This is a genomic window from Burkholderia sp. 9775_39 (genome assembly GCF_015712225.1).
Lineage (GTDB): Bacteria > Pseudomonadota > Gammaproteobacteria > Burkholderiales > Burkholderiaceae > Burkholderia > Burkholderia cenocepacia.
The window spans coordinates 112,871-225,985 of sequence record NZ_JACCQC010000004.1 but is presented as its reverse complement, the minus strand read 5'-3'; the positions used below and the strand labels follow the sequence as shown (position 1 = coordinate 225,985).

Here is a 113,115-nt window from a genome sequence, read left to right as displayed (position 1 = left end):
CGCAGGTCTTGCATTTTTTGGGCGTTGTTACAGACCGGATACATTCGACCGATCGGGCTCGCCGCGTCGCTCGGGGCCGGCTGGCGCGGATTCGGCGCGGCCGGGCGTCGAACACATGCCAACGATCGCGATCAGGCCGTCAACGCGACGGCCACTTCCATGCCGGCAGGTGGCGCGAGTCGGCATCGACGAGCGCGGTCGCGCCGAGCTGCTTGTCGAGCACCAGCGATTCGCAGCCCGCCTCGCGCTCGAGCGTCGCGATGAGCCGCGCCGCGTGCGACACGACCAGCACCTGCGAGCGCCGGGCGGCCTGCGCGATCAGGCGGCCGAGCGCCGGCAGCAGATCGGGATGCAGGCTCGTCTCCGGTTCGTTCAGCACCATCAGCGCCGGCGGCCGAGGCGTCAGCAGCGCGGCCGCGAGCAGCAGGTAGCGCAGCGTGCCGTCGGACAGCTCGGCCGCCGCCAGCGGCCGCAGCAGCCCCGGCTGGCGCATCAGCACGTCGAAGCGGCCACGGCCGCCCGGGTTGTCGATCTCCACCGACGCGCCGGGAAACGCGTCGTCGATCGCCGCGTCGAGCGCCGCCGCGTCGCCGATTTCGCGGATCGTCTGCAGCGCGGCGGCGAGGTCGGCCCCGTCGTCCGCGAGCACCGGCGTATGGGTGCCGATGTGCGACTGGCGCGCCGGCGCCTGCGCATCGGTCCGGAAATGGTCGTAAAAGCGCCACGAGCGGATCCGTTCGCGTACCGCGATCATCTCGGGCGCGCCGGTCGGATCGGCGAACTCGGTCATCATGCTGTCGAAGCTCGCGACCGGCTGCGGAATCGTCTGCCAGTCGCCCGATGCGGTACGCACGCGGATCTGCGCGCCCTGCCGGTCGACCAGCAGCGTGGACGGGCGCAGCAACGCGCCGCCCCAGACGCATTCGCGCTTGACCACCGGATCGAGCGCAAACTGCGAACTGCTCGGCAGCGGCAGGCCCAGATCGATCGAGTAGCCGAAATCGTCGCACGCAAAGCCGAGCTTCAGGCTCACCGGGCCCTTGCGCACCGTGCCCGTCACCGGCACGTCGCCGGCCAGCATCGCGCGCGAGAAACGCTCGGGGCCGGCCCACAACGTCGACGGCAAGCCACCCTCGCGGGCGAGCGACGGGATCACGCGGCCCTGCGCGGTGTCGGCGAGCAGCCGCAGCGCGCGGTACACGCTCGACTTGCCGCTGCCGTTCGGCCCCGTGACGACGTTGAGCGCCGCGAGCGGCACGATCAGCTCGCGCAGCGAGCGGTAATTGGCGATGGCGAGCGTCTTCAGCGCGGTCATGGAATTGGGCGACGGGGAATGGCAGGCAGGCGCCGGGCCGCGTTCAGCGGCCGTCGACGGCCTGCGGATCGGCCGCGGTGTTGGCCGCCGTGCTGGCCGCAGGCGACCGCGCGTGCGGCCGCTCGGGATTCGGCGCATCGGGCGCGGATTCGTGCGGATACAGCTCCATCCGGCTGCGCGGCAGGCATTGCGGATAACGGTCCTGCAGATAGGCGATCAATCCTTCGCGCACGCGGCAGCGCAGGTCCCAGCACGACGACGAATCGGCCGCGCTGACGAGCGCGCGCAACTGCATCGTGCGCTCCGTCGCGTCGGTCACCTGCAGCACCTGCACGCGGCCGTCCCATTCCGGCGCCGCGTGGACGAGCCGCGCGAGCTCCTCGCGCAGCGGCGCGAGCGGCGTACGGTAATCGACCGACAGGTAGACCGTGCCGATGATCTCCGCGCTGCTGCGCGTCCAGTTCGTGAACGGGTTCTCGATGATCCACTGCAGCGGCACGACGAGGCGCCGCTGGTCCCACAGCCGCACCGACACGAACGAACCGGTGATTTCCTCGATGCGCCCCCACTCGCCCTGGATCACGACCACGTCGTCGAGCCGGATCGGCTGCGTGAGCGCGATCTGCAACCCGGCAATCAGGTTGCCCAGCACCGGCCGCGCGGCGATACCGGCGACCAGCCCCGCGACACCGGCCGATGCCAGCAGGCTCGCGCCGATCTGGCGCACGTTCGGAAACGTCATCAGCGCGGCGCCGGTACCGATGATCACGATCAGCACCATCACGGTCCGTACGAGCACCTTGGCCTGCGTATGGACGCGTCGCGCGTGGAGGTTGTCGGCCGTATCGATCGGATGGGCCTGGATGATCGCGTCGCCGACGCCGGCCGCGAGCCGCACCAGCAGCCACGTGAGCGACACGATCGAGCCGACCGCCGCCGCGGTGCGCATGCCGCGCACGAACGACATGCCGTCGTCGGCCTGGACCCACACGAATTCGAGCGCCAGCAACGCCAGCACGACGAGCGACGGCTTGTCGATGTAGCGCAGGATCGCGCTCATCAGCGGATACGGCTGCGCGATGCGCTTGACGATGCGTGCGCCGAGGCGGTGCACGACCGTGACGACCAGTATCACGATGACCGACACGACCAGCGTGCCGAGCCACGAATGCAACGGCGCATCGGCGATGCGCTGCAGTTCCTCGATTGAAATCATCGGCGCCCTCGAGTGATGAAGCGCGCAGGCTTCGTCCTGGATGCGTCGGCGACGTCCGGGCCACGCACGCGCCCGGACACGGCGTCAGATCAGTTGCCGCTCCTGCAGGGAAACGCCTTGCCGAGACCGAGCGACACCGCGGTGCTCGCGTTGTAGTCGGCCAGCTTCGGATTTTCGGCGATGTACTTGCGCACCGCGTCCGTCATCTGTTGCGCCCGGATGTCGGGCGGCAGGCAGAAGTACTGGCCGACGCGCGGCCCCGTGGTGCCGCCGATCGCATCGATCGTGTTGTAGACGCCGTCGGCGGCGCCTTCGATATAGGCCGCGCACGACGCCCGCGACTTGACGTCCGTCTTCGCGCACAGCCGGTCGAGATCCGCGCCCGTGAAAGCCGCCGCCGACAACGGCACGGCAAACGCCGCGGCACAAAACATTGCGCGCAACATGGTGTTCCTTATGTCAATGCGGCCGGTGACCGCCTGCTGCGTTGGCCGGTGCGGCGCCGGCTGCCCTGCCGCGGCCGGAAGCCGGCCGGGCGGACAGGCGGCGCCGCACCAAAAACCGTTATTTTGCACTCTTTTGTGCATCTGCCGGCGTCGACGCACCGATACGCGTCGTCCGCTTGCTCAGGATCTCGATCGCGTCCGGCGCGTTGTAGTGCTTCGCGAACTCGAGCGCGGTGATGCCGAGCTGGTTCTTCACCTGCGGATCGGCGCCCTGGTCGAGCAGCAGCGTGACCGTCGACGCATGGTTGCCGCGCGCGGCCATCATCAGCGGCGTCGTGCCGTTCGGCGATGCGGTATCGATGTACGCGTCGTGGTCGAGCAGCACCTTGACGACCGCGTCCTGGCCGTTGGTCGCCGCGTAGTGCAGCGGCGCCCAGCCCTTCTTGCTGACTTCCGCGCCCTTGTCGATCAGCAGCTTGACGAGGCCGAGGTCGCCGTTCAGCGACGCGAGCATCAGCGCGTTTTCGCCGGCCTTGTCTTCCTTTTCGAGATCGACGTTCGGCGTCGTCGCGATCGCGGCCGCGACCTTGTCGGACTTCTCGCGCGCGGCGATCACGAGGATCGGGTCGCCGTTCGGCGCGAGCGTGTTCGGATCGAGCTTGCCGCTCTTGAGCTGCTTGCCGATATCGGCGATGTCGTCGAACTTGACGGCCTTGACGATCGCGTCGAGCGACTCGGCATGCGCGCCGGCGGCGGCGAACAGCCCGCTCGCGACGAATGCGGCCGCAACGAGTGCGCGTTTGGGCAGATGGTTGGTCGGCTTCGTCATTGTTGTGGGCTCCTTCCCTGGGTTGTCGGCTGCGCGCCCGTCGTTAGCGGGCGATCTTGAACAGCCGGAAAAAGTTCTGCGTCGTCGCATCCGCGAGCGCCTCGACGGCGATCCCGCGCTCGGATGCGATAAAGCGTCCGACATGGCTGACGTACGCAGGTTCATTCGGCTTGCCGCGATACGGCACCGGCGCGAGGTACGGCGAGTCGGTCTCGATCAGCAGCCGGTCGAGCGGCACGCGCCGCGCGACGTCCTGCACGTCGGTCGCGTTCTTGAACGTGACGATGCCCGACAGCGAGATATGGAAGTTCTGCGCGAGCGCCTGCTCGGCGACTGGCCACGGCTCGGTGAAGCAGTGCATCACGCCGCCCGGCGCGTCCGCGCGCTCCTCGGCCATGATCCGCAGCGTGTCCTCCGACGACGAACGCGTATGGATGATCAGCGGCTTCATCGTCGCGGTCGCCGCGCGGATGTGCGTGCGAAAGCGGTCGCGCTGCCATTCCATGTCGGCGATCGAGCGGCCTTCGAGACGGTAATAGTCGAGGCCGGTTTCGCCGATCGCGACGACCTTCGGGTGCGCGGCCAGCTCGACGAGCTCCGCGAGCGTCGGCTCGCGCATGTCCTCGTGATCGGGATGCACGCCGACCGACGCGTACACGTTGTCGTGCGCTTCGGCGATCGCGAGCACGTCGGGCAGCGTCTCCAAATCGACCGACACGCACAGCGCGTGGGTGACGTCGTGCTCGCGCATGTTCTCGAGAACGGCCGGCAGGCGGTCGGCCAGGCCCTTGAAATTGATGTGGCAGTGAGAGTCGACGAACATCGTGTTTCCTGAATACGTGAGACGGACGCTCATGCGCCCGCCGGCATGCGGCAGCGGGCGACGTGGGCGGGCCGGCCGGCCACGGTCGCGCCGTCGCGTGATCCGTTCATCGTTTCGCAACCCATCGGAAACAATGCCGGATCAAGCAAACATTTCCCGATAGCCGAGAAACAATTCCTCGAATACGAGCCGCGCGTTGAGCGGATGGTTCTCGACGGTCCGCTGCCGCGTCACGGCTTTCATGAAGCGGGCGAATGCGTTCGCGTCGACCGCTTCCGCGCAGCGCGCCAGGGCCGCCGCGTGCATCGGGAAGTAGCGCGGCGCGCCGGCCATCCGCTGCGCGAGCACATCGTACAGCCAGCGTTGCAGCCAGCCGAGCACCAGCGGCACCGGCAGCTTCTGCAGCGTCTCGCCGCACGCGAACGGGTCGCAGGCCGCCCCGGCGGCCAGTTGCCCCAACGTGTAGTCGCGCAGCGGACGATTCTCGTCGCCCGCGAGCGCCAGCGCGGCGAGCGGCGCGCCGCCGGCTTCCGCGAGCAGCGCGCTGGCCTGGTCGACGCCCTGCGCCGCCAGCCACGCGGCGGCGGCCTCCGGTGCCGGCACGGTCATCGGCCACTGGCGGCAGCGGCTGATGATGGTCGGCAACAGGCGGTCGATGCGCGCCGACACGAGCAGGAACACGACGCCGGGCGGCGGCTCCTCCAGCGTTTTCAGCAGCGCGTTCGACGCGGCGACGTTGAGCGCTTCCGCCGGATACAGCACGACGACGCGCGCGCCGCCGCGGTGCGAGCCGACCCCGCAGAAGTCGAGCAGCGCGCGCACCTGCTCGATCTTGATTTCCTTGCTGGGCGCCCGGGTCTTCTTGCCGCCTTCGTCCGCGTCGGCCGGCTTCGCGTCGTCCGCGGCGCCCGGCGCCTCGCCCGCCAGCGCCTCGGGCAGCACGATCCGGTAGTCCGGGTGGTTGCCCTGCGAGAACCAGTTGCAGGCCGCGCAGGCGCCGCACGGCTCGCCGTTCGGCTGCGGCGATTCGCACAGGAAACCCTGCGCGAGATGCTGCGCGAACTGCAGCTTGCCGATCCCGGCCTGACCGTGCAGCAGCAGCGCATGCGGCCATTGCGCGCGCAGTTGCTGCAGGCGGTTCCAGTCGTCGGTTTGCCACGGATAGATCATGGGGTGCGTCCTTGCGGGTTACAGCGCGGCGAGCACGCGTTCGAGCTGCTGGCGAATCTCGGGAATCGATCGCGTCGCATCGACGATCGCGAAGCGGTGCGGCGCCTCTTCCGCGCGCCGCAGGTATTCGGCACGCGTACGCGAGAAGAACGCGTCGGACTCGCTTTCGAACTTGTCCGGCATGCGCGCGGCCCCGCGACGCTCGCTCGCGACCTGCGGCGCGACGTCGAACAGCACCGTGAGGTCGGGCTGGAAACCGCCCTGCACCCAGCGCTCGAGCGTCTCGAGCTTGTCGCGCGGCAGCCCGCGGCCGCCGCCCTGGTACGCGAAGGTCGCGTCGGTGAAGCGGTCGGACACGACCCAGTCGCCGCGCGCGAGCGCCGGCTCGATCACGAGCGCGAGGTGCTCGCGCCGCGCGGCGAACATCAGCAGCGCTTCCGTCTCGAGATCCATCGGCTGGTTCAGCAGGATCTCGCGCAGTTTCTCGCCGAGCTGCGTGCCGCCCGGCTCGCGGGTCACGACGACCTGCCGGCCGGCCGCAGCCAGCCGGCCCTGAAGGCGTTCGCAGAACCATGCCAGGTGGGTGGTCTTGCCCGCCCCGTCGATGCCCTCGAACGTGATGAATTTACCGCTCGCCATTATTGACCTCGTATGTATTTGTCCACGGCCTTGTTGTGGTCGCCGAGCGTGTCCGAGAACACGCTCGTGCCGTCGCCCTTCGCGACGAAATAGAGCGCGCTCGTCGGGGCCGGATTGATCGCCGCCTGCAGTGCGGCGACGCCCGGCAACGCGATCGGCGTGGGCGGCAGCCCGCGTCGGGTGTAGGTATTGTAAGGAGTGTCGGCCTGCAGGTCGCGCTTGCGCAGCCGGCCGTCGTACGCGTCGCCGAGCCCGTAGATCACGGACGGATCGGTCTGCAGCGGCATGCCGATGCGCAGCCGGTTCGCGAACACGGCCGCGACGAACGCGCGGTCGGCCGCGTGGCCGGTTTCTTTCTCGACGATCGACGCGATCGTCAGCATCTCGTAAGGCGTCTTGTACGGCAGCCCCGGCGTGCGCGCGGCCCATGCCTCGTCGATGCGCGTCTGCATCAGGCGATAGGCGCGCCGGTAGATGTTCAGGTCGCTCGTGCCCTTGTCGAACAGGTAGGTATCGGGGAAGAACAGCCCCTCGCCGCTGCCGCGCTGCACCACGCCGTCCGGCGCGCCGATCGCGCGCAGCAGCTCGGCGTCGCTCATGCCGGCCGTCGCGTGCGCCAGATCGGGATTCGCGTCGAGCTCCGCGCGCATCCGCTTGAAGGTCCAGCCCTCGATGACCGTCGCGACGTATTCGTTCACGTCGCCGCGCGCGATCTTCTGCAGCACGTCGTACGGCGTGATGCCGGTCTTGAATTCGTAATTGCCCGATTTGAGCCGGCTCGACAGCCCGAGCACGCGCGTCATCGCGACGAACGCGAACGGCTCGACCGGCACGCCGCCGCGCTTGAGCTGCAGCGCGACGCTCTTCACGCTGCTGCGCGGCTTGATCGTGACGTCGAGCGATGCCGAGCCCAGCAACAGCGGCCGGGTCGCCCAGTAATACCCGCCGCCCGCGCCGGCAGCGGCCACAACGACGGCCAGCGCCACGATCGTCGCGGCGCATTTCTTCAGTAGGGACATGGAAACGTGACTCAGGTAAGACCCATATAATACTTGCTCGCCTTCGTCAAAGTCAGGGTTGACTGTTCCCTCATTCCATGAGCACACCGTTCGCTTCACCGGCTGCCCAGGCCGCATCTGCCTCGCTCCCCGTTTTCCCCCGCCCGTCCGCCGCCGATTTCGATGCGCCGGGCGCCTGCATGCCGCTGCCGCAGTTCGGCGTGATCGACGTGGCCGGCGACGACGCCGCGACGTTCCTGCACAGCCAGCTCACCAACGACATCGAACATCTCGATGCCGGCAGCGCGCGGCTGTCCGGGTACTGCTCGCCGAAGGGCCGCCTGCTCGCGTCGTTCCTCACGTGGCGCGCCGGCCACGGTGTGCGCCTGCTCGTGTCGAAGGACGTGCAGCCTGCCGTGCAGAAGCGGCTGTCGATGTTCGTGCTGCGCGCGAAGGCGAAGCTGACGGATGCGAGCGACACGCTCGCGGTGGCCGGTTTCGCTGGCGACGTGCGCGACGCGCTGTCGGGCATCTTCGATGCGCTGCCCGATGGCGTGCACGTGAAGGTCGACGGCCCGGCCGGCACGCTGATCCGCGTGCCGGATGCGGCCGGCCGCAAGCGCTATCTGTGGATCGGCCCGCGCGCCGAGGTCGACGCGCGCCTCGCCGCGCTCGCCGGCACGCTGCCGGTCGTGTCGCCCGCCGTGTGGGACTGGCTCGACGTGCGCGCGGGCGAGCCGCGCATCACGCAGCCGGCCGTCGAACAGTTCGTACCGCAAATGGTCAACTTCGACGTGATCGGCGCCGTTAACTTCAGGAAAGGGTGCTACCCGGGCCAGGAAGTGGTGGCGCGCAGCCAGTACCGCGGCACGATCAAGCGCCGCACCGCGCTCGCGCACGTCGCCGGCGAGACCGATACCGTGCATGCCGGCGTCGAGCTGTTCCACAGCGACGACCCGGGCCAGCCGTGCGGGATGATCGTCAACGCGGCGGCCGCGCCGGCGGGCGGCGTCGACGCGCTGGTCGAGATCAAGCTCGCCGCGCTCGACAGCGGCACGGTGCACCTCGGTTCGGCCGACGGCCCGGCGCTCGCGTTCGACGCGCTGCCGTACGCGTGGCCGACCGAAGCGTGATGCACTGACAACCCGTTCGCGCGCCGGCTCGCGAGTCGCAGCCGGCGCCCGATGTTTCCTGCGAGAGATTCGCCCGATGTGTCTGATTGCCTTCGACTGGCAGCCCGATGCCGCCGCCGGTCCCGTCTTTACCCTCGCCGCCAATCGCGACGAGTTCTTCCGCCGGACCAGCGCGCCGCTCTCGTGGTGGGAGGACGTGCCGGGCGTACTGGCCGGCCGCGATCTCGAAGCCGGCGGCACGTGGCTCGGCGTATCGCGCGACGGCCGCTTCGCCGCGCTGACCAACTACCGCGCGCCGTTCGACATCCGCGCGGGCGCGCCGACCCGCGGCAAGCTGGTATCCGACTTTCTCGGCGGACCATCGGTCGCACCGCTCGACTATCTCGCGCAGCTGGCCGAGCATGCAGCCGTGTACAACGGCTTCAACCTGCTCGTCGGCGACTGGCGCCGGCGCGAACTCGCGTGGTTCTGCAACCGCGCGCCCGAGGGCGAAAGCCGTGTCGCCGCACCCGTCGCGATCGCGCCGGGCGTGCATGCGCTGTCGAATGCGCGGCTCGACACGGCCTGGCCCAAAGTGGTGCGCAAGCGCGCGGAGCTCGGCACGCTGCTCACCGACAATCCGACCCCGTCGCTCGACGAACTGATCGCGCTGATGCGCGACCCGCACGTCGCGGACGACGACGCGCTGCCGCACACGGGCATTCCGATCGAGCGCGAGCGCGCGCTGTCGGCCGCCTTCATCGAGACGCCCGAATACGGCACACGCGGCACCACCGCGCTGCGCGTGACGATGAAGGAAGGCGTGCGGCTGACGGTGGAGGTCAAGGAGCGCAGCGACGACGACGGCTCGCACCGCACCGTCCGGCCGGGCGCGTTCGAGCGCGCGTTCACATTCGATATCGACGCGACGCGGCCGCGCTGAACGCACGCGTTGCGCGCTACGGCGCGCGCGCCATCTCGACGTGCGGCACGCCGGCTTCGACGAACGGTTCGCCGACCGCCGCGAAGCCGTGCCGCAGATAGAACGACACCGCCGAATCCTGCGCGTACAGCCGCACGACGGCTTGGCCGCGGCGCCGCGCGGCATCCAGCAGCGCATTCAGCACGGCGGACCCGACGCCCTGCCCGCGCATGTCGGCCAGTACCGCGACGCGGCCGATCGTGCCGGACGGCAGCAACCGCCCCGTCGCGACCGCGCGGCGCAACCCGGTCGCCGCGTCGGTCCGGTACGCGACCGCATGCAGCGACAGCGGATCGTCGTCGTCGAGCGCCCATTCCGGCGGAATCTGCTGCTCGCGCACGAATACCGCGTCGCGGATCCTGGCTGCGTCGCCGCCCAGTACCGTCCAGTCGCCCGTTTCCACTCCGCCCACGCCGTTCGTCATCGCAGTCCTCCCACGGCATGCGGCCTTCGGCCGCCCGCCGTCAAACCTCGTCGAATGCAGCCTTCAGCGCCGCGACCGCATCGGCATGCGCGGCCCGCACCTCCGGCACGTAGCCGCCCATCTTGAAGAATTCGTGGATCATCCCCGGATAGCGGACCAGCGTGACCGCGTTGCCGGCCGCACGCAACTTGTCCGCGTACGCGGCGCCCTCGTCGCTCAGCGGATCGTATTCGGCCGTCGCGATCCACGCCGGCGCAACGCCCGCGAACGACGGTGCATCGCGCGTGCCGTCGAGCGGCGCGAACCGCCAGTCGTCGCGATCCGCCCGATCGCGCACGTATTGCGCGAAGAACCACTGGATCGTGTCCTGCGTCAGCAGGTAGCCGTTGGCGAGCCGCGCGTGCGATTCGGTGTCCTGGTAGCCCGTCACGCCCGGATAGATCAGCATCTGCAGCGCAAGGCGAATGCCCGCGTCGCGCGCGAGCACCGCGCAGACCGTCGCGAGCGTCCCGCCCGCACTGTCGCCGCCGACCGCCAGCCGCGCGGCGTCGATGCCGAATGCGGCGGCCTCGCGATGCAGCCATTGCAACGCGTCGTCCGCATCGTTCACCGCGGTCGGAAATTGGTGTTCGGGCGCGAGCCGGTAACCGACCGACAGCACCGCGCATTGCGCATCGTGCGCGAACATCCGGCACAGCGCATCGTGCGTGTCGACGCTGCCGACCGTGAAGCCGCCGCCGTGGTAGTACACGAGCGCGGGCAGCGGTTCCGCCAGGCTCGGCGCGACCGGTAAATACAGCCGCGCACCGATCGTGCGGCCGTCGCGCGTCGGCACGACGCACGCCTCCACCGAATGCATCGGCGCCGGCGCGACGTCGAGGATCGGCGCGCTCTTCTCGTACGCGGCGCGCGCCTGCTGCGGCGTCTGATGGTGATACGACGGACGTTTCGCGCGCTCGATCATGTCGAGCACCTGGGCGATCTTCGGATTCAGCGGCATCGGTATGGACGGCGCCGGCGTGGCGCCGTGAACGGACAAAGCGGACAAGCGTGACATGATGCCACGCGGCGGCCGGACCGGCGTACGCGCCGCGCCGTGTGCCGCCATCCCGTGCTGCCAAACAAAACGGCCCTGCCTCATCGAAAAGGCAGGGCCGTGCATGGCCGGTGCGTTTACGCGTCGCTCGGGCCCGGCTGGGCGTCCGGCGCGGTGCGCGAACGTTGCCGCTTGATGTCGCGGCCGACCGCGAGCCGCCGCATGTACTTGAACGTGCCGAGCGCCTTCGCAACGAAATTGCCGTCGCTGTCGCGCACTTCGCCTTCGCAGTAGGCCATCGTCGTCGAGCGGTGCATCACGCGCCCGTAAGCGCGCAGTTCGCCGCGCCCCGGCTGCATGAAATTCACCTTCATCTCGACCGTGACGACGCCGACGCCGTCGTCGGTCAGGCTGCGCGCCGCCATCGCGAGCGCGATATCGGCGAGCGTCATCGTCACGCCGCCGTGCGCGATGCTCCACGTGTTCATGTGCCGCTCCTCGAGCGGCAGCACGATCTCGCTCGCGCCATCCTTCGCGGACACCAGTTGCACGCCGAGCAGATCGACGAACGGGCTTTCGATCGACGGGCCTTCCGTCGGGGTTGCCGCGTCGCTCATCGTGCGTTGTCGACGATGTAGTCGACACATTCGCGCGATTCGGCCACCGCGACGACGAATTTCTTCACTTCCTGGTGAACCGGATGCACCTGGTACGCGTCGAGCGCGGCCTTGTCGGCGAAATCGGAGACGAGCACGATGTCGGCGGTCGCATCGAGGCCGGGCGTCGCCACGCCGACGTCGATCTGCAGGGTGCCCGGCACGAGGTCGCGGCAGCCTTCGAGCTTTTCCTTCAGCTTCAGCGCGTTCTGCGCACGCGTCGCGCCTTCGGCCGATTCCTTCAACTTCCACATCACGATATGTCTGATCACTTCGGTTGCTCCTGTTCGTGCTCGTTCGAAAATTTGCCGCAAACCCTTGCCAGTCGGCCGCTTTATGCCTTTCCACTGTTCGCTTACGTTCGCCGGAAATCGTGTCCAGCTGACAAAAAAAGGGGGTATAAGGGGGTACCATTTCGACCGTCCCGAGACGATACCCCCTTTTTCACCGCGCCACTTACCGACATCAAGATCCGACAAGCGAAGGCAGGCGACAAGCCTACCAAACTTACCGATGGCAATGGACTGTATCTGTTAGTAAAACCATCCGGCTCCAAACTCTGGCGATACAAGTACCGAATTGCCGGAAAGGAGAATCTCTTCGCGATCGGCGAATATCCGACGATCAGCCTTCAAGACGCACGCAGCGCGTGACGACGCCCGTGAACTCGTCAAGAAGGGACTGGCATCCGTCACATGCGCGGCAGGAAGTGCTGTCGGCGCGTATCAACGAAGGCAAAGCAACTTTTCGCGCAGTCAGCGACGAGTGGCTGGGGAAGAAGCGGAAGACTTGGACCGAGCGGCACTTTGGCGAGATTCTGCGCATGCTCGAAGCCGATGCGTACCCGTACATCGGGAGCCGCCCCATGCGGTCAGTTACCGCTCATGACGTGCTTGCTTTGATGCGGCGGGTTGAAGAGCGCGGCTCCCCTTCCGTAGCGATCAAACTGCGCCAGTACGTGTCCAACGTGTTCCAGTATGCGGTGATCACGCTGCGAGCCGATACAGATCCCGCATCGGTGCTGCGTGGCTCGGTCCTGAACCTCCGACGGAGAATGCTCGGGCGTTGAGCCGTGAAGAACTGAAGAGGCTTTTTCGCCAGCTTCCTACCTACAAGAGCAGACGAACCGCGATTGCGATTCGATTCCCCGCCTTGCTGTGCGTCTTTCGCCATATCGCTCTCTAGAAATGAAAAGCCCCGCTCGTGGCGGGGCAAAGTTATTGACCAAGCAGGCCGGCTCAACGGGGTAGAGCCTGATCGAAATTCGGTCGCTCGACTGTCCTGATTTCTGCGCCATCAAGAGGCATTTGTACGGTATTACGTTCGTAGTAGAGCGCAACGTGTGTCGCTGACTGTGCAACGATGTAACCACGCACAACTTCCTTTCCGCTTTTGATTACTATCTGACATCGCGCTTCAGACACCCAGCATCCACGGTCAAAATCTCGCATCTGATCCGTGGCGACGCCGTTTCCCGCGGATTCGCCGATTACGGAAGGAATTGCCATCACTGTAGGAACGGACATTCCGAGAATCGAGCCAATCCCGACAGTCGTCCATATCCAAAACACGATAGTGAAGAATCGAACTACGATCGGCCAGAGCTTTATAGACCTTGTCGTTCCGTCTGCCCGCCTACTTGCGCGCTCGACCGCCCAAAGCAATCCTTTTTCAATCAAGACCCAAACGGCAACACCGAACAGAATCATTGCCACGAATTTCAGGATTGGAACCGTATTCTCGGTGAGCCAGGCCTGTACATTTGCGACCGTGTTTAGAGCGCCGTATAGCGACAGTACAAGATGCCGCGCCTTATCGATTGGGAACGCAGTAGGCTCAATCGAAAATTTCGCTAGATACGCGTTGTAATATGCATCGCCCAAGGAATACGCCACACCTAGCGACACCAAACCGACTATCGATACGATCACCGGCCACGGCCAATCGAGCATGGACTTCGGCTCGGGCAGCTTTCCGAGATCACTCTCGCGTCGTTCCACGGAGTGCTTCCCGTCCGTTTTCTCTGATTTTTGGTCCGACTCAACCGTGCTCATGCAAGCGCCCCGTTTCGCGAATATTGTTTCCAGCACAGCAAAATGCTGCGAAGAAAAGCTACATCACTTCGCGGCACGCGAGCACCTGACAAATCTGTCAGCTTGATCCTAGATTGGCTTACTTACCAACTCTCCATCACCCTGCTCCCGATGACGGTGCTGGCTGATTTACCGGTCGTAATAACATCGTCGGCGAATTCCGCACCGCCCACTACCTTCATCGCGACACCGTCACCGTCGCCCGGCTTGCCCTACATGCCTCCGTTGAACGTCAGCAGTTGTTCGGTCGTCGTGTTCCCTGTGAACGTTGAGTCAGGAACATCCGCCAGCAGCTTCGCGCTGCGTAGTGTTGCGCCGTCCGCCTTCAGCTCGAACTCCGTGCCACCGATGCGGAACACGATTCGACCACCGGCCGGCACCGGCAGCACGTATTCATGGCTCGCATGGTTGTACTGCTCGAATGCGCCGTCCGGGAAGTCGGTCGCGGTCTCGTCAGGACTCGACCGCCCGGATCCGCCGTCACGTTTCTTTTCCGAAACACATGTAGACAGAAATCGTCTCGCAGTTCAAAACGGGTTTCGATTGCCTGCTCGAGCGCCGAGCGGCGGATGGGGATTTGCCCCTGAAACCGGCGTCCTTGGTACAACGGCGGGGAGAGTCTGGACCGTGCCCCGCCGACCCCGAGTACGCTCCCGCGCAGGTCGACCCGGTTCACGTTTCGGTGCCCCAATGCAAAAGCCCCGAGCGCTCTCGCACCCAGGGCTTTGACAGCGTCACATCCGATCACGCCGGACTAGTCCCAAAACAGGTTCTCGAATGGCGTAAACCACCCGTACGTATCTGCGCCGACCACGACTTTCCCGCCGTACACACCGTAGCAGACGTCCTTGCCACCCACTTTCCCCACCACGGGCGCGCCACTGTCACCTGGTTGGGTCCGAGCCTCTCCGTCCAGGTTGAGCAGGACGACATTCTTGACTTGATCGTTGGTGTCCGGCACCGTGATATCGACATCTGTCCCGGCAACCGAGCAATTCACGAGACCAGAGAACGCACCCTGCAACCACAAACGCTGGTCCTTCGTGGGACGCACGTCTGAACCGAACGCCACCTGTTTTATACCGCTGTCCGTCCATATCTCGTTGGGCGTTGCGTCGACTCCCGACGATACCTTCACGATGGCGATATCCTGGTTGTCCTCCAGGAAGTTTTCAAGCAGGTCACCCACCGGGTTTGCGTCATCGGGCTGCCCCACCCTCGCATCTCCCTTTCCGAACACATGGCCCGCCGTCACAAAGCACATGTTGCCGTTGTATTTCACGACCAAACCTAAAGTGCCAATCTTGCTGCGGGTCACAATTTTGATCCCGCCGACCAAAGGACGAACTTTGAGATTGTTTGCAGGCATCACGGGCTCCACCAACGAGTGAAAAAAGCGATCGATAATTGCCGGATGACTATCAAGAACGTTGAAACGCGACGCTCGTGAACCCTGAAACAGGAGCCTGGGGCGCCAAAGGCGGATCATGGGCAACAACCGCAGGTGGCTCGCTCGAGACCAGGCTGATGCAACCTGGTTTCACAACGCAACTGGTGGCCGATAAAGAAAAAGGCACGTAGCGAGCGTGCCCGCGATGCAATGGCTGCGACTGCCGAACGATCAATCGATGACCGCGATCGCATCCACTTCGATCAGATAACCGGGCGACAGCGCGGCCACGCCGAGCACCACGTCCGCGGGCTTGTGATCGCCGAACAGCGCCACCCGGGCGCTTTCGATGATCGGCAAGCATGCATCGCGCTCGTAGTTCACGACGTAGATGGTGATCCTCGCGACCTGCTCGGGCCGCGCACCGGCAGCGGCAAGGGCGCGACCGAGATTGCCGAATACCTGACGCGCCTGGGCCGCGAGATCACCGTGGCCCACCAGCTTGCCGTCGATGTCCTCGGGCTCCTGGCCCGAGATGAATACCATCTTGCTTCTCGTCGCAACGACGACCTGCGTGTACGTTTGCGGTGTGGGCAGATCCTTGGGATTGATGCATTCGAGCGTCATTGACGAGTCTCCTGCGATGATCAGATGCCAGCATCCCGACAGGGTTGTCGGAATCATCCGATGCTAGCAGACGTCGCAGTTCTTTCCGCTTTCGTCAGCGATCCGTCGTCGTGGAAAGCATGCGCAGGAACGCGGCTTGCTCGGCTTCGTGCGCGCCGTTTCAGCATGTCGGCATGTCACGGCATTCACCGACACCACGCGGCGATTCGTTCGCTGTCCGGCAACAATCGCCGGTGTGGCACGCCATTGCCGATTGTTTCGCCCTCGAATAGCTGCAGCACATTAATCGGCATCCGTTAAATCGCACATTTTACCGGGGTGGCGGGTAATAATTGCGACCACTTTTCAATTCAATATTCAAAAACCAAAACATTATTGACTTCGGCTTTCCCGCAAATTTAGAATCGCCTACGACGGCTTACGCATCATTTTCTGCGCCGCCCCGGATTCGCCACCACCCGCGCGAAGGCCCGTCGCATAGCCTTTTCCCGCGGGACATCGACGCGCACCCCTGTGGTTTTCAGCTTTCGGCATTATCGGCCACTCGGTTATTTGCCAACCCATTTTCCTTTCGACGAATCGCAACGCCTCGATTAATTCCCGCCATTCGCCAGAATGAATACAAGACGGGATCAAACGGACCCAAGATCCGCCGATTAGAACATCCGGATAAAAAATCGCCAGTCATCAGGAGGGACATCAACATGCATCGCCTTGCGAAGTCGCTGTGTCTCGGGCTCGTCTGTGCCGGCCTGCTGTCGGCCTGCAACGACGACGACGTCCAGTCGAACACCCCGCCATCGAACACCGCCGCGTTGTCGTTCCGCATGGATACCGGCGGCCAGATCAACGCGTTCTACCGGCAGGACAAGGTCGCCGCGCACCTGCTGGTGCGCTCGTCGACGAAGCCGCGCCTGCTGGTGGTCTTCCCCGCCGGCAACAGCGGCACCGGACTATGGTTCGACGACACCGCGCAGCCGGTAAACTGGAGCCTCGACACGCCGCCGTCCGCGCTGTCGGCCCCGGACACGCATGGCCGCCCGCTGTACGGCATCGGCGCCGACGTGTCGGTCGACACCACGTCGCTGACGATCCGCCAGGGCGTGCTCAGCAACGTGCGCTTCCTGCGCGACTTCAACGGCGGCGCCACGATTCCGCCGCAGATCCTCACCGCGCCGACGGTCCAGGGCAGCACCGCGCAATGGCAACGCGACCGCATCGACGGCGCACCGGGCTATGCGCTGCGCATCACGCTGCACGACGGCGGCAGCATCGCGCCGGCTGCGGGTGGCAAGCTGGTGCTGAACGCGCCGGCGGGCGCACGCACGCTGAAGCTGCACATCGATGCGCTGTCGGGCGAGACGCCGCTGTCGCCGATCACGCACGCCGACCTGTTCGCGCCGTCCGTGAATCCCGACCCGGTCAGCCAGAACGTGCTCGAATTCCTGAGCTTCAACGACAAGCTGCTGGCCGGTTCGTGGCAATACGACACATACTTCGGCCGCGACACGCTGATTTCGGTCCGCATGCTGATGCCCGTGCTCGAACCCGCGGCGATCGAGGCCGGCCTGTCGTCGGTGCTCAGCCGCCTGTCGGCGGACGGCAAGGTCGCGCACGAGGAAGGCATCGGCGAATTCGCGCTGATCGACAACCAGAAGAACGGGCGGCCTAACGATGCGACGCCGACCTACGACTACAAGATGATCGACAGCGACTACCTGCTCGCGCCGATCGCGGCCGCGTGGCTGATCGACGATACGCGCGGCCAGGCCCGCGCTGCCGCGTATCTGGCGCAGCGCGGCAGCGATGGGCAGACCAACGGCAGCCGCCTCGTCGTCAATCTGCTGCACGTCGCGACGACCGCGCAGCCGTTCGCGCAGCAGCCGTCGGTCGCGAACCTGATCCACCTGCGGCCCGGCGAAATCGTCGGCAACTGGCGCGACAGCACCGATGGCCTCGGCGGCGGCGTCTACCCGTACGACGTGAACGCGGTGCTCGTGCCGGCCGCGCTGCGCGCGGCGAACGCGTTCCTCGCCCGCGGCCTGCTCGATCCGTACCTCGATGCCGGGCAGCGTGCGACGCTCGCCAACACGGCGAATCAGGCGGCCACCTGGGAAACGCAGGCGCCGCCGCTGTTCCAGGTCAGCGTGCCGGCCGCACAGGCGGCCACCGACGTGTCGGCCTATGCACCGTCTGCCGGCGTGCCGGCCGGCGCCGCGCCCAACGCCCCGCTGGCCTTCTACGCGCTGTCGCTCGATCAGCAGGGCAACCCGATTCCGGTGATGAATTCGGACGGCGGCTTCGCGCTGCTGTTCGGCACGCCGCCGGACGATCAGCTCCAGCGGATCGTCAGCGACGTCACGCGGCCGTTCCCGACCGGGCTCGTGACCGATGCCGGGATGCTGATCGCGAACCCCGCGTATGCAAGCCAGACGCTGTGGCCGAAGTTCACGAGCTCCGCGTATCACGGCACGGTGATCTGGTCGTGGCAGCAGGCGATGTGGGTGGCCGGGCTCGATCGCCAGCTCGCGCGTCAGGACCTTTCGGCCACGACCCGCACGCTGCTCACGCAAGCGCGGCAGACGATCTGGCAGGTGATCTCGAACGGGCGCGACATGCGCACGTCGGAAATGTGGACGTGGTCGTACGTGAACGGCAAGTACCAGACCGACGCATTCGGCACGCGCAGCGCCGATGCGACCGAAGCCAACGCGGCGCAGCTCTGGAGTACGACGTATCTCGCGATCCGTGATCCGCAGCAGCGCGCGGGCAAGTACTGGTGGCAGGCGTCGCAGCCGACGCAGGACGCACAGCCGAAACAGGCGACGGCGGTGGCGGCGCGCTAGCGCGTCGCCGCGCGCATACCGACGGGCAACGGCATCGGCATGCAAAAAACCCGGCGGCACGCCCGCCGCCGGGACGTCGAAGGAATCCGGATCACCGCGACACCACGCGATTCCGCCCTTCCCGCTTCGCCTGGTACAGCCGCTCGTCGACCACCCGCAGCAGCGTATCGACCGTGCTGCCGTCGACCCCGTACTGCGCGACGCCGACGCTGACCGTCACCTGCACGCGCTTGAAGTCGAGCCCGAACGGCGAACTCGAGATCGACGAACGTACGCGCTCGGCCGTCATCCGCGCACCTTCGAGCGGCATCTCGGGCAACAGCGCCATGAATTCCTCGCCGCCGACCCGCGCGAGCGCGCCCGCCGGACGAATCGCCTCGAGGCACTGGCGCACGACGCCGCGCAGCACCTCGTCGCCGATCTGGTGCCCGTACGCATCGTTGATGTTCTTGAAATTGTCGAGATCGAGCGCGAGCAGGCAGAACGGCGTGCCGTCGCGCTCGGCCCGCACGATCTCGCGCTCGACTTGCGCGATGAACTGCCGGCGGTTCGACGCGCCCGTCATCGGATCGGTCGCGGCCATGTATTCGAGCTTCTGGTTCGTGCGCCGCAGTTCCTGCAGCGCGCTTTCGGTGCGCGCCATCGATTCCGACAGCCGGCTCATCAGGTCTTCCTGGCTGTAGATCGCCGAGAACGAGCGCGTCGTCTGCAGCGCCTGCACGACGCCGTAACTGAGCAGGAAGAATCCGCCCGCGAAGATCGCATGCGCGAGCCACCACATGTGATTCCATGGCTTGCCGAGGATGAACGCGAGCGACGACAGCGCGAACGCCATGATCGACACGCCGTAGATCACCATCAGCGGCGAGCGGATCCGCCGCGCGAGCAGCAGGCACACGTTCAGCAGCGAAAACACCAGCGCGCCGCCTTCCATCGACAGCCGCGTGCCCGGCGCGCCGGCGACCGGCGAATAGGCGATGTACGCGACCGCCACGTTGACGATCAGGAAGAACACGATCCACGGCAGCCAGGTGCGCACGCTCGTGCGCTTGTCGAGCCGGTCGGGCGGACGCGAATACGACAGCAGGCCCGCGAGCAGCAGCGCCGACATCACGAACCGCGACGCGGGCCCGTACAGCAGGAACAGCCAGATATTGTGGTGCGCCATCCCGGTGAACGCCCCGTGCAGCGCATAGATCATCGCGAAGCCGAGGAAGCCGAGCGTCAGCCAGCGCAGCAGCGGCTCGCCGGACGACCGGTAGCACACCCACGTCACGTAGGTGACGAACGCGCCTTCGACCGTCGCCGCCGCGATCGCGATTTCATGGAAAGCGTGGCTCTCGAACACGACGCCCGGGTCGCTGAAGAACCACAGATAGGCAATCAGATAGGCGGGCAGCAACGCGAATCCGACCAGCAGGCATTTCGCGTAGAGCCTCGCGGCCGCGCTGACGACGCGCGGCGGTTCCCCGGCTGCATAGGTCGTACTCATTCGGTCCCCGGTCGGTCTGCTGCGTTGGTTCGATTCTTCGCGGCACGGATCGCACGACGCACGATCTGGCCCATCGTGCCGAAAGGCAAATGTCAGAGCAAGTATAGGTGGGGCAATTCGTTTGACAAGTCAGGGGAAACGGCATTGCCGGGTGCATGCCTTTTACTTCCCGATCGTTGCGAATGGCGCGTGCGCCGCGCCGATTCACCACGGCGGCGGGCGGTGACGCGAAAGCGCAACCGCGGCCGCCGCCGGTCAAAGATCAGAGGATTTCGAACAGGCCGGCCGCGCCCTGCCCGCCGCCGATGCACATCGTGACGACCACGTACTTGACGCCGCGCCGCTTGCCTTCGATCAGCGCATGGCCCGTCAGGCGTGCGCCCGACACGCCGTACGGGTGGCCGACCGCGATCGCGCCGCCGTTCACGTTCAGGCGATCCTCAGGGATCCCGAGCGTGTCGCGGCAATACAGCACCTGCACCGCGAACGCCTCGTTCAGCTCCCACAGGCCGATGTCGTCGACCTTCAGCCCCGCCTGCTTCAGGAGCTTGGGCACCGCGAACACCGGGCCGATGCCCATTTCGTCCGGTTCGCAGCCGGCCACCGCGAAGCCGCGGAACGCACCCAGCGGCTGCAGCCCTTCGCGCTGCGCGGCCTCGGCGCTCATCACGACGCACGCCGACGCGCCGTCCGAGAACTGGCTCGCGTTGCCCGCGGTGATCACGCCGCCTGGCACCGCCGAACGGATCTTCGACACGCCTTCGAGCGTCGTGTCGGGCCGGATGCCTTCGTCGGCCGACACCGTCACTTCGTGCGTGAACAGGCGGCCCGTCGCCTTGTCGGCGATGCCCGCGAGCACGGTGATCGGTACGATCTCGTCGCGGAACAGCCCGGCTTCCTGCGCGGCCGCCGCGCGCAGTTGCGACTGCACGCCGTACGCGTCCTGCCGCTCCTTCGAGATACCGTAGCGCTTCGCGACGTTCTCGGCGGTCTGCAGCATGTTCCAGTAGATCTCGGGCTTGTGCTGGACGAGCCAGCCTTCCTGGATCATGTGCCGGTTCATCTCGTTCTGCACGCACGAGATCGACTCGACGCCACCGGCCACATAGATCTCGCCTTCGCCCGCGATGATCTGCTGCGCGGCCAGCGCGATGGTCTGCAGCCCTGACGAACAGAAGCGGTTCACCGTCATCCCCGGCACGCTCACCGGCAAGCCGGCGCGCAACGCGATCTGCCGCGCGATGTTCGCGCCCGTCGCGCCTTCGGGGTTCGCGCAGCCCATGATCACGTCCTCGACGCGGGCGGGGTCGAGCTTCGCGCGCTCGAGCGCGGCCGCGACCACGTGGCCGCCGAGCGTCGCGCCGTGCGTCATGTTGAATGCACCGCGCCAGGATTTCGCCAGCGGCGTGCGTGCGGTCGATACGATTACGGCTTCGGTCATGCGAGTCTCCTTCGGTCCTGCTTCATGTCCTGAATCGGATGGGAAATGCGCTACGCCACCGGGCGCGCGCCCGCGGACGTCGCATGCGCGACACCCGCTGCCTGCATCTGCTGCCATGCGTGCGCGAGCGACCCGTTCAGGTCGATCGCACGGCACGCATCGTTGATCACCGCGGCTTCGAAGCCTGCCGCGCGCGCATCGAGCGCCGACCACGCGACGCAATAGTCGGTCGCGAGCCCGCAGCACCACACGCGTTTCGCGCCGAGTTCGCGCAGATAGCCCGCGAGCCCGGTGCGCGTCGTGCGGTCGGCTTCGACGAACGCGGAATAGCTGTCGACCTGCGCGTCGCCGCCCTTGCGGATCACGAGCCGCGCGTGCGGAATGTCGAGGTCGCGATGCAGCGCCGCGCCGTCGGTGTCCTGCACGCAGTGCACGGGCCACAGCACCTGCTCGCCGTACGGCAGCGCGAGCGTCGAGAACGGCTCGCGGCCCGGATGGTTCGCCGCGAACGACACGTGTTCGCGCGGATGCCAGTCCTGCGTGAGCACGACCTGGTCGAAGCGTTGCGCCAGTGCGTTGATCACCGGCACGACCGCATCGCCGTCGGGCACCGCGAGCGCGCCGCCCGGCATGAAGTCGTATTGCACGTCGATCACGAGCAGGACGTCGTCGGTGCGTTTCATTGCATGTCTCCAGACAGGATCGGTCGCGCCGCGATACGGCGGCGTCAGCCGTTGAACCCGCGGCCGGCCTTCGCCAGTTCCGCGATCGACGGCGCGAGCTGCCATGCGTCGCCGTTCGGCGCGGCCGCATAACGGCGAATCGCGCGCTCGACGTTGTAGAGACCGACCGTATCCGCGTACAGCATCGGGCCGCCGCGCCACAGCGGGAAGCCATAGCCGGTCAGGTAGACCATGTCGATGTCGGACGCCTTCGACGCGATCTTCTCTTCGAGGATCTTCGCGCCTTCGTTGACGAGCGCGAACACGAGCCGCTCGACGATCTCGTCGTCGCCGATCTTGCGCCGCTCGACGCCGCGCTCCTTCGAGTACGCGACGACCATCTCGTCGACGAGCGACGACGGCTTCGCCTTGCGGTCGCCCGGCACGTAGTCGTACCAGCCGGCGCCCGTCTTCTGACCGAAACGGCCCTGTTCGCACAGACGGTCGGCGATCTTCGAATACTGCAGGCCGGGCTGCTCGACGTAGCGCCGCTTGCGGATCGCCCAGCCGATGTCGTTGCCGGCGAGGTCGCTCATCCGGAACGGCCCCATCGCGAAGCCGAATTTCTCGATCGCGCGATCGACCTGCGCGGGCAGCGCGCCTTCCTCGAGCATGAACAGTGCCTGGCGGATGTACTGCTCGATCATCCGGTTGCCGATGAAGCCGTCGCACACGCCCGACACGACCGCCGTCTTGCGGATCTTCTTCGCCACCGCCATCACGGTCGCGAGCACGTCCTTCGCGGTTTGCGCGCCGCGCACGACCTCGAGCAGCTTCATCACGTTCGCCGGGCTGAAGAAGTGCATGCCGACGACGTCCTGCGGGCGCTTCGTGAACGCGGCGATCTTGTCGACGTCGAGCGTCGACGTGTTCGACGCGAGGATCGCGCCCGGCTTCGCGACTTCGTCGAGCTTCTTGAACACCTGCTCCTTCACGCCGAGTTCCTCGAACACGGCTTCGACGATCAGGTCGGCGTTCTTCAGGTCGTCGTAGGACAGCGTCGGCGTGATCAGCGCCATGCGCGCATCGAGCTTCTCCTGCGTGAGCTTGCCCTTCTTCACCTGTGCGTCGTAGTTCTTGCGGATCGTCGCGAGGCCGCGCTCCAGCGCGTCCTGCTTCGTCTCGAGCAGCGTGACGGGCAGCCCGGCGTTGATGAAGTTCATCGCGATCCCGCCGCCCATCGTGCCCGCGCCGATCACGCCGACCCGGCGGATCTCGCGCAGCGGCGTGTCGGCCGGCACGTCGGGAATCTTGCTCGCCGCCCGCTCGCCGAAGAATGCGTGGCGCAGCGCGCGGCTTTCCGGCGTCATCATCAGCGCGACGAAACCCTCGCGCTCGGCAACGCTGCCCTTGTCGAAGCCGTTCAGCACGCCGGCCTCGATCGCGTCGATGCACTTGTGCGGCGCGGGGTAATTCGGCGCGGCGGCCCGCGCGGAATTGCGCGCGAACTGGATGAAGCCGGCCGCGTTGTCGTGGACGATCTTGCGATCGCGCACACGCGGATGCGGCCCCTTCTGCGCGCCGACCTTGCGGGCGAACGCCACGGCCGCGTCGAGCAGGTCGCCGTCGGCCATTTCGTCGAACAGCCCGCTCTTCGCGAGCTGCTCCGACGGCACCGGCGCGCCCGACACGATCATGTTCAGCGCGGTTTCGAGCCCGACCGCGCGCGGCAGGCGTTGCGTGCCGCCCGCGCCCGGCAGCAGCCCGAGCTTCACCTCGGGCAGCGCGACTTGCGCGCCCGGCGCCGCGACGCGGTAATGCGCGCCGAGCGCGAGCTCGAGGCCGCCGCCCATCACGACGCTGTGCAGCGCCGCGACGACCGGCTTCGCGCTCGCCTCCACCGCGCGGATCACGGTGTGCAGCGTCGGCTCCTGCAGCGCCTTCGGCGTATTGAATTCGGTGATGTCGGCACCGCCCGAGAACGCGCGGCCCGCGCCGGTCAGCACGATGGCCGTGACCGACGGGTCCTGCGCGGCGCGATCGAGCGCGTCCATGACGCCCTGGCGGGTCGACAGGCCGAGCCCGTTGACGGGCGGATTGTTGAGCGTGATGACGGCCACGCCGTCGCGAGTCGAGTAATCCACTGCCATCTGCCTGCCTCCATGCATCGCGCGCCGGATTGGCTGCGCTTCATTGTGCGCGGTCGAACAGCCGCATGTCCGGATGAACGGAGGCAGCATACAACGAAAAAGCACGGTCGTTCAATTTGAATTTCGTTCCCGATCCGGGGACGGATCGGGCGACCGGCGTCGGGCGACCGTTCGCGGGCCGGCGCCGGCCCGACTCGGGGCTTACGGCTCGCACACCGCCGTCGGCAACACGTAGTCGCGGAACGTCTCGCGCAGCTTCAGCTTCTGCAGCTTGCCGGTCGCGGTGTGCGGCAGCGATTCGACGAACACGACGTCGTCCGGAATCCACCATTTCGCGACCTTGCCCTCGTAGAACGCGAGCAGCGTGTCGCGGCTCAGGTTCGCGCCTTCGCGCGGCACCACGACGAGCAGCGGCCGCTCGGTCCATTTCGGATGCGCGCAGGCGATGCAGGCGGCTTCGGCCACGCCCGGATGCGCGATCGCGACGTTCTCGATGTCGATCGAACTGATCCACTCGCCGCCCGACTTGATTACGTCCTTGCTGCGGTCGGTGATCTGCAGGAAGCCGTCGGGGTCGATCGTCGCGACGTCGCCGGTCGGGAACCAGCCGTCCGCGAGCGGCGACGCGTCGCCGCGAAAGTAGTGGTCGATCACCCACGGCCCGCGCACCTGCAGTTCGCCGAACGCGACGCCGTCCCACGGCAGCTCGCGGCCATCGTCGCCGACGATGCGCATGTCGACGCCGCAGATCACGCGCCCCTGCTTCTCGAGCAGCCGGCGCTGCGCGTCGAGCGGCCGCTGCGACTGCGCCCAGTTGAGCTTCGCGAGCGTGCCGAGCGGCGACAGTTCGGTCATCCCCCACGCATGGATCACGCGCACGCCGTATTCGTCCTCGAACGTGCGCAGCATCGCGGGCGGGCACGCGGAGCCGCCGATCACCGTGCGGTTCAGCGTCGAGAAACGGACACCGGCTTCGCGCATGTAGTTCAGCAGCCCGAGCCACACGGTCGGCACGCCCGCGGAAAACGTCACGCGCTCGGCCTCCATCAGCTCGTACAGCGATTTCCCGTCGAGATCCTTGCCCGGCAGCACCAGCTTGCCGCCCGTCAGCGGCACCGCGTACGGCAGCCCCCATGCGTTGACGTGGAACATCGGCACGACGGGCAGCACGGCGTCCATCGCGGACAGGTTCATCGCGTCGGGCAGCGCGGCGCCGTACGCATGCAGCACGGTCGAACGATTCGAATACAGCACGCCCTTCGGGTTGCCTGTCGTGCCGGACGTGTAGCAGAGCCCCGACGCCTGCTGCTCGTCGAGGCGCGGCCAGTCGTAGTCGCCGTCTTCCGCTTCGACGAGCGTTTCGTAGCAGAGCAGCGGCGTGGCGGCGGACGGCAGGTGCGCGGCGTCCGTCATCGCGATCCAGCCCTTCACGTGCGGGCATTGCGGCGCGATCGCGTCGACCAGCGGCGCGAAATTGATGTCGAACAGCACGTAGCGGTCTTCCGCGTGATTGACGATGTACGCGATCTGTTCGGGAAACAGGCGCGGATTGATCGTGTGGCACACGGCGCCCATCCCGCCGATCCCGTAATACGCTTCCAGATGCCGGTAGCCGTTCCACGCCAGCGTGCCGACGCGGTCGCCGGTTTCGACGCCGAGCCGCGCCAGCGCCTGCGCCAGCTGCTTCGCGCGGCGTTCGCAATCGCGGTACGTGTAGCGATGCAGGTCGCCTTCCACGCGCTTCGACACGATCTCCGTGTCGCCGGCGTGCCGCGCGGCATGCGAAATCAGCGACGACACGAGCAACGGCACATCCATCATCTGGCCCAGCAACGGCTTACCCATCGTCTTGTTCTCCCTGAGGATGCGAATCGGTGACCAGCCTGGGGGCTGTTTCCGTAGCGAAGCAGCCCTGGTGTGCGCCCGTCAGCGGCCCCGGACGGGCGTGGCGCACGGCGCGCGGGCCGCCATGCGGGCGGCGCGGCGCCGCCTTACAATATCGGCTTACCCAGAGGCGCTCAACATGTCGTTTTCCCGAAGCGCAGCCGATGCGGCTGACACCCTCCCCGACCTCGCCGCGACGCTCGGCGCGCCCGCCGAGCGCGCGTTCGTCACGCTCGGCGACGCGTTTCATACGCGGCTGCCGGCCGCGCCGCTTGCCGCGCCGTACGTCGTCGGCTTTTCCGACGAAGTCGCGCAGCTGCTCGATCTGCCACCCACGCTCGCCGCGCAGCCCGGCTTCGCCGAGCTGTTCGCCGGCAACCCGACGCGCGACTGGCCCGCGAACGCGATGCCGTATGCGTCGGTCTATTCCGGCCACCAGTTCGGCGTGTGGGCCGGCCAGCTCGGCGACGGCCGCGCGCTGACGATCGGCGAATTGCCCGGCACCGACGGCCGGCGCTACGAACTGCAGCTCAAGGGCGGCGGCCGCACGCCGTATTCGCGGATGGGCGACGGCCGCGCGGTGCTGCGCTCGTCGATCCGCGAGTTCCTGTGCTCGGAAGCGATGCATCACCTCGGCATCCCGACCACGCGCGCGCTGACGGTGATCGGCTCCGACCAGCCGGTGGTGCGCGAGGAGATCGAGACGGCGGCCGTCGTCACGCGCGTGTCGGAAAGCTTCGTGCGCTTCGGCCACTTCGAGCACTTCTTCTCGAACGATCGCCCCGACCTGCTGCGCCAGCTTGCCGATCACGTGATCGACCGCTTCCATCCGGCCTGCCGCGACGCGGACGATCCGTACCTCGCGCTGCTCGAGGCCGCGACGCTGCGCACGGCCGACCTCGTCGCGCAATGGCAGGCCGTCGGTTTCTGCCACGGCGTGATGAACACCGACAACATGTCGATCCTCGGCGTGACGATCGACTACGGTCCGTTCGGCTTCGTCGACGCGTTCGATGCGAACCATATCTGCAACCACTCCGACACCAGCGGCCGCTATGCGTACCGGATGCAGCCGCGCATCGCGCACTGGAACTGCTACTGCCTCGCTCAGGCGCTTCTGCCGCTGATCGGGCTGCAGCACGGCATCGCCGACGACGATGCGCGCGCCGAGCGCGCGGTGGACGACGCCCAGGCCGTACTCGCGAAGTTTCCGGAACGCTTCGGCCCCGCGCTCGAACGCGCGATGCGCGCGAAGCTCGGCCTCGCGCTCGAGCGCGAGGGCGACGCCGAACTCGCGAACAAGCTGCTCGAGACGATGCATGCGAGCCACGCGGATTTCACGCTGACGTTCCGCCGGCTCGCGCAAATCTCGAAGCACGACGCGAGCCGCGACGCGCCCGTGCGCGACCTCTTCATCGACCGTGAAGCGTTCGACGCATGGGCGAACCTCTATCGCGCGCGGCTGTCCGAGGAAACGCGCGACGACGTGGCACGCGCAGTTGCAATGAACCGCGCGAACCCCAAATACGTGCTTCGCAACCATCTGGCCGAAGTCGCGATCCGGCGCGCGAAGGAAAAGGATTTTTCGGATGTCGAGCGGCTCGCGCAGATCCTGCGCCGCCCGTTCGACGAACAACCGGAGCATGAAGCGTATGCGGCGTTGCCGCCCGACTGGGCCGGCTCGCTCGAAGTGAGCTGCTCGTCCTGAGCCCGCAACCCGCGCATCTCGACCGACCGATCAGGAGAACCCCCATGTCCCACGATTCCGACGACAAGACCTTCCCGTACCAGAAAGACGACGCCGAGCTGCGCCGCCGGCTCACGCCGATGCAGTACGAGGTCACGCAGCACGCGGCGACCGAGCGCGCGTTCACCGGCGAATACACCGACACCGAGGATGCCGGCATCTACAAGTGCGTCGTCTGCAGCACGCCGCTGTTCGAATCCGGCGCCAAGTTCCATTCCGGCTGCGGCTGGCCCAGCTACTTCAAGCCGCTCAACGGCGAGGTGATCGACGAGAAGATCGACTACTCGCACGGAATGGTGCGCGTCGAGGTGCGCTGCAACCACTGCGGCGCGCATCTGGGCCACGTCTTCGAGGACGGCCCGCGCGACAAGACCGGTTTGCGGTACTGCATCAATTCGGCTGCGTTAAACTTCGAGTCCCGACCCGAAAACGAATGAGCGGCGCCGGGCGGATCGCCGCGGCAGCCAGCCCCGGGCTGGCCGCCCCGATCCGCGACGGCGATGCCTGGCGGGTCCCTACAACGGTGACAGGCCGCGCCCGCGGCCCGTCACGCAGCTGCGAGCGCCATGAAATTCCTGTTCGATCTGTTTCCGATCATCCTGTTTTTTGTCGCCTTCAAGGTCTGGGGCATCTTTACCGCCACCGCCGTCGCGATCGTCGCGACGCTGGCCCAGGTCGCATGGGTCGCCTTCCGGCACCGGAAGGTCGACACGATGCTGTGGGTCAGCCTCGGCGTGATCGTCGTGTTCGGTGGCGCCACCCTCGTCCTGCATGACGAGAAATTCATTCAATGGAAACCGACTGTGCTGTACTGGCTGTTTGCGATCGGGTTGCTCGCCGCGCGCTATGCGTTCAGCAAGAACCTGATCGAGAAGATGATGGGCAAGCAGCTCACGCTGCCGTCCCCCGTGTGGGACAAGCTGAACCTCGCGTGGGCGCTGTTCTTCGCGGTGCTCGGCGTCGCGAACCTGTACGTGGTGCACAACTTCACCGAATCGCAATGGGTGAACTTCAAGCTGTTCGGGACGACGGGCGCGATGGTCGTATTCATCATCCTGCAGAGCCTGTGGCTCACGAAGTACCTGAAGGACGAGTGACATGACCGACGCCTTTCTCCACGCCTCCGCCGACGAACGCATCGCGCTGATCGAAGCGCGCCTCACCGCGTCGCTCGCGCCGCTGTCGCTCACCGTGCGCGACGACAGCGCGCAGCACGCAGGCCACGCCGGCGCGGCCGCCGGCGGCCACTTCACGGTCACGATCGTGTCGTCCGCGTTCGCGGGCAAGCCGCGCGTCGCGCGGCACCGGCTGGTGTATGATGCGCTCGCTGATGCGATGCAGCGCGGCATTCACGCGCTCGCGATCGTGGCTTACACGCCCGAAGAATTCAACGAATCTTCAATCTAGTCTCATTAGGAATTCCCGATGATCCTGACATCCCCCCGCCTGTGGGTCGCGGCGGCTGCATTTGCAGCGGCACCGGCATTCGCCCAGAACATCGCCGTCGTCAACGGCACGCCGATTCCGAAGTCGCGCGCCGACGCGATGGTCGCGCAGCTCGTCCAGCAAGGCCAGACCGACGGCCCGCAACTGCAGCAGGCCGTGCGCCAGGAGCTCGTGAACCGCGAAATCCTGATGCAGGAAGCGATTCGCGAAGGCATCCCGAACCGTCCGGACGTAAAGGCGCAAGTCGCCGTCGCGCAGCAGACCGTCGTGCTGCGCTCGATGATCGAGGGCTTCCTGAAGAAGAACCAGCCGACCGACGCCGAAGTGAAGGCGCGCTACGACGAGCTCGTCAAGGGCGTGGGCGGCAACCGCGAGTATCACCTGCACCACATCCTCGTCGACAACGAGCAGCAGGCGAAGGACCTGATCGCGAAGATCAAGGGCGGCGCGAAGTTCGAGGATCTCGCGAAGCAATACTCGAAGGATCCGGGTTCGGGCAAGAACGGCGGCGATCTCGACTGGTCCGATCCGAAGGCGTACGTGCCGGAATTCGCGGCGGCCGCGCAGAAGCTGCAGAAAGGCCAGATGACCGACACGCCGGTGAAGACGCAGTTCGGCTGGCACATCATCCGCGTCGACGACATCCGCGACATCGCCCCGCCGCCGTTCGACCAGGTGAAGGCGCAGATCGCGCAACAGCTCGTGCAGCAGAAGCTGCAGGCGTTCGAGGAAGGTCTGCGCCAGCAGGCCAAGATCCAGTAACGCCGGCGCGCGTCACACGCGCATCGATCAGCCGCTCTTCGGAGCGGCTTTTTCTTTTGGCGCGCACGAACAGGGGTGCCGCGATGCGATGGGGCTTAGCCGACGCACAATAAAAAACCGCTCCGAGGAGCGGTTTTTTATTGTGCCAGGCGTCACCCGCCCGCAGCGTTCGCTAGGCGGGATAAAACACGTCGTGGTAACGCACGTCGCCTGCCGGCAGCGGCGCGGAATCATCGAGCGACAGCGCGAGGAAATACTCGGCCGGCACGCCCGCAAACACGATGTCGCCGTGCGGTTCGAATCCGAAACGCGCGTAATACGCCGGCTCGCCGAGCACCACGCAGCCACGCGCGCCGAGCCGGCGCAATGCGTCGAGCCCCGTGCGCACGAGCCCCGCGCCGATGCTCTGCCGCTGGCAATCGGGCCGCACCGCGAGCGGCGCCAGCCCGTACCACTGCTGACTGCCGGCCGGCTCGCCGCCGATCGCGACCGGCGAGAACGCGACGTGCCCGACGATGCGCTCGTCGCGCTCCGCGACGAGCGATACGCTCAGCGCCCCGTCCGCGCGCAGCGTGTCGACGATGCGCTGCTCGAACGCGCCGCCCTGCGGCTCGCCCGCGAACGCCGCACGGATCACGCGGCCGATCGCGTCGGCCTCGCTCGCACGCTCGTCACGCAGCGTGACGATCTCGACCGGCGCGTTCGGGTCGAACATCATCCGGATCAGCCGATCCAGCGACGTGCGTTGCGGAACACCCGCATCCACGGGCTCGCGTCACCCCAGCCTTCCGGGTGCCAGCTCATCGTCACCGTACGATGCACGCGCTCCATGTGCGGCATCAGCACCGAGAAGCGGCCGTCAGCCGTCGTGACCGACGTGATGCCGGCGGGCGACCCGTTCGGGTTGAACGGATAGCGCTCGGTCGCTTCGCCGCGGTGGTCGACGTAACGCATCGCGACCGCGACGCGGTCGATGTCGCCTTGCTGCGAGAAGTCCGCATAGCCTTCGCCGTGCGCGACCGCGACCGGAATCCGCGAGCCTTCCATTCCCGCGAAGAAGATCGACGGCGATTTCTCCACTTCGACGAACGAGAAACGCGCCTCGAACTGCTCGGACTTGTTGCGCGTGAACTTCGGCCACGCTTGCGCGCCCGGGATCATCGACGCGATGCTCGACAGCATCTGGCAGCCATTGCAGATACCGAGGGCGAACGTATCGGGACGCGCAAAGAAGGCCGAGAACATGTCGGCGAGGTTCGCGTTGAAACGGATCGTCTTCGCCCAGCCTTCGCCCGCGCCCAGCACGTCGCCGTACGAGAAGCCGCCGCACGCGACCGCACCCGCGAAATCGGCCAGCGTCGCACGGCCCGCGAGCAGGTCGCTCATGTGCACGTCGTGCGCATCGAAGCCGGCGCGGTCGAACGCATACGCCGTTTCCAGATGCGAATTCACGCCCTGCTCGCGCAGGATCGCGACGCGCGGCCGTGCGCCCGTCGCGATGAACGGCGCGGCGATGTCGTCGGCCGGATCGAACGTGAGCACCGGCGAGAGGCCCGGGTCGGCCGCATCGAGCAGCGCGTCGTATTCGGCATCCGCGCAGGCGGGGTTGTCACGCAGGCGCGCGATGCGCCAGCTCACTTCGCTCCAGGCGCGATGGAGCTCGGTACGCGGCGCGTCGAAGATCTTCTTCGCGTCGCGGTACACCTCGATCACGTCGCGATCGTTGACCGAGCCGATCACGTGCGAGCACGTCGACAGGCCGAATTCGCGCAGCGCGCCGAGCACCGCGTCGCGGTCGGACGCGCGCACCTGCACGACGGCGCCGAGCTCTTCGGAGAACAGCGCGCGCAGCGTGCGGTCGTCGCGACGGCCGCTCGTCTGCTTCGCCCAGTCCTTCGCGTCGCCGTAGTCGGATTCGTGGTTCGGGTCGAGCGTCAGCATGTCGACGTTCAGCGATACGCCCGCGTGGCCCGCGAACGCCATTTCGCACACGGTCGCCCACAGGCCGCCGTCCGAGCGGTCGTGGTACGCGAGCAGCTTGTCCTGCGCATTGAGCGACTGGATCGCGTTGAAGAAGCGCTTCAGGTCTTCCGCGTCGTCGACGTCCGGCGTCGTGTCGCCGACCTGCTGCGTGACCTGCGCGAAGATGCTGCCGCCCATCCGGTTCTTGCCGCGGCCGAGGTCGATCGCGATCAGCACGCTGTCGCCCGCATCCGCCACGCGGCGCAGTTGCGGCGTGAGATGGCGGCGCACGTCCTCGACCGGCGCGAACGCGGAGATGATCAGCGACACCGGCGACACCACTTCCTTCGCGACGCCCTGCTCGTCCCACTTCGTCTTCATCGACAGCGAATCCTTGCCGACCGGGATGCCGATCCCGAGCGCCGGGCACAGCTCCATGCCGATCGCCTTGACCGTGTCGAACAGCGCGGCGTCTTCGCCGGCCGTGCCGCACGCGGCCATCCAGTTCGCGGACAGCTTCAGCTTGTCGAGCGACGCGATCGGCGCGCTCGCGATGTTCGTGATCGCTTCGCCGACGGCCATGCGGCCCGATGCGGGTGCATCGATCACGGCGAGCGGCGTGCGCTCGGCCATCGTCATCGCCTCGCCCTTGAAGCCCGCGTAGTCGAGCGCGGTGATCGCGCAGTCGGCCACCGGCACCTGCCACGGGCCGACCATCTGGTCGCGCACCGACGTACCGCCGACCGAACGGTCGCCGATCGTGATCAGGAACGACTTGCTGCCGACCGTCGGGTGCTTCAGCACGTCGAGCGCGACCGCCGACAGCGCGATGCCGGTCACGTCGACCGGCGCACGCGCGGTGTTCACGCGCGTGACGTCGCGGTGCATGCGCGGCGGCTTGCCGAGCAGCACTTCCATCGGCATGTCGACCGGGTATTCGTCGGCGCCCGTCGCTTCGTCGTCGACGAGCTTCAGCTGGCGTTCGTCGGTCGCGACACCGACCACCGCGAACGGGCAGCGCTCGCGCGCGCAGATCGCCTCGAAGCGCGGCAGGTCGGCCGGCGCGATCGCCAGCACGTAGCGCTCCTGCGCCTCGTTCGACCAGATTTCGCGCGGCGACAGGCCCGATTCCTCGAGCGCGACCTTGCGCAGTTCGAAGCGCGCGCCCTTGCCCGCGCCGTCGACGATTTCGGGGAATGCGTTCGACAGGCCGCCCGCGCCGACGTCGTGGATGCTCAGGATCGGGTTTTCCGCGCCGAGCTGCCAGCAGCCGTTGATCACTTCCTGCGCGCGCCGCTCGATTTCCGGGTTGCCGCGCTGCACCGAGTCGAAGTCGAGTTCGGCCGTGTTCGCGCCGGTCGCCATCGAGCTCGCGGCGCCGCCGCCCATGCCGATCCGCATGCCGGGGCCGCCGATCTGGATCAGCAGCGAGCCCGCCGGCACGTCGTGCTTGTGCGTGTGCTGATCCGCGATGTTGCCGAGGCCGCCCGCGATCATGATCGGCTTGTGATAGCCGTGCACCGTGCCGCCGACGTTCTGCTCGTACACGCGGAAGTAGCCGCCGAGGTTCGGGCGGCCGAATTCGTTGTTGAAGGCGGCGCCGCCGAGCGGGCCGTCGATCATGATCTGCAGCGGCGACGCGATGCGGTCCGGGCGGCCGTACGGGCCGTGCTGCTCGTTCGGGTTGCGCTCGGCCACCGGCTGCGCGGCGTCGCGCGCGTTTTCCCACGGCTGGCGGGCGTCCGGCAGGTCGAGGTTCGACACGGTGAAGCCCGTGAGGCCGGCCTTCGGGCGCGCACCGCGGCCCGTCGCGCCTTCGTCGCGAATCTCGCCGCCCGCGCCGGTCGCCGCCCCCGGGAACGGCGAGATCGCCGTCGGGTGGTTGTGCGTCTCGACCTTCATCAGCGTGTGCGTGAGTTCGGTGTGGCGGCCGTAGCGCTCGCCCGGCTCGCCGGGCGCACCGGCCTTGCGCGGGAACCAGCGCTCGGCCTCGGCGCCGACCATGATCGACGAGTTGTCCGAATACGCGACGATCGTGCCCTGCGGGCTCAGCTTCTCGGTGTTGCGGATCATCGCGAACAGCGACATGTCCTGCGCTTCGCCGTCGATCGTCCACTGCGCGTTGAAGATCTTGTGGCGGCAGTGCTCGCTGTTCGCCTGCGCGAACATCATCAGTTCGACGTCGGTCGGGTTGCGTTCGAGCTTGCGGAACGCGTCGACCAGATAGTCGATCTCGTCGTCGGCGAGCGCGAGGCCCAGCTCGACGTTCGCGCGCTCCAGCGCGCTGCGGCCGACGCCCAGCACGTCGACGGTCGACAGCGGCTTGGCCGGCAGTTCGTCGAACAGGTGCTTCGCGTCGTCGCGCGCCGCGACCACGCTTTCGGTCATCCGGTCATGCAGCGCGGCCGCGACGGCCGCGCGCGCGTCGTCCGACAGCGCCTTCTTGCCGCCGAGCAGGCCCGACTTCAGCGTGACCGTGAATTCGACGCCGCGCTCGATGCGGCGCACCTGCGTGAGGCCGCAGTGCTGCGCGATGTCGGTCGCCTTGCTCGCCCACGGCGAGACCGTGCCGAAGCGCGGCAGCACGACGAAGGTCTCGGTCGTGCCCTTCTCGCCCGCCGGCTGGAACGGCTCGCCATAGTGCATCAGCGCATCGATGCGCGCGCTGTCGTCGGCCGACAGCGGCTCGGCCGCATTGACGAAGTGCAGGAACTGGCCGCGTACCGCGACGATGTTGGCGTCGATTTGCCTGAGCGTATCGAGCAGACGGGTTTGACGGAAATCGGAGAGGGCCGAAGCGCCGGGAAAACACGAGAAGTGAGCCATGGGCTGGACTGACGTCGATGAGTCGCGCGAGGTGGCGACGTGGGGCGAAAGGAAGGCCGTAATTATACCCGGAAGTCGGCCGCCCAAGACCGGCCGATCGGTAGTCCGCATGCACCGCGACGGTGCCGGGACGCGTGGCGCACACGGCCGCCCGCCGGGCCGGCCTGCGCGGGCCCAGGATGCCCGCCGCCGTGGCCCGACCGCACGACCCATGCTCGGCCGGCGCCGGCTCGCGCACTTTTGGCGCTATCATTCCGGGTTCACCGGGCCCGGCCCTCAGCGAATTCTCACCGGGCGGCGTGCGCGCCGCCCGTCATCGAAGCACTCCATGGATGTCATCGTCATCGGCGGCGGAATCAGCGGCGTCGCCACCGCCTACCAGCTGCGCGCGGCCGGCCATCGCGTGTGCGTGGTCGAACGCCACGCGACCGTCGCGCAAGGTGCGACCTACGGCGACGGCGGCGCGCTGCTGCCGAGCCCGCTCGACGTCTGGTTCGGCCCGACTTTCATGCGCCAGCGCCAGCCGCGCGACAGCGGCATCGTCTACAAGCCGGGCTTCAACGGCGGCGTACGCCGCTTCGTCAAGCAGCTCGGCACGCTGCGCGAGCCCGACGCGTTCGCCGCGCAGTACGCGCGGCTGCGTCCGCTGATCGACGCGTCGCGCGACGCGCTCGCCGATATCGACGCGCGTCTCGAGCTCGAATTCGAACAGAAACCCGGCATCCTGCACGTCGTGCGCGATCCGCGCGACTGGGATGCGCTGCAACCGGCGCTCGACCTGCTGCGCACGCTCGACCAGCCGTACCGCACCCTCACCGCCGACGAATGCGCGGCGCTCGAACCGTCGGTGCCGGCCGAACCCGGCTTTGCCGGCGGCGTGCTGCTCGAAACCGAGCGCACCGGCAATTGCCCGCTGTTCGCGAAACTGATCAAGCAGACGCTGGACGAGCACGGCGTGCAGTTCCGGTTCGGCGCGGACGTCGCCGCGATCCGCGTCGACAGCGGCCGCGCCGCGGTCGAGCTCGTGCCGCCGGGCAACCGGCGCGCGGCGCAGGCGCGCGAGGTCGACGTGATTTCCGCGGACGCGATCGTGGTCGCCGCCGGCGCCGGCAGCCTCCCGCTGCTCGAACGGCTCGGCTGGCGCCTGCCGCTGCACCCCGCGCGCGTCCATACGCTCACCGCACCGGTCGCGTACGAAGAACACTCGCCGCACCTTTGCGTCGTCGATTCGATCAAGCGGATCTCGATCACGCGCACCCACCAGCGGCTGCGCGTCGGCGGCGCCGCCGTGCTGCAGAGCGTCGCCGATACCGCGAAACCGCTTGCCGAGCCGTTGTCCGAGGCCGCGCTCGCGCTGCTCGGCCAGGCCGTCCATGACTGGGTGCCCGGCGCCGCCAAGATCTCCGCCGCCCTGCCGTGGCGAGGCATGCAACTGCTGTCGCCGGACGGCCTGCCCGTCGTGGGTCCGACCCCGCATCCACGCGTGTTCGTCAATTTCGGCCATGGCCCGGCCGGCTGGGGCCTCGCGTGCGGGTCTGCTAAAGTGGTGACCGACTATCTGGGCGGCAACGTCCAGCACTGGCCCGCCGACACGCTCGCCGCGCTGAGCGCCGGCCGCTTCACGACCTGACCGCCGCGGGGCCGACCCGTGGCGGCCTCCTTGCCCGCCGCCACGATCCCGCGATGACCGTTACCCGCCCGTTTCCCGATTCCGATCCGATCGCACTGCTGCGCGTCGCCGACCTGCGCGCGGCCGAAGCCGACGCCGCCGCCGCGCTGCCGCCGCACACGCTGATGGGCCGCGCCGGCGCCGCCGCCGCGCACTGGCTGTCCGAACGCGTCGCCGGCGACGATCGCCCCGTCTGGTTCGCGGTCGGCCCCGGCAACAACGGCGGCGACGCGCTGGTGGCCGCCGCGCAGCTCCAGCAGCTCGGTGTCGCCACGCATGCGTGGATGCCGGTGCCGGTCAAGCCGGACGACGCGCAATGGGCGCTGGGCCTCGCGCGCACCGCCGGCGTGCCGTTGTCGGCCACCGCGCCCGCGTCGCTGGAGGGCTACGCGTGGGTCGTCGACGGGCTGTTCGGCATCGGCCTCGGCCGTGCGCTCGACGGCGCGTTCGCGGAGCAGGCCGCACGCATCGCCGCCCATGCGCGCAGCGGCGGCCGCGTACTCGCGCTCGACGTGCCGAGCGGGCTCGACAGCGATACGGGCCGGATCGTCGGCGCGGGCGTCGCCGTTGCGGCCACCCACACGCTCACCTTCATCGGCGCGAAGCCCGGCCTCTACACGGGCGACGGCCGCGATCTCGCCGGCGAGATCCACGTCGCGTCGCTCGACGTCAGGCCGCCCGCCGCGCCGGCCATCGTGCTGAATGCGCCCGCGCGGTTCGCCGCGGCGCTGCCCGCGCGCGCCTTCGCGTCCCACAAGGGCACGTACGGCAGCCTCGCGGTGCTCGGCGGCGACACGGGCATGTGCGGCGCGCCGATCCTCGCCGCCCGCGCCGCGCTGTTCGCGGGCGCCGGCAAGGTGCACGTCGGCTTCCTTGGCGCGGGCGCGCCGCCGTACGACCCCCCGTTCCCCGAACTGATGCTGCATCCGGCCGACACGCTCGACCTCGGCGCGATGACCGCGATCGCGGCCGGTTGCGGGCTCGGCACGCGCGAGGCCGCGGCGACGCTCGTGCGCGACGTGCTCGCGCACGACCTCCCGACGCTGCTCGATGCCGACGCGCTGAACCTCGTCGCGACGCACGCGGACCTCGCGGCCGCCGTCGCCGCGCGCGGCGCACGCGGCAAGCCGTGCGTGCTGACGCCGCATCCGCTCGAAGCCGCGCGCCTGCACGGCAGCGACACGGCCGCGGTGCAGCGCGATCGCGTCGCGGCCGCGCAGACGCTCGCCGCCCGTTACGCCGGCATCGTCGTGCTGAAAGGCTCGGGCACGGTGATCGCCGCGCCCGACGGACGCGTAGCGATCAACCCGACCGGCAACGCGGCGCTCGCCACCGGCGGCACCGGCGACGTGCTCGGCGGCCTGATCGGCGCGCTGCTCGCGCAACGGGTCGCGCCATACGAAGCCGCGCTGGCCGGCGTCTACCTGCACGGCCTCGCGGCCGACACGCTGACCGCGAACGGCACCGGCCCGGCCGGGCTCACCGCGGGCGAGCTCGCGCCGATGGTGCGCACGCTGATCAATCGCCTTTTTTATCCGTCGCCGCGCGCCGACACGTAACGCCGCTATACTGACTGCCCCGCCGCACGGCGGGCCTCCTCGTCCGCCGGCTTTCCGATCCCGATGAGCCGGCGCGGCATTCCTCCCGATTCACGCTTCACTCGAACCGTCATGACGCTGAAATCGCTCCCCGCCTGGACTGCCCTTCAATCCCACTTCGAACAGATCCGCCACGCGCGGCTGCGCGACTGGTTCGCGCCGGAAAACGACCGCGCGCCGACCCGCGCCGAACGCTTCACGATTCCGGGCGGCGGTCTTGCGGCCGATTTCTCGAAGAACCGCATCGACGACGAAACGGTGCGCCTGCTCGTGCAACTCGCGCGCGACGCGGGCGTCGAAGCGCGCCGCGACGCGATGTTCGCGGGCGAGATCGTCAACCCGACCGAAGGCCGCGCCGCGCTGCACACCGCGCTGCGCGCGACCGACCCGCAAGCGCCGTTCCACGCGCAGGTGAGCGCCGAGCGCGCGAAGATGGCGACGTTCGCGCGCGCCGTGCGCAGCGGCACGTGGACGGGCTATACGGGCAAGCGGATCCGCCACGTGATCAACATCGGCATCGGCGGCTCGGATCTCGGGCCGAAAATGGTCGTGCATGCGCTGCACCACGTCGCGACACCCGAGATCTCCACCCACTTCGTGTCGAACGTCGACGGCGCCGACCTCGCGCGCGTGCTCGAACAGGTCGATCCCGAGGAAACGCTCGCGATCATCGTGTCGAAGACCTTCACGACGCTCGAGACGATGACGAACGCACGCTCGCTGCGCGACTGGTTCGTCGCGCGCGGCTGCCCCGAGGACGCGCTCGCGAAGCACTTCGTCGGCGTGTCGGCGAACCCGGCCGAAGTCGTGAAGTTCGGCATCGCCGCGGACAACGTGTTCGAAATGTGGGATTGGGTCGGCGGCCGCTATTCGCTGTGGTCGGCGGTCGGCCTGTCGATCATGATCGCGGTCGGCCCGGAGCAGTTCGACGAGCTGCTGGCCGGCGCGAACGACATGGACCGCCACTTCCGCGAAGCGCCTCTCGAGCGCAACCTGCCGGTGCTGCTCGGCCTGATCGGCATCTGGTACCGGAATTTCTTCGGCTCGCAGAGCTATCTCGTCGCGCCGTATTCGGAAGCGCTGCACTACCTGCCGTCGTACCTGCAGCAGCTCGAAATGGAGAGCAACGGCAAATCCGCGCGGCTGGACGGCACCTTCGTCGACTATCCGACGTCGGCCGTCACGTGGGGCGAGCCGGGCACCAACGGCCAGCATGCGTTCTTCCAGATGCTGCACCAGGGGCCGACGATCGTGCCGATCGACTTCATCGCGGTGCTGACGCCCGAGCATCCGCTCGCGAGCCACCATCCGAAGCTGCTCGCGAACTGCTTCGCGCAGAGCGAGGCGCTGATGCTCGGCCGCACGCTCGAAGAAGCGCGCCAGGTCGCCGGGCCCGGCAAGGAAGCGCTCGCGCCGCACCTGACGTTCCCCGGCAACCGCCCGACCACGACGCTGCTCGTCGATGCGCTGACGCCGCGCGCGCTCGGTGCGCTGATCGCGCTCTACGAGCACAAGGTGCTGGTGCAGGCGACGGTGTGGGACATCAATCCGTTCGACCAGTGGGGCGTCGAGCTCGGCAAGATTCTCGGCAAGGTCGTCGAAGCCGACCTGTCCGCCGAATCGGTCGACCCGGCGAAGCACGACTCGTCGACCACGGCGCTGATCGAGCGCGCCCGTGCGGCGCTCAAGCGTTGAAGCACTGACGCATCAACGCCCATGCCCATGCGGGCCGCGCCACTCAGTTTGCGCGGCCCGCACGACCCTTCACGCGTTGCGCGATGCCGCGTGCGGCGCGACGATGCGCCCCGCGTCGATCGTCACCGTCGTCGCACAGCGGCGCGCGAGTTCGGCATCGTGTGTGACGAGCACGAGCGTCGCGCCGTGCGCGCGGTTCAGTTCGAACATCAGGTCGATGACCGCGTGGCCGGTGGCCGCGTCGAGGCTGCCGGTCGGCTCGTCGGCGAACAGGATCGCCGGACGCGTGACGAACGCGCGTGCGAGTGCGACGCGCTGCTGTTCGCCGCCCGACAGCAGCTTCGGATAATGCGCAGTGCGTTCGCCCAGACCGACCTGCACGAGCAGCGCCCGGGCACGCTCGGCCGCCTCGCGCGCGCTGATGCCACCCTGCAGTTCGAGCGGCAGCATCACGTTCTCGAGCGCCGTCAGGTGCGGCATCAACTGGAACGACTGGAACACGAATCCGACCGCGCCGTTGCGCAGCGCCGCGCGTTCGTCCTCGTCGAGCTGGTCGAGCGCGCGGCCGAGCAGGCGAACCGTGCCGCTCGTCGCGCTGTCCAACCCCGCAAGCAGGCCGAGCAGCGTCGATTTGCCCGACCCCGATGCGCCGACGATCGCGAGGCTGCTGCCCGGTTGCACGGCGAGCGTGATGCCGTCGAGGATCGTCAGCTCGCCCGTTGCATCGGCAACCCGCTTGCACACGTCATGGACTTCGATGATCGGATCGGTAATCTTGAACATGGACACGACATTTCGCTGGAAAAGACGCGCGGCCGCCGCCGCGCTGCTGGGCACCCTGCTGGCCGTCACCGTACCCGCGCGCGCCGCGACGGCGTCGGCATCGAGCCAGCCCGTGATCGTCGTGCTCGGCGACAGTCTCTCGGCCGAATACGGACTGCCGCGCGACACAGGCTGGGTTGCACTGCTGCGACAACGGCTCACGACCGAGCGAATCGATTATAGCGTCGCGAACGCCAGCGTCAGCGGCGACACCACGAGCGGCGGCCGTGCGCGGTTGCCCGCGGTGCTGCAGCGACTCAAGCCCTCGATCGTCGTCGTCGAACTCGGTTCGAACGATGCGCTGCGCGGCGTGCCGCTCGCGACGACCGAGCAGAACCTGCGCGACATCATCGCCAGTGCGCAGCGTGCGCGGGCGAAGGTCGTGCTGGTCGGCATGTACGTGCCGCCCAATTACGGCCCCGACTACACGCAGAAGTTCCACGCGGTCTATACGCGGCTGTCGAAGGACCTCGCCGTGCCGCTCGTACCGTTCCTGCTGGCCGGCATCGAGAACAAGCCGGAGATGTTCCAGGCCGACCAGATGCATCCCGCGCAGCAAGCCCAGGGCATTCTGCTCGACAACGTGTGGCCGGCGCTGAAGCCGTTGCTCGGCAAGCCGCACGACTGAGCGCAGCCGCGCACCGGAAAACAAAAAGCCCCGCTTCGAGCGGGGCTTTTTGATGGTTGCGGGCGAAACGACGTTCAGTTGTCGCCGTCTTGCTGCTGGCTGGCCGTCGTGCCGTACAGCTTCACCTTCGAGCGATCGCGCAGCGCGGCGAGATACGCCTCGCCTTCGCTTTGCGCGTCGACCTGCGCCATCTGCTGCTGCGCGGCCGCCAGTTGCTGCGGATCGACCGCCGAACCCGGGATCACCGCGTTCACGCGATAGATCGCATAACCGTCCGCACCAAGATCGACCCCGACGTACGCCGGCAGCGTCTTCGCATCGACCTTGTAGACGGCGCTCAGCGCAGCCGGCGTCAGGCCCTGCGATTGCGTGCGCGACACCTTCTGCGCGGCCGCGAAGCCGTCGGTCGACTTCGACTTCTGCAGCTCGGCCAGCTTCGCCGCCCCATCCTTCTTCGCGAGTTCCGCGGCCTGCTCGGCGATGACCTTCTGGCGCACGACGTCCTTGATCGCATCGAGTGCGGGCACGGCAGCCGGCTTGTAGTCGGTCACGCGCGCGGAGATCAACGTATTGTTGCCGACGTCGATCGCCTGCGTGTTGTTCTGGTTCTTCACCGAGTCGTTCGCGAACACGGCGGCCAGGAACTTCGCGTTGTTCAGCGGGCTCGTCGGCGGCAGTTGCGGATTCGGCGTCGGCGTGACGGTGGCCGTCTGGATCGTCAGCTTGTACTTGTCCGCGGCCGGTTGCAGCGTCTTCGCCTTCTCGTAGACGGTCGACGTGAACCCTTCCGCGTTGTCCGAGAACGCCTTCGATGCGTACTGCTGCTTCAGGTCGATCGCGATCTGGTCCTTCACTTCCGCGAACGGTTTGACGACCGCCGGCTTCACTTCGGTCGCCTTCAGGATGTGGAAACCGAGATCCGACTGCACGATACCGCTCACGTCGCCCTGCTTGAGCGAGAACGCGGCATCGTCGAACGCCTTGCCGCCCGCGGTCGAGCCGCGCGCGATGAAGCCGAGGTCGCCGCCCTTCGCCGCCGACGGCGCGTCCTGCGAGCTCTTCTGTGCGATCTGCGCGAACTGGTCCGGATGCGCCTTCACGTCGGCGAGCAATTGCTCCGCCTTCGCTTTCGCGGCCGCCTTGTCGGCCGCGCTGGCGCTGCCCGGCGCGGCGATGAAGATGTGGCTCACGCGCACCTGCGCTTCGGTACGGAAGTGCGTCGGATTGTCGTCGTAGAACTTCTTGATGTCCGCTTCGGTCGGCTGCGCGCTCGCGGCCGCTGCGGCCGGCGAATAGACGAGGTACTGGATCGTCGCGGTTTCCGGCGTCGCGAAGCTCTGCTTGTGTGCGTCGTAGTACGCGACGAGCTGCGCGTCGGTCGGCTGCACCTTCGCTGCGAAGTCGCTCGTCTTCAGCACGAGCGCCTGCACTTCACGCTGTTGCGCGGCGAGTTCGGACAGGCGTTGCGCGAGGCTCTTCGGCGTGAACGCGCTCGACACGATGCTCGCCGGAATCTGCTGCAGCGCGAGGCTGTAACGCACGCGCTCCTGGTACTGCTCGGGCGTCATTCCCTGGAACGACAGCAGCTGTGCATAGCGTTCGACGTCGATCGATCCGTCGGGCTTCTTCAGCGACGCGATCATCGGGTCGCTCATCAGCGCGTCGCGCACGGCGTTGTCGGACGCGGTCAGGTGCAGACGTTGCGTCTCGTCGGCCAGCACGCGTTGCTGGATCAGGCCGTCGAGCACCTGCTTGCGATGCTCGGGCGTGTCGAACATCTTGATGTCGAACTGCCCGCCGAGCGCCTGGCGCGCCTGGTCGATCTGCTGGCGAAACGCGCCGTCGAATTCGACCCGCGTGATCTTGTGCCCGTTGACTGCCGCGACGTTCGCACTGTCGTCGAAGAAGCCGCGGAAGCCTTGGATCCCGACGAAACCCAGCCCCGGCAACACGATCAGGAGCAGGAGCGCCATCATCAGGCGCTGGTGATTACGGAAGAAATCGAGCATGCGTGACGGGAAAATTGGACAAAACGTCCGATATTACAACATACGGGGTGGGACGGGAAAAAACGCAGACGTACCGTGCGCGAGCGGGATGCGACAACGGGACACGGGAAATGAAAAAGCCGGCACGAGAGACGGGCTTCTTCACGCACCCGCCAGCGGGCGCAAAACCGAATGCACAAACGACAATGCCCGCACGACGCGGGCACTGTCGTTTGTTTAGCGGAGCGGACGAGACTCGCCTGCATCCCGCAGGCCGCGGATACGCGTACACGCGCATCCCTTCTCGTCCCGCCGCAAGCCGCGCAAGCGGCTTCCTCCGCCCCGCCGTCACACTGCCCGCAAGCGGGCACGACGCACGATGCAAATGAAAAAGCCCGCACGAGGCGGGCTTCTTCATTTTCTGGCGGAGCGGACGGGACTCGAACCCGCGACCCCCGGCGTGACAGGCCGGTATTCTAACCGACTGAACTACCGCTCCTTGGTCTGGCTGAATCGGGAAACTGGTGGGTGCTGAGGGGTTCGAACCCCCGACCTACGCCTTGTAAGGGCGCCGCTCTACCAGCTGAGCTAAGCACCCGTTTCCGATTCGTTCTGACTGCGATCTGCGTTTCCGCATCAACAATCAGCGAGCCCGCAAGTTTAATTCATCCCCGATCATTTTGCCAAGCCCGCACGCGAATTTTTTTAACGCGCGCGTGCACGATTCCGATACGCATAAAAAAACCCGCGGACAGCGCCGCGGGTTTCGTGAACGACCGTCAGCAACGATGGCGTTCAGGGCTTCAGTGCTTGACCACTTCGGTCGAGCCGGCATCCTTCGCCGCCTCACCGACCGGCGCTGCTGCCTTCGCTTCTTCTTCCGGCGGCAGCGGCGTCGGCGAACGCTCGAGCGCGAGCTCCAGCACCTTGTCGATCCAGCGGACCGGCACGATCTCGATCGCGTTCTTCACGTTGTCCGGAATGTCCGCGAGATCCTTCACGTTTTCTTCCGGGATCAGCACGAGCTTGATGCCGCCGCGATGCGCAGCCAGCAGCTTTTCCTTCAGCCCGCCGATCGGCAGCACTTCGCCACGCAACGTGATTTCGCCCGTCATCGCGACATCGGCACGCACGGGGATACCCGTCAGCACCGATACCAGCGCGGTCGTCATCGCACCGCCGGCGGACGGACCGTCCTTCGGCGTCGCGCCTTCCGGCACGTGGATGTGGATGTCCTGCTTCTCGAACGCTTCGTCCTTGATGCCCAGACGGCGCGAACGCGAGCGCACGACCGAACGTGCGGCCTCGACCGACTCCTTCATCACGTCGCCGAGCGAACCCGTACGAATCACGTTGCCCTTGCCGGGCATCACCGCGGCTTCGATCGTCAGCAGATCGCCGCCGACTTCCGTCCACGCGAGGCCCGTCACCTGACCGACCTGGTTTTCCTTCGCCGCGAGGCCGAAGTCGTACTTGCGCACGCCGAGGAACGTGTCGAGATTTTCGCCATCGACCTTGATCGCGCCCGATGCCTTCTTCAGCAGCAGCATCTTCACGACCTTGCGGCAGATCTTCGACACTTCCCGCTCGAGCGAACGCACACCGGCTTCGCGCGTGTAGTAGCGGATGATGTCGCGGATCGCCTGCTCGGTGACGTCGATCTCGCCTTCCTTCAGCCCGTTGTTCTTCTTCTGCTTCGGCAGCAGGTAACGCTGGGCAATGCTGACCTTCTCGTCTTCCGTGTAGCCCGACAGACGGATCACTTCCATCCGGTCGAGCAGCGGCGGCGGGATGTTCAGCGAGTTCGACGTCGCGACGAACATCACGTCCGACAGATCGAAGTCGACCTCGATGTAGTGGTCGGCGAACGTGTGGTTCTGTTCCGGATCGAGCACTTCGAGCAGCGCCGACGACGGATCGCCGCGGAAATCCATGCCCATCTTGTCGACTTCGTCGAGCAGGAAGAGCGGATTGCGCACGCCGACCTTCGCGAGGCTTTGCAGGATCTTGCCCGGCATCGAACCGATATACGTGCGGCGGTGGCCGCGGATCTCGGCTTCGTCACGCACGCCGCCGAGCGCCATCCTGACGAACTTGCGGTTCGTCGCACGGGCGATCGACTGGCCGAGCGAGGTCTTGCCGACGCCCGGAGGCCCGACGAGGCACAGGATCGGCGCCTTGACCTTGTCCACGCGCTGTTGCACCGCGAGGTACTCGAGGATCCGTTCCTTGACCTTCTCGAGGCCGAAGTGATCCTCGTCGAGCACCTGCTCGGCGTTCGACAGGTCGTTGTTGACCTTGCTCTTCTTGCGCCACGGCAGGCCGATCAACGTGTCGATGTAGTTGCGCACGACGGTGGCTTCCGCCGACATCGGCGACATCAGCTTCAGCTTCTTCAGCTCGGCGTCGGCCTTCTTCTTGGCTTCCTTCGGCATGCGCGCGGCGTTGATGCGCTTCTCGAGCTCCTCGAGATCCGCACCTTCTTCGCCTTCGCCCAGTTCCTTCTGGATCGCCTTGACCTGTTCGTTCAGGTAGTACTCGCGCTGGCTCTTTTCCATCTGGCGCTTCACGCGCCCGCGGATGCGCTTTTCGACCTGCAGGATGTCGATCTCGGCTTCGAGTTGCGCGAGCAGGTGCTCGAGGCGCTCGATGACCGGGAACATCTCGAGGATGTGCTGCTTCTGGTCGAGCTTCAGCGGCAGGCGCTCGGCGATCATGTCGGCGAGGCGGCCTGCTTCGTCGATGCCCGACAGCGACGTGAGAATCTCCGGCGGGATCTTCTTGTTCAGCTTCACGTACTGATCGAACTGCGACACGATCGCACGGCGCAGCGCTTCCGTTTCGGCGCTGTCGGCGTGATCGGGCTCGAGCGGCATCACTTCGCAGGAGAATTGGGTCTCCTGTTCTTCGATGGACAATGCCTTCGCACGCTGCAGGCCCTCGACGAGCACCTTCACGGTGCCGTCCGGCAGCTTCAGCATCTGCAGGATGTTGGCGATACAACCGACCTCGTACATGTCCTTTTCGGTCGGTTCGTCCTTGGCCGCGGTTTTCTGGGCGACGAGCATGATGTGCTTGCCGCCTTCCATCGCTGCTTCGAGGGCCTTGATCGATTTCGGCCGGCCCACGAAGAGCGGAATGACCATGTGCGGGAAAACGACGACGTCCCGCAGCGGCAGCAGCGGGAGCGTGATGCGTTCCGGCGGGAGAAGTTGGGTGCCTGACATTTCATTTCCCCATGAGTGGAATCAATTGTTCGGTAATTGAGGCCGCCACAACGAATTGCAAGCCTTCAAGTGCGGGAAATATTCGGTAAGAAAGTAACCACCGCGTGTCGAGTCAGAGTTACCCACAAGATAAACGAAAAAAAGCCGCCCACGGACTCATGAACGGCCTTTTTCGCTGAACATCGTCGGCAAGCCGGTCAGTTCGAACCCGCCACCTTCGGCGTGTCCTCGTAGATCAGCAAGGGCTTGCCGTCCCCATCGATGACGTTCTCGTCGATGATGACCTTGCTGACCCCTTTCATCGTCGGCAGCTCGTACATCACGTCGAGCAACGCCTGTTCGATGATCGAACGCAAACCGCGCGCGCCGGTCTTGCGGCGAATCGCCTTGCGGGCGACTGCCTGCAACGCGCCCGGCCGGATTTCCAGCTCGACACGCTCCATCGCGAACAGCTTGTGATACTGCTTGACGAGCGCATTCTTCGGCTCGACCAGGATCTTCATCAGCGCGGCTTCGTCGAGCTTGCCGAGCGTCGCGACCACCGGCAGGCGGCCGATCAATTCGGGGATCAGACCGAATTTGATCAGGTCTTCCGGTTCCGTTTCGCGCAGCACTTCGCCCGCGTCGCGTTCCTGCTTGCTCTTGACCGTCGCGCCGAAGCCGATGCCGGTCTTCTCGGTGCGATCGGTGATCACCTTTTCGAGACCGTCGAACGCGCCGCCGCAGATGAACAGGATGTTGGTCGTGTCGACCTGGATGAAATCCTGGTTCGGGTGCTTGCGGCCGCCCTGCGGCGGCACCGACGCCATCGTGCCCTCGACGAGCTTCAGCAGCGCCTGCTGGACGCCCTCGCCCGACACGTCGCGCGTGATCGACGGGTTGTCCGACTTGCGGCTGATCTTGTCGATTTCGTCGATGTAGACGATCCCGCGCTGAGCCTTGTCGACCTCGTAGTTGCAGTTCTGCAACAGCTTCTGGATGATGTTCTCGACGTCCTCGCCGACGTAGCCGGCTTCGGTCAGCGTCGTCGCATCGGCAATCACGAACGGCACGTTGAGCAACCGCGCGAGCGTCTGCGCGAGCAGCGTCTTGCCGGAGCCCGTCGGGCCGATCAGCAGGATGTTGCTCTTCGACAGCTCGACGTCGTCCTTCTTGTCGAGATGCTTCAGGCGCTTGTAGTGGTTGTACACGGCCACCGCGAGGATTTTCTTCGCGCGCTCCTGGCCGATCACGTACTGATCGAGGATGTCGCGAATTTCCTGCGGGCTCGGCAGATCCGACCGGGACAGGCTGGCCTCGACGCCGGCGGCAGCCGCCTCGTCGCGAATGATTTCGTTGCAGAGGTCGATACATTCATCGCAGATGAACACCGACGGGCCCGCGATGAGTTTTTTCACCTCATGCTGGCTCTTCCCGCAAAACGAGCAATACAACAGCTTCTCGCTGTTCGAACCTTTTTTGTCCGCCATGAATGTAGAGCCTCCGGACAGGTAAATGACATGATACGCCGATTGCTCCGAACGCCGCGCCTAGGGCGCGACCGGAGCCGGCTGGATGCGCTTGCCGCAGATGCTCAGGGCACTCGGGACGTTGCGGGGCGCCGCGCGAATCGGGGCGGCACCCCGTTTAAGCTCACGGGCGCTTCAACAGCACCTGATCGATCAGCCCGTACGCCTTCGCGTCCTCGCTCGACATGAAGTTATCACGGTCGGTGTCGCGCGCGATGCGCTCGACGTCCTGGCCCGTGTGCTGCGCGAGCAGGTTGTTCAACCGTTCCTTCAGGTAGAGGATCTCGCGTGCCTGGATCTCGATGTCGGATGCCTGGCCGCGCGCGCCGCCCAGCGGCTGGTGAATCATCACACGCGAATTCGGCAGCGCGAAGCGCTTGCCCTTCGCGCCCGACGCGAGCAGGAACGCGCCCATGCTGGCCGCGAGGCCCATGCACAGGGTCGACACGTCCGGCTTGATGAACTGCATCGTGTCGTAGATCGCCATCCCGGCCGACACCGAGCCGCCCGGGCTGTTGATGTAGAGACTGATGTCCTTGTCGGGATTCTCGCTCTCGAGGAACAGCAATTGCGCGACCACGAGATTGGCGGTCTGGTCGTTCACTTCGCCGACCATGAACACCAGGCGCTCCTTCAGGAGACGCGAATAGATATCGTACGAACGCTCGCCGCGGCCGCTCGTTTCGACGACGATCGGCACCAGCCCCAGCGCTTGCGCCTCGAAACCCTGCGGCGCGTTCGAAGCAAGCATGTCCAGCAATTCAGCGCGAGTGATCATTCAATGAACCTTGTTCGAATGGAAAATTGAACGGAAGGAAGCCGCCCGCTCAATCGCCATATTAATGGCAACCGTGCGCTTGACGTAAAAACGGCGTGCGGGCCGTCGCTCCGACAGCCGGCACGCCGCTAGAGCAACACTTACGCTTGCGCCGATGCGCTCGCGAGTGCCTCGAAGCTCACTTCCTTGTCCGTCACCTTTGCCTTGCCCAGCACGAAGTCGACGACGTTGCTTTCAACGACGAACGCTTCCATCTCGGCGAGGCGCTGCTGGTTGGAATAATACCAGCGGACCACTTCCTTCGGGTCTTCGTAGCTCTTCGCGAACTCGTCGACTTCCGCGCGGATCTGTTCCGGCTTCGCTTCGAGGCCGTTCGCCTTCACGAGTTCAGCCAGCACGAGACCCAGCTTCACGCGGCGCTCGGCCTGCTCGGCGAACATCTCGGCCGGGATCGGTGCGTCCTTCGCGTTCGGCACGCCGCGCTGCGCCAGATCCTGGCGAGCCATTTCGACGAGACGTTGCTGGTCCTGCTCGATCAGCGCCTTCGGCACGTCGAGTTCGGAAATCTTCAGCAGCGCGTCCATCACCTGGTTCTTGACGATCGACTGCGTGCGACGCTTCGCTTCGCGCTCGAGGTTTTCCTTGATCTCGGCGCGCATCTTCGTGAGGTCGCCGTCTTCGATGCCGAGCGACTTCGCGAATTCAGCGTCGATTTCCGGCAGGTGCGGCCACTCGATCTTCTTCATCGTGACCGTGAACTGTGCCGTTTTGCCGGCGACGTCCTTGCCGTGGTAATCATCCGGGAACTTGAGGTCGAACGTACGCTGTTCGCCGACCTTCAGGCCCAGCGCCGCCGTTTCGAATTCCGGCAGCATGCGGCCTTCGCCGAGCACGAACGGGAAATCTTCGGCCGTGCCGCCCTGGAACGCGACATCGTCGATCTTGCCGACGAAGTCGACCGTCACGCGGTCGCCGTTCTTCGCTGCGGTGTCCGCGCCGCCGTCGCCGTGCTCGCCGGCTTCGCCACGTGCGTGGAAGTGCACGCGCTGCTTGCGCAGGATGTCCAGCGTGCGGTCGATTTCGGCGTCGCCGATCGTCGTCGTCGAGCGCTCGACTTCAGCCGTCGCCAGATCGCCGATCTTCACTTCCGGGTAAACCTCGAACGTCGCGTCGAACGCGTATGCATCTTCAGCCTGCTCCTGCTTCGGCTCGAAGCTCGGCTGGCCGGCGACGCGCAGGTTTTCCGCGCGGCTGATCGTGAAGAATTCCTGGCCGATCTTGTCGCTCAGCACTTCCGCTTCGACCTGGCCCGAGTACTGTTGCGCGACCATCTTGAGCGGCACCTTGCCCGGGCGGAAACCCGGCATGCGCACGTTCTTCGCGAGTTTCTGGATACGGGCGTCGATTTCCTTCTGCACGGTGTCTTTCGGCAGGGAAATCGTCACGCGGCGTTCAAGCTTGCCGAGGTTCTCAACAACGTTAGCCATGGCTTCAATCGTCCTAAAATTATTCGAGCGAATCGGGTTTTCCTTGCCGTGCCTGCCTGCAGCGTGCGGTGCGTCGCACTCGCACGCCGCGCCGGAGCGCCACGCCATCCCTGCACGCGCCGGATGGCTAGCGCAAGCGGCTCGGAGCACGGCTTTGGCCGGAAGAATCGACTATTCTAGCAAACAATTTTCCTCGTACCGCCAGATCAGCGCGACACGCGTGTGTCCCCGCCACGTCGACGGCCCGTTGCACGGCGATGCATGCAGATCGCCGCTATGCCGAACGGCGTATCCACCACGGGCCCGCCATCCTGTAAGCTCCGATTGCGTGTGAGCCCGCTCGTCGCCTCACCGCGCATTCTTCACACCAATCACGCCTTCCGGAGACACCATGCCGCAACACCCGTCCGCGCCTGTCGTCGTCATCGCGCCCGATTCGTTCAAAGGCTCGCTTTCCGCCGAGCAGGTCGCGGACGCGATCGCCACCGGCATCCGCCGCGCCCGGCCCGACGCCGTGGTGCGCTGCTGCCCGATGGCCGACGGCGGCGAAGGCACGCTCGACGCGATGCTGGCGGGCGGCGGTACGCGGCGCACGCTGCGGGTGGCCGGCGCGTCGCTGGCGGCACGCGACGCGGCGGTCGGCGTGATCGATGCGCGCACCGCGATCGTCGAAACGGCCGAGATCGTCGGCATTACCGATCCGGTCGGCATGAGCGTGCCGGTCGACGCGCGCAGCACGCGCGGAATGGGCGAGGCGATCCGCGCGCTGCTCGACGACGGCGTGCGCCGCTTCTTCGTCGCGCTCGGCGGCAGCAGCACCAACGACGCGGGCGCCGGGCTGCTCGCGGGCCTCGGCCTGCAATGCTTCGACGCGAGCGGCCAGCCGGTCGAGCCCGTGCCGTCGCGGCTCGCCGACATCGCGCGCATCGACGCGTCGGGGCTCGATGCGCGCCTGGAGGAAACGGAATTCGTCGGCATGTCCGACGTCGACAACCCGCTGACGGGCGCCCACGGCGCCACTGCCGTGTTCGGTCCGCAAAAGGGTGTGACGGCCGCGCAGGTTGCGACCCTCGATGCCGCGCTCGGCCACTTCGCCGATCTGCTCGAAGCCGCGCTCGACCGCCGCGGCCGCGATCTGCCCGGCGCGGGCGCCGCCGGCGGCCTGGGTTTCGCGCTGCACATGCTCGGCGCGCGGTTCGAGGCCGGCGCCGAAGTCGTCGCGCGCCAGGTCGGGCTCGACGCCGCGCTCGCCGGCGCCGACTGGCTGATCACCGGCGAAGGCCGCTCCGACGTTCAGACGCTGCACGGCAAGGCGCCGTTCATCGCGTGCCGGCACGCGCAGGCCGCTGGCGTCCCCGCCTCGCTGCTGTCGGGCGCGGTCGACCCGGCCGCGCTGCCGCGCCTGTCCGAGCATTTCTCCGGCTGCTTTTCGCCGGCCCCCGGGCCGATCACGCTCGACGTCGCGATCCGCGATGCGGCCGATCTGCTCGCGAACGAAGCGGAACAGTTGACACGCCTGAAGTACGGTGCACACTGACCGTTGACCCGAGCGCGCGATACAGGAACAATCGGGCCCGCCCTTTTTCTTCAGGATTCGACATGAAAGGCCGTCAAGCCGGGCTCGATCAGTTTCTGACCTATCGCCTCCATGCGCTCACGAAGCGCTCCGACCGCGGGATCGGCGAGGTGTACCGGCACAAGCTCGACATCTCGCTGCCCGAGGCGCGCGTGATCGCCGCCGTCGGCGCATTCGGCCCGTTCTCGATCATGGATCTCGCGCGCCACACCAACCTCGACAAGAGCCAGGCGAGCCGCGCGGCCGAAGCACTGCTGCGCCAGGGGCTGCTCGAGCGCAGCGCGAGCGACGAGGACGGCCGGATCGTGCTGATCGCGCTGACCACCGACGGCCGGGCGCTGCATCGCAAGATCATGCCGATCGTGCGCAAGTGGAACGACGGCTTGCTCGCGTGCCTGTCCGACAGCGAGCGCCAGACGTTCGAGCGGCTGCTCGACAAGGTCGTCGCGCACGCGACCGAACGCGACGACTGAGCCGCGCGCCGGCCCGGCATCGCGCGATGGCCGGGTGCTGCGCGCAGCATTGATCCGACGAATCAGACAGGCCGCCCGGGTCGCGTCACGCGCAATCCGGGCGGCCCGTTTTGCATCATGCGGCGGCATCGCGTGAAGTGCGTGTTGCCACGTTACCGGCGGCGGCCGCGCATTCAGCGGCCTCGTCGCGCTACAACCCGCTGTTCGTCGCGCGCTGGCGCAACAACCCCAGCACCGCGTCGCAATACGGCGTCGGCACGCCAAGCTTGCGGCCGAGCTCCGGAAACACGCCGAGGATCGGCCCGATCTCGAGCGAGCGCCCCGCCTCGAAATCCTGGAGCATCGACGTCTTGAACGCGCCGAGCTTGCGCGTGACCGCGATCCGCTCGGGGCCGCTCATCCCGGTGGACAGGCCGAGCTTCGCACCGATCGCGGCCGCCTCCTCCATCATCCGCAGCGCGAGATCCTGCGTGAACAGATCGTCGAGCAACTGCTCGGCCGTCGACCCGGTCAGCGCGCTCAACGGGTTCATGTTCATGTTGCCCCACAGCTTCGTCCAGATCTCGGTCCGGATCGCGCGCGTCGACTCGACGTCGAAACCGCCCGCCGCGAGCGCCGCGGCGAACCGCGCCGTGGCCATGTCGAGCCGCGGATCGGGCGTGCCGACGATCAGCCGGTTGCCGCGCCCGCGACGCACGACGCCGGGCGCGTCGGTACTCGACGACAGGTGCACGACGCAGCCGATCGCCTGCGCCGGCGGCAACGCGGCCGACACCGCGCCGGCCGGATCGACCGCATCGAGCGGCACGCCGTCGATCGCGCCTCCGAGCCCGTGCGTGAACCACCATGGCAGCCCGTTCATCGCCGCGACGATCACGGTGTCCGGCCCGACCAGCGGCGCAATGCGCCCGGCCAGCGCGGGCAGCGCCTGCGCCTTCAGCGCGATCACCACGTAGTCCTGCACGCCGAGCGCGGCCGCATCGTCGCTGGCGCGCACCGGCACCGACGAGATTGCGCCCGCCTCGTCGATCACGCGCACGCCGTGCGTATTCAGCGCATCGAGCGTCGCGCCGCGCGCGTACGCGCTCACGGTCATGCCGGCTCGCGACAGCGCGGCCGCGAGCAGACCGCCGATCGCGCCGACGCCGACCACCGCCGCGCGCACCGACCCTGAATTCGTGTCGTTCATGATGGCATTCCGTCTCCTGGAAGCTGACGAGCATAACGCTCAATGGTTGCGGGCACAACCATTCGGGCAGCATACCGCGCACCACGCGGCCCACGCGTTCGTTCGCCTCAGCGCGGCACGCCGCCGGCTTCCACCGCCTCGTCGTCGGTTGCGCCGCCCGTCGCGCCCAGCACGCCGGCGATCTGGCTCTTGTCATGCATCCCGAGCTTGCGGTACGCGCAGCGCAGGTAGTGACGCACGGTCGTCGGCGAGATCGCCATCTGCTGCGCGACCTCCTTGTGCGAACGCCCGGCGCCGTAATAGCGGATCGCCGCGAGTTCGCGCGGGCTCAGCCGGTCGAGCAGCGAGCGCGGCCGCGCCTCGATCTGGAACAGCCCCGCGACCGGCACGCACTGGATGCGCAGCGCGTCGCCGACGAACGGCTGGCCCGACTGGCGCCGCAGGTGCGCGACGAGCGGCTCCGGCACGCGCGCGCCGGCCCACGACGGCCATTCGGTGCGCAGCACGTCGTCGAAACCGTGATCGGCATGGTGCAGCACCCCAAAGTTGTCGCACAGCGCCCGCGCTGCCGGCGCGACCGTGTCGGCGCGCTCGCGCGTGAGTTGAGCCGCGCGATTGATCGTCAGCGCGGCGGCCAGATGCGGGATCACTTCCTCGAAACGTCGCGCGTCGTCGTCGCTGAACGGCCGGTTCAGGCCCTGGCGGTAGATCGACATGAACGTCGTCAGGCCGAAGCGGCGATCGAGCGTACACACGCACATCAGCTGCGCGAGCCCGTACTTCACGCACCAGTCGCGAAACCGCGCATCGAGCCCCGGCTCGACGACCGTCAGCCGCACCGCGCGGCCGTGCGCGCCATGCAACGTGCGGTGCGCCAGCGGGTCGCAATCGCGCACGCGCTTCCAGTCGGTGAAGAACGCATGCGGCAACTGGTACAAAAAGCTGTTGTGCATCACCGGGCCGGTCGGCACATGGGTCGCGACGCCCGTCCACGCCGCATCGAACGGCATGAGCGCCTGCAGCAGCGAAAAGAACCGGCATTCGAATTCGCCGATGCCGGACTGCGCGGCCACCGCGTACAGGTCGAGCAGCATCAGCCCGAGTTCGCGCTGCGCTGCGTCGCCGCGCGTGACGCCGTCGAAGTCGGCGCGCCGGGACGGCAGCGGCGGCCACGCGAACTCGTCGAGGACGATGGCGGCCGGCACGTCGCGCAGCGCGTCGAGATCCTGCCCGATATCCGTCGTGATCCTCACCTTCCACTCCCCTGCCCGGTCGGGCTGCTGATGTGCGCAACGACACCGGCCGATTATAGCCAGCGGCTTTTTTGGCGGGCCACGGCGCCGGAACGCGCGCCAGCCCCATCCATTTGAACGGTGCGCCGCCCGTTGCTGCTGCGCAGCACGGCGCGCGACGGCATCGCGCGGCGCACATGCCGTGCACCGCGGGTTTTCCGCACCGTTCATCTGGACGACTGTTCGACTGTTTTCCCGCTGCGGACACTGCGTCGCGACAACACCAACGACAAACCGATGCAGCACGGTATGGAGAACCCCACGTGACGACACCCCGCTTCATCCGCACGGCCGCGGCCGCCGCGACGCTGGCCGCCTGCAACGCCGCCGCGCACGCGCAGTCCGCCCTCACGCTGTACGGCGCGCTCGACGCCGGCGTGCAATACGTGACGCACGCCGACGGGCATCGTTCGGCCGTGCGGTTGCAGAACTACGGCATCCTGCCTTCGCAGGTCGGGATCAAGGGCCACGAGGATCTCGGCGGCGGCTGGCGCGCGCTGTTCAAGCTCGAACAGGGCCTCAACCTCAACGACGGCACCGCGACCGTGCCCGGCTACGCGTTCTTCCGCGGCGCATACGTGGGCCTCGCGGGGCCGGTCGGCACCGTCACGCTCGGCCGCCAGTTCAGCGTGCTGTTCGACAAGACGCTGTTCTACGACCCGCTCTGGTACGGGTCGTACAGCGGCCAGGGCGTGCTCGTGCCGATGTACGCGAACTTCATCGATCACTCGGTCAAATACCAGTCGCCGACGTTCGCCGGCTTCGACGTCGAAGCGCTCGCCGCGACCTCCGGCGTCGCCGGCAATCCGCGCGCCGGACGCGTGCTCGAGCTCGGCGGGCAGTACACGAGCAATGGCCTGTCGGTCAGCGCGGTGCTGCACCAGGCGCACGGCGAGGTATCGGCAGCCGACGACGCGTCCGCGCGGCGTCGCGAACTCGGCACGCTCGCCGCGCGTTATGCGTTCGCCACGCTGCCGCTCACCGTCTATGCCGGCGTCGAACGCCTGACCGGCGACCTCGACGCGGCGCGCACGATCGTCTGGGGCGGCGCGCGCTACCTGGCGTCGAACGGGATCGGCCTGAACGCGGGCGTGTACCACACCGATTCGCGCACGCCGGCGATCGGCCACCCGACGCTGTTCATCGCGAGCACCACCTACGCGCTGTCGAAACGCACCGTCGCGTACGTGAACCTCGGCTATGCGCGCAACAGCGGCCAGAGCTCGCAGACCGTCTACGAATACGACCCGACACCGCTTGCCGGCGCGTCGCAGTTCGGCGCGATGGTCGGCATGTACCACCTGTTCTGATTCCCTCCACGAGACCCCGCCATGAAGACCTTGTCCCCGGATGCCGCCCTCTCGCCCGACGGCCACGCGTCGCCGTTCGCGCGCTCGACGCTCGTCGCGCTCGTCGTGTTCGCGGCCATCACACCGTTGTTGCTGCTCGTGGCGCCCGCCGTCGCCGGTCAGCTCGCGACGCAGCTCGGCTTGTCCGCGTCGCAGATCGGCACCTACTTCTTCGTCGAACTCGGCGCGTTCAGCCTCGCGACCGTGCCGTCGTACCTGTGGCTCGGCCGTGTCGACGCGCGCCACATCGCGGCGCTCGCCATCGCGCTGTTCGGCGCGGGCAACCTGCTGACCGCGCTGTGGATGCCGGGCTTTGCCGTGCTGCTCGCGCTGCGCGCCGTCACCGCGCTCGGCGGCGGTTCGCTGATGGTGCTCTGCATGACGAGCGCCGCGACGAGCAGCAACAGCGACCGCGTGTACGGCCTGTGGGTCGTCGGCCAGCTGATCGCGGGCGCGATCGGCCTGTTCGTGTTGCCGCACGTGTTCGCCGCGTTCGGGCTGCGTGCGCTGTACGTCGCGCTCGCCGGGCTCGCGCTGCTCGCGGCGCCGCTGTCGCGCGGCTTTTCGCCGTCGCTCGGCACGCGAGCCGCGGCTGCGACCAGCGCACGCGGCGACGCGCCGCAAACGCCGCGACACTTCGTCGTGCTCGCCATCGGCGCGGTGCTGACGTTCTATCTCGCGATCGGCAGCGTATGGACGTTCGCGAGCCGCGCGGCGGCCGAGGCCGGGCTCGATCCGCAGTCGACCGGCAACGTGCTCGCGATCGCGAGCGTGATGGGGATCGCCGGCGCGGCGCTTGCCTCGTGCGCGGGCGGCCGGCTTGCGCGCCGCGCGATGCTGGCGGCCGGCTACGCACTGCTCGCGGCGTCGCTCGTCGCACTCGCCGCGATGCGTCATACCGGTGGCTACAGCGCGGCGATCTTCGCGTTCAAGTTTGCATGGACCTTCGTGCTGCCGTTCATTCTCGCGACGGTCGCGCAGATCGACACGTCGGGCCGCCTCGTCGCGACGCTCAATTTCGTGATCGGCGCGGGTCTCGCCGCCGGCCCGCTGCTGGCCGGCCTGATGCTCGACGCCGGCGGCACGATGCGCACGCTGTTCGTGGCCGCGACGGCCGTCGCGATCGTGTCGTTCGCCGCGCTGCGCCACATCGATCGCCGCGCACGCCCTTCCGTTTCCTCCCAACCGTGACAGGTCACGCCTCCATGAATCGCACTGCCTTTTTCACCGACGAACGCACTTTCTGGCATACCGGCGGCACGCACGCGCTGTTCTTCCCGGTCGGCGGCTGGGTCCAGCCGCCGTCGAGCGCCGGCTACGCGGAATCGCCCGATTCGAAGCGCCGCTTCCTGTCGCTCGTACAGGCGTCGGGCCTCGCCGCGCAGCTCGACCTGCGCGGCGCCGCGCCCGCGACGACGGCCGACCTGCTGCGCATTCATCCGGCGCACTATCTCGACGCGTTCCGCGCCCTCAGCGACGCAAACGGCGGCGACCTCGGCGATCTCGCGCCATTCGGCAAGGGCAGCTACGAGATCGCCGCGCTGTCGGCCGGCCTCGCGATCGCGGCGGTCGATGCGGTGGTCGGCGAGCGCGCGGCGAATGCGTTCTCGCTGTCGCGACCGCCCGGCCATCACTGCCTGCGCGACCGCCCGATGGGCTTCTGCATGCTGGCGAACATCCCGATCGCGATCGAGGCCGCACGCGCGAAGCACGGCATCGAGCGTGTCGCGGTGATCGACTGGGACGTGCATCACGGCAACGGCACGCAGTCGATCTACTACGACGATCCGGATACGCTGACGATCTCGCTGCACCAGGACCGCTGTTTCCCGCCCGGCTACAGCGGCGCGGACGATCGCGGCGAAGGCGCGGGCATCGGCGCGAACCTGAACGTGCCGCTGCTCGCCGGCAGCGGCGACGACGCGTACCGGTATGCGTTCGAGCGGATCGTGCTGCCGGCGCTCGCGCGCTTCCGCCCCGAGCTGATCGTCATCGCGAGCGGCCTCGACGCGAGCGCGGTCGATCCGCTCGCGCGCATGCAGCTGCATACCGACAGCTACCGGTTCATGACGCGCGCGGTGAAGCAAGCCGCGCAGCGCCATTGCGGCGGGCGGCTCGTGATCGTTCACGAAGGCGGTTATTCGGAGGCGTACGTGCCGTTCTGCGGGCTCGCGATCGTCGAGGAACTGGCAGGCGTGCGCACCGAGGTCGCCGATCCGATGCTCGACCTGGCGATCGCGCAGCAGCCGGGCGAGCGGTTCGTCGCGTTCCAGCGCGAACTGCTCGACGAACTGGCCGCGTCGTTCGGGTTGTAACGCGCGGGAACGGGCGTGACGGGGCCGGCCCGCGCCGGCCCTTGCGCGATCCTTGCGGATGGGGTTTCCTGTGGCTTTACCCCTGTTCCGGCCCGAGGCCACACTCTTCCGATGAAATCGTCCCCGCGCGATAACAACGACAACGCCAAAACGCGCCGCCAGCCGTCGAAGCTGGCCCTGAACATCGCCGCCGTGACGGTCGGCCTCATCACGTTCGCAATCGGTGCGGCGTGGGTGATCTATAGCTGGGTCGTCGATCGCGAAGCGCAGTATTTCGCGATTCCGCTGGTGTTCTCGGTACCGGTGATCGTGGCCGTCGCGATCCGCAGCTTCTGGGAATAGGCGCGCCGGAAACGACGAAGCGCAGCGGTCGTGCGACGCGCGGGGAGGTTTGTCGAGCCGGGCATGTCAGTTGAAGCGGTGCGCCCGGCGATTCGACTGCACGCGCGTCACAGGCCCGGACGCTGGCACGGATTGGGGACTGCGCCCTGATATCCGCCGGCGACGGCGCCCAGCGCGGCGCCGGCCAGCGACGTGCCGAGCGCTTTGAGCACACCCTCCGTCGACAGCGGCTCGCCGCTCGACATCGCCCGTCCCGAGTACGCCGTGCACGCCGACGACGATGCGACCGTCTTCGCCGGTTTGGCGCTCCAGACGACATTGTCGGCGGGCGTATTGGCGAAGGCCGGCGCGGCGAACATCAGCGCCAGAACGGAGATCGGAATGCGGACGGTGCGTTTCATCGGCGACCCCTCGGTGTCGTGGTGCTTCTTGTATGAAAAGTGAGCACGATATTACACGCGGCCGTTTTTTCGGGCGAATGCGGACGCCTGGCGAGAAAACCGGCATCAATGGACGATAAAAAAGCGCTGCGGTCAGCCGACCGGCAGCGCTTTTTCGCGAACGAGACCCTGACGGAGGCTCGTTCGACTTCTGGTGCGTGAGGCCGGACTCGAACCGGCACACCCTTGCGGGCGTCAGGACCTAAACCTGGTGCGTCTACCAATTTCGCCACTCACGCGCATTTCCGTCGCCTGACCGCGCGGGACGCAAGATGCGTGCTCCACGCGCCCGGGACTTCACGCCGGCCCGAAAACCGGCACGCCCGATCAGGCGAGCGCGAGATTCTACCCGATCCGTGCGGCCTTGTCTCGCCCTGCCGGCACCCGTCGTGCCGCGGTGCTAGAATGCCGCGCTCGACGTTTCGGCAGCGCGCCGCCGCGCGTCCCCCGAACCCGCCCCACACGATTTCGCCCGTGAACTTCGACGACTACTGTCAGCAAAAGGCCGCCCCCGCAGGCTCCAGCGTCTACTACGCGCTGCGCCAGGCGCCGCTCGCCACGCAGCCGCGCCTGACCGCGCTGTTCGCGCTGCGCCGCGAACTCGAGGAAACCGTCAAGGAAACCAGCGATCCGACCGTCGGACACACGAAACTCGCGTGGTGGCACAAGGAACTCGCGGCACTCGCCGACGGGCAACCGTCGCACCCGGTCACGAAGGCGCTCGCACAGCATCACCCGGCGATCGCCGCCGAGGCCGATGCGCTGCGCACGCTCGTCAACGGTTACGGGATGGACCTCGAACAGGCGCGCTACCTCGACTTCGCGAACCTGCAGCGCTATATCGCGCAGGTCGGCGGCACCTTCGCGTCGCTGGTTGCGCGCGCCAGCTCGGCGGACCCGACCGACCCGCAGCCGTGGGCCGAGGACGTCGGCCGCGCGCTGATGCTCGCGCAATTCGTGCAGGAACTCGGCAACGACGCACGCCACGGCCGCATCTATCTGCCGATCGACGAACTGCAGCGCTACAACGTGACCGCCGCCGATCTGCTGAACCGTCGCTATAGCCCGGCCTTCACCGAATTGCTGCAATTCCAGACGACCCGCGCGCGCGACGCGCTCGCGGCGGCCGGTGCGGCGATTCCCGCCGCCGAACGCCGTGCACAGCGCACGCTGCGCGCGCAGATCGCGCTGGCCGGCGCGCTGCTCGACGAAATCGCGCGCGACGGCTACCAGGTGCTGCACCAGCGCATTGCGCTGACGCCGATCCGCAAGCTGTGGATCGCGTGGCGCGCCGCGCGCCGCCGCTGAGCCGCGCGCATCACGCCTTCAGCAACGGCAGCGTGTCGAAACGCTGCTGCAGCACGCGCGTCGCATCGAGCCCCCACCACGGCCCAAGCACGGTCGCATAAAGCTGGCGGAAATCGACCGCGACCGGCAGGTTGCCGTTGCCGTCGAGCCGCCCGAGCGCCGGCGGCGCACCGTACAGGCCGCCCGCCACGCGGCCGCCCATCACGAAATGCGGCGCGGCCGTGCCGTGATCGGTGCCGTTGCTCTGGTTCTCGCGCACGCGCCGCCCGAATTCCGCATACGTCATCACGAGCGTCTCGTTCCAGCGCCCGAGTTCGACCAACGCCGCGCGCATCGCGCTCATCCCTTGCGCGAACTGCTTGAGCAGCGCGGCCTGCTGCCCTGGCTGGTTCTGGTGCGTGTCGAAGCCGTTGAGCGTCAGGCGCAGCACCGCGACCCCATCCTGCGCGCCGGGCCCGGACGCTTCGCACGCGGCCAGCACCTGCATCGCGGTCTTGACCGACGTGCCGAACGCGCCGGCCGGAAAGGCCGTCCTGAATTCGCGCATCCCGCCGCGCGGGCGCAGCCGGTCGGCCGCCTTCACGATGTCGTTCTCGACGTCGATGATGTGCGCGAGCGCCGGGTTCTGCTCGCGCAGCGACGACGGCTCGGCGAGCCGGGCCGCCCGGATGAACTGCGCGGGATTGACGAGCGCGATCGCGCGCGCGCCGTTCGACAGCGGCCCCATCTCGGCGCTGCCGAGCACGACGCCGTCCGCCGCGAAACCGGGCGGGACCGGCGCCTGCGCGAAGGTGCGCGTGAGCCAGCCTTCGTGCAGGTACTGATCCGAGCGCGATGCGGTGTCCCAGATCTCGATCGAGCGGAAATGCGACAGGTTCGGCTGCGGATAGCCGACGCCCTGCACGACCGCGACCTGCCCGTCGCGCCACAGCGGCATCAACGGCGCGAGCGACGGGTGCAGCCCCGTCTGCGCGTCGAGCTGCAGCACCTGGTCGCGCTTGATGCCGATGCTGCGCCGGAACTGGTAGTACAGGGGATCCGCATACGGCACCACCGTGTTGAGGCCGTCGTTGCCGCCCTTCAGCTCGACGAGGATCAGCACGTTCGCATACCCGGCCGCCGGTTTCCGCCCGGCCTGCGGCACGGCGGCCGCCATCGCGGGGGCTTGCCACATCGACACGCCGGCCGCCGCCGCAGCGCCGGTCAGCGTCAGAAAATCACGTCGGTTCATCGCACATCCTTTGGATCGCCGCCGGGCACCTTTGCCGCGGCGGCTGCCCGCTTCGTCGTCGTTCGCATCATTTCAGTTGATAGGCCGGATCCATCAGCAGCGCCTCGAGATACGCGCTGCCGGTCGAATCCGTATCGATCGCCGCGACCGGCGAGAGTTGCAGCACCGCATGCTGCAACTGCAGCTCGGTCGACAATCCCGCGATCGCCTGCGGCCGTGCACGATACTGGGCCAGCCAGCGCTCGAGGTCGAAGCGCAGGCCGCCGCGCGCCGGCTTCGCGGGCGTGCCCCGCAGGCCGGCGGCGGACGCCGCATCGGTCACCGGCATCGCATGCGCCCGCGCGTTCGGCGGCTGCGCGATCGCGCGAGCCGGCGGCCGCATGCCGACCGTTTCGGTCGCGCGGAACAACTGCTCGACGAACTGCTTGCGCGACAGCAGCGTGGTGCTGTTGATCCACAGCGCGCCGCCCGGCCAGCCCTTCACGTTCGGCGGATAGAACAGGTTCTGCCCGAGCGTGCGCACGGTGTTCGCGAGCAGTTGCGGATCGCCGTACGCGACGTCGAACAGCCGCACCGACCCGACGACGAATTCCGCCGGCGACTTCACGAGCACGCCGCGGTTGCGCGGATCCCAGAACGCATCGGTCGACCACAGCGCGGCGAGCGCGGCGCGAATGTCGTAGCCGCTCGCGCGAAACCGCTCGGCCACCGCATCGAGTGCGCCCGGTTCCGGCGTATCGGACACGAACTCGCGCCACAGCTTGCCGGCGATGAAGCGCGCGGTGCCCGGCCGCTTCAGCAGGATGTCGAGAAAGCCGTCGCCGTCGAACGGCCCGGTTTCGCCGAGGATCGTCTTGTCGCCGGTATCGTGCCACTCGGGCCGCACCGTGAAGCGCAACGTGTCGGGATCGACCGTCCAGCCGGTCATCGCGCGCGCGGCTTCGGTCACGTCGGATTGCGTGTAGTGCCCTTCGCCGAGCGTGAACAGCTCCATCACCTCGCGCGCGAAATTCTCGTTCGGCCGCCCCTTGCGATTGCTCGCGCCGTCGAGATACTGGAGCATCGCCGGATCCTTCGCGACCGCGTGCAGCAGCGTGCCGAAGTTGCCGAGCGCCTCGCGGCGAAACAGCGCGTTCTGCGCGGCCATCGTCTGCGGGTACGGCACCTTGTCCTGCCCGGACATGAAATGCCCGTGCCAGAACAGCGTCATGCGCTCGGTGAGCGGCGACGGCGTCGCGACCATCTCGTGGACCCAGGCCGCGCGCAACGCATCGTAGCGGCGATTGCGCTCGCGCTGCTCGTCGCGCCGCATGTCGGGCGTCAGCGCCTGGCGCTGCGCGCGCGTCGGCGGCAACTCGCCGAGCCAGTCGGGCCACGTCGTGACGGGTTCGTGTCGCGCATTGCCGAGCGTGTCGGCCACGACCTGCGCGCGCGTCATGCCGACGATGCGCGCGACCTCGGCGGGCGCGGGAGAAAAACCGGTGCGACTGAGGAAAAACAGCGCGTCGTCGGCATCGAGCGTCGCCTGCATCGCAGGCGACGGCGCCGGTGCGGCAGCGTTCGCTTTCATCGTCATGGACTCCCGGAACGCACCGGCGGTGCGGATGCCCGTACAACGGCATTCGGCGCCTGAAAGTTGACGGCAAAAGTGCTACGAATTTTTTCCGCGCGGAGATTTCCGCGCAAGACGAACGACGACACGCGTCAGCGCTTGTACAGCTCGCGAACGGCGTCTTCGATGTGCTGGCGCAACAGGTGCCGCTCTTCGGGCGTCATGTGCCCGTCGCGGCGGCGCTGTTCGAGATCGGGAGGCACGGCGGAACGGACCGTCATATCGGCGGCACGATCGGACTGCGGCGCTTTGCCGCGCGGCAGCTTGCGCGACGATGCGCCCTGCTCGGGGCGCTGCGCATACGCGAAGTTCGACGCATATGGACCGGCAAGCGCGATCGTCAGCATCAGTGCAATCCGGGCAGATCGCATGACCGTCCTCGCTTCTTTGGTCGATTTGTTCCCTTCGTCACGCGGCAACCGGCTACCTCTGGTACTTGAAAAACCCTGCGGAATTCGGGTGTACAAAGATGAAAGATGGAGTGCAGGGGAGTATCTACCGAATTTCGGCTTCGAGTAAAGGAATCTCTATAGCCTGCCTTTACTCGGCGCGACACTACGGGTAAATTTTGTAACCGACTGTAACGCACGAAAATACGCGGCCGTGCGTCAATTCCCATTCGCGATAAGATGCCGATCATGGAAACGAAAAACCCCTCCAAGATTCTCGTCGTCGACGACGACCCTCGCCTGCGCGATCTGCTGCGCCGTTACCTCGGCGAACAGGGTTTCAACGTCTATGTCGCGGAAAACGCGACCGCGATGAACAAGCTCTGGGTGCGCGAGCGTTTCGACCTGCTCGTGCTCGACCTGATGCTGCCCGGCGAAGACGGCCTGTCGATCTGCCGCCGGCTGCGCGGCAGCAACGACCGCACGCCGATCATCATGCTCACCGCGAAGGGCGAGGACGTCGATCGCATCGTCGGCCTCGAGATGGGCGCCGACGATTACCTGCCGAAGCCGTTCAACCCGCGCGAGCTGGTCGCGCGCATTCATGCGGTGCTGCGTCGCCAGGCGCCGGCCGAACTGCCGGGCGCCCCGTCCGAAACCACCGAGGTGTTCGAGTTCGGCGAATTCTCGCTGAATCTCGCCACGCGCACGCTGACGAAGTCCGGCCAGGAAATTCCGCTGACCACCGGCGAATTCTCGGTGCTGAAAGTATTCGCGCGTCATCCGCGCCAGCCGCTGTCGCGTGAAAAGCTGATGGAACTCGCACGCGGCCGTGAATACGAAGTGTTCGACCGCAGCCTCGACGTGCAGATCTCGCGCCTGCGCAAGCTGATCGAACCCGATCCGGGCAGCCCGCGCTTCATCCAGACGGTCTGGGGCCTCGGCTACGTGTTCATCCCGGACGGCGCCGCCTGAGCTTTTTCCTTCCCGGTTTCGCCCCGTCCACGGCCCGTCCCATGCGTATCGACCGGCGCCTTCTGCAGCTCGCGTTCGGCGGGCTGTTCTGGCGCACCTTCCTGCTGATCGCGCTGCTGATCTCGGTCAGTCTCGCCGCGTGGTTCCAGAGCTTTCGCGTGATCGAGCGCGAGCCGCGTGCGCAGCGCGTCGCGCTCCAGCTCGTCGCGGTCGTGAAGCTCACGCGCACCGCCCTGCTCTATTCCGATCCCGATTTGCGGCGCGCGCTGCTGCAGGATCTCGAGAGCAACGAGGGCGTGCGCGTGTACCCGCGCGAGAAAACCGACAAATTCAAGCTGCAGCCCGACGAATCGCTGAACCGCCTGATCGAACACGACATCCGCAGCCGCCTCGGCGACGATACCGTGATCGCGCAGTCGGTCAACGACATTCCCGGCGTGTGGATCAGCTTCAAGATCGACGACGACGATTACTGGGTCGCGCTCGACCGCGACCAGCTCGACAACGTCACGGGCCTGCAGTGGGCCGGCTGGGGGCTGTTCGCGCTCGCGCTGTCGCTGTTCGGCTCCGCGTTCATCACGAGCCTCGTGAACCGGCCGTTCTCGCGGCTCGCGCTCGCCGCGCGCCAGGTCGGGTCGGGCCAGGCGCCCGAGCCGCTGCCCGAGCGCGGGATGGGCGTCGCGGCCGAGACCAACCGCAGCTTCAACCAGATGGTGCGCGACCTCGAACAGCTCGAAGCCGATCGCGCGCTGATGCTCGCGGGCATTTCGCACGACCTGCGCACGCCGCTCGCGCGGTTGCGGCTCGAAACCGAGATGAGCCCGTCCGACCAGGCGACCAAGGACGCGATGGTCGACGACATCGAACAGATGGACCGCATCATCGCGGCCTTCATCGACTACGCGCGCCCGTCGCAGCGCAAGCCGGAACCCGTCGACCTGTCGTCGATCGCGCACGAAGTCGCCGCGCGCGTGTCGGGCGAGGACGGCGTCGAGATCCGCACGCGGCTCGCGCCGAGCGCGATCATCGAAGCCGACGAGACCGACATGCGCCGCGTGATCGGCAACCTCGTCGAGAACGCGCGCAAGTACGGCCAGAGCAAGCAGGACGGCATCTCGCGCATCACGCTCGAGACGCGCGTGTCGCATGCGCGCGTCGAGCTGTCGGTGAGCGACGAAGGCCCCGGCATCCCCGAGGATCAGCTGCCGCTCGTGATGCGGCCGTTCTACCGCGTCGACACCGCGCGCACCAAGGCCGACGGCACGGGCCTCGGGATGGCGATCGTGCTGCGGCTCGTCGGCCGCTACCGCGGCGCGCTGCGCCTGCGCAATCGCCAGCCGGAAGCCGGCCTCGAAGTCACGCTCGAATTCCCCGGCGCCGGCAAGGCGCGTGCGACCGCGTGACACGCGCACGCACGCATCTTGCGCGTCACACTATCGAGGCGGTTGACAAAAGCTATGAGGGTGGTTAGTCAAAATCTATTGAAGCGTCTTGCTAATAGTGTTATAGTTTTACCCATGCTGTCACATCATCGTTGCAGCACCGAGGTAGCTTGACTCAGTCTTCTTCCCAACTCACACAGGAGTATCCGCATGAAAACCGTGGGCGATAAACTCGAAGCTTTCACCGTCGTAGCCGCGAAGCCGGGCTTCAACAATCACGAGGAAAACGGCCAGTCGGCGTTCGAGACCGTCACCGAAGCGTCGTTCCCGGGCAAGTGGAAGATCATCTACTTCTATCCGAAGGATTTCACGTTCGTGTGCCCGACGGAAATCGTCGAATTCGCGAAGCTCACGAAGCAGTTCGAAGAGCGCGACGCCGTCCTGCTCGGCGGCAGCTCGGACAACGAATTCGTCAAGCTCGCATGGCGCCGTGAGCACAAGGACCTGGACAAGCTGAACCACTACTCGTTCGGCGACGTCAAGGGCGAACTGATCGACCAGCTCGGCGTGCGCGACAAGGAAGCCGGCGTGGCCCTGCGTGCAACGTTCATCGTCGACCCGGACAACACGATCCAGCACGTTTCGGTGAACAACCTGAACGTCGGCCGCAGCCCGGAAGAAGTCCTGCGCATTCTGGACGGCCTGCAAACGGACGAACTCTGCCCGTGCAACCGCGCAGTCGGCGGCGCAACGCTGTAAGCGCAGCAATGCACGAAGCCCGCGGCGCGCGTTCTGCCTGCGGGCTTTTTTAACGGCCAACCCATAGGAGATATCAATGGAATTCATCGACTCGATTAAGGCACGTATCCCCGACTACGCGAAGGACATTCGCCTGAACCTCGACGGCACGATCTCGCGCTCGAAGGCACGGACGCGGTCGGCGTGGCGCTGGCGGCGGCCATCGCGGCGAAGAGCACGGTGCTCGTCAAGACGATTCGCGAAGCCGGCGTCCTGTCGCCCGAAGAGACGAACGCCGTGCTGACGGCGGCCGCGCTGATGGGGATGAACAACACCTGGTATCCGTATGTCGAGATGGCCGACGACGCCGACCTGAAGACGCAGCGCGCCGAATTGCGGATGGGCGCGTACGCGACGCACGGCGGCGTCGACAAGCGCAAGTTCGAGATGTACGCGCTGGCCGCATCGATCGTCGGCAAGTGCCACTTCTGCGTGAAGTCGCACTATGCGCTGCTGAAGAACGAGCAAGGGATGACCGTCACGCAACTGCGCGACGTGGGCCGCATCGCGTCGGTGATCAACGCCGCCGCGCAGGTGATCGCCGCCGAAGGCGAATGAGCGAGCCGGCCGCGCGGCCATGAGCCGCGCGGCGGCTGCAAACGAAAATGCCACGCATTCGCGTGGCATTTTTCATTCCGGCGGCGCGGCGCGCGGCACGAACCGCACGCCGCAACGGCCGGACGTCAGCCGCCCTGCTTCACCAGCAGCGCGGCGGCCTGCGCCTCGATCCCCTCGCCGCGGCCGAGATAGCCGAGCTTCTCGTTGGTCTTCGCCTTCACGTTCACGCGCTCGAGCGGCAACCCGAGATCCGCCGCGATGTTCGCGCGCATCCCGTCGATATGCGGCGCGAGCTTCGGCGCCTGCGCGATCACGGTGCTGTCGACGTTCTGGATCGTGAAACCGGCCGCCTTCACGCGCTCGGCGCACGCGCGCAGCAGCACGCGGCTGTCCGCACCCTTGAACGCCGCGTCCGTGTCGGAGAAATGGCGGCCGATGTCGCCGAGCGCCGCCGCGCCGAACAGCGCGTCGGTGATCGCATGCAGCAGCACGTCCGCGTCCGAGTGGCCGAGCAGGCCACGCTCGTACGGAATCGTCACGCCGCCGATGATGAGAGGGCGCCCTTCGACGAGCTGGTGCACGTCGTAGCCTTGTCCGATTCTGAAATCCATGCGTGTTCCGATTGAGATGGGGTGAAAGTCAGGAAGCGTTCGCGGGACGCGCGAGGATCGCCTCCGCGAGCGCGAAATCTTCCGGGTACGTGACCTTGAAGTTGCGCAGGCTGCCCTGCACGACGCGCGGCGTATGGCCGGCCCATTCGATCGCGCTCGCTTCGTCGGTCAGGTCGTGCCCTTCGCGCTGCGCGCGCAGGATCGCCTCGCGCAACATGCCGATGCGGAACATCTGCGGCGTCTGCGCCTGCCACAGCGCATCGCGCGATTCCGTGCGCGCGATCGCGTCGCCGCCGGCCGGCACGCGCTTGAGCGTGTCGGCCACCGGCAGCGCGACGATGCCGCCGACCGGGTCGTCCTTCAGCGTCGCGACGAGCGTGCGGATCAACTCCGGCGTGATGCCCGGGCGCGCGGCGTCGTGCACCAGCACCCAGTCGTGGTCGGTCGCGCCGAATTCGGCCAGCTCCAGCAACCCGTTCAGCACCGACGCCTGCCGCGAGCCGCCGCCGCAGCGGCGCACCGCGAAACGCAGGCCAGCGAAACGGCGGGCGTCGAAATGGGAATCGTCGGGCGCGAGCACGACGAGCGTCTGCGCGAATTCGCTGCACGCGTCGAACGCGGCGAGCGTGTAGTGCAGCAGCGCGCGGCCGGCCAGCGTGCGGTATTGCTTCGGCACGGCCGAACCGGAACGGCTGCCCGTGCCGGCGCAGGGAATCAGGGCGAAAAGTCGGGGAGTCACGAAGGGAAACGCCGGAAAGGTGAAATCGAGAAGCGGATTTTATAATAGGTCTTTCGTCTCGACCGGCGCACCGCGCTGCGCCCGTGCACGCCACCCCTGTCGTCCCTATGCCAGATAACGCTTCCACCCCGTCCGCTTCACCCGTTGCCCGCGTCAAGCCCGGCCAGCGTTTCGCCTTCGACGGCGCGCACGGCTCCGCCGACGCGCTCGCCATCGCCCGTTATCTCGCCGACAACCGCCAGGACGTGCCGCTCCTCGCGGTGATCTGCGCGAACGCGGTCGATGCACAGCGGCTGTCGCAGGAAATCCGCTACTTTTCGCCCGACGCGCGCGTGCGCCTGCTGCCCGACTGGGAAACGCTGCCGTACGACACCTTCTCGCCGCACCAGGACCTGGTGTCCGAGCGGCTCGCGACGCTGCACGACCTCGGCGAGGGCCGCTGCGACATCCTGCTCGTGCCCGCGACCACCGCGCTGTACCGGATGCCGCCCGCGTCGTTCATGGCCGCGTACACGTTCGCGTTCGCGCAGGGCGAGCGGCTCGACGAGGCGAAGCTGAAGGCGCAACTCACGCTGGCCGGCTACGAGCACGTGAGCCAGGTCGTGCGGCCCGGCGAATACTGCGTGCGCGGCTCGCTGATCGACCTGTACCCGATGGGTTCGCCGCTGCCGTACCGGATCGACCTGTTCGACGACCAGGTCGATTCGATCCGCGCGTTCGATCCCGATACGCAGCGCAGCCTCTACCCGGTGCGCGACGTGCGGCTGCTGCCCGGCCGCGAGTTTCCGTTCGACGAAGCCGCGCGCACGGCGTTTCGCAGCCGCTGGCGCGAAACCTTCGAAGGCGACCCGAGCCGCGCGCCGATCTACAAGGACATCGGCAACGGCGTGCCGTCGGCCGGCATCGAGTATTACCTGCCGCTGTTCTTCGACGAGACGGCCACGCTGTTCCACTACCTGCCGCAGGACGCGCACCTCGTGTTCACCGGCGACCTCGACGCGTCGATCCGCCGCTTCACGGCCGACACGAAGCAGCGTCACGCATTCCTCGCGCACGATCGCGAGCGGCCGATCCTCGAGCCGCAGCGGCTGTTCCTGTCCGACGAGGATTTCTTCGCGTTCGCGAAGCCGTTCGCGCGCGTCGTGCTGCCCGCGCAGCCGGCCGGCGGCTGGGCGACCGCCCTGCCCGAGCTCACCGTCGACCGCCATGCGGACGATCCGCTCGCGTCGCTGCGCACGTTCGTCGAATCGTCGGGCAAGCGTGTGCTGCTGACGGTCGAATCGGCCGGCCGCCGCGAGACGATCCTGCAACTGCTGGCCGAACACCACCTGCGCCCCGCGTCGAACGACGACTTCGCGAGCTGGCTTGCAAGCGACGAACGCTTCGCGCTCGGCGTCGCGCCGCTCGCGAACGGCTTCGCGGTGCCGGGCGAAGGCTATGCGATCGTCACCGAGACCGAGCTGTACGGCGCGCTCGGCCGCCGCGCGGGCCGTCGTCGGCAGGAGCAGGCAAGCAACGTCGACGCGATGGTGCGCGACCTGTCCGAGCTGAAGGTCGGCGACCCGGTCGTCCACGCGCAGCACGGCATCGGCCGCTACATGGGCCTCGTGTCGATGGATCTCGGCGAAGGCGAAACCGAATTCCTGCATCTCGAATACTCGGGCGACAGCAAGCTCTACGTGCCGGTCGCGCAACTGCACGTGATCTCGCGCTACAGCGGCGCCGATCCCGACAGCGCGCCGCTGCACGCGCTCGGCTCCGGCCAGTGGGAGCGCGCGAAGCGCAAGGCCGCCCAGCAGATCCGCGATACGGCCGCCGAACTGCTGAACCTGTACGCGCGCCGCGCGGCCCGCGAAGGCCACGCGTTCTCGCTCGACCCGCGCGACTACGTGAAATTCGCGGAAAGCTTCGGCTTCGAGGAAACGCCCGACCAGGCCGCGGCGATCGCGGCCGTGATCGGCGACATGACGAGCGGCAAGCCGATGGACCGCCTCGTGTGCGGCGACGTCGGCTTCGGCAAGACCGAGGTCGCGCTGCGCGCGGCGTTCATCGCGGTGCTGGGCGGCAAGCAGGTCGCGCTGCTGTCGCCGACCACGCTGCTCGCCGAGCAGCACACGCAGACCTTCGCCGACCGCTTCGCGGACTGGCCGGTGCGCATCGTCGAGCTGTCGCGCTTCAAGACCGCGAAGGAAGTGAATGCGGCGATCGCGCAGATCAACGAAGGCAGCGTCGACATCGTGATCGGCACGCACAAGCTGCTGTCGTCGGACGTGCAGTTCAAGCGTCTCGGCCTCGTGATCATCGACGAGGAACACCGCTTCGGCGTGCGCCAGAAGGAAGCGCTGAAGGCGCTGCGCGCGGAAGTCGACGTGCTGACGCTCACCGCGACGCCGATCCCGCGTACGCTCGGGATGGCGCTCGAAGGGCTGCGCGATTTCTCGGTGATCGCGACCGCACCGCAGAAGCGGCTCGCGATCAAGACCTTCGTGCGCCGCGAGGAGGAAAGCGTGATCCGCGAGGCGATGCTGCGCGAGCTCAAGCGCGGCGGCCAGGTGTACTTCCTGCACAACGAAGTCGAGACGATCGAGAACCGCAAGGCGATGCTCGAGGCGCTCGTGCCCGAGGCGCGCATCGTGATCGCGCACGGCCAGATGCACGAGCGCGAGCTCGAACGCGTGATGCGCGATTTCGTCGCGCAGCGCGCGAACGTGCTGCTGTGCACGACCATCATCGAGACCGGCATCGACGTGCCGAGCGCGAACACGATCATCATGCACCGCGCGGACAAGTTCGGCCTCGCGCAGCTTCACCAGTTGCGCGGCCGCGTCGGCCGCTCGCACCACCAGGCCTACGCGTACCTGCTGGTCCACGATCCGCAGTCGCTGACCAAGCAGGCGCAGCGCCGCCTGGAAGCGATCCAGCAGATGGAGGAACTCGGCTCGGGCTTCTATCTCGCGATGCACGACCTCGAGATCCGCGGCACCGGCGAAGTGCTCGGCGACAAGCAGTCGGGCGAAATCCACGAGATCGGCTTCCAGCTCTATACGGACATGCTGAACGACGCGGTGAAGGCGCTGAAGAACGGCAAGGAGCCCGACCTCACCGCCCCGCTCGCCGCGACGACCGAAATCAACCTGCATGCGCCCGCGATCCTGCCGGCCGACTACTGCGCGGACGTGCAGGAGCGGCTGTCGCTGTACAAGCGGCTCGCGAACTGCGAGCACGGCGACGCGATCGACGGCATCCAGGAGGAACTGATCGACCGCTTCGGCAAGCTGCCGCCGCAGGCGCACGCGCTCGTCGAGACGCACCGGCTGCGGATCGCCGCGAAGCCGCTCGGCATCGTGAAGATCGATGCGAGCGAGGTCGCGATCGGGCTGCAGTTCGAGCCGAATCCGCCGATCGACCCGATGCGGATCATCGAGATGGTGCAGAAGCATCGCCACATCAAGCTCGCGGGCCAGGACAAGCTGCGCATCGAGACGCGCTCGCCCGATCTCGCGATCCGCGTGTCGACGATCAAGGAAACGCTGCGCGCGCTCGGCCCGAAACAGGGGGCGGCCGTCGCGGCCCGCTGATGCAATCCTGACGGGCGCGACGTTGCTGCACCGCATCGCGCCCGACGAAGGCGGGCGCGCGCGTTTTTGAGTATGATTTCCCATTCATCAGACGGAGTTTTGCCATGTCCACTCTCGACGCGCCGGCGCCGTCCGCCGCAACCGAAGGCGACGCATCGCTCGTCAGCCTGCCCTGGGTCAAGCAACTCGTGTCGATGGACACGACGAGCCGCGTGCCGAACCTCGGCCTGATCGAAACGGTGCGCGACGCGCTCGCCGCGAAGGGCATCGTGTCGACGATCACGCACGATCCGCGCGACGGCTGGGCGAACCTGTTCGCCACCGTGCCCGCGCACGACGGCTCGACGAACGGCGGCATCGTGCTGTCGGGCCACACCGACGTCGTGCCGGTCGACGGCCAGCAGTGGGACAGCAACCCGTTCGCGCCGGAAATCCGCGACGGCCGCCTGTACGGCCGCGGCACCTGCGACATGAAGGGCTTCATCGGCGCGGCGCTTGCGCTGCTGCCCGAGATGCAGGCGACGAAGCTCGCGAAGCCGATCCATTTCGCGCTGTCCTACGACGAGGAAATCGGCTGCGCGGGCGCGCCGTTGATGATCGCCGATCTCGTGAAGCGCGGCGTGCAACCGTCGGGCTGCATCGTCGGCGAACCGACCAGCATGCGGCCGATCATCGCGCACAAGGGCATCAACGCGTACCGCTGCTGCGTGCGCGGCCACGCCGCGCATTCGTCGCTGACGCCGAAGGGGCTCAACGCGATCGAGTATGCGGCGCGCCTCATCTGCCACATCCGCGACATCGCCGAGCGCTTCCGCGCCGAAGGCCCGTTCGACGAACTGTACGACGTGCCGTTCACCACCGCGCAGACGAGCACGATCCAGGGCGGCAACGCGATCAACACGGTGCCGGCCGAGTGCCGCTTCGACTTCGAATTCCGCAACCTGCCGACCCTCGACCCCGAGCAGATCTTCACGCGCATCGAAGCGTATGCGCAGGAAACGCTGCTGCCGCAGATGCTGCGCGAGCATCCGAACGCCGCGATCGAGTTCTCGAAGATCGCCGCGGCGCCCGGCCTCGACGCGACCGAGCAAGCCGCGATCACGCAGCTCGTGCGCGCGCTGACGGCCGACCAGGACAAGCGCAAGGTCGCGTACGGCACCGAGGCCGGCCTGTTCGCCCGCGCGGGCATTCCGAGCGTCGTGTGCGGGCCCGGCAACATCGAGCAGGCGCACAAGCCGAACGAATATGTCGAGCTCGCGCAGCTCGCCGGCTGCGAGCAGTTCCTGCGCAAGTTCATCCGCAGCATGTCGGTCGACGCGCACTGACTGCCTCCCGCCACGCCGGCCCGCGTGTGCGGGTCGGCCCACTCCGCCACCCGCCACGTCATGTCGACTGAACAACAGGGCACCGCCCACACGACGATCGACGGCGAGCCGATTCCGACGCTCGACGAAATCGCCGCGCAGCATTTCGCGTTGTCGCCGTGGGTCGCGCGCACGCCCGTGTTCGAGCGCGCCGACCTGCCCTCCCTCGAAGGCACGCACGTCAACTTCAAGTTCGAGCTGCTGCAGGCGAGCGGCAGCTTCAAGGCGCGCGGCGCGTTCACGCACCTGCTCGCGCTCGACGAAGCCCGCAAGAACGCCGGCGTCACCTGCGTGTCGGCCGGCAATCATGCGGCGGCCGTCGCGTATGCGGCGATGCGGCTCGGCAGCAGCGCGAAGGTCGTGATGTTCCATACCGCGAGCCCGACGCGCATCGCGCAGTGCAAGCAGTACCGCGCGGAAGTCGTGCTGGCGGGCAGCGCATCGCAGGCATTCGACCTCGTGCGGCGCATCGAGGCCGAGGAAGGCCGCTTCTTCATTCATCCGTTCAACGGCTATCACACGATCCTCGGCACCGCGACGCTCGGCTACGAATGGGCGACGCAGACGCCCGACCTCGACGCGGTGATCGTGCCGATCGGCGGCGGCGGGCTCGCGGCCGGCATGGCGACCGCGCTGCGGCTCGCGAATCCGCGCGTGCACGTGTACGGCGTCGAGCCGGAAGGCGCCGACGCGATGAGCCGCAGCTTCGCGGCCAATCACACGATCAAGATGAGCGCGATGCAGACGATCGCCGATTCGCTGATGGCGCCGCATACCGAGGAATACAGCTACCAGCTGTGCCGGCGCCACCTCGACCGCATCGTCACCGTCTCCGACGATGCGCTGCGCGCCGCGATGCTGTTCCTGTTCTCGCACCTGAAACTGTCGGTCGAGCCGGCCTGCGCGGCCGCGCTCGCCGCGCTGCTCGGCCCGCTGCGCGAAACGCTGCAGGGCAAGCGCGTCGGCGTGCTGCTGTCGGGCACGAATACCGACCCCGCCACGCTCGGCATGCATCTCGCGCACGCGAAACTGCAGCACTGATCCCGACTCGGCGCGTGCAAACCAACCTAGGGTTATCCCCAGATTATGTTGACAGCCCTGTTGATAACCCGCCGGACCCGCACGCAAGTGGTTGAGCGCGCAGCGTTTTGCGCGCGCGAAGGTCGATCGTCACGAAATGGGCAGATGCGGCGGCTGGCCGCATGCACGGCGGTGCTCGCGCTGCTCGCCGGTTGCGCGGCGCCAGCCTCGTCCACCGCCGGCGCGCAATCCGCGTCCTGCACGCAACCGGGTGAAAGCCGCATGCTGCAGGCCGACCTGCTGTTCGGGCGCGACGTCGCCGGGCGCGGCCCCGTCACCGATGCCGAACGCGCGGCCTTCCTCGCCGACACGGTCACGCCGCGCTTCCCCGACGGCCTCACCTACTGGGACACGCACGGCCAATGGCGCGACCGCTCGACCGACAGGATCACGCACGAAGACAGCTTCGTGATCCGCATCATCGCCGACGATACGCCCGACACGCGCGCACGGCTCGCCGCGATCCGGCAGGCATACGTCCAGCGGTTCCATCAGCAATCGGTCGGCATCGCCATCGTGCCGGCCTGCGCGTCGTTCTGATTCACCGCGCTCCACTGCCGGCCGCGCACGACAAAACGGGCGCCCGAAGGCGCCCGTCGGCATGTCTGAAGCACGGCGTCCGCTTACCTGTTCTCGAACATGTCCATGATCTGCTGCTTCTCCTGCGGCGTGACGGGCGGCGGCGCCAGCCCGGCCGCGCCGGCCGAACCCAGTGCGTCGTTCGCGCTGATCGCGTTCTCCGCCGGGTTGATGTCGACGTTCGCGACGAAGCCGTTGCCCGGCGTGCGATCGGCGTAGTACAGCTCCCCGTCGATCGTGGTCAGGCCGTCCGGCATCGGCATCTGCTGCTCGGGCACGCCGTTCAGCGCGGTGCGCATGTAGTTCACCCAGATCGGCAACGCGAGCTGCGCACCGAATTCGCGGCTACCGAGGCTCTTCGGCTGGTCGAAGCCCATCCACGCGACCGCGACGAGCGACTGCTGGTAGCCGGCGAACCAGCCGTCCTTCGCATCGTTCGTGGTACCCGTCTTGCCCTGCAGGTCGTTGCGGCCCAGCGCGTTGGTGCCCGCGCCCGTGCCGGCCGTCGCGACCGAATGCAGCAGGCTGTTCATCACGTACGCGTTGCGGCCTTCGATCGTGCGCGGCGCCGTGCCGCCCGCGACCACCGGCTGCGACCTCTGCAGCGGCTGGCCGCGTGCGTCGTCGACTTCGGCGATCAGGTACGGGTCGACCTTGTACCCGCCGTTCGCGAACACCGCGTAGCCGGTCGCGAGCTGCAGCGGCGTCACGAGGCCCGCGCCGAGCGCCATCGGCAGGTACGGCGGCGTCTTCGCCGGATCGAAGCCAAAGCGCTGTGTCACGTACTGCTGCGCATACTGCGTGCCGATCGACGCGAGGATCCGGATCGACACGAGGTTCTTCGAACGCTGCAGGCCGGTGCGCATCGTCATCGGGCCGTCCGGCTGGTCGTCGTCCTTCGGCTCCCATGCGGTGCCACCCGGCACGCTCGGCGGGAAGTACAGCGGCGCGTCGTTGATCATCGTCGCCGGCCCGAGCCCCTTGTCGAGCGACGCCGAATAGATGAACGGCTTGAACGACGAGCCCGGCTGCCGCCACGCCTGCGTCACGTGGTTGAACTTGCTCTTGTTGAAGTCGAAGCCGCCGACGAGCGAGCGGATCGCACCGTCCTGCGGCGCAATCGCGACGAGCGCGCCTTCGACCTGCGGCAGCTGCACGACCTGCCAGCCCGTCTTGCCGTCCTTCAGCACGCGCACGACCGAGCCCGGCTTGATGCGCAGCGTGTTGTTCGCACGGGCGCCCAGCGCGGCCGCGACGAAACGCAGCCCGGCCGGGCCGATCGTCGTGGTCGCCCCGCCGACGAACTGCACCTCGACCGCGTTCGGCGACGCCGACAGCACGACCGCCGACTGCAGGTCGCCGTTGTCCGGGTGATCGGCGAGCGCATCGTCGATCGCCTCGTCGCGTTCGTCGCCGGCCGCGGGCAGGTTGATCGATGCCTCGGGGCCGCGATAGCCGTGGCGGCGCTCGTAGTCGAGAATGCCGCGACGCACGGCCTGGTACGCGGCTTCCTGGTCGGCCGAGTTGATCGTCGTCGTGACGGTCAGCCCGCGCGTATAGGTTTCGTCCTTGTACTGCTGGTACATCATCTGCCGCACCATCTCGGCGACGTACTCGCCGTGCACCGCGTACTGGTTGCCCGGCGTGCGCACGTGGATCTCTTCCTTGATCGCTTCGTCGTACTGCGGCTGCGTGATGTAGCCGATGTCGAGCATGCGCTTCAGGATGTATTCCTGCCGCACCTTCGCGCGCTTCGGATTGACGACCGGGTTGTACGCGGACGGCGCCTTCGGCAGCCCCGCGAGCATCGCCGCTTCCGCGAGCGTGATGTCCTTCAGGTCCTTGCCGAAGTACACGCGCGCCGCGGCCGCGAAACCGTACGATCGCTGGCCGAGATAGATCTGGTTCATGTACAGCTCGAGGATCTGGTCCTTCGTCAGGGCCTTCTCGATCTTGTACGCGAGCAGCATTTCGTAGATCTTGCGCGTGTAGGTCTTCTCGCTCGACAGGAAGAAGTTGCGCGCGACCTGCATCGTGATCGTGCTCGCGCCCTGGCGCGCGCCGCCGTGCATCAGGTCGGCCACGCCCGCGCGCAGGATGCCGACGAAATCGACGCCGCCGTGCTCGTAGAAGCGGTAGTCCTCGATCGCGAGCACGGCCTTCTTCATCACGTCGGGAATATCCTGGAAGCGCACGAGGCTGCGGCGCTCCTCGCCGAACTCGCCGATCAGCACGTGGTCGGCGGTGAACACGCGCAGCGGCACCTTCGGCTGGTAGTTCGTCAGCGCGTCGAGCGACGGCAGTTGCGGCGCCATCACGACCAGCGCGTAGCCGACGATCAGCGCGCCGACCACCGCCAGGGTCGCGAACAAGCCGACGAACCACAGCGCGACGCGCGAGCCGAACGTGCGGCGGCGCCCTCCGCCACCGCCGCTGCGCTGCTGCGCGCGGCGGCCGTCGTCGCGATCGTCGTCATCGGGGTAATAGGCTCCGGACGGCGAACGGCGCAGCGTGTAGTGGGGCTCGTTCCTGTCGGAAGAAGAAGGCGGTCGTTTGATAATTGGCATGTCGGAATGGCGGGCGTACGTGGCGCCCTCGGACGCATGCGGAAATGCAAGCGGATGAATCAGAGTGGGTGCATCGAGATGCGGCTGTCACGTCGACAGACCCCGCCGCGCGGCGATCCGTTCCCGCGACGTGACAGCGCATTTTAATGAAATCGCCCGGGGGCCTTCGCGATTTTTTGTAAAAATTCCCGCAATGCCGTGATTTGCGGAACGTATTGTCGGCATCCTCGGCCTATGATGGACACGCGATACGGCGCGCGCGGGCATTTTTCTTTCAGTCGCGAAAGGTTTGGCGTCCTGATGCGTGCGCCGCTTGAACTCGCGCGTTTAAGCCGTATTTAAGTGAACCGGTGGTGTAATATCCGCCGGCTCACGCGGGCCGGAACCGGCTCGCGACGGGCATTGCCGCGGTCACGCGGCGCCTTTCAACCACGGAGGATTTCATGTCGCTTTTCGACTCTATTTCGCGCACGATCAAAGGCCTGCTGAACGATGCGGCCGATTCGGTACAGGATCCGTCGCGCGACGCACGGCAGATCGTGCGGGAGCTCGACGACAGCATCGGCCGTGCCGAGAATTCGCTGATCGAGATCGAGGCACAGGTCGCGACCCAGCGCAGCAAGCGCGATGCGGCCGACGACAAGGTCAGGAAGTACGAGGACGGCGCGAAGCGCGCGCTGCAGGGCGGCGACGAAGCGCTCGCGCGCGAGGCGCTCGCGGCGCAGTCGAACGCGGAAGCCGAGCGCGATGCGCTCGCGGCCGAACTGACGACGCTCGAGCCGTCGGTCGACAAGCTGAAGGGGCAGATCGCCGACATGCGCCAGCGCCGCAACGACCTGAATGCGCGCTCGAACATCCTGCAGGCCAAGCAGGAAATCGCGCAGGCGAAGGACGTGGCCGCCAGCGCGCTGGGCGGCATCGGCGGCAAGAACCTGTCCGAGGACTTCCAGAAGCTCGAGGACAAGGTCGCGTTGCAGAACGCGCGCTCGGACGCGCGCCTCAACTCGGCCGACACGTCGAGCGGCAAGGCGCTCGACGACAAGCTCGCCGCGCTGAACAAGGGCCCGTCGGTGGAAGATCGCCTCGCCGCACTGAAGAAGCAGCTCGATACGCCCGCGCAGTAACCGCCATCGCGGGCCACCGCGCCGCGCCCCGGCCCGGGCGCGCGGCGCGAACCGATCGTCAGGAGACGGGCGCCTGCGCCCGGTTCGACCATGAAGAAATCTCTCGCCGCACTCGGCCTCTCGCTGATGTTGCTGTCGTCCGCCGCGTTCGCGGTACCGTCGCTGCAGCAGGTCGAGCAGTCGATCGCGCAGCGTGACTGGCAACGCGCCGACACGCAGCTGTCGCAAGTCATCGACGCCCATCCGAACAACGCGCACGCGCGCTACCTGTATGCGCAGGTGCTGGACCGCGAAGGCCGCGCGTCCGATGCGCTCGTGCAACTGCAGCGCGCGAAATCGCTCGATCCGCAACTGCGCTTCACCGACGCGTCGCGTTTCGCGCAAACGGAGTCGCGCATTCGCGCCGACGCCGCGCGCGTGAGCGGCAACACGCCGTCGGCCACGCAGGCCGGCACGCTGCAGCCGGGGCTCGCCCCCGCCGTCGCGCCGGCCGAAAAACACGGCCCGTCGACCGGCATGTGGATCGGCCTCGGGCTGATCGTCGCCGTGATCGCGCTGGTGCTGCGCTGGACGCTGCGGCGCGCGCGCACGGCCGACAACGGCCGCGCCGACGACGAACGCCGCACGCAGCTCAAGCGCGCGACCGACGTGCTGAACGACATCCGGCCGCTCAAGCTCGATGCGAAGCTGTCGACGGCGCCCGGCGCCGCGGCGCTGACCGGCGAACTCGAAGCGATCGAGAACGACGCGCGTACGCTCGTCGAAACGCTGTCGAACGGCAAGAATCCGGTGCCGCCGTATCGCGTCGACGAACTCGAACAGCGTCACGCCAGCGTGAAGGCGCGCGTCGAGGGCCGCCCCGACCCGGCCGCGCAGCCCGCGGCGCCGACGAACGGCAGCGGCTCCGTGTACGCGCAGGAAGCCGATCGCGTGACGGGCGCCCAGGGCCAGCCCTATCAGCAGCAGCCCTACCCGCCGCAACAACCCTATCCGCAACAGCAGCCGCCCGTCGTGATCCAGCAAGGCGGCGGTTTCGGCGGCGGGATGGGCGGACTGCTGACCGGCGTGCTGCTCGGCCAGGCGATGTCCGGCGGCCGCGATCGCGTGGTCGAACACGACGTGATCGTCGACGGCGAGCGCCGCCGGCAGGAAGCCGACCCGGGCTTCGACTTCGGCCGCGGCGACGATTCGAACTGGAGCGACGGCAACGGCGGCGGCGGGATGGACCTCGGCAGCAACGACGACGGCTGGACCGACGACAACACCTGAGCCCCTGCCCACCGGGCGTCGACGTGCATGTCGACGCCCTGACACGCACGCCACGCCCCGTTGCATGACCGGCCGCGCCGACGCGCGGATTTGTCAATCATTTCAAGATGGACTACCGGCAATGGGGCACGTTCGCTATCATGCGGCCATCGGCGTGCCACCGACCCTGATTCGACGCAAAGCAATCCTGCGCGTCGCGGCACGCCTCCTCTCGCCCCCAACCAGGAGAAAGCCGCTCATGAGCATCATCAAGGAATTCAAGGAGTTCGCCGTCAAGGGCAACGTGATGGATCTCGCCGTCGGCGTGATCATCGGCGGCGCGTTCTCGAAAATCGTCGACTCGGTCGTGAAAGACCTCATCATGCCGGTCATCGGTGTGCTGACCGGCGGTCTGGATTTCTCGAACAAGTTCGTTCTGCTCGGCACCATCCCCCCGACGTTCAAGGGTAATCCCGACTCGTTCAAGGACCTGCAGGCCGCAGGCGTCGCCGCATTCGGCTACGGCTCGTTCATCACCGTGGCGATCAATTTCGTTATCCTCGCGTTCATCATTTTCCTGATGGTGAAATTCATCAACAAACTGCGCAAGCCGGAAGAAGCCGCGCCGGCCGCGACGCCGGAAGACACCGTGCTGCTGCGCGAGATCCGCGATTCGCTCAAGCAGCGCTGATCGCCACGCGCTCCGCCCGCCAGGCCCGCCTCGTGCGGGCCTTTTTATTGCGTACACGATGCACCGCCGCATGCGGCCCATCTCATTTTTTTGTGACGAGCGAATGCACGCGCGGGAAAAGCAGGTCTATGATGGAGACTAAACGACAGTACGGGCGCCAAGACGCTGGCTGTGTCGATCATGGCGAGCAGGTCGACGGGAGACATTGATCGTCGTACTGCACGAATGCAGCATTTTCGTGTGCTATAAAGGATCGACATGCGGCGTACATAGCCGGGAGTGGGTCGCATGAAAGTGCCGCATTTCTTGCAATTGTTTTTGAGGCGAGTGTTTATGTCCTTCCCGAAAAAACGTCGGCGTGCGCCGCAGGATGGCCAGGAGTCGTTCCTCGCGGTCCTGCGTCACTCGAAACCGTTTGCCCAGCTCGACACCAAGATTGCCCGCGCCCGCGCGCAGGACGAACCCGTCCTCTATGCGCATGTGCTGCCCGGCCTCGACGTGCTCCTGTGCAGCGTGCGCGGCGCACAGCCGCCTTATCCGGCCATCGCCGAATTGCGCAAGCGCTGCATCGAATCGATCGCCAACGCGCTCGAGCAGCCGCTCGACGGCCTCGAGAACGGCGGATACTGGTACGAAGCAAACGGCTTCGGCTTCCTCGTCTTCGCGAGCCGCGCCCGTGCGCGCATCCTGCCCGAGTTTGGTGCAGGCACGAAAGCGAGCCTGCGCGGCGGCCTCGGCCGCCAGAACGCGGGCGACACGACACCCCGCTCGCTCGGCTGATCCGCCAGTCATTCGATGGGCCGCCTCCGGGCGGCCCATCTGCCATTCACACGCTCCGCTTGCCCGTCACGACACCTGTTGACGGCCGTTGTTCGGCCGCACGATGTCGATGAACGCGGCGAAATCGGCGCCGGCGAGCCCCTGTGCCGCGCCGAGCCTCAGCACCTGCTGCACGGTGGCCGACACGGGCATCACCGCGCCCGTGTCGCGCGCGGCGTCGGCGATGGCATCGACATCCTTCTGGAACGTCGCGAGCGCGCCGATCGGCGGATGGCCGCCCGACGTCATGCGCGGCACGAACGTCTGCAGCAGCACCGAATCGGCCCAGCCGCCGGCCAGCGCCTCGGCCAGGCGCGCGGCGTCGATGCCGCTCGCCTGCGCGAGGCCGACCGCCTCGGCGATCGCGGTGACCGTCGCGGTCACGATCGCCTGATTGCACAGCTTCGCCGTCTGGCCCGCGCCCGCGTCGCCCATGTGCGTGATGCGCGACGCATACGTATCGATCAGCGGGCGCACCGCGTCGAGATCGGCCGCGCGGCCGCCGGCCATCACCGCGAGCGTGCCGGCCTGCGCGCCCGGCACGCCGCCGGACACCGGCGCATCGACCCAGCCGACCCCGAGCGCGGCCGCGCGCGCCGCGTAGTCGCGCGTGGCGGCAGGCGGAATGCTCGAATGATCGACGATGCGCTGCAGGCGACGCGCATTCGCGCCACCGGAAAGCAGCCCGTGCTCGCCGAACACGACGTCGCCGACCGCACGACCGTCGAGCACGCACACGAATACCGTATCGACGCGCTCGGCCAGCTCGCGCGGCGTGCCGACTACCTGCGCGCCGTCCTTCACGAGCGCCTCGGCCTTCTCGCGCGAGCGATTCCACACGCTGACGCGATGCCCGGCCGCCAGCAAATGCCGAATCATCGGCGCGCCCATCAATCCCGGTCCGCAAAATCCGACTTCCACGATGTTCCTCGTCTCCGATATGGGTTGCACTTGCCGCCCATCATACCTATCACTCAAGAAGCCGGGCACGCACGGCGCCGTTGCGGGCGCGCGCCTTGCACCGGCCCATCATGCGAACGTCCCAGGGAGGCATCATGAGCGACCACGTGTACAAGATGATCGAACTGACCGGCTCGTCGCGGCAATCGAGCGACGACGCGATTCGCAACGCGATCTCGAAAGCCGGCAAGACGCTGCACAACCTGCACTGGTTCCAGGTGACCGAAACGCGCGGTCACATCGAAGGCGACCAGGTCGTGCACTGGCAGGTCACGCTGAAGGTCGGCATGCGCATCGACGACTGACGCGCGCACCGCCGCACCCGCCGCGCCGCGATCCGGACCCGCGCAATGCGGAGCCGTGCGGCGCCGCGCGCCCCGCATTGCACCCCGTTCGGGCCCCTTGTCGCGGCCCGGCCGCCGCGTGCCCACGGGTATCCATCTCTTGACGCTGATTTTCGTTCATATTAAAAACGATATACCCCACCCGCCCCTCGATCAGCCCAGCCATATAAACCGGAGATAACATGAGTCAGCAACGCGAGGCGATCGACACGTACCTCTTGCGCGTCTTGCACACCTTGTTGATGGAGCGCAGCGTCACGCGCGCGGCCGTCAAACTGAACCAGTCGCAACCGGCGATCAGCGCCGCGCTGCGGCGCCTGCGCGACATCACCGGCGACCCGCTGCTGGTGCGCGGCAAATCCGGCATGGTGCCGACCGAATACGGGCTGCGCCTGCTCGAGCCCGTGCAGAACGCGCTGCGTGAAATCGAGCGCATCAAGTTCCAGCAGCACAACTTCGATCCGGCCACGTCGATCCGCTGTTACCGGATCGGCTGCCCCGACTACCTGAACGTGCTGTTCGTCCCGACCGTCGTCGAACGCTTCCGCCAGGCCGCGCCGAATGCGACGCTCGAGTTCCATTCGCTCGGCCCCGCGTTCGACTACGAGCTCGCGCTGGAAGACGGCAAGCTCGACATCGTCGTTGGCAACTGGCCCGAGCCGCCCGAGCAACTGCACCTGTCGAACCTGTTCGTCGACGAAATCGTCTGCCTGATGAGCAATACGCACCCGTTCGCGAAGCGCGGCGGGCTCACGCTCGACCAGTACCTGAACGCACCGCACCTCGCGCCGACGCCGTACTCGGTCGGCCAGCGCGGCGCGATCGACGTGCATCTCGCGCGCGAGCGGCTCAAGCGCCACGTGGTCGTCACGCTGCCGTACTTCAACCTCGCGCCGTACGTGCTCGTGAAGTCGGACCTGATCTTCACGACCACGCGGCTGTTCGCCGATCACTACGCGAAGTTCCTGCCGCTGTCCGTCGTGCCGGCGCCGCTCGACTTCCCGCCGATGCAGTACTACCAGCTGTGGCACGAACGCTGCCATTACTCCGACGAAGTGCGCTGGCTGCGCAGCCTTGTCGCCGAAGCCACCCGCACGCTGATCGAGCCGTAACGGCCTGCACGCGCCCGCGCTTTCACGGCGCGGGGCGACGATGGCCGGGGGCGGCGCGCCCGGCCTGGCCGCCGCCGCGCGGCTTCAGCGCGATGCCTCGACGAGTGCGTGCGCGAGTGCATTGTGACGCTCGATCACGGGCGGCAGATCGAGCGTCGCCAGCCGCCCTTCCCGCACCACCACCTTCCCGTTCACCACCGTGTACGCCGTCTGCGACGGCGCGCAGAACACGAGCGCCGCGACCGGATCGTGCAACGCGCCCGCGAACAGCGGCTGCCGCAGGTCGAACGCGGCGAAATCCGCGGCCATGCCGGGTTTCAGCGCGCCGATGTCGTCGCGGTTCAGCACCTTCGCGCCGCCGAGCGTCGCGATCTCGAGCGCTTCGCGCGCGGTCATCGCGTCGGGCCCGAAGCCGACCCGCTGCAGCAGCAGCGCCTGGCGCACTTCCGCCACCATCTGCGCGCCGTCGTTCGACGCGGAACCGTCGACGCCAAGCCCGACCGGCACGCCCGCGAGCCGCATCTTCTTCACCGGCGCGATGCCGGACGCGAGCCGCATGTTCGAACACGGACAGTGCGCGACGCCCGTGCCGGTACGCGCGAACAGGCCGATGCCCGCATCGTCGAGCTGCACGCAGTGCGCATGCCACACGTCGTGGCCGACCCAGCCGAGATCTTCCGCATATTCGGCAGGCGTCATCCCGAACTTCTCGCGGCTGTACGCGATGTCGTTGACGTTCTCCGCGAGGTGCGTGTGCAGCGACACGCCGTATTCGCGCGCCAGCACGGCCGCGTCGCGCATCAGCTCGCGGCTCACCGAGAACGGCGAGCACGGCGCGACCACCACGCGCAGCATCGCGTAGCGGCCTTCGTCGTGATAGGTCTCGATCAGGCGCTGCGCGTCGCGCAGGATGTCGGGTTCGCGCTCGACGACCGAATCGGGCGGCAGCCCGCCGTCGCGCTGGCCGACGCTCATCGCGCCGCGGCTCGCGTGAAAGCGCATGCCGATCCGCTGCGCGGCGCCGATGCTGTCGTCGAGCCGGCTGCCGTTCGGGTAGATGTACAGATGGTCGCTCGACGTCGTGCAGCCCGACTGCAGCAGCTCGGCCATCGCGGTGAGCGTCGACACCTCGATCATCTCGGGCGTCAGGTGCGCCCAGATCCGGTACAGGTTCGTGAGCCAGCCAAACAGCTCGGCGTTCTGCGCGGCCGGCACCGCGCGCGTGAGGCTCTGGTACATGTGGTGGTGCGTGTTCACGAGCCCCGGGATCACGAGGTGGCCGCGCAGGTCGAGCACTTCGTCGGCCGTGTCCGGCAGCTCGGCGCTCGGGCCGACCGCGACGATCCGGTTGTCTTCGATGTAGAGCCCTGCGTCGCGCAGCTCGCGACGCGTGTCGTCCATGGTCACGAGCACGTCGGCGTGCTTGACCAGCAGGGTCGTCGGGCGGGATGAGGAGGGGTTCGGCGCGCGTGCGCCAGCGTGCTGCTCGAGATTCATGCGTTCTCCGCGTCGGTCTGCCTCCAGGGGCTGTCCTGGAGGCGGTCACACAGCCGTTCGAACGCTGAATCGCGGCACGCCCCGGTGCCTGCGTCCGTTCGAACGCCCTGGCCCGGTTACCCGGCGTGCTCGCCGTCTTCGGGGTACGCGCGGGCCACGGGCCGACGCGCACGGCGGGAGGATCGCCCAAGCGCGCGCCGCGCACAATGCGCGATCCGGAATACCGCCCTTCAGGGATTCGGTATGGTACGCCGCCCGCCGCCCTGCCGGGCGCCCGCAACCGCCGCTCGAAGCCCTATCCGGCGGGCCGTCGACAGCCGCTCATGCGCGGCGCATTATCTTTGATATCGCGCCCGTATTTGCGTGGGGAACCTTTTTACAATGCCTGCACGGCGCTCGCTTCACTCTCGCCGACGGGTATGTAGCCACGTGACGTGGAGCCTCGATCCGCCGCACAGTCATGGATCGAGCCGCCGCCGAACCTCGCATTCACACAAGGAACAACGAATGGGAAAGCTCACTACCCACGTACTCGATACGGCGCACGGCCGTCCCGGCGCCGCCATCAAGGTGGACCTCTACGCGCTGGACGGCGAATCGCGCCGCGCGATCAAGACCGTGCTGACCAATAGCGACGGCCGCTGCGACGAACCCCTGCTCGAAGGCGCGGCGCTCGCCGCCGGCGAATACGAACTCGTATTCCATGCCGGCGACTACTTCGCGGCGCTCGGCGTGAAGGTGCCCGAACCCCGCTTCGTCGACCGCGTCGTGCTCCGCTTCGGCATCGCCGACACCGCATCGCACTACCACGTGCCGCTGCTCGTGTCGCCGTGGTCGTACAGCACCTATCGCGGCAGCTGACATACGCATCAGCGCCCGCATCAAGACAAAATCTGAGTCTGGAGGAGTTTCATGGAAGGCTTCATCACCGACTGGCTGAACCTCGCGCTGCGATGGCTGCACGTCATCGTCGCGATTGCGTGGATCGGCGAGTCGTTCTATTTCGTCGCGCTCGACAACAGCCTGAAACCGCCGACCGACCCGAACCAGCGCAAGCGCGGCGTGTTCGGCGAGCTGTGGCACGTCCACGGCGGCGGCTTCTACAACATGCAGAAGTACACGGTCGCCCCGCCGGAAATGCCGGATGACCTGCACTGGTCGAAGTGGCCGTCGTACACGACGTGGCTGTCGGGCTTCACGCTGTTCTTCGTGCTGTACCTGCTCGCCCCGAACACGTACCTGATCGACAAGAACGTGCTCGACATGGGCCCGGTCGTCGCCGTCGCGTCCGCGCTCGGCTTCCTCGCCGCCGGCTGGATCGTCTACGACTCGCTGTGCCGCATCCTCGGCACCAACGACCGCGTGCTGGGCATCTGCGTCGGCCTGTACGTCGTCGTCGCGGCGTACCTCGCGTGCCACATCTTCTCGGGCCGTGCCGCCTACCTGATCGTCGGCGCGATGCTCGCGACGATCATGTCGGCGAACGTGTTCTTCGTGATCATCCCCGGCCAGCGCAAGATGGTCGACAAGATGCTCAAGGGCGAAGAGCCGAACCCGATCTACGGCAAGCGCGGCAAGCAGCGTTCGGTGCACAACACGTACTTCACGCTGCCGGTCGTGTTCGCGATGCTGTCGAACCACTATGCGATGACGTACACGAACAAGTTCAACTGGGTCGTGCTCGTGCTGATCATGCTGGCCGGCGCGCTGATTCGCCAGTTCTTCGTGATGCGTCACCGCGGCAAGCAGCTGTGGTACCTGCCGATCGGCGGCGTCGCGCTGCTGTCGGGCGCGCTGGTGTGGACGATGCCGAAGCCGGTCGCACCGGAAGCGCAAGCGGCCAACGCACCGAAGATCGTGATCAACGACATCATGCCGATCCTGCAGCAGCGCTGCGTCGAGTGCCACTCGGCCAAGCCGACGCTGATGGGCAGCGCGCCCGCGGGCGTGATGTTCGATACGCCGGACGAAGTGTCGAAGAACGCGCAGCGCATCTACGACCAGGCCGTGCGCCTGAAGGCGATGCCGATCGGCAACGTCACGCACATGACCGACGACGAGCGGACCAAGCTCGCCGCCTGGTTCGAGGGCGGCGCGGTCAAGTAAGCCGCCCGGCGCCGGCACGGTCATGCGCCGGCGCCATCCTCTCCGTTCGCGGGCCCGGTCACGGGCCCGTTTTTTTGCCCGCTCAGAATGCCCTGCGCGCGTCAGCCGCGCATCGCGTCGCGCTGCAGTGCGACGAGTGCATCGCGGGCGCGCGGGCCGTCGTCGAACGGCACGAAGATGTGATCGTGGTACGCGGCGGCCATCACGTTGCAACTGATGCCGGCCGCACCGAGCGCGCGTGCGAACGCGGCCGTGAGGCCGACGGCCGCGAGGTCGGAATGCACGGTGAGCGTGATCCAGGCGGCGCGGAACAGCACCGGCCAGCCGCGCCGGGCGGCCGTCTGCTCGTCGACCACGACCGTCAGCCCTTCCGCTTCGCGGAACGTCGCGATCACGTCGGATACCGATACGTCGGCGTCGTGCGGCAGCGCGATGAACGCGAACGCGCCCGGATGCAGTTCGGGCCGCATCGTGCGCAGCAGGACCGCGAGGTCGTTTTCAGGCTGGCTCATCGGAAGATCGCGCCCGGAAGCGGGCGTCGTGCAGTGGCGCTGCGGGCACGATAGCACGCGCTACACGCGCACCGTCGCGACTTCGTCCGCGAGCCAGCCGCGCAACGCGACGATGCGCGGATCATCCTGCAGGTGCGCCGGATATACGACGTGATACGCGAGCGCCGGCGCCACGTCGACGCTCACGTCGAACAGCCGCACGAGGCGCCCGTCCGCGAGATCGCGCACGATCATGTGCGGCTCGGCCAGCCCGACCGCCGCGCCGTCCGCCACGGCCTGCACGACGTGGCTGGAATCCGGAAACGCGACGCACCGGCTGTCGTCGAAACCTGCGACCCCGGCTGCCGTCATCCATGCCGACCAGCGCGGCCAGCGCACGCCGTCGACTTCGCAGTCGGCGTGGCACAGCGTGTAGCGCAGCAGGTCGCGCGGCACGCGCGGCGGCTGCCCGGCCGACAGCAGCGCCGGGCTGCAGACCGCGACGACCGACGTGCCGAACAGGCGCTGCGCACCTGCATCGCGGTAACGCCCGGTGCCGAAGCGGATCGCGACGTCCACATCGTCGTCGGCGAAATCGCGCAGGCGATCGGTGATGTCGAACGTGAGTTCGAGCGCGGGATGGGCGGCCCTGAAACGCGGCAGGCGCGGCAGCAGCCAGTGCGTCGCGAAGCGTGCGCCGACCGACACGCGCAGTTCGGTCTGCTCGCGCGCGAGGCGGCGCGCCCGTGCGGTCGCACGTTGCAGGCCCGCCAGCGCGTCGGCGGCCGCGCCGGCCAGCACGACGCCGGCGGGCGTCAGCCGGATGCTGCGGCTCGTACGGACGAACAGGTCCATGCCGAGTTGCGCTTCGATTTCCTTGATCTGGTGACTGACGGCGGCCGGCGTCAACCCGACCTCGTCGGCCGCCCGCGAGAAATTCAGGTGCCGCGCCGCTGCATCGAACGTCCTCAGCGCGCGCGTACCGGGCCACATGCGTTCCATCGATCTTCAAAAGGAATTTGATGACCGTCCGAAAACTACTCGTTTTTCATGACGCCATCAATGAGCAAACAATAGCCGTTCTTGAAGATGCCGCGCGCCGCCCCGTGCCCGCGGCCGAACCCGGAGATTTGCCGATGACCGCCGTATCGTTCCCGTCCGTCACTCAACTCAACGGCACGACCGCCGCGCCGGATGCACTCGCCGCGCTGGCCTTCGCGGGCCACGCGCATTTCACCGCGATGCAGGTCCGCGACGGGCGCGTGCGCGGCCTCGACCTGCATCTCGCCCGGCTGCGCGAAGCATCGAATGCACTGTTCGGGCAGGCGCTGCCCGACGCACGAATGCGCACGTTCCTGCACGCCGCGCTCGAGCACGCGCCATCGGCGCTGTCGCTGACCGCGACCGTTCATGCGACGAGCGGCGAATTCGTCGCGCCGCGCGCCGATGAAACGCTCGACGTGCTGGTGCGCACCGCGGCGCCGTCGTCGGGGCCCGCAGGCCCACTCGATCTCGCGCTGTTCGACTACGAGCGCGTGCTGCCGGCGATCAAGCACGTCGGCGAAGTCGCGAAAACGCACTTTCTGCGCCGCGCGGTCTCACGGGGTTTCGACGATGCGGCGTTCATCGATCGCCACGGGCGCATCAGCGAAGGCTCGATCTGGAATCTGGCGTTCTGGACCGGCGACGCGGTCGTGTGGCCGGTGGCCGGCATGCTCGGCGGTGTCACGATGGGCATCCTGCGGCGGCAACTGGCACGCCTCGGCGTCGCGCAGCACGACCGTGAAGTCAGGCCGGCCGACCTGCCGTCACTGGCCGGCGCCGTCGTGATGAATTCATGGACGCCGGCCATCGCGGTGCGCCGGCTCGGCACGGCGACGCTGCCCGATTCGTCGTCGTTCGTCGCGCTGCTGCATCGCGCGTATGAACACGAGCCGGCCGTCGCGCCGTGATGCAGGCCAAGCTGAAACCCAGGCGCCGAATGCTCATGCGTCGCCCGTCTCCGGCAGCCGCGCAATCACCTTGATCTCGAACTGAAACCCATACAGCCAGGTCACGCCGACGGCGGTCAGCGTCGGATGCGGTGCGTCGCCCCAGTATTCGGGCACGATCTCCCAGACCCGCTTGAACGTCGCTTCGGGATCGACGAGGAACACCGTCACGTCGACGACGTCGTCGAACGTGCAGCCGGCCGCGCGCAGCACCGCATTCAGGTTGTCGAACGCACGGCGCACCTGCGCGCCCAGTTCCGGCTCGGGCGAGCCGTCCTCGCGGCTGCCCACCTGCCCGGATACGAACAGGAAGCCGTTCGCGCGCAGCGCTGGCGAATACCGGTTGCGGTCGTACAGCGCCTGGCGACCCGGCGGAAAAACTGCGCTACGCTTTGCCATTCGACACCTCCATCGGTCTTGGGCGGCAGCCCGTGCATCAACGATGAAGGCACTTTAAGGACCGTTGCGCGGCGGATAAACCGGCAACCCTGTCCAACACTGTTTGAACATCCCAAACAATCCTGCGACCGACGCGGAGCCCCGACCCGATGGATCGATTCGACGCAATGCAGGCGTTCGCCCGCGTGGTGGAAGCCGGCAGCTTCACGAAGGCAGCCGACACGCTGCACATGAGCCGCACCACCGTCACGCAACTGGTGCAGCAGCTCGAAGCGCGGCTGCGCGTGAAGCTGTTCAACCGCACGACCCGCAAGGTCGTCGTCACGGCCGACGGCGCCGCGTACTACGAACGTGTCGTGCGGCTGCTGGCCGACATGGACGATGCCGAAACGAGCCTGTCCGCGGCGTCGGCGTCGCCGCGCGGGCGGCTGCGGGTGGACGTGCCGAGCCCGTTCGCGCGCCTGATCCTGATCCCGGCGCTACCCGCGTTTCATGCGCGCCATCCGGACATCCAGCTCGACATGGGCGTGAGCGACCGCGTGGTCGACGTGATCGGCGAGAACGTCGATTGCGTCGTGCGCGGCGGCGAGCCGACCGACCGCTCGCTGGTCGCGCGCCACATCGGCGACCTGCGGCTCGGCGTGTACGCATCGCCCGCCTATCTCGCGCGCGCCGGCACGCCGTCGCATCCGGCCGAACTCGACGACGCGCATCATCGCGTCGTCGGCTTCCTGTGGGCGCGCACCGGCAAGACGCTGCCGTTCGCGATGGCATGCGACGGCGAGCAAGTCCACGTGCGTGGGCGCTACGTGCTCGCGGTCGATGACGGCAATGCGTACCTCGCAGCCGGCCTCGCGGGGCTCGGCATCCTGTGGCTGCCCGACTACATGGCCGCCGCGTATCGCGCGAACGGCGAACTGGTGCCGCTGTTCGCGCAATGGCAACTCGAACCGATGCCGATGTACGTCGCCTTCCCGCCGAACCGGCACGTCAGCGCGAAGCTTCGCGTGTTCGTCGACTGGGTGGCCGAGCTGATGACGCAGCATGCGCCGGTCGCCACCCGGCGGCGCGGCGGCCAGGGTTCGCGCGCGATGCGCCAGTCCTCGTCCATCTGATTCACGCGCTGGCGAGCGTCCATGAAAAAACCCGCGCAGGCCGCGCGGGTTTCGACGGGAGGACGATCGGATCGGCCTGACTCAGGCCGTCACCGCATCCAGTGCATCCTCGGTGAGCCACAGCGATTCCGGCAGATCCTGCTCGTTCAGGTTCAGGCCGTCACCACCGCGATCGACGACGATGAAGTCGCTGACGCCGCCGAGCGCGATCAGCGGGTGATGCCACACGCCCTTCGCGTAGTTGACGCCCTGCCAGCCGCTCGTCACGAACGCACGGATCTTCGCCGGGTCGAGATCGCCCGCGGGCGCGACGACGACGAGATACGGCTGGTCGTTCAGCGGCACGAACGCCTGGCTGCCGAGCGGGTGCCGCTCCAGCATCTTCACTTCGAACGGCAGCGTGCGCGGCTGGCCGCGGAACAGGTTGACGAGCGTGCGGCCGCCTTCATCGGTCACGTCGACTTTCGCGAGATCGTGAAAGCGGATCGTCGTGCCGAGGTTGATCGGGATCTGCTTCGCCCCTTCCGTTTCGATCACGTCGCCGAACGGCGCGAAGGCTTCCTTGGTCAGCGGTTCGATGGCAAGCGTCTTCATTTGTCGAGCGTCCCCCACAGACGCAGGCGCGACACGCCGCCGTCCGGAATGATGTTCAGTCGCACGTGCGTGACGGGGCCGAGCGACGCGATGTCCTGTTCGAAGTAGTGCTGCTTGTCCATCTGCAGCTTCTGTTCGCCGAGCAGCACCGGCCAGAACATCGACTGCGTGATCAGCGAGCTGTCCGTGCCGCCCGACACGTACGCGGCCTGGATCGAGCAGCGATCCGGATAGTTGCCCTTGAAGAACGCGGTATCGACTTCGATCTTGCGGATCACGCCCGGCTGCGCGAGCGCGATGATCGCCCAGTCGTTGCCCGGCTCGCGGCGGCGGCGGGTTTCCCAGCCGTCGCCCATGTTCACGCCGCGGCCCGGCAGCAGCAGGTTCGACGCGACGCCAAAGTGCTGGTTGTTCGCGGCCACCACGTAACCGCCGTTTTCCATCGCCGCGAGGTCGAACTGCTCGGTCGCGCTCGCGCCGGCCCAGTCGAGCTGCGGCTGGCCGTACACGCGCAGGCGCGCGATGCCGCCGTCCGGGTAGATGTTTACGCGCAGATGCGTGAACGCCCGTGCGTCGTGCGCTTCGACGTAGTGATGGCTGTTGCCCTGCAGCGTCGTCGACGGCACGATCTCGACCCACTCGGTCGCATGCGTCGGCGCGCCGTCGGCCACGAACGCGGCCTCGATCGACGCGGCCGGCGGGAAGTTGCCGGTGAAATGGCTCGTGTCGATGTCGAAGCCCTTGATCACGCCCGGGCGCGCGAGCTTGACGATGCACCAGTCGTAGCCGGTCGTACGCTTGCGGCGCGTTTCCCAGCCGTCCATCCACTTGCCGTGGTCGTCGTACTTGCCGGGAATGAAGACGGCCGGCTCGGGGTTCAGCATCCGGTCCTTCGGCGCGAAGAAGTCGTCGCTGGCCTCGAGCGCCTGCGCACCGAGACGCGGGTCGGCAAGATTCACGTAGCGCCGCGTGAAATCGGGTGCGTTCGGATCGAGAAGCGGAACAGCCATGATGTTTCCTTGTTTCAGTGAGGCGATCAGGCCGCTGCGACGCAGCAGGCCGTATTGCGGTGTCAGGCGTCGATCAGGTCGTCGAGGCGGAAGCGCGCGATCCGGTAGATCTGGTCGAGGCTCGTGCGCAGTTCCTCGGTGCGCGAATGATTCACGCGCGACTCGAAATTCGCGATGATGCCGTGGCGATCATAACCGCGCACTGCGAGGATGAACGGGAAGCCGAACTTCTCGCGATACGTGCGGTTCAGCGTCAGCAGCTTGTCGAATTCTTCCTGCGTGCACTGGTCGAGGCCTGCGCCGCTCTGTTCGCGGGTCGACTCGGCCGTCAGCTCGCCGCGCACGGCGGCCTTGCCGGCCAGTTCCGGGTGAGCGTTGATCAGCGCGAGCTGGCGCACTTCGCCGCCGTTTTCCACCGCGCCCGACATCGTCTTGTGCAGCGCGTCGATGCTCGCGAACGGCCGCTCGCCCGCGGCGACTTCGGCCACCCACGGCGAATGTTCGAAAATCCCCGACAGCGCCGCGACAAATGCGCTCGGCGCCATCGTGTTCAGTTGCTCCAACGTGTAGCGCATCGCCTTCATGCTTTCCCTTCGTTTCGATGATTGGGCTGATACGGATGATGTTCACGCCAGTGACGCGCGATATCGACACGGCGCGTCACCCATACGCGATCGTGCTTCTCGATGTGATCGAGGAAACGCTGCAGCCCGCGGAACCGGCCCGGCCGGCCGAGCAGTCGGCAGTGCATGCCGATCGACAGCATCTTCGGCGCCTCGTCGCCTTCCGCGTACAGCACGTCGAATGCGTCGCGCAGGTAGTCGAAGAAGTGGTCGCCGGTGTTGAAGCCCTGCGGCGTCGCGAAACGCATGTCGTTCGTGTCGAGCGTGTACGGCACGATCAGCTGCGGCGACGTGCGGCCGCCCGACACTTCGACGTCCATCCAGAACGGCAGGTCGTCGCCGTAGTTGTCGGAGTCGTACAGGAAGCCGCCGTATTCGGCGACCAGGCGGTGCGTATTGGGGCTGTCGCGGCCGGTATACCAGCCGAGCGGGCGCTCGCCCGTCACGCGCTCGATCGCTTCCATCCCGAGGCGCATGTGCTCGGCCTCGAGCTCCGGCGCCATGCTCTGGTAGTGGATCCAGCGCCAGCCGTGGCATGCGATCTCATGGCCGAGCTCGACGAAGGCGCGCGCGAGTTCCGGATGCCGCTCGATCGCCATGCCGACGCCGAATACCGTCAGCGGCAACCCGCGCTTCTCGAATTCGCGCAGGATGCGCCACACGCCGGCCCGCGACCCGTATTCGTAGATCGACTCCATGCTCATGTGGCGGTCCGGATACGCGGCCGCGCCGACGATTTCGGACAGGAACTGCTCGGAGCCCGGATCGCCGTGCAGCACGCAGTTCTCGCCGCCCTCCTCGTAGTTCAGCACGAATTGCACGGCGACGCGGGCGCGCCCCGGCCAGTTCGCCTGAACGGGATGGCGGCCGTAGCCGATCAGGTCGCGAGGATAGTTGGGATCGAGTGACATGGTTCGAAGTGCAACGAAAACGGGCTGAATGAGCGGACTGAAATAATGGGTTCGCATCGACCGCGCGGTGCCGGAGGCCGGCCGCACAAGCCGATGCGATGACGGCCCAGTGTAGCGAAAAGGTTCATACGCGCCCATACAGCGGCGCAGATAGTGCGTGTCAGACGGTGTGTATGTGCGGTTGCGGCAAATTCGGGACCGGTTCCGCCGCATCCCCGTCCGACGGGCTGAAGCGGGCGAACGCGCCGTCGTAGCGCTTCGGCAGCGGCCGCGCGTAGTCGCCGCGTTTCGCGGTCGCGAGGCGCAGCGCGACCAGCGCCTCGGCCCACTTCACGGCCGCCGTGACGCCCTCGACCACCGGCGCGCCGATCTGCTGCTCGATCTCGTGCGCGAATTCGGCCATCCCCGCGCAGCCGAGCACGATCGCGTCGGCGCCATCCTCGTCGAGCGCGCGCCGGCATTCGTCGACGATGATCCGGCGCGCGGCCGAGCCGGGCCGGTCGAGTTCGAGCACCGCGACGTCGGTCGCGCGCACGTTGCGGCAGAACCGCTTCATCCCGTAGCGCTCCGCGAGGTGCCACGCCATCCCGCAGGTGCGCGCGAGCGTCGTGACGACCGAGAAGCCCGGCGCGAGCACGCTCGCCGCATGCATCGCGGCCTCGGCGATGCCGATCACCGGCCCGCGCGCAAGCTCGCGCGCGGCGTACAGGCCCGGATCGCCGAAACACGCGATCACGTATGCGTCGCAGCCGTCGCGCTCGCCCTGCGCGATCTCCGCGAGGAGGCCCGGCGTCGCGAGCGCCTCGTCGTAATACCCTTCGATCGACGGCGGCCCCATCGGCGGGCTCACCGCGACGATCTCCGTGCCGGCGGCCGCGACCTCGCGCGCGCAGCGGCCCATCGCGTCGGTCATCCGCTGCGTCGTGTTCGGATTGATCAGTCGGATCTTCATCGCACGCTCCTTACGCCTTCGCGCTCGCGAGCAGCCGGTAGAACACGAAGCCGAGCCCCGCGCCGATGAACCACGAGAAATTCGCGACACCCTGCCAGCCCGGCACCATCACGCAGGCCACCGCGATCACCGCGGCCGGCAACAGCGCGGCGAGCGCGCGGCGGTTCACGCCGCCCGTGTACCAGTAGCTGCCGCTTTCCGACATCGTGTACAGGTCGTCGCGCACGAGGCGGCCGCGCTTGACGAGGTAGAAGTCGGCGATCAGCACGCCGTACAGCGGGCCGATGAACGCGCCGAGCACGTCGAGCGTGTAGTGGATCACGGCCGGGTTGTTGAACAGGTTCCACGGCGTGATGAAGATCGACGCGACGGCCGCGAGCATCCCGCCCGCGCGCCAGCTGATCAGGCGCGGTGCGACGTTCGAGAAATCGAACGCGGGCGACACGAAGTTCGCGACGATGTTGATGCCGATCGTCGCGATCGTGAACGTCAGCGCGCCGAGGATCACCGCGGTCGGATGATCGATGCGGCCGACCGTCTCGACCGGGTCGGTGATCAGTTCGCCGAACACCGGCAGCGTCGCGGCCGTCGTGATCACCGTGACCAGCGAGAACGCGAGGAAGTTGACCGGCAGCCCCCAGAAATTGCCGCGCTTCACTTCGCCGAACGAGCGGCAGTAGCGCGAGAAATCGCCGAAGTTCAGCATCGGCCCGGAGAAGTACGACACGACGAGCGACACGGCGGTGATCATCACCGGAATCACTTCCGCGCCGTGATACTTGACGCCGCCGAGGTTGATGCCGATGTTGCGCCAGCCCGCGCGCCACACCATGTAGCCGGCGAGGATGAACATCACGACGTAGACGGCCGGGCCCGCGAAGTCGATGAACTTCTTGATCGTCTCCATCCCGTTCCAGAACACGAACGCCTGGAGCACCCACAACAGCATGAAGCCGGCCCAGCCGACCGCCGACAGCCCGAGGAAGCCGTAGCGATGGACGTCCGCATACGGCAGCCATTGCGGGAAGAATTTCAGCACGACGATCACGAGCGCGCTCGACGCAAGATAAGTCTGGATGCCGTACCACGCGATCGCGATCAGCCCGCGGATCACGGCCGGCACGTTCGCGCCGAGCACGCCGAACGTCGCGCGGCACGCGACCGGATACGGCACGCCGATCTGCTGGCTCGGCCGCGCGATCAGGTTGCACAGCGCATTCACGAGGCCGATGCCGACGATCAGCGCGATCAGCACCTGCCAGCTCGTCAGCCCGAGCGCGAACAGGCTGCCCGCGAACACGTAGCCGCCGACGCTGTGCACGTCCGACATCCAGAACGCGAAGATGTTGTACGAGCCCCATGTCTGATTTTTAAGGGGTGCCAAATCTTCGTTGTACAGACGTTCGCTGTAACCATCCGGCAACGCCGGACCGCCGCCCTCGCCGCCTTCTTCCGCCGGATAGGCGCTATCGTGCGCCACACTGAACTGAGCCATGACTTCTCCTTGACGCGGCCGGAAGGCCGCTCCACCGTCATCGATATCGCTCCGGATCGTCGCCCGGAGTCGGACCAGCGGCCCGCGGCAAACACCGCGGGCCCGCATTTCGCTCGTTCTGTGGCGCGCGGCCGGGTTCGCGTCGCCGCTCAGGCGCCGCCGAACACTTCGCGCAAATCGACCTGCCCTTGCGCGGGCCGGTCCAGCATCTTCAGTTCGACATGCTGCAGGTGGCGCGCCATCAGCGTCACCGCCTGCTTCGGATCGCCCGCCTCCAGCGCGGCGAGGATCTCGTCGTGGTCGTCGCACGAGCACGGGCTGCGCCCGTGCGATTCGTACAGCGCCGACATCAGCGTCGAGCGTGCGACGAGCCCTTCGAGGCACTCGCTGAGCGTCGCATTGCCCATCAGCGTCGCGAGCGCCGTATGGAATTCGCCCGACAGCCGGATCCACGCGGCGAAGTCGTGCCGCTCGAACGCCTTGCGCTCCTTGTCGATCAGCGCGGCGACGCCCTTCAAGCGCCTGGCACCGGGGCCGGTGGCGAGCCGCTCGACCACGGCCAGCTCGATGATCCGGCGCATCTCGAACACTTCGTGCACGTCCTGCAGCGTCGGGCTCGCGACGAACGCCCCGCGGTTCGGCTCGAGGTCGACCAGCTTGTCGGTCGCGAGCTGCGCGAGCGCCTGGCGGATCGTCCCGCGCTTCACACCGAACACGTCGCAGAGCTGCGCCTCCGTCAGCTTCGCGCCGGGCGCGAGCCGATGCTCGAGGATCGCCGTGCGGATGCGCTCGGCGATCGCTTCGGGACCGGCTGCACCGGACGGAGAGGAATCGGGCTCGTTCATGATCTGCATCGTGTGATGGTCCTCATCCTAGGGCGGACATAAAGATTGTCAACAATTCTTTTGCAGGATTCCGCACAATCGGCGTGCGCCGGCATGTCTCCATTCGGTGCAATGCGCACGAATTCCATGCACGACAAGCCTGACAGGCAATACGGAGGCCCTTCTCGTCGTATACCCTCCCGGCCATTTTGTTGACAAAAATGGTGCACAGACGGGCGAAAGTCGCGTGGACGTCGACGAAAAATATGGACCGTTAGTTGCGTGTTTACATGAAGAAAAAGGCGGGAAACCCCGCCTTTCGATCGATCGCGCCGGCATCAGCCGAGATGCGGATAGTCCGACACCGTGAGCCGGAACCCGTGCGCATTCGCGACCAGTTGCGCCTGCGCGCCGAACGGCAGCGTCAGCAGGTCGGGCACGTGGCCGAACTGGAGCCCCGTGACGACCGGAATCCCGACCACCGCGCGCACCTGGTCGATCATCGCCTGCATGTCGTAGCCGTTGTCGTACTCGAACGGCCGCGCGCCGGTGAACTGGCCGAGCACGAGCGCCTGCTGGCGTGCGAGCAGCCCCGACAAATGCAGCTGATAGATCATCCGCTCGATCCGGAACGGCTGCTCGTTGACGTCCTCGATGAACAGGATGCCGCCCTCGATGTCGGGCATGTACGGCGTGCCGACCAGCGACGTGAGGATCGCCAGGTTGCCGCCCCACAGCGTGCCGGTCACGTTCACCGCCTGCACCTGCGGTGCGTCGGCGACGATCGTCGTGCTCGGCTGCGTCAGCGTCTGCCAGAAATGCCGCATCGTGAAGTCGCTCGGCGTTTCGGCGCCGAAGTCGGCCGACAGCATCGGGCCGCCGAACGTCTTGATGCGCGCCTTCGCGTACAGCGCCAGCTGGATCGCCGTGAAGTCGCTGTGACCGACGAGCGCGACCGGCTGGTCGCGCAGCCGGCGCTCGAGGCCGCGATAGTCGAGCCCGTGCAGGATGCGTGCGGCGCCGTAGCCGCCGCGGACCGCGAGCGCGATGTCCGGCAGCGGCCGCTCGGGATCCGCGAGGCGGTTCAGGTCGCCTGCGCGCTCGCCGTCGGTGCCGCCGAAGCGCTGGAAGCGCCGCTGCGTCGCCTCGATGTTCTCGATGCGCTGCTGCGCGGTGCTGAGGCGCTCGAGCGCGCGGTTGATCGCGTCGGGGTCGTGCGGATAGCCGGACGGCGCCAGCAGGCGGATGGTGTAGGACGCGGCGGGCTGGAAGGACATGGCGAAAGGTATCGGGATCGTCAAACCTGCTTAGAGGGTCCGAACCGGGTCCGGTTCACGAAAACCGTGCGCGCCCGGAACGACGGGCGCGGCGGCGGCGACTATGACGCGCCGGATTCGGCGTCGCGGGCGAGCCGTGCCTCGCGCAACGCGCGACGGCGCTCGGCGAAGAACGACTTCAGCGCGGCGCCGCATTCGTCGGCGAGCACGCCGCCCGTCACTTCGGTGTGGTGGTTCAGCTGCGGATTCGCGAATGCGTCGATCACGCTGCCGCACGCGCCCGTCTTCGGGTCGGCCGCGCCATAGACGACCCGCGCGATGCGGGCGTGCATGATCGCGCCGGCGCACATCAGGCACGGCTCGAGCGTCACGTACAGCTCGCAGCCCGGCATCCGGTAATTCTGCAGCTGCTGCGCGGCCATGCGCAGCGCGGCCATTTCGGCATGCGCGGACGGGTCGTGCCCGCCGATCGGGTGATTGAAGCCGCGTGCGATCACTTCGTCGCCGCGCACGAGCACCGCGCCGACCGGCACTTCGCCGGCCGCACGCGCCTCTTCGGCGGCGGCTTGCGCAAGACGCATGAAATGGAGGTCGCGCGCCGAGATGGGCGCGGCTTCGTGAACGGGAGAATCGGCGACGGGTTCAGCGGCCGGGGCGGCTGCCGAGCGGGCTGCGTCGTGCAGCGCGTCGGACGTCACATCGTCCCCGCTTCGGCGGACGCGTCGTCGAGCCCGCGCTCGCACAGGCGTTCCGCGATGCGCCGGCAGTAGTCGCGCGGCATCACCATCGGGCCGCCGCGCAGCGATTCCAGCGCCATGTCGAGCGCGAGGATCTTCGCCTGCAGCCGGCAACGCGCGGCACGGTCGCTGACCGCCTGCACTTCGTCGTGCAGATTGCGCAGCGCGCGCAGTTGCTCGACGGCCGGCGGCACGAAGCCCGCGTTCTTCAGGATACGGTTGGCCACCCGCACCTCCTCGGGCACGAGCAGGTCGTCATCCAGCGCCTGCGGCGCGCCGGTACCCGGCAAATCGTCGAACTCGCCCCGCGCGGCGGCGGCGGCAATACGTTGTTCGACCAGGGCGTCAAGCAATCTCATCAGTCAATCGGAACAATGCGGCAGGCCGAATTCTAGCAGGGTGACGCCGGTATGACAGGCCCTTCGAATATATGCTCGATATTGCGTTTTTTAGGGGCCGAATCGCTGCGCATGCGCGCCGATCGCCGTCAGTTGCCGCTCTGCTGCGCCGCAGCAGGCTGAGCGCCGTTCGCACGCTTCCAAACGCATGCGCTGCCCGGACCCATTTTTTTAATTCGCGACGAGACGATCGGCCCCTGTCGACCCGGCGAAAACACCCGCCGCCGCCACTTCCGCCGTCGCATCCGATGGCATGGCCCGATTACGCTGTCACCGTTTCCGGCCGCGCTTTCGCGAACGGGCGGAACATCGTCGCGATCAGGAACGCGCCGATCCCGATCGCGAACGACCCGAGGTACAGCCAGCCGTAGCTGCCGAACGCATCGACGATCAGCCCGCCCGCGACCGGGCCCGTGGCCATTCCGAGGCTGCCCGCCATCGCGCAGCCGCCGATCACGGTGCCCATCATCCGCAGCGGGAAATTCTCGCGCGCGAGCACCGAATACAGCGGCATCACGCCCGCATAGATGAAGCCGAACAGCGTCGCGACCGCGTAGAAGCCGTCGAGCGTGCGCACGAAGTAGTAGCCGAGCGCGCCGAGCGCCTGCGCGAGCAGCCCCGCCACCAGCATGCGCTTCGCGCCGAGGCGGTCGCCGAGCAGCCCGAACGCGATCCGGCCGCCCATCCCCGCCAGCCCTTCGACGCTGTAGATCGACACCGCGACGATCAGCGGAATCCCGCAGGTCACCGCGTAGCTGACCGTATGGAAGATCGGGCCGGAATGCGTCGCGCAGCAGAAGAAATTGGTCAGCAGCAGCACCATGAACTGCGGCGAGCGCAGCGCATCTGCGACCGACATCGCGGCGGGCGCGCCGCCGGCCGCAGGCGCCGCGTGCGCGGGGGCCGCGTCGAGCGCGGGCGCCCGGCGCACCAGCAGCGACACCGGAATCATCACGGCGGCCGCCAGCGCGGCAATCAGCAGCATCGACGTGCGCCAGTCGCGCACCGACACGAGCCAGGCGGCGAGCGGCGCCATCGTCATCGGCGCCATCCCCATGCCGGCCGACACCAGCGACACCGCGAGGCTGCGGTGCGTGTCGAACCAGCCGGTCACGCACGCCATCATCGGCGCGAATATCGCGGCCGTCGCGCTGCCGACGGCCAGGCCGAAGGTCAGCTGGAACACGAGCAACGACGGCGCGCGGCTCGCCAGCGCCAGGCTCGCCGACAGCAGCACGGCGCCCGCGATCACGACCGGCCGCGTGCCGACGCGGTCCGACAGGCTGCCCCACGCCATGCTCGCAAACGCCATCGCGATGAAACCGAGCGTCATCGCGGCGGAAATGCCGGTCATCGACCAGCCCGTATCGCGCGCAATGGATCGCAGGAACACCGGTAACGAAAACATCGCGCCGATCGCGACGCAGCCCATCAGGCCGCCCGCGGCGACGATCACCCAGCGGTATCGGGAATCCGGCATGTGGCGTGTCATGGGGTCTCTCCTCGTTCGTTGCGCCAATCGCGGAAGCCGGGTGGCGGCCGCCTGGCGCGGCGCACTGCCCGGTCGATATCGATACGACGGGCGACGCAGCGGGAAATCGACACGCGCGGCGCACGAAACCGCGCTTTTTTATTGTCGACGATTGCGCACGGCTCGCAAGGGCCGGATCACCCGCCCGCCGCGCCGCCTGCCGCCCCGCTTTTCCGCAACCGGAAATTCGAAATCACAAATAGTTGGTTGGGGCGCGCCATCGCACTGGCTACACTCGCCCCATCTTGTCATAACAAGTTGACCGATGCCCCCACCCAACGTCGTGCCGCTGTCCGCGGCCCCGCTCTACGTGCAGATCAAGGACACGCTGCGCGCGCGCATCCTCGACGGCACCTACGCGCCGCACAGCCGGATGCCGTCCGAGCACGAGCTCTGCGCGATGTTCGACGTCAGCCGCATCACGGTGCGCCAGGCGCTCGGCGACCTGCAGAAGGAAGGCCTGCTGTTCAAGCTGCACGGCAAGGGCACGTTCGTGTCGAAGCCGAAGGCGTTCCAGAATGTGACGTCGCTGCAGGGGTTCGCCGAGGCGATGTCGTCGATGGGCTACGAGATCGTCAACCAGTTGCGCAGCCTGCGCACGGTGAAGGCCGATCGCCATCTCGCGGCGAAGCTGAACGTGCCCGAAGGCGCGCCGCTCGTCGAGATCCATCGCGTGCGGCTGCTGAACCGCGAACCCGTGTCGCTCGAACAGACCTGGGTGCCGGAAGCGCTCGGCAAGCGCCTCGCCGGCGCCGATCTCGCGACCCGCGACATCTTCCTGATCCTGGAGAACGACTGCGGCATCCCGCTCGGCCATGCCGACGTGTCGATCGACGCGATCCTCGCGGACGACGAAATCGTCGACGCGCTGCACGTCGAGGAAAGCAGCCCCGTGCTGCGCATCGAACGCCTCACGCACGACGCGTCGGGCGCGCCGATCGACTACGAATACCTCTACTTCCGCGGCGACGCCTTCCAGTACCGGTTGCGCGTCGACCGGCAGAAGGCGCGCAAACCTGCAAGGAACCCGCGATGAATACCCATGTGCATGAATACGACATCGTCGTGGTCGGCGGCGGCACGGCCGGCCCGATGGCGGCCATCAAGGCGAAGGAGCGCGATCCGTCGCTGCGCGTGCTGCTGCTCGAGAAGGCCAACGTGAAACGCAGCGGCGCGATCTCGATGGGGATGGACGGCCTGAACAACGCGGTGATTCCCGGTCATGCGACGCCCGAGCAATACACGCGCGAGATCACGATCGCCAACGACGGGATCGTCGATCAAGAGGCCGTGTACGCATACGCGACGCACAGCTTCACGACGATCGAGCAGCTCGACCGCTGGGGCGTGAAGTTCGAGAAGGACGGCACCGGCGATTACGCGGTGAAGAAGGTTCACCACATGGGCTCGTACGTGCTGCCGATGCCGGAAGGCCACGACATCAAGAAGGTGCTGTACCGGCAACTGAAGCGCGCCCGCATCGCGATCACGAACCGGATCGTCGCGACGCGCGTGCTGACCGACGCGCAGGGCCGCGCGAGCGGCGTGCTCGGCTTCGACTGCCGCACCGCCGACTTCCACGTGATCCGCGCGAAGGCGGTGATCCTCTGCTGCGGCGCGGCCGGCCGCCTCGGCCTGCCGGCATCGGGCTACCTGATGGGCACGTACGAGAACCCGACCAACGCGGGCGACGGCTATGCGATGGCCTATCACGCGGGCGCCGCGCTCGCGAACCTCGAATGCTTCCAGATCAATCCGCTGATCAAGGATTACAACGGCCCGGCCTGCGCGTACGTGACCGGCCCGCTCGGCGGCTTCACCGCGAATGGCAAGGGCGAGCGCTTCATCGAATGCGACTACTGGAGCGGCCAGATGATGTGGGAGTTCTACCAGGAACTGCAGAGCGGCAACGGCCCCGTGTTCCTGAAGCTCGACCATCTCGCGGAAGAAACGATCCAAACCATCGAGCAGATCCTGCATACCAACGAACGGCCGAGCCGTGGACGCTTCCATGCCGGGCGCGGCACCGACTACCGCAGCCAGATGGTCGAGATGCACATCTCCGAAATCGGCTTCTGCAGCGGCCACAGCGCATCGGGCGTGTACGTGAACGCACGCGCGGAGACGACCGTGCCGGGGTTGTACGCAGCCGGCGACATGGCGGCCGTCCCGCACAACTACATGCTCGGCGCATTCACGTACGGCTGGTTCGCCGGACAAAACGCGGCCGATGACGTGGCCGGCCGCGACCACGCGCCGGTGGACGACCAACAGGTCGATGCCGAGCGCACCCGCGTGCTCGCGCCGCTGCTGCGCGAGCGCGGGCTGGCGCCGGCGCAGGTCGAGTACAAGCTGCGCCGCATGGTGAACGACTACCTGCAACCGCCGAAGGTGACGCGCAAGATGGAAATCGGGCTGCAACGTTTTGACGGAATTATTGAGGATATCGAAGAAATAAAGGCCGACAACCCGCACGAGCTGATGCGCGCGGCCGAAGTGCGCGCGATCCGCGACTGCGCGGAAATGGCCGCACGCGCGTCGTTGTTCCGCACCGAAAGCCGCTGGGGGCTGTACCACCACCGCGTCGATTTTCCGCACCGCAACGATGCCGAATGGTTCTGCCACACGTGGCTGCGCAAGGACGCCGCGGGCGCGATGCGCAGCGAGAAGCGGCCGGTCGAACCGTACGTCGTGCCGCTCGCCGACGACGAACGCGGCGCCTACGCGCAGTTGCGCATCCGCGAACCGGCCCCGCTCGCGGCCGCCCTTTGAGGAACCTTGCCATGCCCCATACCCCGCACGACATCTTCCAGCGCAGCAGCGCGCCCGTGACGATCGACGAGTCGCTGTGCATCGCCGACAAGGGCTGCACCGTGTGCGTCGACGTGTGTCCGCTCGACCTGCTCGCGATCGACGTCACCAAGGGCAAGGCCTATATGCAGTTCGACGAATGCTGGTACTGCATGCCGTGCGAACGCGATTGCCCGACCGGCGCGGTCAAGGTCGACATCCCTTACCTGCTGCGCTGACACGGCGCGCCGACCCGCGCCCCGCTTCCCTCCTACCGGACTCACGACACATGAACACCACGCTACGGATGTTTCGCCTGCTCGCCGCGTCGCTCGCGGTCGCGACCGCCGGTTTCGCGCATGCGGAGACGATCCGCGTCGCGATCGGCACGCAGGACACGACGATCAACTGCGCGACCGGCGGCCTGTTGATCCGCGAACTGCATCTGCTCGACAAGTACCTGCCGCGCACCGGCAAGTACCAGGACGTGAAGTACGACGTGCAGTGGAAGGACTTCACGTCCGGCGCGCCGCTGACCAACGAGATGGTCGCCGGCAAGCTCGACTTCGGCGCGATGGCCGATTTCCCCGGCGCGCTGAACGGCGCGGCGTTTCGCAAGGCCGGCCGCAAGAGCGTGTTCATCACGGTGCTCGACGGCAGCATCGACGGCAGCGGCAACGGGATCGTCGTGCCGACGAATTCGACGGTGCGCGGGCTGGCCGACCTGAAGGGCAAGACGATCTCGGTGCCGTTCGCGTCGACCGCGCACGGCATGCTGCTGCGCGCGATCAAGGCCCAGGGCTGGAACCCCGACACCGACGTGAACATCGTCACGCAGGCGCCGGAAGTGGCCGGCAGCGCGCTGAAGGCGAACAAGATCGACGCGCATGCGGACTTCGTGCCGTTCGCCGACCTGTTCCCGTACCGCGGCATCGCGCGCAAGGTCTACGATGGCGCGCAGACCCACGCGCCGACTTTCCATGGCGCGCTCGTTGACGCGGACTACGCGCAGCGCTATCCGGAAATCGTGGTGGCCTATCTGCGCGCCGCGATCGAAGCGAACCGCCTGCTCGCGCAGAATCCCGAAAAGTACAGCCTGCTGATCGAGAAAGTCACCGGCATCGAGGCGCCGGTCGACTACCTGTATCACGGGCCGCTCGGCATCCAGACCCGCGACCTGACGTGGAAGCCCGAATACCGGCAAGCGGTCGCGACGGCGATCGATACGCTGAAGCTGCTGAAGAAGACCGACTCCGCGCCCGACCCCGCGACGTTCGTCGACGATCGCTATATCCGCGCGGCGTTCAAGGCGTCCGGGCTCGACTACGACGCGGCGCTGAAACACTACGGCAAGCAGCCGCTCGTCGCGAACGATGCGTCGACCGGCAAGCCGATCCGCGATTTCAACGACGTCGCGCAGGTCTGGCTCGCCGGCGACGAAGCCGTGCGTCACTATGCCAGCCCCGCAGCCGCCTTTGCGGCGCTCGGCAAGCTCGGCCCGTCCGCGAAGGTGCGCGCGGTGTTCGTGCACGACCACGGCAGCGGCCTGAAGCTGTTCGCCGACCAGGCGTGGTACGTGAAAGACGCACACGGCGTGCTGACCGCGTTCCTGCTGAAGTCGGGCGCCGATGCGTACGCGCAGCAGGTATCGGGCGCGGTGGTCGACTACGCGGCCGCGAAGACCGTCACCGCGCAGGCGCTCGCCGCGCGCTGAGCATCGCGCCCTTCTCTTTCCATTCGTCGACACCGGACTCCCGCATGGCTGCCACCCTCGACCTCGTCAAACGCCGTCACGCCGACGCACCGCGCGCCGCCGACGCCCGCTCGCCGCATTCCGCCGCGCGCCGCCGCCCGACACCGATGCGCCGCCGCGCGTGGCGCATCGCATCGCTCGCCGCCTGCATCGCGCTGTGGCAGGCGGCCGTCCACTGGCGGCTGTCGCTCGGCATCGTTACGTTCGCGAACGTGCCCGCGCCGGCCGACGTGGGCCCCGCGCTGGCCTCGTTCCTGCAATCGCCGAAGCTGCCGATGCATCTGTTCGCGAGCATCACGCGCGTGCTGGCCGGCTTCGTCGCGGCGGCGTTCGCCGGCATCGGCCTCGGGCTCGCGATCGGCCGCTATCGCGCGCTCGAGGACACGCTGCTGCCGCCGCTCGAGATGCTGCGGCCGATTCCGGCCGTCGCGTGGATTCCGCTCGCGATCCTGATGTTTCCATCGTCCGAGCTGAGCATGATGTTCATCACGTTCGTCGGCGCGCTGTTCCCGATCCTGCTCAATACCGTGCACGGCGCCGAAGCCGTCGACCCGCGGCTCGTCGCGACCGCGCGCAGCCTCGGCACGCGCGGCCTCGCGCTCTATGCGGAAGTGATCCTGCCCGGCGCCGCGCCGTCGATCTTCACCGGCCTGTCGATCGGGATGGGCACCGCGTGGTTCTGCCTGGTCACGGCCGAGATGATCGCGGGCCAGTACGGCATCGGCTATTTCACATGGGAGTCCTATACGCTGCAGAACTACCCGGACATCGTGGTCGGCATGGCGCTGATCGGCCTGCTCGGGATGGGCAGCAGCCTGCTCGTCAAGCGGATCGGCGCGGTGCTCACGCCGTGGTACGCGCCGCGTGGAGGCCGGTCATGAACACCGCCGAGATTACCGCACCCGCTCCCGGCCGTGTCGGCGTGCGTGCGCTGACGATCGAACTCGGCCCGCCTCATGCGCGCTTCGCGGCGCTCGATGCGCTCGACGTCGATATCGCGCCCGGCGAATTCGTCTGCGTGCTCGGGCCGTCCGGCTGCGGAAAATCGACGCTGCTCGGCGCGCTCGCCGGCCACGTCGCGGCCACGCACGGCGAGATCGTCGTCGATGGCGAACCGGTCGACCGCCCGCATCCCGATCGCGGGCTCGTGTTCCAGCAGCACACGTTGTTTCCGTGGAAGCGCGTGATCGACAACGTCGCGTTCGGCCTGAAGATGAAGGGCGTGCCCGCGCACGAGCGCCGCCGCGAGGCGGCCGAGCTGCTCGAACTCGTCGGGCTCGGCGGCTTCGGCGCGCACTACCCTTCGCAGCTGTCCGGCGGCATGCAGCAGCGCGTCGAGATCGCCCGCGTGCTGATCAACCGGCCGCGCGTGCTGCTGATGGACGAACCGTTCGGTGCGCTCGACGCGCAGACGCGCCGGATGATGCAGACGCTGCTGCTCGACATCTGGTCGCGCATCGGCACGACCGTGCTGTTCGTCACGCACGACATCGAGGAAGCGCTGTTTCTCGGCGACCGCATCCTGATGCTGTCGCCGCGGCCCGCACGCATCGTCGCCGACATCCGCGTGCCGCTCGCGCGGCCCCGCACCGACGACAGCACGACCGAGCCCGCGTTCGTCGAGATCAAGCGCCGCTGTCTCGCGCTGCTGCGCGACGCCGCCTGAGCCCGTGCCTGCCCATTCACCGTACCGACTTTTTTCCATGACCGCTTCTTCTTCCGCTTTCCCGCTGCCCGGCGTGCCGGCCGCCGATCATGCCGCGCTCGTCGCGCGCCTCGCCGCAGGCGACGCATCGGTGCGCCGCATCGCGCTGCTCGAACTCGCCGATCTCGAGGCGCCCGAACTCGTGCCGTCGTTCGTCGCGGCGCTGCGTGACGATCCGTCCGCCGACGTACGCAGCGAGGCCGCGCGCGTGCTCGACGCGTGGGAGCAGCCCGATGTCGTCGACGCGCTGTGCCACGCGCTGCTCGATCCGGACGACAGCGTGCGCGCGACGGCCGCGCAAAGCCTGTCCGAACTGAAGGACGCGGCATCGGGCGCCGTGCTGTGCCGATGGGCCGACCGGCCCGAGCCGTTCGTACGCGGCGCCGTGCTGCGCGGCTTGCGCGAGTTGCGCGACCCCGGCGCGTTCGCGCCCGCGCTGCGTGCGCTCGACGCGTGCACCGCGGCCGTACGCGCCGAGGCGGTCGTCGTGCTCGGCTGGCTCAAGGACAGCCGCGCGCTGGCGCCGCTCGCCCGCATCGCGACCACGGACGCCGATGCGGACGTGCGGCGCGCCGCGGTCGGCGCGATCGGGTTTGCGGCGGCGGGCGACGCCGCCGTCGTCACCGCGTTGCTCGCGGCGCTGCGTGACGCCGAATGGCAGGTGCGCGAGGAAGCGGCGACCACGCTCGGCAAGCTGCGCATCGCGACCGCACGCGAGCCGCTCGTCGCCGCGCTCGACGACGACTACTGGCAGGTGCGCCTGCGCGCCGCGCGCGCACTCGGGCAATTGCGAGATGCGGCTGCGGCGCCGGCCGTCGTCGCGCTGCTCTCGCATGCGATCAGCAACCTGCGCAAGGAAGCCGCGCTCGCGCTCGGCGAACTGCGCGACCGTGCAACGCTGCCCGCGCTGAGCGCTGCGCTCGACGATCGCGACCCCGAAGTCCGCAAGGCCGTGCGGATAGCGATCGGCCAGATCGACGACGCGTCGCGATGATCGCGCCGATCGAAATCGCACTCGATCACCCGGCGCGCACACTGACGCTGCGCTGGTCCGACGGCGCGTCACAACGTATCGACTATGCGCAATTGCGCGGCGGTTGCCCATGCGCGGAATGCCGAAAGATCCGGCTCGACGGCGGCCACGTCGACGCGCGGCCCGACCTGACGCTCGACGGCGTGGAAGCGCTCGGCTACGGTGTCCGCTTCGTGTTCGGCGACGGCCATGCCCGCGGCATTTATCCGTGGCCGTACCTGGCGGACCTCGCGTAGCGACGACGACGCGGCTTGCGCGCTCGCGCGAGCCGGATGGCAGGCATGCGAAAACGCTGCGATACTGACGCCCACGATCGTCGCCACCTACCGTGGGAGCCGCACCATGCAAACCGCAGTCGGATTCATCGGCCTTGGCGTGATGGGCACGCCGATGGCGCTCAATCTCGCGCGGGCCGGCACGCCGCTCGTCGTGTGGAGCCGTTCGCACGGCAGCGACGATGCGCTGCGCGACGCCGGCGCACGCGTGGCCGACGACATCGACGACGTATTCGCATCCTGCCGCACCGTGATCCTGATGCTCGCGAACGATGCGGCAATCGATGCCGCCCTCGCACGCGGCACGCCTGCTTTTGCCGCCCGGGTCGGCGCGCATACGATCGTCAACATGGGCACGAATGCGCCGGACTATTCCCGCGCGCTCGCCGACGAAATCGCCGCCGCGTCCGGCCGCTACGTCGAGGCGCCCGTATCGGGCTCGCGCAAGCCGGCCGAAGCCGGTCAGCTCGTCGTGATGCTGGCCGGCGCGCCGGACGACGTCGATGCCGTCCGCGCGCTCGTGAAGCCGCTGTGCCGCGACAGCTTCGTGTGCGGCGACGTACCGTCGGCGCTGACGATGAAGCTCGCCGTCAACCTGTTCCTGATCACGATGGTCACCGGTCTCACCGAAGCCACGCACTTCGCGCAACGCCACGGTATCGATCTCGCGCGCTTCGCCGACGTACTGAATGCCGGCCCGATGGCGAGCGACGTGTCGCGCGTGAAGCTCGGCAAGCTCGTCGCGGCAGATTTCTCGGTGCAGGCCGCGATCACCGACGTGCTGAAGAATGCGCGCCTCGTCGCCGAATCCGCGCGCGGCATCGGCATCGCGTCGCCGCTGCTCGACATTTGCCACGCACTGTACGGCGAAACCGAGCGGGCCGGACACGGCGCGGCCGACATGGTCGCCGTGATCCGCGCGATCGAACAGCGTACCGGGGACGTGCGATGAGCCGCGTACACGTAGTACCCGCGTTCGTTCGAACCGACAGGTAGGCGCGACCATGTCCACAACCGGCACGTCCGTAACCGGCATGTCCGCAACCGGCAACGCTACGCCCTTGCGCCCCGTTCCCGCGGTGATCGGCATCGTGCTGCGCGAACGCGACGTGCTGCTCGTGCGCCGCGCGAATCCACCCGATGCAGGCTGCTGGGGCTTCCCCGGCGGCAAGATCGAACCGGGCGAGCCGTTCGCGGATGCGGTCGTGCGCGAAATCGCGGAAGAAACGACGGTCGACGTGGAAGCGCTCGACGCCTTTACCGCGCTGGACGCGTTCGATTACGATGCGCACGGCGCCGTGCGCCAGCATTTCGTCATGGTCGCCGTGCTGTGCAGATGGCTGCGCGGCACGCCGGCCGCCGGCGACGATGCGCTCGACGCGCGCTGGTTCGGCATCGACGAACTCGACCGCGACGATTTGCCGATGAGCGCCGGCGTGCGCGACGTCGCGCGGCGAGCGATCGAGCGGGCTGCGGCGCTAGGCCACGCGCGGCCACCATCCGCCTGACACACTGCCGTCGCTGGCGCACTACCTGCGCGCGACGCATTCGATCTATCCTGGCGCCCGCTACCCGCCGAGCGCCGGATCACCCCACGTCAAACCATGATCAGAATTCGACAATCCACCGAGGCCGACGGCACATGCGTGCTGGATATCTGGCGCAACGCCGTCGATGCCACGCATCACTTCCTGAGCGACGACGACCGTCGCGCGATCGAATCCGAAGTCGTCGCATTTCTGCCGGGCGCGCCGCTCGATCTGGCCGTCGACGAAACCGATCGCCCGATCGGCTTCATGCTGCTCGACGGCAGCCACATGGAAGCGCTGTTCGTCGATCCTGCCCACCATGGTGCGGGGGTCGGGCGACGGCTGGTCGAAGAAGCGCTCAAGCGCCATCCCGACCTGTCGACCGACGTCAACGAACAGAACCAAGCGGCAGCGGGATTTTACGAGCGCCTCGGATTCGAGCGCTGCGGACGATCGGAACTCGATGGACAGGGGCGGCCTTATCCGCTGCTTCATCTTCGTTATCGCGGGGGTGGTCGGGACTGAGCTGGAGTCCGGGCCAGCACGGAACGCGGCACCGACCTGGTCCGGATGCGCTGAAACGGCACCGCCCTTACGACATCGCGATCATCCCGGGGAGCGGCCGGTCGCCAGCGGCCAGCGCCCCAACACGTCGTAGTGCGACTTGCCGAGCCAGCTATCGACCAGGACGAAGTCGAACGCGGTCCAGGCAATCGGCTCGATCCGATACTCATCGGGCCGCTGCGGGCCATACAGCAGCGTCACGTGCGGGGTGAAACCCGAGGGAAAAACAGGTACGCCTACCCGTTTCAACGCATCTCGCAACTGCCGCCGAAAGTCGATCAAGTCTTCCAGACCGGCCTTCCCCGTCAGCACCAGCGGCTGATGACCGGGCCGCCCGTTGAAGCTGATGATCTTGTCGAACCTCACGGAGAAAGACGGCCCATCCATGCGGTCCGCGACCGCGCGGGCCCGTGCAAGCGCAGCGTCCGGCACGTAAGCGAAGTCGCCTAGCGAGCCCAGCGTGATGTGCAGACGCTCGGTGCTCACCGGGCTGTCCTTCTTCTGCTGCAAGCTTTTGGCGATACCGGCAATGCGCGCGGCCGTGGCTGTATCCGGCATCACGGCGAAAAAGAAGCGGTGCACGGGAGCCGGCGGCGGCGCGTCGAATCCGGGTAGCGTCAGTTGAGTCACGGCAGCATGTCCGACTGGCCTGGAGCGAGATTTCATTATCGTCAATCGGCAGCCGGCCCGCTCGCCGCTCCACGGATCCGCCGTTCGCACGCCCGAAGATGCTACCCTCTCGGGCCAAACTCGACACCCTCTGATGACGCCCCCGAATTCAACCATGCAAACCGTCGCGGTACTGGACTTCGAAACCACCGGCCTGTCGCCGAATCTGGGCGACCGTGCGACCGAAATTGCGGTCATCCTGCTGCGCGACGGGGAAGTCGTAGACCGTTTCCAGAGTTTGATGAATGCCGGCCGACGCATCCCGTCCGATGTCGTTGCGCTCACCGGCATCACGAACGACATGATCGCGGCGGCGCCACCCGCGTCCGAAGTCATGAAGGAAGCGGCCGCGTTCGTCGGCAAGCATGCGGTCGTGGCCCACAACGCCGGTTTCGACAAGCGCTTCTGGCAGTCGGAACTGGGGCTG

105 protein-coding genes, 3 tRNA genes and 2 pseudogenes (1 of these 110 running past the window's edge) are annotated in these 113,115 nt (G+C 67.5%); 52 read left to right on the top strand and 58 right to left on the bottom strand.

The window, feature by feature from the left end:
• Positions 1-139: 139 nt before the first annotated feature.
• The 8 genes from H0X90_RS07840 to mltG form a co-directional block, all read right to left on the bottom strand.
• The gene (locus tag H0X90_RS07840) at positions 140-1,315 is read right to left on the bottom strand and encodes an AAA family ATPase (RefSeq protein ID WP_006485944.1); all 1,176 of its coding nucleotides are present in this window, start codon (positions 1,313-1,315) and stop codon (positions 140-142) included.
• Positions 1,316-1,358: 43 nt separating this feature from the next.
• Entirely contained in the window at positions 1,359-2,531 is a 1,173-nt protein-coding gene (locus H0X90_RS07835; protein WP_006485950.1) for a mechanosensitive ion channel family protein, read from the bottom strand.
• 89 nt (positions 2,532-2,620) lie between these two features.
• Positions 2,621-2,977, bottom strand: coding sequence for a Rap1a/Tai family immunity protein (locus H0X90_RS07830; RefSeq protein ID WP_006485939.1), 357 nt, complete (start codon positions 2,975-2,977; stop codon positions 2,621-2,623).
• 118 nt (positions 2,978-3,095) lie between these two features.
• Positions 3,096-3,806, bottom strand: coding sequence for an ankyrin repeat domain-containing protein (locus H0X90_RS07825; protein WP_006485954.1), 711 nt, complete (start codon positions 3,804-3,806; stop codon positions 3,096-3,098).
• A gap of 43 nt (positions 3,807-3,849) precedes the next feature.
• Positions 3,850-4,629, bottom strand: a complete 780-nt coding sequence (locus H0X90_RS07820; protein WP_077190656.1) for a TatD family hydrolase — start codon at positions 4,627-4,629, stop codon at positions 3,850-3,852.
• A gap of 141 nt (positions 4,630-4,770) precedes the next feature.
• Positions 4,771-5,799 (bottom strand): DNA polymerase III subunit delta', encoded by a 1,029-nt coding sequence (locus tag H0X90_RS07815; protein ID WP_077190657.1) that lies wholly within the window; start codon positions 5,797-5,799, stop codon positions 4,771-4,773.
• A gap of 18 nt (positions 5,800-5,817) precedes the next feature.
• Positions 5,818-6,438 carry a dTMP kinase gene (gene tmk, locus H0X90_RS07810; protein WP_006483888.1) on the bottom strand — a complete coding sequence of 207 codons (621 nt, stop codon included), beginning with the start codon at positions 6,436-6,438 and terminating at the stop codon, positions 5,818-5,820.
• Positions 6,438-7,457, bottom strand: a complete 1,020-nt coding sequence (gene mltG / locus H0X90_RS07805) for an endolytic transglycosylase MltG (RefSeq protein WP_006496368.1) — start codon at positions 7,455-7,457, stop codon at positions 6,438-6,440. Before mltG ends, tmk begins: the two co-directional genes overlap by 1 nt.
• A gap of 77 nt (positions 7,458-7,534) precedes the next feature.
• On the opposite strand from mltG, the gene H0X90_RS07800 reads away from it, so the two are divergent.
• Positions 7,535-8,569 carry a folate-binding protein YgfZ gene (locus H0X90_RS07800; protein ID WP_034201627.1) on the top strand — a complete coding sequence of 345 codons (1,035 nt, stop codon included), beginning with the start codon at positions 7,535-7,537 and terminating at the stop codon, positions 8,567-8,569.
• Between the two features lie 76 nt (positions 8,570-8,645).
• Complete coding sequence (locus H0X90_RS07795; RefSeq protein ID WP_077190658.1) at positions 8,646-9,491, top strand: NRDE family protein; 846 nt, start codon at positions 8,646-8,648, stop codon at positions 9,489-9,491.
• Between the two features lie 16 nt (positions 9,492-9,507).
• Here H0X90_RS07795 and H0X90_RS07790 read toward each other — a convergent pair whose 3' ends face one another.
• From H0X90_RS07790 to H0X90_RS07775, 4 genes are all read right to left on the bottom strand, one after another.
• Positions 9,508-9,954, bottom strand: a complete 447-nt coding sequence (locus H0X90_RS07790) for a GNAT family N-acetyltransferase (RefSeq protein WP_006483905.1) — start codon at positions 9,952-9,954, stop codon at positions 9,508-9,510.
• Between the two features lie 40 nt (positions 9,955-9,994).
• On the bottom strand, positions 9,995-10,954 hold the full coding sequence (locus H0X90_RS07785; protein WP_058901537.1) for an alpha/beta hydrolase: 960 nt from the start codon (positions 10,952-10,954) through the stop codon (positions 9,995-9,997).
• Between the two features lie 173 nt (positions 10,955-11,127).
• A complete protein-coding gene (locus H0X90_RS07780; protein WP_006483907.1) occupies positions 11,128-11,607 on the bottom strand; it encodes a PaaI family thioesterase in 480 nt (159 codons plus the stop codon).
• Complete coding sequence (locus H0X90_RS07775; RefSeq protein WP_006483902.1) at positions 11,604-11,918, bottom strand: Dabb family protein; 315 nt, start codon at positions 11,916-11,918, stop codon at positions 11,604-11,606. The genes H0X90_RS07780 and H0X90_RS07775 overlap by 4 nt, the downstream gene beginning before the upstream one ends.
• Between H0X90_RS07775 and H0X90_RS07770 the strand changes: the two genes are divergently transcribed.
• Together H0X90_RS07770 and H0X90_RS07765 are read left to right on the top strand one after the other, a co-directional pair.
• Complete coding sequence (locus H0X90_RS07770; RefSeq protein ID WP_077190694.1) at positions 11,907-12,299, top strand: Arm DNA-binding domain-containing protein; 393 nt, start codon at positions 11,907-11,909, stop codon at positions 12,297-12,299. The two genes, H0X90_RS07775 and H0X90_RS07770, sit on opposite strands and share 12 nt — an antisense overlap.
• Complete coding sequence (locus tag H0X90_RS07765) at positions 12,296-12,715, top strand: hypothetical protein (RefSeq protein WP_077878314.1); 420 nt, start codon at positions 12,296-12,298, stop codon at positions 12,713-12,715. The genes H0X90_RS07770 and H0X90_RS07765 overlap by 4 nt, the downstream gene beginning before the upstream one ends.
• A gap of 169 nt (positions 12,716-12,884) precedes the next feature.
• Here the strand turns inward: H0X90_RS07765 and H0X90_RS07760 are convergent, their stop codons facing one another.
• The 4 genes and pseudogenes from H0X90_RS07760 to H0X90_RS07745 all read right to left on the bottom strand — a co-directional run bounded on the left by H0X90_RS07760 (position 12,885) and on the right by H0X90_RS07745 (position 15,756).
• Positions 12,885-13,700, bottom strand: a complete 816-nt coding sequence (locus H0X90_RS07760; RefSeq protein WP_124674760.1) for a hypothetical protein — start codon at positions 13,698-13,700, stop codon at positions 12,885-12,887.
• A gap of 108 nt (positions 13,701-13,808) precedes the next feature.
• Positions 13,809-14,227: pseudogene (locus tag H0X90_RS07755) on the bottom strand (phage baseplate assembly protein V); the annotation flags it as partial.
• Positions 14,228-14,493: 266 nt separating this feature from the next.
• Positions 14,494-15,228 carry a hypothetical protein gene (locus H0X90_RS07750; protein WP_049021673.1) on the bottom strand — a complete coding sequence of 245 codons (735 nt, stop codon included), beginning with the start codon at positions 15,226-15,228 and terminating at the stop codon, positions 14,494-14,496.
• A gap of 132 nt (positions 15,229-15,360) precedes the next feature.
• Positions 15,361-15,756, bottom strand: a complete 396-nt coding sequence (locus tag H0X90_RS07745) for a RidA family protein (RefSeq protein WP_077190659.1) — start codon at positions 15,754-15,756, stop codon at positions 15,361-15,363.
• 704 nt (positions 15,757-16,460) lie between these two features.
• Between H0X90_RS07745 and H0X90_RS07740 the strand changes: the two genes are divergently transcribed.
• Positions 16,461-18,602 (top strand): hypothetical protein, encoded by a 2,142-nt coding sequence (locus H0X90_RS07740; RefSeq protein ID WP_077190660.1) that lies wholly within the window; start codon positions 16,461-16,463, stop codon positions 18,600-18,602.
• Positions 18,603-18,693: 91 nt separating this feature from the next.
• On the opposite strand, the gene H0X90_RS07735 is transcribed toward H0X90_RS07740, so the two are convergent.
• The 5 genes from H0X90_RS07735 to H0X90_RS07715 all read right to left on the bottom strand — a co-directional run bounded on the left by H0X90_RS07735 (position 18,694) and on the right by H0X90_RS07715 (position 26,192).
• The gene (locus tag H0X90_RS07735) at positions 18,694-20,094 is read right to left on the bottom strand and encodes a GGDEF domain-containing protein (protein WP_077190661.1); all 1,401 of its coding nucleotides are present in this window, start codon (positions 20,092-20,094) and stop codon (positions 18,694-18,696) included.
• Between the two features lie 262 nt (positions 20,095-20,356).
• Positions 20,357-21,535 (bottom strand): acetyl-CoA C-acyltransferase, encoded by a 1,179-nt coding sequence (locus tag H0X90_RS07730; protein WP_077190662.1) that lies wholly within the window; start codon positions 21,533-21,535, stop codon positions 20,357-20,359.
• Positions 21,536-21,585: 50 nt separating this feature from the next.
• On the bottom strand, positions 21,586-22,218 hold the full coding sequence (pncA, locus tag H0X90_RS07725) for a bifunctional nicotinamidase/pyrazinamidase (protein ID WP_077190663.1): 633 nt from the start codon (positions 22,216-22,218) through the stop codon (positions 21,586-21,588).
• Positions 22,219-22,262: 44 nt separating this feature from the next.
• Entirely contained in the window at positions 22,263-24,347 is a 2,085-nt protein-coding gene (locus H0X90_RS07720; RefSeq protein ID WP_077190664.1) for a 3-hydroxyacyl-CoA dehydrogenase NAD-binding domain-containing protein, read from the bottom strand.
• 201 nt (positions 24,348-24,548) lie between these two features.
• Positions 24,549-26,192: a 3-(methylthio)propionyl-CoA ligase gene (locus H0X90_RS07715; protein ID WP_077190665.1), complete on the bottom strand. Its 1,644-nt coding sequence runs from the start codon at positions 26,190-26,192 to the stop codon at positions 24,549-24,551.
• A gap of 178 nt (positions 26,193-26,370) precedes the next feature.
• Here H0X90_RS07715 and H0X90_RS07710 point away from each other — a divergent pair, with 178 nt between their 5' ends.
• The 5 genes from H0X90_RS07710 to H0X90_RS07690 all read left to right on the top strand — a co-directional run bounded on the left by H0X90_RS07710 (position 26,371) and on the right by H0X90_RS07690 (position 30,186).
• Entirely contained in the window at positions 26,371-27,939 is a 1,569-nt protein-coding gene (locus H0X90_RS07710) for a YdiU family protein (RefSeq protein WP_077190666.1), read from the top strand.
• Positions 27,940-27,983: 44 nt separating this feature from the next.
• Positions 27,984-28,415: a peptide-methionine (R)-S-oxide reductase MsrB gene (msrB, locus tag H0X90_RS07705; RefSeq protein WP_006483891.1), complete on the top strand. Its 432-nt coding sequence runs from the start codon at positions 27,984-27,986 to the stop codon at positions 28,413-28,415.
• Positions 28,416-28,544: 129 nt separating this feature from the next.
• A complete protein-coding gene (locus H0X90_RS07700; protein WP_006483893.1) occupies positions 28,545-29,075 on the top strand; it encodes a septation protein A in 531 nt (176 codons plus the stop codon).
• Between the two features lies 1 nt (position 29,076).
• Positions 29,077-29,385, top strand: a complete 309-nt coding sequence (locus tag H0X90_RS07695; RefSeq protein WP_006483904.1) for a BolA family transcriptional regulator — start codon at positions 29,077-29,079, stop codon at positions 29,383-29,385.
• An 18-nt stretch (positions 29,386-29,403) separates the two neighbouring features.
• Entirely contained in the window at positions 29,404-30,186 is a 783-nt protein-coding gene (locus tag H0X90_RS07690) for a peptidylprolyl isomerase (protein WP_006483903.1), read from the top strand.
• 172 nt (positions 30,187-30,358) lie between these two features.
• Here the strand turns inward: H0X90_RS07690 and H0X90_RS07685 are convergent, their stop codons facing one another.
• Positions 30,359-30,904 carry a GNAT family N-acetyltransferase gene (locus H0X90_RS07685; protein ID WP_077190695.1) on the bottom strand — a complete coding sequence of 182 codons (546 nt, stop codon included), beginning with the start codon at positions 30,902-30,904 and terminating at the stop codon, positions 30,359-30,361.
• Between the two features lie 5 nt (positions 30,905-30,909).
• Positions 30,910-34,974 carry a phosphoribosylformylglycinamidine synthase gene (purL, locus tag H0X90_RS07680; RefSeq protein ID WP_077190667.1) on the bottom strand — a complete coding sequence of 1,355 codons (4,065 nt, stop codon included), beginning with the start codon at positions 34,972-34,974 and terminating at the stop codon, positions 30,910-30,912.
• A gap of 328 nt (positions 34,975-35,302) precedes the next feature.
• Here purL and H0X90_RS07675 point away from each other — a divergent pair, with 328 nt between their 5' ends.
• From H0X90_RS07675 to pgi, 3 genes are all read left to right on the top strand, one after another.
• Positions 35,303-36,604, top strand: coding sequence for an FAD-dependent oxidoreductase (locus tag H0X90_RS07675; RefSeq protein ID WP_006492783.1), 1,302 nt, complete (start codon positions 35,303-35,305; stop codon positions 36,602-36,604).
• A gap of 53 nt (positions 36,605-36,657) precedes the next feature.
• Positions 36,658-38,202 carry an NAD(P)H-hydrate dehydratase gene (locus H0X90_RS07670; protein ID WP_034201617.1) on the top strand — a complete coding sequence of 515 codons (1,545 nt, stop codon included), beginning with the start codon at positions 36,658-36,660 and terminating at the stop codon, positions 38,200-38,202.
• Between the two features lie 111 nt (positions 38,203-38,313).
• On the top strand, positions 38,314-39,936 hold the full coding sequence (pgi, locus tag H0X90_RS07665; protein ID WP_034201616.1) for a glucose-6-phosphate isomerase: 1,623 nt from the start codon (positions 38,314-38,316) through the stop codon (positions 39,934-39,936).
• Positions 39,937-40,005: 69 nt separating this feature from the next.
• Here pgi and H0X90_RS07660 read toward each other — a convergent pair whose 3' ends face one another.
• The gene (locus H0X90_RS07660) at positions 40,006-40,719 is read right to left on the bottom strand and encodes an ABC transporter ATP-binding protein (RefSeq protein WP_034201615.1); all 714 of its coding nucleotides are present in this window, start codon (positions 40,717-40,719) and stop codon (positions 40,006-40,008) included.
• On the opposite strand from H0X90_RS07660, the gene H0X90_RS07655 reads away from it, so the two are divergent.
• Complete coding sequence (locus H0X90_RS07655; protein WP_077190668.1) at positions 40,718-41,386, top strand: arylesterase; 669 nt, start codon at positions 40,718-40,720, stop codon at positions 41,384-41,386. The two genes, H0X90_RS07660 and H0X90_RS07655, sit on opposite strands and share 2 nt — an antisense overlap.
• 74 nt (positions 41,387-41,460) lie before the next feature.
• Here the strand turns inward: H0X90_RS07655 and H0X90_RS07650 are convergent, their stop codons facing one another.
• From H0X90_RS07650 to tig, 7 genes are all read right to left on the bottom strand, one after another.
• Positions 41,461-43,395, bottom strand: coding sequence for a SurA N-terminal domain-containing protein (locus H0X90_RS07650; RefSeq protein ID WP_077190669.1), 1,935 nt, complete (start codon positions 43,393-43,395; stop codon positions 41,461-41,463).
• A 401-nt stretch (positions 43,396-43,796) separates the two neighbouring features.
• Positions 43,797-43,873: transfer RNA gene (locus H0X90_RS07645), tRNA-Asp, on the bottom strand.
• A 23-nt stretch (positions 43,874-43,896) separates the two neighbouring features.
• Positions 43,897-43,972: transfer RNA gene (locus H0X90_RS07640), tRNA-Val, on the bottom strand.
• 205 nt (positions 43,973-44,177) lie between these two features.
• Positions 44,178-46,601, bottom strand: coding sequence for an endopeptidase La (gene lon / locus H0X90_RS07635; protein ID WP_006489349.1), 2,424 nt, complete (start codon positions 46,599-46,601; stop codon positions 44,178-44,180).
• Positions 46,602-46,798: 197 nt separating this feature from the next.
• Positions 46,799-48,070, bottom strand: coding sequence for an ATP-dependent Clp protease ATP-binding subunit ClpX (clpX, locus tag H0X90_RS07630; protein ID WP_006489345.1), 1,272 nt, complete (start codon positions 48,068-48,070; stop codon positions 46,799-46,801).
• Positions 48,071-48,233: 163 nt separating this feature from the next.
• A complete protein-coding gene (clpP, locus tag H0X90_RS07625; RefSeq protein ID WP_006496351.1) occupies positions 48,234-48,887 on the bottom strand; it encodes an ATP-dependent Clp endopeptidase proteolytic subunit ClpP in 654 nt (217 codons plus the stop codon).
• Between the two features lie 140 nt (positions 48,888-49,027).
• On the bottom strand, positions 49,028-50,374 hold the full coding sequence (tig, locus tag H0X90_RS07620) for a trigger factor (RefSeq protein WP_006489335.1): 1,347 nt from the start codon (positions 50,372-50,374) through the stop codon (positions 49,028-49,030).
• A gap of 391 nt (positions 50,375-50,765) precedes the next feature.
• On the opposite strand from tig, the gene H0X90_RS07615 reads away from it, so the two are divergent.
• Both H0X90_RS07615 and H0X90_RS07610 read left to right on the top strand, forming a co-directional pair.
• Positions 50,766-51,911, top strand: coding sequence for a glycerate kinase (locus H0X90_RS07615; RefSeq protein WP_058901551.1), 1,146 nt, complete (start codon positions 50,766-50,768; stop codon positions 51,909-51,911).
• A gap of 62 nt (positions 51,912-51,973) precedes the next feature.
• Positions 51,974-52,423, top strand: a complete 450-nt coding sequence (locus H0X90_RS07610) for a MarR family winged helix-turn-helix transcriptional regulator (protein WP_006478574.1) — start codon at positions 51,974-51,976, stop codon at positions 52,421-52,423.
• 190 nt (positions 52,424-52,613) lie between these two features.
• On the opposite strand, the gene H0X90_RS07605 is transcribed toward H0X90_RS07610, so the two are convergent.
• Both H0X90_RS07605 and H0X90_RS07600 read right to left on the bottom strand, forming a co-directional pair.
• A complete protein-coding gene (locus H0X90_RS07605; protein WP_077190670.1) occupies positions 52,614-53,612 on the bottom strand; it encodes a 2-dehydropantoate 2-reductase in 999 nt (332 codons plus the stop codon).
• A gap of 107 nt (positions 53,613-53,719) precedes the next feature.
• Positions 53,720-54,865: a helix-turn-helix transcriptional regulator gene (locus H0X90_RS07600; RefSeq protein ID WP_077190671.1), complete on the bottom strand. Its 1,146-nt coding sequence runs from the start codon at positions 54,863-54,865 to the stop codon at positions 53,720-53,722.
• A 132-nt stretch (positions 54,866-54,997) separates the two neighbouring features.
• Between H0X90_RS07600 and H0X90_RS07595 the strand changes: the two genes are divergently transcribed.
• The 5 genes from H0X90_RS07595 (at position 54,998) to H0X90_RS07575 (ending at position 58,910) form a co-directional block, all read left to right on the top strand.
• A complete protein-coding gene (locus tag H0X90_RS07595) occupies positions 54,998-55,171 on the top strand; it encodes a hypothetical protein (RefSeq protein WP_006496346.1) in 174 nt (57 codons plus the stop codon).
• Positions 55,168-56,214 carry a porin gene (locus H0X90_RS07590; RefSeq protein WP_077190672.1) on the top strand — a complete coding sequence of 349 codons (1,047 nt, stop codon included), beginning with the start codon at positions 55,168-55,170 and terminating at the stop codon, positions 56,212-56,214. The genes H0X90_RS07595 and H0X90_RS07590 overlap by 4 nt, the downstream gene beginning before the upstream one ends.
• A 21-nt stretch (positions 56,215-56,235) precedes the next feature.
• Entirely contained in the window at positions 56,236-57,444 is a 1,209-nt protein-coding gene (locus H0X90_RS07585) for an MFS transporter (RefSeq protein WP_006496344.1), read from the top strand.
• A 14-nt stretch (positions 57,445-57,458) separates the two neighbouring features.
• Positions 57,459-58,568 carry a class II histone deacetylase gene (locus tag H0X90_RS07580; protein ID WP_034201611.1) on the top strand — a complete coding sequence of 370 codons (1,110 nt, stop codon included), beginning with the start codon at positions 57,459-57,461 and terminating at the stop codon, positions 58,566-58,568.
• Positions 58,569-58,679: 111 nt separating this feature from the next.
• Positions 58,680-58,910: a hypothetical protein gene (locus H0X90_RS07575; RefSeq protein ID WP_006487995.1), complete on the top strand. Its 231-nt coding sequence runs from the start codon at positions 58,680-58,682 to the stop codon at positions 58,908-58,910.
• Positions 58,911-59,017: 107 nt separating this feature from the next.
• On the opposite strand, the gene H0X90_RS07570 is transcribed toward H0X90_RS07575, so the two are convergent.
• Positions 59,018-59,311, bottom strand: a complete 294-nt coding sequence (locus H0X90_RS07570) for a hypothetical protein (RefSeq protein WP_077190673.1) — start codon at positions 59,309-59,311, stop codon at positions 59,018-59,020.
• A 191-nt stretch (positions 59,312-59,502) separates the two neighbouring features.
• A tRNA-Leu gene (locus H0X90_RS07565) sits at positions 59,503-59,589 on the bottom strand.
• A gap of 235 nt (positions 59,590-59,824) precedes the next feature.
• On the opposite strand from H0X90_RS07565, the gene hpnD reads away from it, so the two are divergent.
• Entirely contained in the window at positions 59,825-60,658 is an 834-nt protein-coding gene (gene hpnD / locus H0X90_RS07560) for a presqualene diphosphate synthase HpnD (protein WP_006488013.1), read from the top strand.
• A gap of 10 nt (positions 60,659-60,668) precedes the next feature.
• On the opposite strand, the gene H0X90_RS07555 is transcribed toward hpnD, so the two are convergent.
• From H0X90_RS07555 to H0X90_RS07545, 3 genes are all read right to left on the bottom strand, one after another.
• The gene (locus H0X90_RS07555; RefSeq protein WP_006496342.1) at positions 60,669-61,889 is read right to left on the bottom strand and encodes a DUF1501 domain-containing protein; all 1,221 of its coding nucleotides are present in this window, start codon (positions 61,887-61,889) and stop codon (positions 60,669-60,671) included.
• Positions 61,890-61,956: 67 nt separating this feature from the next.
• On the bottom strand, positions 61,957-63,459 hold the full coding sequence (locus H0X90_RS07550) for a DUF1800 family protein (RefSeq protein WP_077190696.1): 1,503 nt from the start codon (positions 63,457-63,459) through the stop codon (positions 61,957-61,959).
• 134 nt (positions 63,460-63,593) lie between these two features.
• Entirely contained in the window at positions 63,594-63,872 is a 279-nt protein-coding gene (locus H0X90_RS07545) for a hypothetical protein (RefSeq protein WP_012492681.1), read from the bottom strand.
• 267 nt (positions 63,873-64,139) lie between these two features.
• Here H0X90_RS07545 and ompR point away from each other — a divergent pair, with 267 nt between their 5' ends.
• The 4 genes and pseudogenes from ompR to H0X90_RS07525 all read left to right on the top strand — a co-directional run bounded on the left by ompR (position 64,140) and on the right by H0X90_RS07525 (position 67,603).
• The gene (ompR, locus tag H0X90_RS07540) at positions 64,140-64,865 is read left to right on the top strand and encodes a two-component system response regulator OmpR (protein WP_004199523.1); all 726 of its coding nucleotides are present in this window, start codon (positions 64,140-64,142) and stop codon (positions 64,863-64,865) included.
• Between the two features lie 41 nt (positions 64,866-64,906).
• Complete coding sequence (locus tag H0X90_RS07535; RefSeq protein ID WP_006488007.1) at positions 64,907-66,268, top strand: ATP-binding protein; 1,362 nt, start codon at positions 64,907-64,909, stop codon at positions 66,266-66,268.
• Between the two features lie 189 nt (positions 66,269-66,457).
• Entirely contained in the window at positions 66,458-67,006 is a 549-nt protein-coding gene (locus tag H0X90_RS07530) for a peroxiredoxin (protein WP_006478563.1), read from the top strand.
• A gap of 76 nt (positions 67,007-67,082) precedes the next feature.
• Positions 67,083-67,603: pseudogene (locus tag H0X90_RS07525) on the top strand (carboxymuconolactone decarboxylase family protein).
• A 125-nt stretch (positions 67,604-67,728) separates the two neighbouring features.
• On the opposite strand, the gene ispF reads toward H0X90_RS07525, so the two are convergent.
• Both ispF and ispD read right to left on the bottom strand, forming a co-directional pair.
• Entirely contained in the window at positions 67,729-68,214 is a 486-nt protein-coding gene (gene ispF / locus H0X90_RS07520; protein ID WP_006488015.1) for a 2-C-methyl-D-erythritol 2,4-cyclodiphosphate synthase, read from the bottom strand.
• Between the two features lie 28 nt (positions 68,215-68,242).
• Positions 68,243-68,953, bottom strand: coding sequence for a 2-C-methyl-D-erythritol 4-phosphate cytidylyltransferase (ispD, locus tag H0X90_RS07515; RefSeq protein ID WP_034201609.1), 711 nt, complete (start codon positions 68,951-68,953; stop codon positions 68,243-68,245).
• Positions 68,954-69,060: 107 nt separating this feature from the next.
• Here ispD and mfd point away from each other — a divergent pair, with 107 nt between their 5' ends.
• The 4 genes from mfd (at position 69,061) to H0X90_RS07495 (ending at position 75,515) form a co-directional block, all read left to right on the top strand.
• A complete protein-coding gene (mfd, locus tag H0X90_RS07510; RefSeq protein ID WP_077190674.1) occupies positions 69,061-72,531 on the top strand; it encodes a transcription-repair coupling factor in 3,471 nt (1,156 codons plus the stop codon).
• A 104-nt stretch (positions 72,532-72,635) separates the two neighbouring features.
• Positions 72,636-73,856, top strand: a complete 1,221-nt coding sequence (gene argE / locus H0X90_RS07505; protein WP_006495598.1) for an acetylornithine deacetylase — start codon at positions 72,636-72,638, stop codon at positions 73,854-73,856.
• 60 nt (positions 73,857-73,916) lie between these two features.
• The gene (locus H0X90_RS07500; protein WP_059720664.1) at positions 73,917-74,936 is read left to right on the top strand and encodes a threonine/serine dehydratase; all 1,020 of its coding nucleotides are present in this window, start codon (positions 73,917-73,919) and stop codon (positions 74,934-74,936) included.
• Positions 74,937-75,080: 144 nt separating this feature from the next.
• Entirely contained in the window at positions 75,081-75,515 is a 435-nt protein-coding gene (locus H0X90_RS07495; RefSeq protein ID WP_060268532.1) for a DUF3574 domain-containing protein, read from the top strand.
• An 83-nt stretch (positions 75,516-75,598) separates the two neighbouring features.
• Here H0X90_RS07495 and H0X90_RS07490 read toward each other — a convergent pair whose 3' ends face one another.
• On the bottom strand, positions 75,599-78,121 hold the full coding sequence (locus H0X90_RS07490; protein ID WP_077190675.1) for a penicillin-binding protein 1A: 2,523 nt from the start codon (positions 78,119-78,121) through the stop codon (positions 75,599-75,601).
• A gap of 443 nt (positions 78,122-78,564) precedes the next feature.
• Here H0X90_RS07490 and H0X90_RS07485 point away from each other — a divergent pair, with 443 nt between their 5' ends.
• The 4 genes from H0X90_RS07485 (at position 78,565) to H0X90_RS07470 (ending at position 81,964) form a co-directional block, all read left to right on the top strand.
• Entirely contained in the window at positions 78,565-79,245 is a 681-nt protein-coding gene (locus H0X90_RS07485; RefSeq protein ID WP_006487987.1) for a PspA/IM30 family protein, read from the top strand.
• Between the two features lie 90 nt (positions 79,246-79,335).
• Positions 79,336-80,514 (top strand): M48 family metallopeptidase, encoded by a 1,179-nt coding sequence (locus H0X90_RS07480; protein WP_077056452.1) that lies wholly within the window; start codon positions 79,336-79,338, stop codon positions 80,512-80,514.
• A gap of 238 nt (positions 80,515-80,752) precedes the next feature.
• The gene (mscL, locus tag H0X90_RS07475) at positions 80,753-81,184 is read left to right on the top strand and encodes a large conductance mechanosensitive channel protein MscL (protein WP_006487991.1); all 432 of its coding nucleotides are present in this window, start codon (positions 80,753-80,755) and stop codon (positions 81,182-81,184) included.
• A gap of 333 nt (positions 81,185-81,517) precedes the next feature.
• Positions 81,518-81,964 carry a hypothetical protein gene (locus H0X90_RS07470; protein ID WP_006488003.1) on the top strand — a complete coding sequence of 149 codons (447 nt, stop codon included), beginning with the start codon at positions 81,518-81,520 and terminating at the stop codon, positions 81,962-81,964.
• A gap of 66 nt (positions 81,965-82,030) precedes the next feature.
• Here the strand turns inward: H0X90_RS07470 and H0X90_RS07465 are convergent, their stop codons facing one another.
• The gene (locus H0X90_RS07465; RefSeq protein ID WP_006495594.1) at positions 82,031-82,924 is read right to left on the bottom strand and encodes an NAD(P)-dependent oxidoreductase; all 894 of its coding nucleotides are present in this window, start codon (positions 82,922-82,924) and stop codon (positions 82,031-82,033) included.
• Positions 82,925-83,058: 134 nt separating this feature from the next.
• Here H0X90_RS07465 and H0X90_RS07460 point away from each other — a divergent pair, with 134 nt between their 5' ends.
• On the top strand, positions 83,059-83,268 hold the full coding sequence (locus H0X90_RS07460) for a dodecin (RefSeq protein ID WP_006493215.1): 210 nt from the start codon (positions 83,059-83,061) through the stop codon (positions 83,266-83,268).
• A 221-nt stretch (positions 83,269-83,489) separates the two neighbouring features.
• Positions 83,490-84,419, top strand: coding sequence for a LysR substrate-binding domain-containing protein (locus H0X90_RS07455; protein WP_006490213.1), 930 nt, complete (start codon positions 83,490-83,492; stop codon positions 84,417-84,419).
• An 84-nt stretch (positions 84,420-84,503) separates the two neighbouring features.
• Here H0X90_RS07455 and H0X90_RS07450 read toward each other — a convergent pair whose 3' ends face one another.
• On the bottom strand, positions 84,504-85,916 hold the full coding sequence (locus tag H0X90_RS07450) for an 8-oxoguanine deaminase (RefSeq protein WP_006490193.1): 1,413 nt from the start codon (positions 85,914-85,916) through the stop codon (positions 84,504-84,506).
• A 507-nt stretch (positions 85,917-86,423) separates the two neighbouring features.
• Here H0X90_RS07450 and uraH point away from each other — a divergent pair.
• Together uraH and H0X90_RS07440 are read left to right on the top strand one after the other, a co-directional pair.
• Positions 86,424-86,777 carry a hydroxyisourate hydrolase gene (gene uraH / locus H0X90_RS07445; protein WP_006490200.1) on the top strand — a complete coding sequence of 118 codons (354 nt, stop codon included), beginning with the start codon at positions 86,424-86,426 and terminating at the stop codon, positions 86,775-86,777.
• A 51-nt stretch (positions 86,778-86,828) separates the two neighbouring features.
• Positions 86,829-88,022, top strand: a complete 1,194-nt coding sequence (locus tag H0X90_RS07440; protein ID WP_006490217.1) for a urate hydroxylase PuuD — start codon at positions 86,829-86,831, stop codon at positions 88,020-88,022.
• Positions 88,023-88,123: 101 nt separating this feature from the next.
• On the opposite strand, the gene H0X90_RS07435 is transcribed toward H0X90_RS07440, so the two are convergent.
• Positions 88,124-88,534, bottom strand: coding sequence for an ACT domain-containing protein (locus H0X90_RS07435; protein ID WP_006495592.1), 411 nt, complete (start codon positions 88,532-88,534; stop codon positions 88,124-88,126).
• A 60-nt stretch (positions 88,535-88,594) separates the two neighbouring features.
• Complete coding sequence (locus H0X90_RS07430) at positions 88,595-89,515, bottom strand: LysR substrate-binding domain-containing protein (protein WP_006490229.1); 921 nt, start codon at positions 89,513-89,515, stop codon at positions 88,595-88,597.
• A 20-nt stretch (positions 89,516-89,535) separates the two neighbouring features.
• On the opposite strand from H0X90_RS07430, the gene H0X90_RS07425 reads away from it, so the two are divergent.
• A complete protein-coding gene (locus H0X90_RS07425) occupies positions 89,536-90,465 on the top strand; it encodes an aminotransferase class IV family protein (protein ID WP_006490219.1) in 930 nt (309 codons plus the stop codon).
• A gap of 33 nt (positions 90,466-90,498) precedes the next feature.
• On the opposite strand, the gene H0X90_RS07420 is transcribed toward H0X90_RS07425, so the two are convergent.
• Positions 90,499-90,903, bottom strand: coding sequence for a RidA family protein (locus H0X90_RS07420; RefSeq protein ID WP_048989279.1), 405 nt, complete (start codon positions 90,901-90,903; stop codon positions 90,499-90,501).
• Positions 90,904-91,052: 149 nt separating this feature from the next.
• On the opposite strand from H0X90_RS07420, the gene H0X90_RS07415 reads away from it, so the two are divergent.
• Entirely contained in the window at positions 91,053-92,018 is a 966-nt protein-coding gene (locus H0X90_RS07415) for a LysR family transcriptional regulator (protein ID WP_006490214.1), read from the top strand.
• Between the two features lie 81 nt (positions 92,019-92,099).
• On the opposite strand, the gene H0X90_RS07410 is transcribed toward H0X90_RS07415, so the two are convergent.
• The 11 genes from H0X90_RS07410 to H0X90_RS07360 all read right to left on the bottom strand — a co-directional run bounded on the left by H0X90_RS07410 (position 92,100) and on the right by H0X90_RS07360 (position 102,319).
• Positions 92,100-92,612, bottom strand: coding sequence for an ureidoglycolate lyase (locus H0X90_RS07410; RefSeq protein WP_006495587.1), 513 nt, complete (start codon positions 92,610-92,612; stop codon positions 92,100-92,102).
• Positions 92,609-93,622, bottom strand: coding sequence for an allantoicase (gene alc, locus H0X90_RS07405; protein WP_006490198.1), 1,014 nt, complete (start codon positions 93,620-93,622; stop codon positions 92,609-92,611). The genes H0X90_RS07410 and alc overlap by 4 nt, the downstream gene beginning before the upstream one ends.
• A 62-nt stretch (positions 93,623-93,684) precedes the next feature.
• The gene (gene uraD, locus H0X90_RS07400; RefSeq protein ID WP_006490235.1) at positions 93,685-94,206 is read right to left on the bottom strand and encodes a 2-oxo-4-hydroxy-4-carboxy-5-ureidoimidazoline decarboxylase; all 522 of its coding nucleotides are present in this window, start codon (positions 94,204-94,206) and stop codon (positions 93,685-93,687) included.
• Entirely contained in the window at positions 94,203-95,156 is a 954-nt protein-coding gene (gene puuE, locus H0X90_RS07395) for an allantoinase PuuE (protein WP_006490231.1), read from the bottom strand. The genes uraD and puuE overlap by 4 nt, the downstream gene beginning before the upstream one ends.
• 160 nt (positions 95,157-95,316) lie before the next feature.
• Complete coding sequence (locus tag H0X90_RS07390; RefSeq protein ID WP_006490202.1) at positions 95,317-96,108, bottom strand: aspartate/glutamate racemase family protein; 792 nt, start codon at positions 96,106-96,108, stop codon at positions 95,317-95,319.
• A gap of 10 nt (positions 96,109-96,118) precedes the next feature.
• Positions 96,119-97,603: an NCS1 family nucleobase:cation symporter-1 gene (locus H0X90_RS07385; RefSeq protein WP_006495585.1), complete on the bottom strand. Its 1,485-nt coding sequence runs from the start codon at positions 97,601-97,603 to the stop codon at positions 96,119-96,121.
• Between the two features lie 149 nt (positions 97,604-97,752).
• Positions 97,753-98,457 carry a GntR family transcriptional regulator gene (locus H0X90_RS07380; protein ID WP_006490206.1) on the bottom strand — a complete coding sequence of 235 codons (705 nt, stop codon included), beginning with the start codon at positions 98,455-98,457 and terminating at the stop codon, positions 97,753-97,755.
• 308 nt (positions 98,458-98,765) lie between these two features.
• Positions 98,766-99,704: a muramoyltetrapeptide carboxypeptidase gene (gene ldcA, locus H0X90_RS07375; protein ID WP_006490211.1), complete on the bottom strand. Its 939-nt coding sequence runs from the start codon at positions 99,702-99,704 to the stop codon at positions 98,766-98,768.
• A 101-nt stretch (positions 99,705-99,805) separates the two neighbouring features.
• On the bottom strand, positions 99,806-100,402 hold the full coding sequence (gene tadA, locus H0X90_RS07370; RefSeq protein ID WP_006495582.1) for a tRNA adenosine(34) deaminase TadA: 597 nt from the start codon (positions 100,400-100,402) through the stop codon (positions 99,806-99,808).
• Positions 100,399-100,800: a DnaJ family domain-containing protein gene (locus H0X90_RS07365; protein WP_006490221.1), complete on the bottom strand. Its 402-nt coding sequence runs from the start codon at positions 100,798-100,800 to the stop codon at positions 100,399-100,401. Before H0X90_RS07365 ends, tadA begins: the two co-directional genes overlap by 4 nt.
• A gap of 301 nt (positions 100,801-101,101) precedes the next feature.
• On the bottom strand, positions 101,102-102,319 hold the full coding sequence (locus tag H0X90_RS07360) for an MFS transporter (RefSeq protein ID WP_034201597.1): 1,218 nt from the start codon (positions 102,317-102,319) through the stop codon (positions 101,102-101,104).
• 316 nt (positions 102,320-102,635) lie between these two features.
• Between H0X90_RS07360 and H0X90_RS07355 the strand changes: the two genes are divergently transcribed.
• From H0X90_RS07355 to H0X90_RS07305, 11 genes are all read left to right on the top strand, one after another.
• Positions 102,636-103,406 (top strand): GntR family transcriptional regulator, encoded by a 771-nt coding sequence (locus H0X90_RS07355; RefSeq protein ID WP_077190676.1) that lies wholly within the window; start codon positions 102,636-102,638, stop codon positions 103,404-103,406.
• On the top strand, positions 103,403-105,142 hold the full coding sequence (locus tag H0X90_RS07350; protein ID WP_006490842.1) for a fumarate reductase/succinate dehydrogenase flavoprotein subunit: 1,740 nt from the start codon (positions 103,403-103,405) through the stop codon (positions 105,140-105,142). Before H0X90_RS07355 ends, H0X90_RS07350 begins: the two co-directional genes overlap by 4 nt.
• 11 nt (positions 105,143-105,153) lie before the next feature.
• Positions 105,154-105,399, top strand: coding sequence for a ferredoxin family protein (locus H0X90_RS07345; protein WP_006490846.1), 246 nt, complete (start codon positions 105,154-105,156; stop codon positions 105,397-105,399).
• A gap of 50 nt (positions 105,400-105,449) precedes the next feature.
• A complete protein-coding gene (locus H0X90_RS07340; protein WP_060211349.1) occupies positions 105,450-106,874 on the top strand; it encodes an ABC transporter substrate-binding protein in 1,425 nt (474 codons plus the stop codon).
• Between the two features lie 44 nt (positions 106,875-106,918).
• Positions 106,919-107,794 carry an ABC transporter permease gene (locus H0X90_RS07335; RefSeq protein ID WP_006495577.1) on the top strand — a complete coding sequence of 292 codons (876 nt, stop codon included), beginning with the start codon at positions 106,919-106,921 and terminating at the stop codon, positions 107,792-107,794.
• A complete protein-coding gene (locus H0X90_RS07330) occupies positions 107,791-108,579 on the top strand; it encodes an ABC transporter ATP-binding protein (RefSeq protein WP_077190677.1) in 789 nt (262 codons plus the stop codon). The genes H0X90_RS07335 and H0X90_RS07330 overlap by 4 nt, the downstream gene beginning before the upstream one ends.
• A gap of 37 nt (positions 108,580-108,616) precedes the next feature.
• Positions 108,617-109,612, top strand: a complete 996-nt coding sequence (locus H0X90_RS07325) for a HEAT repeat domain-containing protein (protein WP_077190678.1) — start codon at positions 108,617-108,619, stop codon at positions 109,610-109,612.
• Positions 109,609-109,887 (top strand): DUF971 domain-containing protein, encoded by a 279-nt coding sequence (locus tag H0X90_RS07320; protein ID WP_006495575.1) that lies wholly within the window; start codon positions 109,609-109,611, stop codon positions 109,885-109,887. The genes H0X90_RS07325 and H0X90_RS07320 overlap by 4 nt, the downstream gene beginning before the upstream one ends.
• A gap of 106 nt (positions 109,888-109,993) precedes the next feature.
• Positions 109,994-110,878, top strand: a complete 885-nt coding sequence (locus H0X90_RS07315) for an NAD(P)-dependent oxidoreductase (RefSeq protein WP_059720671.1) — start codon at positions 109,994-109,996, stop codon at positions 110,876-110,878.
• Positions 110,879-110,930: 52 nt separating this feature from the next.
• Positions 110,931-111,434, top strand: coding sequence for an NUDIX hydrolase (locus H0X90_RS07310; protein WP_077190679.1), 504 nt, complete (start codon positions 110,931-110,933; stop codon positions 111,432-111,434).
• 96 nt (positions 111,435-111,530) lie between these two features.
• The gene (locus H0X90_RS07305) at positions 111,531-111,980 is read left to right on the top strand and encodes an acetyltransferase (protein WP_034201590.1); all 450 of its coding nucleotides are present in this window, start codon (positions 111,531-111,533) and stop codon (positions 111,978-111,980) included.
• A gap of 81 nt (positions 111,981-112,061) precedes the next feature.
• Here the strand turns inward: H0X90_RS07305 and H0X90_RS07300 are convergent, their stop codons facing one another.
• The gene (locus H0X90_RS07300) at positions 112,062-112,685 is read right to left on the bottom strand and encodes a 2'-5' RNA ligase family protein (protein WP_077190680.1); all 624 of its coding nucleotides are present in this window, start codon (positions 112,683-112,685) and stop codon (positions 112,062-112,064) included.
• Between the two features lie 118 nt (positions 112,686-112,803).
• On the opposite strand from H0X90_RS07300, the gene H0X90_RS07295 reads away from it, so the two are divergent.
• Positions 112,804-113,115, top strand: the 5' portion of a protein-coding gene (locus tag H0X90_RS07295; protein ID WP_077190681.1) for a PolC-type DNA polymerase III. It continues 306 nt past the right edge of the window; only the first 312 of its 618 coding nucleotides appear in the window; the start codon lies at positions 112,804-112,806; its stop codon lies beyond the right edge, outside the window.

Bases quoted from the DNA above. Each gene is read 5' to 3' on its own strand.
- H0X90_RS07840 (WP_006485944.1), bottom strand. From the start codon at position 1,315: ATGACCGCGCTGAAGACGCTCGCCATCGCCAATTACCGCTCGCTGCGC.
- H0X90_RS07835 (WP_006485950.1), bottom strand. From the start codon at position 2,531: ATGATTTCAATCGAGGAACTGCAGCGCATCGCCGATGCGCCGTTGCAT.
- H0X90_RS07830 (WP_006485939.1), bottom strand. From the start codon at position 2,977: ATGTTGCGCGCAATGTTTTGTGCCGCGGCGTTTGCCGTGCCGTTGTCG.
- H0X90_RS07825 (WP_006485954.1), bottom strand. From the start codon at position 3,806: ATGACGAAGCCGACCAACCATCTGCCCAAACGCGCACTCGTTGCGGCC.
- H0X90_RS07820 (WP_077190656.1), bottom strand. From the start codon at position 4,629: ATGTTCGTCGACTCTCACTGCCACATCAATTTCAAGGGCCTGGCCGAC.
- H0X90_RS07815 (WP_077190657.1), bottom strand. From the start codon at position 5,799: ATGATCTATCCGTGGCAAACCGACGACTGGAACCGCCTGCAGCAACTG.
- tmk (WP_006483888.1), bottom strand. From the start codon at position 6,438: ATGGCGAGCGGTAAATTCATCACGTTCGAGGGCATCGACGGGGCGGGC.
- mltG (WP_006496368.1), bottom strand. From the start codon at position 7,457: ATGTCCCTACTGAAGAAATGCGCCGCGACGATCGTGGCGCTGGCCGTC.
- H0X90_RS07800 (WP_034201627.1), top strand. From the start codon at position 7,535: ATGAGCACACCGTTCGCTTCACCGGCTGCCCAGGCCGCATCTGCCTCG.
- H0X90_RS07795 (WP_077190658.1), top strand. From the start codon at position 8,646: ATGTGTCTGATTGCCTTCGACTGGCAGCCCGATGCCGCCGCCGGTCCC.
- H0X90_RS07790 (WP_006483905.1), bottom strand. From the start codon at position 9,954: ATGACGAACGGCGTGGGCGGAGTGGAAACGGGCGACTGGACGGTACTG.
- H0X90_RS07785 (WP_058901537.1), bottom strand. From the start codon at position 10,954: ATGCCGCTGAATCCGAAGATCGCCCAGGTGCTCGACATGATCGAGCGC.
- H0X90_RS07780 (WP_006483907.1), bottom strand. From the start codon at position 11,607: ATGAGCGACGCGGCAACCCCGACGGAAGGCCCGTCGATCGAAAGCCCG.
- H0X90_RS07770 (WP_077190694.1), top strand. From the start codon at position 11,907: ATGTCTGATCACTTCGGTTGCTCCTGTTCGTGCTCGTTCGAAAATTTG.
- H0X90_RS07760 (WP_124674760.1), bottom strand. From the start codon at position 13,700: ATGAGCACGGTTGAGTCGGACCAAAAATCAGAGAAAACGGACGGGAAG.
- H0X90_RS07750 (WP_049021673.1), bottom strand. From the start codon at position 15,228: ATGATCCGCCTTTGGCGCCCCAGGCTCCTGTTTCAGGGTTCACGAGCG.
- H0X90_RS07745 (WP_077190659.1), bottom strand. From the start codon at position 15,756: ATGACGCTCGAATGCATCAATCCCAAGGATCTGCCCACACCGCAAACG.
- H0X90_RS07740 (WP_077190660.1), top strand. From the start codon at position 16,461: ATGCATCGCCTTGCGAAGTCGCTGTGTCTCGGGCTCGTCTGTGCCGGC.
- H0X90_RS07735 (WP_077190661.1), bottom strand. From the start codon at position 20,094: ATGAGTACGACCTATGCAGCCGGGGAACCGCCGCGCGTCGTCAGCGCG.
- H0X90_RS07730 (WP_077190662.1), bottom strand. From the start codon at position 21,535: ATGACCGAAGCCGTAATCGTATCGACCGCACGCACGCCGCTGGCGAAA.
- pncA (WP_077190663.1), bottom strand. From the start codon at position 22,218: ATGAAACGCACCGACGACGTCCTGCTCGTGATCGACGTGCAATACGAC.
- H0X90_RS07720 (WP_077190664.1), bottom strand. From the start codon at position 24,347: ATGGCAGTGGATTACTCGACTCGCGACGGCGTGGCCGTCATCACGCTC.
- H0X90_RS07715 (WP_077190665.1), bottom strand. From the start codon at position 26,192: ATGGGTAAGCCGTTGCTGGGCCAGATGATGGATGTGCCGTTGCTCGTG.
- H0X90_RS07710 (WP_077190666.1), top strand. From the start codon at position 26,371: ATGTCGTTTTCCCGAAGCGCAGCCGATGCGGCTGACACCCTCCCCGAC.
- msrB (WP_006483891.1), top strand. From the start codon at position 27,984: ATGTCCCACGATTCCGACGACAAGACCTTCCCGTACCAGAAAGACGAC.
- H0X90_RS07700 (WP_006483893.1), top strand. From the start codon at position 28,545: ATGAAATTCCTGTTCGATCTGTTTCCGATCATCCTGTTTTTTGTCGCC.
- H0X90_RS07695 (WP_006483904.1), top strand. From the start codon at position 29,077: ATGACCGACGCCTTTCTCCACGCCTCCGCCGACGAACGCATCGCGCTG.
- H0X90_RS07690 (WP_006483903.1), top strand. From the start codon at position 29,404: ATGATCCTGACATCCCCCCGCCTGTGGGTCGCGGCGGCTGCATTTGCA.
- H0X90_RS07685 (WP_077190695.1), bottom strand. From the start codon at position 30,904: ATGATGTTCGACCCGAACGCGCCGGTCGAGATCGTCACGCTGCGTGAC.
- purL (WP_077190667.1), bottom strand. From the start codon at position 34,974: ATGGCTCACTTCTCGTGTTTTCCCGGCGCTTCGGCCCTCTCCGATTTC.
- H0X90_RS07675 (WP_006492783.1), top strand. From the start codon at position 35,303: ATGGATGTCATCGTCATCGGCGGCGGAATCAGCGGCGTCGCCACCGCC.
- H0X90_RS07670 (WP_034201617.1), top strand. From the start codon at position 36,658: ATGACCGTTACCCGCCCGTTTCCCGATTCCGATCCGATCGCACTGCTG.
- pgi (WP_034201616.1), top strand. From the start codon at position 38,314: ATGACGCTGAAATCGCTCCCCGCCTGGACTGCCCTTCAATCCCACTTC.
- H0X90_RS07655 (WP_077190668.1), top strand. From the start codon at position 40,718: ATGGACACGACATTTCGCTGGAAAAGACGCGCGGCCGCCGCCGCGCTG.
- H0X90_RS07660 (WP_034201615.1), bottom strand. From the start codon at position 40,719: ATGTTCAAGATTACCGATCCGATCATCGAAGTCCATGACGTGTGCAAG.
- H0X90_RS07650 (WP_077190669.1), bottom strand. From the start codon at position 43,395: ATGCTCGATTTCTTCCGTAATCACCAGCGCCTGATGATGGCGCTCCTG.
- lon (WP_006489349.1), bottom strand. From the start codon at position 46,601: ATGTCAGGCACCCAACTTCTCCCGCCGGAACGCATCACGCTCCCGCTG.
- clpX (WP_006489345.1), bottom strand. From the start codon at position 48,070: ATGGCGGACAAAAAAGGTTCGAACAGCGAGAAGCTGTTGTATTGCTCG.
- clpP (WP_006496351.1), bottom strand. From the start codon at position 48,887: ATGATCACTCGCGCTGAATTGCTGGACATGCTTGCTTCGAACGCGCCG.
- tig (WP_006489335.1), bottom strand. From the start codon at position 50,374: ATGGCTAACGTTGTTGAGAACCTCGGCAAGCTTGAACGCCGCGTGACG.
- H0X90_RS07615 (WP_058901551.1), top strand. From the start codon at position 50,766: ATGCCGCAACACCCGTCCGCGCCTGTCGTCGTCATCGCGCCCGATTCG.
- H0X90_RS07610 (WP_006478574.1), top strand. From the start codon at position 51,974: ATGAAAGGCCGTCAAGCCGGGCTCGATCAGTTTCTGACCTATCGCCTC.
- H0X90_RS07605 (WP_077190670.1), bottom strand. From the start codon at position 53,612: ATGAACGACACGAATTCAGGGTCGGTGCGCGCGGCGGTGGTCGGCGTC.
- H0X90_RS07585 (WP_006496344.1), top strand. From the start codon at position 56,236: ATGAAGACCTTGTCCCCGGATGCCGCCCTCTCGCCCGACGGCCACGCG.
- H0X90_RS07580 (WP_034201611.1), top strand. From the start codon at position 57,459: ATGAATCGCACTGCCTTTTTCACCGACGAACGCACTTTCTGGCATACC.
- H0X90_RS07575 (WP_006487995.1), top strand. From the start codon at position 58,680: ATGAAATCGTCCCCGCGCGATAACAACGACAACGCCAAAACGCGCCGC.
- H0X90_RS07570 (WP_077190673.1), bottom strand. From the start codon at position 59,311: ATGAAACGCACCGTCCGCATTCCGATCTCCGTTCTGGCGCTGATGTTC.
- H0X90_RS07555 (WP_006496342.1), bottom strand. From the start codon at position 61,889: ATGAACCGACGTGATTTTCTGACGCTGACCGGCGCTGCGGCGGCGGCC.
- H0X90_RS07550 (WP_077190696.1), bottom strand. From the start codon at position 63,459: ATGAAAGCGAACGCTGCCGCACCGGCGCCGTCGCCTGCGATGCAGGCG.
- H0X90_RS07545 (WP_012492681.1), bottom strand. From the start codon at position 63,872: ATGCGATCTGCCCGGATTGCACTGATGCTGACGATCGCGCTTGCCGGT.
- ompR (WP_004199523.1), top strand. From the start codon at position 64,140: ATGGAAACGAAAAACCCCTCCAAGATTCTCGTCGTCGACGACGACCCT.
- H0X90_RS07535 (WP_006488007.1), top strand. From the start codon at position 64,907: ATGCGTATCGACCGGCGCCTTCTGCAGCTCGCGTTCGGCGGGCTGTTC.
- H0X90_RS07530 (WP_006478563.1), top strand. From the start codon at position 66,458: ATGAAAACCGTGGGCGATAAACTCGAAGCTTTCACCGTCGTAGCCGCG.
- ispF (WP_006488015.1), bottom strand. From the start codon at position 68,214: ATGGATTTCAGAATCGGACAAGGCTACGACGTGCACCAGCTCGTCGAA.
- mfd (WP_077190674.1), top strand. From the start codon at position 69,061: ATGCCAGATAACGCTTCCACCCCGTCCGCTTCACCCGTTGCCCGCGTC.
- argE (WP_006495598.1), top strand. From the start codon at position 72,636: ATGTCCACTCTCGACGCGCCGGCGCCGTCCGCCGCAACCGAAGGCGAC.
- H0X90_RS07500 (WP_059720664.1), top strand. From the start codon at position 73,917: ATGTCGACTGAACAACAGGGCACCGCCCACACGACGATCGACGGCGAG.
- H0X90_RS07495 (WP_060268532.1), top strand. From the start codon at position 75,081: ATGCGGCGGCTGGCCGCATGCACGGCGGTGCTCGCGCTGCTCGCCGGT.
- H0X90_RS07490 (WP_077190675.1), bottom strand. From the start codon at position 78,121: ATGCCAATTATCAAACGACCGCCTTCTTCTTCCGACAGGAACGAGCCC.
- H0X90_RS07485 (WP_006487987.1), top strand. From the start codon at position 78,565: ATGTCGCTTTTCGACTCTATTTCGCGCACGATCAAAGGCCTGCTGAAC.
- H0X90_RS07480 (WP_077056452.1), top strand. From the start codon at position 79,336: ATGAAGAAATCTCTCGCCGCACTCGGCCTCTCGCTGATGTTGCTGTCG.
- mscL (WP_006487991.1), top strand. From the start codon at position 80,753: ATGAGCATCATCAAGGAATTCAAGGAGTTCGCCGTCAAGGGCAACGTG.
- H0X90_RS07470 (WP_006488003.1), top strand. From the start codon at position 81,518: ATGTCCTTCCCGAAAAAACGTCGGCGTGCGCCGCAGGATGGCCAGGAG.
- H0X90_RS07460 (WP_006493215.1), top strand. From the start codon at position 83,059: ATGAGCGACCACGTGTACAAGATGATCGAACTGACCGGCTCGTCGCGG.
- H0X90_RS07455 (WP_006490213.1), top strand. From the start codon at position 83,490: ATGAGTCAGCAACGCGAGGCGATCGACACGTACCTCTTGCGCGTCTTG.
- H0X90_RS07450 (WP_006490193.1), bottom strand. From the start codon at position 85,916: ATGAATCTCGAGCAGCACGCTGGCGCACGCGCGCCGAACCCCTCCTCA.
- uraH (WP_006490200.1), top strand. From the start codon at position 86,424: ATGGGAAAGCTCACTACCCACGTACTCGATACGGCGCACGGCCGTCCC.
- H0X90_RS07440 (WP_006490217.1), top strand. From the start codon at position 86,829: ATGGAAGGCTTCATCACCGACTGGCTGAACCTCGCGCTGCGATGGCTG.
- H0X90_RS07435 (WP_006495592.1), bottom strand. From the start codon at position 88,534: ATGAGCCAGCCTGAAAACGACCTCGCGGTCCTGCTGCGCACGATGCGG.
- H0X90_RS07430 (WP_006490229.1), bottom strand. From the start codon at position 89,515: ATGGAACGCATGTGGCCCGGTACGCGCGCGCTGAGGACGTTCGATGCA.
- H0X90_RS07425 (WP_006490219.1), top strand. From the start codon at position 89,536: ATGACCGTCCGAAAACTACTCGTTTTTCATGACGCCATCAATGAGCAA.
- H0X90_RS07420 (WP_048989279.1), bottom strand. From the start codon at position 90,903: ATGGCAAAGCGTAGCGCAGTTTTTCCGCCGGGTCGCCAGGCGCTGTAC.
- H0X90_RS07415 (WP_006490214.1), top strand. From the start codon at position 91,053: ATGGATCGATTCGACGCAATGCAGGCGTTCGCCCGCGTGGTGGAAGCC.
- H0X90_RS07410 (WP_006495587.1), bottom strand. From the start codon at position 92,612: ATGAAGACGCTTGCCATCGAACCGCTGACCAAGGAAGCCTTCGCGCCG.
- alc (WP_006490198.1), bottom strand. From the start codon at position 93,622: ATGGCTGTTCCGCTTCTCGATCCGAACGCACCCGATTTCACGCGGCGC.
- uraD (WP_006490235.1), bottom strand. From the start codon at position 94,206: ATGAAGGCGATGCGCTACACGTTGGAGCAACTGAACACGATGGCGCCG.
- puuE (WP_006490231.1), bottom strand. From the start codon at position 95,156: ATGTCACTCGATCCCAACTATCCTCGCGACCTGATCGGCTACGGCCGC.
- H0X90_RS07390 (WP_006490202.1), bottom strand. From the start codon at position 96,108: ATGAAGATCCGACTGATCAATCCGAACACGACGCAGCGGATGACCGAC.
- H0X90_RS07385 (WP_006495585.1), bottom strand. From the start codon at position 97,603: ATGGCTCAGTTCAGTGTGGCGCACGATAGCGCCTATCCGGCGGAAGAA.
- H0X90_RS07380 (WP_006490206.1), bottom strand. From the start codon at position 98,457: ATGCAGATCATGAACGAGCCCGATTCCTCTCCGTCCGGTGCAGCCGGT.
- ldcA (WP_006490211.1), bottom strand. From the start codon at position 99,704: ATGTCCTTCCAGCCCGCCGCGTCCTACACCATCCGCCTGCTGGCGCCG.
- H0X90_RS07365 (WP_006490221.1), bottom strand. From the start codon at position 100,800: ATGAGATTGCTTGACGCCCTGGTCGAACAACGTATTGCCGCCGCCGCC.
- H0X90_RS07360 (WP_034201597.1), bottom strand. From the start codon at position 102,319: ATGCCGGATTCCCGATACCGCTGGGTGATCGTCGCCGCGGGCGGCCTG.
- H0X90_RS07355 (WP_077190676.1), top strand. From the start codon at position 102,636: ATGCCCCCACCCAACGTCGTGCCGCTGTCCGCGGCCCCGCTCTACGTG.
- H0X90_RS07350 (WP_006490842.1), top strand. From the start codon at position 103,403: ATGAATACCCATGTGCATGAATACGACATCGTCGTGGTCGGCGGCGGC.
- H0X90_RS07345 (WP_006490846.1), top strand. From the start codon at position 105,154: ATGCCCCATACCCCGCACGACATCTTCCAGCGCAGCAGCGCGCCCGTG.
- H0X90_RS07340 (WP_060211349.1), top strand. From the start codon at position 105,450: ATGAACACCACGCTACGGATGTTTCGCCTGCTCGCCGCGTCGCTCGCG.
- H0X90_RS07335 (WP_006495577.1), top strand. From the start codon at position 106,919: ATGGCTGCCACCCTCGACCTCGTCAAACGCCGTCACGCCGACGCACCG.
- H0X90_RS07330 (WP_077190677.1), top strand. From the start codon at position 107,791: ATGAACACCGCCGAGATTACCGCACCCGCTCCCGGCCGTGTCGGCGTG.
- H0X90_RS07325 (WP_077190678.1), top strand. From the start codon at position 108,617: ATGACCGCTTCTTCTTCCGCTTTCCCGCTGCCCGGCGTGCCGGCCGCC.
- H0X90_RS07320 (WP_006495575.1), top strand. From the start codon at position 109,609: ATGATCGCGCCGATCGAAATCGCACTCGATCACCCGGCGCGCACACTG.
- H0X90_RS07315 (WP_059720671.1), top strand. From the start codon at position 109,994: ATGCAAACCGCAGTCGGATTCATCGGCCTTGGCGTGATGGGCACGCCG.
- H0X90_RS07310 (WP_077190679.1), top strand. From the start codon at position 110,931: ATGTCCACAACCGGCACGTCCGTAACCGGCATGTCCGCAACCGGCAAC.
- H0X90_RS07305 (WP_034201590.1), top strand. From the start codon at position 111,531: ATGATCAGAATTCGACAATCCACCGAGGCCGACGGCACATGCGTGCTG.
- H0X90_RS07300 (WP_077190680.1), bottom strand. From the start codon at position 112,685: ATGAAATCTCGCTCCAGGCCAGTCGGACATGCTGCCGTGACTCAACTG.